The following is a 113,464-nucleotide window of genomic DNA, read 5'->3' on the forward strand; positions in this document are numbered from 1 at the left end:
GCGGCGGCACTGGTCGAGCAGCACCACCTTGGCGGTGATGACGGTGATGAGCCAGATGATCGCTTCGGCCGGGGGAGCCCAGAACATGCAGGCGATGGCGAACAGCGCATAAAGCGCCGGCATCGTCACCGAGGCGCCCAGCTCATTGCGGGCGAACATCGTCAGCAGTTCATACTCAAATTCCGGCTTCAGCGATGTGCCGGCAGCCAGACGGGCGCGCGTTGCCTGCAGGTCGCTGAAAGCGCGCGCGCGTGCTTCGCGCCGGCTATGGCGCCTTACGACCTCCTCGGGAATGCTGCTCGTCGACATCGCGTTTATGCTCGAGAATTTGGTGGCTGGTGCCGGAGCGGATGCTCAAGCGACCATGGCGCAATGAACCGTTGTTTTTCGAGGTCAATGTTACCATGAAATCTCGACTTGAATTACTAACCAACAGTTTAGAAACGTTTTTTTGCTGTTACTGATTTGCTTAAGTTTTGCCTGAAATCGGAAGCTGTTGCTAGAGAAATTCTATTTTGGTCGCGCCGTGCATATGTTTGCCAGATGCTGGTGCTTCCCTAGATCTTGGAATTATATTACAAAAGATGCTGTGCTTTGGGGCTGTATTGGCGTTCCGTTGCCTCGCAATGCAATCTCGCGAAAATCTATTCTCAACACGGCTTGCCATGCTCGACGAAATGGACGTGAAAATTTTGCGGATCCTGCAGGAGGACTGCACGCGGCCGGTCGCCGATATCGGCAAGGAGGTCGGGCTTTCCACCACCCCTTGCTGGCGGCGCATCCAGAAGCTGGAGGAGCAGGGCGTCATCCAGCGGCGGGTCGCGGTACTGGACCCGGAGAAGGTTAACGCTGGCGTGACCGTTATTGTCTCGATCAAAACCGACCAGCACAGCCATGCGTGGCTGGAGCGGTTCCATGGCGCGGTGGCTGACTTTCCCGAGGTTGTCGAGTTCTATCGCATGTCCGGCGACGTCGATTACCTGCTGCGCGTGGTCGTGCCGGATATTGCGGCTTACGACGCTTTCTACAAACGTCTGATTGCGCGCATCGAGGTTGCCAAGGTGTCGTCGGCATTTGCGATGGAGCAGATCAAATACACAACCGAGCTGCCGCTTCAGTTTGCGCGCCAGGCAACGCCTGAAACGGCAGTGCCGGTGCAGGACGACAAGCGCCGCAAGCGTTGAGTGATTATCGGCAGAGCTTTGGCATCGCCGCCGCGCGGTGTCCGGTTCGGTTCAAAACGCCCATGAGGCTTGGGCGCCGGCATGCAGGGATTGTCCGCCCGTGCGCGTAATGTCGTGAAACGATATGCGTGGGATGCGCTCGGCGACATTTTCGAATGGCCAAATGACGGGCACTGTTATGTGCCCGTCTGCCGAGCTGGCGGCGCTGCTTTAATCGTCGCTCTTCGGTGTATGCGGCTTCAGCAGCGTGATGAGGCTGGATGTATCCCAGCGGCCGCCGCCGTTGCTTTGTACATGGCCATAATAGCCATCGACGAGTGCCGTGACGGGAAGCTGCGCGCCGTTGCGCTTGGCTTCGTCGAGACACATGCCAAGATCCTTGCGCATCCAGTCGACGGCAAAGCCGAAATCGAACTTGCCTTCGTGCATGGTGCGCCAGCGATTATCCATCTGCCACGACTGTGCAGCGCCCTTGGAGATCGTTTCCATCACGACATCGAGGTTCAGGCCGGCCGTCTCGGCAAAGGCGATGGCCTCTGAAAGGCCCTGCAACAAGCCGGCAATGGCGATCTGATTGACCATCTTGGCAAGCTGTCCCGCCCCGGAAGGGCCGATGTGATTTACGGCACGGGCGTAGCAGTCGATCAGCGGCTTTGCGCGCGCGAAGGCCTCTTCCTCGCCCCCGACCATAACCGTTAGCGCGCCGTTTTCCGCGCCCGACTGGCCGCCCGATACGGGGGCGTCGAGGAACGCGATGCCACGATCGGAAGCGGTTGCGAACAGCTCGCGGGCGGCATGGGCCGAGGCTGTGGTGTGGTCGATGAAGACGGCGCCGGCACCCATGCCGCGGAACGCGCCCTCAGGTCCGGTGGAGACCGCGCGCAGATCGTCGTCATTGCCGACGCAGCAGAAGACATATTCGGCTGCGAGCGCGGCTTCAGCTGGTGTTGCCGCACTTTGGCCGCCGTACTTGGCAGTCCACGCTTCGGCCTTGGCGCCGTTGCGGTTGTAAACGGTGACGTCGTGCCCGCCTTTGGTGAGCAGATAGCCCGCCATCGGAAAGCCCATGACTCCCAAGCCGATCCAAGCAACCTTTGCCATCGCGTGTCTCTCCATGTGAACCGCGAGCGCTTATCACTGACGGCGAGAAGAAAAAAGCCCCGGATCCAAGTGGAGCCGGGGCTAAGGGTGCTGTCTTTTACTGGGTAGTGTGCAGTGAAACTTGTGCGAACTCAGCTGGTCTTGATCAGAGATTTGAAGACGCTGTAGCCGTTGCCAGCCTTCAGCAGCACGCCATCGGAAGCGTAGCTGCGGCTGTTGGAAAGAGATGCGATCAACAGAATGGCGGTGACCAGAAACAGAATGAGTGCGCCGGTGCGCGCCCAAACCCATTTGGTGCCGTAGCTTGATCTTGCGTGCTGTAAATCCATCTTCGAAGTCCTCCGAAGAGGTGTGTGTTCAATCAGGTTGAGAATTATGTAACCTATAATAATCCGTTAGTCGAACCGTATAGTCGCCAAATGGCTAACGACCTGCGGGTAGCATTAATAAAGGATTTACTATCGTTTTCTGGCTGCGGATCGTGCGCGATTATTAATCTTTGTCGCCGCGGATCTGCGACAGAGTCTGCTTCACGCTGATCGCCTCGGGATCAAGCCGTAGCTCAATGAGGACCGGGCCTGAGGCTTCGAGGGCGCGGCGGAATGCGGGCAGGAATGCCTCGGTCATGTCGACCCGCTCGCCATGGGCGCCAAAGCTGCGCGCAAAGGCGACAAAGTCGGGATTGACGAGGGTGGTGCCCACGACGCGGCCCGGATAGCGCCGCTCCTGATGCATGCGGATGGTGCCGTACATGCCGTTGTTGGCGACGATAATAATGATGGGCAGGCCGTACTGCACCGCCGTCGCCAGTTCCTGACCGGTCATCAGCAGGCAGCCATCACCCGCGAACGCGATCACGGGACGGTCCGGAAATTCGATCTTGGCGGCGATGGCGGCCGGCAGGCCGTAGCCCATGGAGCCGGATGTCGGCGCCAGCTGCGAAGGCCACTGCTTATATTGGAAGTAGCGGTGCACGAAGCTGGCGTAGTTGCCTGCGCCATTGGTGATGATCGCATCGTCGGGCAGTTCGCGGGAGATGGAGGCGACAACCTCCTCCATGCGCACGGTGCCCGTGGTGGCCAGCGGCTTCAGCGACCGCTCGTAGGAAGCGCGCAGATCTTTCCGCAGCCGGTTCCAGCGCCGCTTGGTCGGCGGCTTCATGCGCGCCAGCGCGCGGGTGAATGGTTCTGCGGCGGAGATGATGGGCAGATCGGCGCGGAACACGCGGCCGATGGCTTCCGGCGAGGGATGGGCGTGCACGAGATATTGGTTCGGGCGCGGTGTTTTCACGTGCGTGTAGGCGCCGGTGGTGATTTCAGACAGGCCTTCGCCGATCACGAGCAGCAGGTCGCTGCCACGCAGCGCCGCCATTAGCTTGGCGTCCATGTCTATGCCCGCGTGCCCGACATAGCAGGGGTGGCGGTTGTCCATGTGGTCCTGACGCCGGAATGCGCTGGCCACCGGAATTTCAAACGTTTCGGCGAATTTCTCGATGTTGGCGGCGGCGGCTTCGTTCCAGCCCGCTCCGCCGAGCAGCACCAGCGGGCGCTCGGCGTCGGAAAGCTTGGCCTTGAGCTTGGTCATGTCGGCGGCGGAGGGAGCGGGAAGGCGCGATGGCGGCAGGCCAGCGTCCTCGGCTTCCACCACGGCGGTGAGGATGTCTTCCGGCAGGCCGAGAACTGCTGGACCAGGGCGGCCGCTGCGGGCGGCGTTGAATGCGGTCGCCAGCATTTCGGCAATCCGCTCGGGCTCGCGCGCGATGCCGACCCAGTTCGCGATGCCGCCGAACATCGCCTTCAGATCTATTTCCTGGAACGCGCCGCGGCCTTCGTGCCCGCGCTCGATCAGTCCGACAAGCAACACCATTGGCGTTGCGTCGTGGTGGGCGACATAAACCCCACTGGAAGCATTGGTGGCACCGGGTGCGCGCGTGACGAAGGCGACGCCAGGGTTGCCGGTGAGTTTGCCAGCCGCTTCCGCCATCATCGCCGCGCCGCCTTCGTGACGGCAGACGATGGCGCGGATGGTGCCAACATCGAACATGGCGTCGAGGGCCGCAAGAAAGCTCTCGCCGGGCACGGTATAAACCGCGCGGCAGCCTTCAAGCACCAACTGGTCGACTAGGATCTTGCCCCCGGTACGCATTACACTCGCATCTTTGCGGCCTTGCCGCCCTTCATGTTCAAGGCCGTTGTAGGCAGGTCGGGGCTTTGCGGACAGCCTTAAGCTATGGTTCGGTTACGATTGTAGCCCCGGAAGCCATCCTGTTGCGAGGGCTTGAGGAACGACGGTTGCAGATGAGAGCGTACCGCACCGTATATTGCCATCCGGTTGCTGGCCACACGTCCATGATGGCGCATGTGAACCGTCTTTTGGCGGAGCGCGCGGTGCCGCGCTCTCAAATGCAAAATTGAGGGTTCAAGGGCAAAATGCAGCGGGTGAGCGTTGAAACGCGCTGTTGTTTCGCGTGTTTGTCACAAGAAACATCTTTACAGGGGGGGGGACCGACCCTAAATGCAGCCCTCTTTTACGGTTGTGCGGTCTTCTGCTTTTGGCTCAGACCCGCGTGTGCCGCGGGCGGTGGAGGTCCTATGCGATGGAGAAACTCTCTTCGGCATCTGCGCTGATTGAGAAGTGCCGGCCCGAGCGGCCGGTGCGTGGCCTGCGGCCCCATGCCGCTGGGCGTGCTGCGCGTTGGTTTCTTGAGAATTTTCCCGGCGACGTTGCCTACGCTTACAAGGCGAACAGCTCGGTATTTCTCATCGGCGCGCTCTATGGGGCCGGCATCCGCCATTTCGACGTAGCTTCGCTGCCCGAGATCGAAGACGCGGCGACGATCCCCGATGCGCATCTGCACTTCATGCATCCGGTGAAATCGCGCCACGCGATCCGCCGCGCCTATGACATGGGCGTGCGCTCATTCTCGCTCGATAGCGAAGATGAGTTGCGCAAGATCATGGATTGCACCGGGAACGCCAAGGACTTGATCCTGTGGGTGCGCCTGGCTGTGTCGGCCATCAACAGCCGCATTCCGCTTGAGCACAAGTTCGGCATCTACGGTCAGCCGGCCGCCGACCTGCTGGTGAAGGCGCGTCAGGTGGCGCTGGAACTGGGCGTGACATTCCACGTCGGTTCGCAGACAGGGACACCCGATGCTTATTCGACGGCGCTGGGCGATGTGCACCGCCTGATCGTGCAGTCCGGCGTGATGATCGATCGTCTGGATATCGGCGGCGGCTTTCCGTCCCGTTATCCCGACAGCGATCCGGCACCCTTGCAGGACTTCATGAAGGTGATCATCGCCGGCATCGAGCAGTTGCCGGTGAAGGACAACATCAAGCTGGCATGTGAGCCGGGCCGCGCGCTGGTGGCCGAGGCCGAGAGCCTGATCGTGCGCGTCGACGCACGGCGCGGCAACAACCTCTACATCAACGACGGCTCCTACGGGATGCTGTTCGACGCGGCGCACCTTGGCTTCATCTTCCCGACGAAGCTGCTGGGGCGCGACGTCGATCCTTCCGAGCCGCTGGTGCCGTTCGAACTGTGGGGGCCGACGTGTGATTCCATCGATCACATGAAGGGCCCGTTCTTGCTGCCGGCCTCGATTGCCGAGGGCGATTATTTCGAGATCGGCAACATGGGTGCCTATGCGCGCGCAATCGCCGGCCGCTTCAACGGCTATGGCGAATACGACGAGGTAATCCTGCTCGATCCGCCGATGCTCAGCATGTACGGCGCAGACGCTACCGAGTTGCCGGCGGCCCGTAGCCGCTAATAGCCGATACAAGCCATCGATATCGAAGCAACGGCGCGAGGCAACTCGCGCCGTTGCTGTATCGGCATCCGATGTAAATCAGCAAGCGCGTCCAATGCGAACGCTATAGTCATGCGCTGCAACTCAGATTTGCATTGTCTGATGTCGGTCGGTTGCGACTTTGGTGGCGTGGCAAAGTCATGCATCCGCTGTCCTGACAACTTTACTCAAGCTTAGGCTCCCATACGCGACAAGGAATGTGTCAGCGCACGGCGCGTGCTGATTTTTTGCCCCGCAAGGGCACGCGAGCGACGCGACAACAGGCCGAATGGGCCGGACAGGGCAATATCTATGGCGAATGCAGGGACGAGTGGCGGGCTGCAGGACCGGCTGGACTTCATGGGCTTTGATGGCGAAGCACAGGCTGCACTGCGTGCGCTGAAGCCTTCCATCGCGTCTTTCATCGGCCCCGCGCTCGATGCCTTTTACGCCAAGGCTGCTGCTGCGCCTGAAACTGGCCGGATGTTTCGCGATCCCCGGCACATGGAATCGGCGAAGAACCGGCAGATTGCGCATTGGGAAGAAGTGGCGTCGGCTGAATTCGGAGCCGAGTATGCCGAACGGGTTCGCACCATCGGGCGTACGCATGCACGGCTCGGGCTTGAGCCGCGCTGGTACATTGGCGGCTATGCGCTCATCACCGAGAAGCTGATTCATTCCGTGATCGCCGAACGCTGGCCCACGCTGATGCAACTTGCGCGCGGGCAGAAATCGGACGGGATGGCTTCGGCTGTTTCGGCGCTGATGAAAGCGGTGATGCTCGATATGGACCTCGCCATCTCGACGTATCTGGACGCCCTTGATGAGCAGCGCCGTCAGGCAGAAGCAGCCAAGCAGGAAGCTGATCGCAATCAGACCGCAGCATTGAACGCACTGACCAGCGCGCTGGAGCGGCTAGCCGGTGGCGATCTGTGCGCCACCATCGATCAGCCGCTGGCGCCGGAATTCGACAAGCTGAAGGCGGACTTCGCGACGACCGTCACCAAGCTGCGCAATGCGATGACGACAGTTCGTCAGAACGCTGAAGTGATCTCATCGGGCACGCGCGAAATTTCCGAAGCGGCGGAGGATCTTTCGCAGCGTACCGAGCGGCAGGCGGCAAGCCTTGAGGAAACGGCAGCGGCGCTGGAGCAGATCACCACGACCGTGAAAAGCGCCGCGGAAGGCGCTTCGCATGCGCGTGATGTGGTGGCGACGGCCAAGCGCGATGCGGAGCAGGGCGGCACGGTCGCGCGCGCAGCCATCGACGCTATGGGCTCGATCGACAAGTCGTCGGAGCAGATTTCGCGCATCATCGGCGTTATTGACGAGATCGCATTCCAGACCAACCTGCTGGCGCTGAACGCGGGCGTTGAAGCGGCGCGTGCGGGCGAGGCCGGGCGTGGCTTTGCCGTTGTGGCTTCCGAAGTGCGGGCGCTGGCGCAGCGGTCGGCGGATGCCGCGAAGGAAATCAAGTCCCTCATTTCCACCTCGACCACACAGGTGAAGGACGGCGTCGATCTGGTGGCGCAGACGGGGCAGTCGTTCGAGCGCATCGTTGCGCAGGTGGCTGACATCAACGGCGTGGTGGCGGACATCGCCAACGGCGCGGCCCAGCAGGTGCAGGCGCTGCAGGAAGTGAACGGCGCGGTAGGCGACATCGACCGGGTGACGCAGCAGAACGCGTCGATGGCGGAAGAGGCGACGGCGGCCAGTCATTCGCTGGCGGAGAAGGCGATGGAGCTTAACATGCTGCTCGACGGCTTCCGGCTTGAGGAAGGGCGGGCGAACACGCGTCGCCGCGCTTGAGGGCGCCGGAGTTGCGCGCGGGCTGACGTCGCGGGAGGCTTTCTCGACGTTCCGGGCTCGCCGCGCCGCTCCCTTCTCGGCGACGAACAGCATGGGCAAGCTTGCGTGGACCCCGACCGCTGTCGGGAGGCGATGGCGCTTTGAAGCTGCGTGAGCGAAGCGCCCGTTAGGGCAAGGGAGCAAGGCGACCCGCGGTCAGTGCCGCGTTCTTGCAGAGCGCCATTGGCGCGCAAAGAGAAAATGGTGGGCGGTACAAGGATTGAACTTGTGACCCCACGCGTGTGAAGCGTGTGCTCTACCGCTGAGCTAACCGCCCATCCCGGCTGGATAAATCGCGATGTTGGTGCGCGAAGCATTCAGCATCGGCCGGGCGGCTCTTATGCGAGCCACTAGGCTCGACTGTCAAGCCTCTGTAAAAAAGAGGCTGTTGGCCCGGTTCGTTAGCGCCCGTTGAAGGAGCCCCAGTCCGAGGGAAGCTCGGCCCAATGACGTCGGGGCGCCCCCCGCGCATCACGATTGGCTGCCTCTCTGACTAGGGCAGCAACTCGAATGAGCGCGCGATCTTGGGGAACTCTTCGCCCGCGACGTCCGCATCCTTCGGCGTGGCGATACCAATCAGGCGATAATAGCCGCCATCGGGGCCAAGCAGCAGCGCCTGATAAAGCTGAATAGGCCGTCCGTTGTCGGCGTCGGTCGCCGACGCGGTGAGCTCGAAGCCGCTCAGCCCGCCGATGGTAACCGGGGTGGGCTTACCGGGTTTGAAGTCGGCGAATCCCGGCAGGCTGCCCAGCAGCGCTACCGATTGCTTCGCAGGCTCCTGCAGCACGCGTTTATCGAGCGATGGCGCCACCATGAAGGCCGTGCGGGTTTCGCCAACCCGTTCCGGTTCCAGCCGACCGTCGAGCGTATAAAGCTTGCTGGTGCCGACCACGCGCCCAGCCTCCTTGAACGGCCCCAGATAGGAGAGCGCATAAAGATCGCGGACGGCTGGCTTTTCGGTTGTCTTGGCGGTGGCGAGAACCTGTTCGATCTCTGCCGGCTTGATGCTGCCGTTGTCCAGCGAGCGCTGGGGGACATTTACCGAGACAAGCACGGTCTGATCGTCGGTACGGAACAGCACGAAGAACTTGGCATAGTTGCCGGCCTCCGATTTCTGCTGCGCACGCATATAAACATGAGGTCCGCTGCGGGCGAGTTTGCCAGAGGTGACGTCAGTGATGCCGCGCTTGAGCAACTCCTGCGCAGTGAAGCCCTGCGCCATCTTGTCGTACTCTTTCGCCGGCGCCTCAAGGATGACGTAGGTCACGCCGGAGCGTTCGTTCTGGAAGCCAGCGAACAGCGGCGAGGGCGCGTATTCTTCCGGCAGGTCGAGAACGACACGGCTGTTTGGCGCCTGCTGCGGGGTGGCGTTTGCTGAAACGGCAGCAAAAACGGCGCCCAACGTTATCACAAGCGCGGTCAAAGCGTTGCGCGCGTGCCACGCATAAGCACGCCGAATAAGATAAAGAGACTGTGCCAAAGGCTGTGCTTTTGGAAGCATGGAAGAGGATCCGACCCGATTTCTCGGGCGAAAGGAACGGCTTGTTGCGGCCATAATGGGGCGCCCCAGGCGGATTGTGGCGGCTGCACTGGGGCCTTCACAGGGTATCCGGCAAATGCAACCATCCGCGCGCGCCGCTTGATTCCGCACGGTGCCCAGCCGACTTTTCCTGGACGGAACAACACACCGGCGCAGCTGAGCGTAGCCAAAGAAGAGCGATAGCAAGCGCCGACGGGGGAACCATGGATAGCGACAGGGAAGTGCCGCGTCGGTTTTTGTATTCGTTCGGGATCGACCGTCTCGGACTGGTCGCGCTTAAGGCGCCATATGTTTCGGCGTTTCTCATTGCGGTGCTGACGGCGCTGGCCGCCTGGAGTGCGATGAACCTGAAAGTGGATGATTCCCTTTCGGAGCTGTTCCGCACCAACACCGAAGAATTTCGCCGCTATGAGGAGATCGATCGGCGCTTCCCCTCCAGTGAATATGACGTGCTGGTTGTGGTTGAGGGCAAGGATCTGCTGACCCGGCAGCGGCTGGAGACGTTTGGTGGGCTGACTACCGAGCTGCAGCTTGTCGACGGTGTTTCGGGCCTCGTGTCGATGATGTCGGCGCGTGACAAGCCGGATGAAAATGGCTACGCGCCGCCGCTGGTGCCGGATGAAATGCCCGAGGATGACGCGGCGTTCGCCGGCATCGTCGATGCGCTCAAAACCAATGACATCGTGAAGGGCAAGTTCCTTTCCGACGATGGCGAACTGGCGATGATTGTCATCGCGCTCGATCGCAAGGTGGTCGAGGAACGTGGCGCCGCCGCCGTGATTGGCGACATAAATGAGGCCGCCGAGCGCGAGCTTGAAGACACGGGGCTTTCGGCAAAGATGACCGGCGCGCCGGTGATGCAGCTTGAAATCCGCAATGCCGTGGAGCGCGATCGCTTCGTTTATAACGGGCTTGGCTTTCTGGTCGGCATCGGCATCGCCTATGTGTTCTTCCGCCGACTGTCGCTGACGCTGATCGTGGTTGCGGGTCCCGCCATCGCGATCCTGTGGACGCTGGGCATGATCGGCGCGATGGATTTCCGCCTCAACCTGTTCATCAACGTCATCACGCCGCTGATCCTGGTGTCGGGTTTTTCGGACTCCATGCACCTCGTCATGTCGATCCGGCGTGACGTGCTGGCCGGGATGAACCGCTTTCAGGCCGCGCGCAACGCGGTGCTGGATGTGGCGCCCGCGTGTTTGCTGACGGCGATGAACGCCTGTCTTGCTATCATTTCGTTCCAGTTTGCCGATAGCGCGTTGATCCGTACGTTTGGCATCGCGGCGCTGATGGCGGTGTGCATTTCCTATCTGGCGGTTGCGGTGGTTGTGCCGACGCTGGCGGCGCTGCTGGTGCGCGAGGAAAAGCAGCCGGTTGCCGCGATTGCAGCCGATGCCCACGGCGACGAGACCGGCGGCGTCGGCAAGCTGCAGCACATCACCGATGGCATCGTGCGCACGGTGGCCAACAACGCCACCGCCTTCTTCGCCGCGTCAGTGATTACGGTGATCCTGTGCGGTATCGCCTATACACAACTCAAGCCGCATTACCGCCTTGCGGATCAGGTGCCCGACAAGGAGCAGGCGCTGGCGGCGACGGGACGTATCGACGAGAAGCTGACCGGCGCCAATCCGGTGCACATCATGATCCGCTGGACGGGGGATCAGTCGCTTTACGATCCTTCGACGCTGGAGGCGATTGCGCAGGCCCACACCGCGGTTGAGCAGCGCGTCGGGCTGGGCAATGTGTGGTCGCTGGAAAGCCTGCGGCGCTGGCTGGCGGCAGCGGGCGATGCCAGCATCGAGAACGTGAAGAAATACGTCGGCATCCTGCCCGATCATCTCGTGCGGCGCTTCATTTCGGCCGACGAGAAGGCGGTGCTGGTGACGGCGCGTCTGCCGGACGTTGACGCCAGCGAGATCCTTCCCGTGGTCGACCGGCTCGATGCGGAGCTGGAGCCGGTGCGGCTGGCCAATCCCGGCTATGAGTTTTCGGTGACCGGCCTGCCGGCCATTGCGGCGCGTAACTCCGCCGGGCTGATCTGGGAGCTGAACTGGGGCCTCGTCGGCGACATGTTCGTGATCTTTATCTTCCTGGGCTTTGCTCTACGCTCGGCGCTGGTAGGCTTCTCGGCGGTCATGCCGTCGCTGTTTCCGATTTTCGCAACGGGCGCCATTCTCTGGGCGACAGGGCAGGGATTGCAGTTCGCGTCGATCGTGGCGATCACGGTGGCGTTCTCGCTGGCTATCGACTCGACGATCCACTTCCTCAACCGCTACTGCCTTGAGGAAGACCGCATGGGCCCGACTGCCACACCCTATCAGGTGCTGATGAGTGCCGCCCATCACATCGGTCCGCCGGTGGTGCTGACCACAATCGTGCTGGCGCTGGGCCTCGGTGTAACGATGCTCTCGCACCTGCCTTCGCTGCGCCTGTTTGGCGAGTTGGCGGCGGTGTGTCTGTTTGCGTCGCTGATCGGGCAGCTTGTCATTCTGCCGGCGGCGCTGATGGTTGGCCGCAAGCTGTTCCCGCGCCGGGATCGTGACGGCGCCGCGCCGCAGACGGATGAAGCGGCAACGCCTACGACGGTCAGCTCGTAAGGGCTGTCGCACTGCGAGCATCGCAAAACGATAATGAATGAACGGGCGCAGCAGATGATGCTGCGCCCGTTCGCATTTTAATTGTCAGATTGAAATGTCAGGCATGCTCGCTCTGACGAACCGCGTCGACCGCGGTGATGGCGGTCAATGGGCGACGGCGCGTGCCAGACATGAGCTTTCGTCAGCGTCGGCGGTGACGCTAGCCTGCTGCTTGCGGGAAACCAGCATCCCGATGGCCTGCTCCAACTCGGCAAAGTGTTCGATCACGGCATCGGGGCCGAATGCCTGCACCGGCGTTTCCGTATAGCCAAAGGTGACTCCGATGACCGGAACGCTGGCCGCCTTGGCCGCTGCGATGTCGACGTTGGTGTCACCCACCATGATGGCGTGTGATCTGTCACCACCTGCCAGTGCAATGGTGCCGAGCAGCGCGCCGGGGTCGGGCTTCGAAACCGGGAACGTGTCGCGTCCGGCGATGGCGGTGAAGTAATGCGTCATGTCGAGGGCATCGAGCAGGCGCTGCGCCATGCCTTCCATCTTGTTGGTGCACACAGCCAGCCGTACGCCTTCCGCACGCAAGTTCTGCAACGCCGGCACGACGCCCGCAAACGGCCGGCTGCCGGTGGCGATATTGGCGCTGTAGAAGTCGAGATAGCGTTTTAGCAGCGCGGCGCGCTCGGCTTCACTCAGCTTTTCGCACGCAGGGCCGATGGCCTTCTCGATCATGTGCTGGGCGCCGTGGCCGACAAACGGGCGCAGCGTGGCCGCATCGACCCGGGCCAGCCCCAGATGGTCCAGCACGTGATTGGTGGAGGCGATGAGATCGGGGGCGCTGTCAACCAGCGTGCCGTCAAGGTCGAAAACAAGGGTTAAATCGGTCATGGACCCTCGGTTGACAGAATTCTGCGGCGCCGGTGCGGCGAAGCGACGGGGCTGTTCAACTTGCAACCCCGGGGGGTGCATCCTAGACAATGCTTTCCCAGCCTGCTGTTGCTAATCGGTGCCGCCATGGACAAAAAGGTCATCACGCTTCTCAGGACACAAGCCTTCATCGACGGGGCGTGGGTCGGTGAGCCGCGTATGCCGGTCATCGACAAGGCCACGGGCGCCGAGATTGCGCGTGTGCCCGATATGGGTGCAGCGGACGCAGAGCGCGCCGTTGAGGCGGCGCACCGCGCATTTCCCGCATGGTCGAAACTGTTGGCCAAGGAGCGTTCGGCCATCCTGCGGCGCTGGTTTGAGCTGATCATGGAGCATGCCGACGAACTGGGCCTGCTGCTGAGCCAGGAGCAGGGCAAGCCGCTAGCGGAAGCACGCAGCGAAATCCGGTATGGCGCGGCCTACGTTGAGCTGTTCGCCGAAGAAGCAAAGCGCGTCTGCGGCGAGGTGATCGCCACGCACAAGAAAGACGCGCGCGTGCTGGTGTTGCGGCAGCCGATCGGTGTGGTCGGTGCAATTACGCCGTGGAATTTCCCATCGGCGATGATCACGCGCAAGGTTTCGCCCGCGCTTGCGGCCGGATGCACCGTGGTGGTGAAGCCCGCCGAGGACACGCCGCTGTCAGCGCTGGCGCTGGCGGAACTGGCGCAGCGCGCTGGCGTGCCGAAGGGCGTGTTTAATGTCGTGACGACAAGCGATCCGGGACCGGTTGGCCGTGTGCTGACGGAAAGTCCGCTGGTGCGCATGATCACGTTCACCGGTTCGACCGAGGTGGGCAAGATCCTGATGCGTCAGGCGGCCAGCACGGTGAAGCGCGTCGGCATGGAGTTGGGCGGCAACGCGCCGTTTATCGTGTTCGATGATGCGGATCTCGACCGCGCGATAGCGGGTGCGATGGCATCGAAGTTCCGCAATGCCGGCCAGACGTGTGTGTGCGCCAACCGCATTCTGGTGCAGGACGGCATTTATGATGCATTCGCGGCCAGGCTTACCGAGGCCGTGCGCGAGTTGCGCGTCGGGCCGGGCACTGAAACCGGTGTTACGGTGGGTCCGCTGATCAGCAGCGACGCGGTGCGGAAGGTTGAGCAGCACGTTGCCGACGCTGTGGCGCATGGCGCAAAGGTTGTGATTGGCGGCAAGCCTGCTCCGATCGGCGGTAATTTCTTCGAGCCGACGGTGATGACCGGCTGCACGACGGATATGCGTATCGCGCACGAAGAAACCTTCGGGCCGGTGGCGCCGTTGTTCCGGTTCTCCACCGAGGAGGAAGCGCTGCGGATCGCCAACGATACGCCGTTCGGCCTCGCGGCATATTTCTTCTCGCGCGACATGGGCCGCTGCTGGCGCGTGGCCGAGGCGCTGGAGTACGGCATCGTCGGCGTCAACGAGGGCATCACCTCGACCGAGATTGCGCCGTTCGGCGGGCTGAAGGAAAGCGGCATCGGCCGCGAGGGCTCGCACCACGGCATCGAGGAGTTCCTTGAGATGAAATACACGCTGATGGGCGGCCTCTGACGGGCCGCTTTTGCGCAAAGTCGGCGCGGCGTACTTGCCGAGGAATTAACAGTTTGCAGGGATAAGCAACTCAAGTGTCAGCGGCGTGGCCGGAATGCCCGCCGCTGACGCGTTTTCCTTGCCTAATCGGCGCGGGCCGCGTACGGCAGCGCAATGCAAACGCCAATCTCTGGGGAGAGCCACGATGAGCCAGGACGCCTTGAAAGTCGCAGCGGCTGAGCAGGCGCTGGAATACATCGAGGAGGGCATGCGCGTGGGCCTCGGCACCGGCTCGACAGCGGCGAAGTTTGTCGAAGCGCTCGGCCGCAAGGTGGCGCAGGGCTTCAAGGTGACGTGTGTTGCGACCTCGGAAGTCACGCAGGCGCAGGCGCTCGCGCTGGGCATTCAGATGTCGACACTGGACGACCAGCCCTATCTCGACATCACCGTTGACGGCGCCGATGAGATCGACGGCGCGCTGCGCCTTATCAAGGGCGGCGGCGGCGCACTGCTGCGCGAGAAGATCGTTGCGACGGCATCGGGCGGCATGATCGTGATCGCGGATGCCTCCAAGCAGGTTGAAACGCTTGGCGCGTTTCCGCTGCCGGTCGAGGTGGTGCCTTTCGGTCTGGCCGCGACGCGCAACATGATCTCGGCGCTGGCGATTGATGTCGGCTGCGAGGGCGACATCCGCATGCGCACGCTATCGGATGGCGCGCCGTTCCGCACCGACAGCGGCAACCTCATCCTCGATTGCCATTTCGGTCGCATCCCTGCGCCGGAAGAACTGGACGAGGCGCTGAAGCTGGTGCCGGGCGTGGTGGAAAATGGCCTGTTCATTGGCATCGCCGATCTTGCCATCATTGCAGGCAGCGACGGCTTGACGGTTATCGGCGCTGAGGAAAGCGACTTCCCATGATCTCCAGAAATATGCGCGCGTCAGATTGCGCGATGCGCCGTGCGCTGATGGCGTGTGTGGTTGCGCTCGGCATCTTCGTCAGCGCTGCAACGGTTGCGGGCGTTCCGGCCTATGCCGAGGATGCCGCCGCTGGCCTTGAAGCGCAGCGCATCGCCGCCGCCCATGAATTGATGGAAGTGACAGGCGTCAATGCTCAGCTCGACGGCATGGTCGATATCATGTCGCAAGGCTTCCGCAAGGGGGCTGGCGACGCGGGTGGTAAGACGGCCGCCGATAAAGCGGGCGAGGAATTCGACCGCTTCATGCAGCGCATGCTTTCCTATCGTCAGGCGATGCTTGATGACTTTGCCAAGATGTACGCGGATCGCGTCACGCTGGAGGAACTGCGCGCCGTGACCGAGTTCTATCGCTCGGATGCGGGGCAGAAGTTCATCAAGGCGATGCCGGAACTGATGCAGCAGGGCGGCCAGCTCGGCATCAAGTACAGCCAGAAAGCGCTGCAGGACATGAAGGACGCCAAGCCCTGAGCGGCAGCAGGGGCGGCACAAGGCGAGAGATGGCGGGCAAGCATGACGACGCAATATGATTACGACCTGTTCGTCATCGGTGCCGGATCCGGCGGTGTCCGCGCCGGCCGTATCGCCGCCGGCTATGGCGCGCGCGTTGCCATCGCCGAGGAATATCGCATCGGTGGTACGTGCGTGATCCGTGGCTGCGTGCCGAAGAAGCTTTATGTCTACGCCAGTCGCTTTGCCGATGAGTTTGAGGACGCGCGCGGCTTTGGCTGGAACGTCGGCGAGGTTTCGTTCGACTGGCCGACGCTGGTCGCCGCGAAGAACCGCGAGTTGAACCGGTTGGAGCAGGCTTACCGCGGCACGTTGGGCCGGGCGGGTGTTGAAGTTATTCCAGAGCGCGCCACCGTTGCCGGACCGAACACCGTGCGCCTGGAAACATCTGGCCGCACCGTAACGGCGGGCAAGATCCTGATCGCGACCGGTGCAACGCCGTGGCTGGGCCCGGACATTCCAGGGCTTGAACATGTCATCACCTCTAACGAGGCGTTCGATCTGCCAGCGCTGCCCAAGAGCATCGTGATTGCCGGCGGCGGTTACATCGCGCTTGAGTTCGCCGGCATCTTCGCGCGGCTGGGCGTCGAGACGACGATTGTCTATCGTGGTGACAAGGTGCTGCGCGGCTTCGACGAAGATCTGCGCGACCGTTTGATGGAAGCCTACACCAAGAGCGGCATTCGCTTCTGTCTCGGCCACGTATTCACGCGTATTGAGAAAACCGATGCTGGCGTCGTCGGGCATCTTTCGAACGGCGAAACAGTAACCGCCGATCACATCATGTTCGCCATCGGCCGCACGCCGAACACGCGTGGGCTGGGGCTTGAGGATGTCGGCGTCGAACGCGGCTGGAACGGACATATCGTCGTCGATGAGTATTCCAGAACGTCGGTCGAGAGCATCTTCGCGGTTGGCGATGTGACCGACCGTCTGGCGCTGACACCGGCGGCAATCCGCGAAGGGCACGCGTTCGCCGACACCGAGTTCGGCGGCAACCCGCGCATGGTCGAACACACGATGATCCCCACGGCGGTATTCTCGACGCCTGAGGTTGCAAGCGTGGGATTGCCGGAGCATCTGGCGCGGGAGCGCTGTGCTGAGCTGCACATTTACAAGGCGTCGTTCCGGCCGATGAAGGCTACGCTTTCAGGACGCGACGAGCGCATGTTCATGAAGCTGATCGTCGATGGCGAAAGCAATAAGGTGATCGGCTGTCACGTGCTGGGCGAAGACGCCGGTGAAATCATCCAGATGGCTGCGATTGCCCTGCGCATGGGCGCAACTAAAGCCGACTTCGACAACACCATGCCCTTGCATCCGAGCAGCGCGGAAGAGCTTGTGACCATGCGCGAGAAATGGATCGCGCCGACGGAAGCCGCCGGTTGATTTGATATCCGATAGTTGGAGAGTTTTTGAATGGCCCGTTTGAAGGACAAGATTGCGCTCGTCACCGGTTCGGCTGCGGGTATCGGACTCGCAACGATTGAGCGCCTCGCTGCTGAGGGTGCGCATGTTTACGTCACCGACGTCGATGGTGCAGGCGCTGAGAAAGCTGCGGCTGCGCTGGTTGCCAAGGGCCTGCACGCGACGGCGATGACGGTTGACGTCTCGCGCGGGCAGGATGTGACAGCACTGGTGCGCGCGATCGAGCAGCAGCACGGTCGGCTTGACGTGGTGGTGAACAACGCGGGCATCAACGTGCGCACCGATTTCCGCAACATGTCGGATGCCGACTGGGTGCGACTGCGCGAGGTGAACCTTGACGGCATGGTGCGTATTGCACGCGATACGTTTCCGCTGATGAAGGCATCGGGCAAGGCGTCGCTGATCAATCTGGCGTCGATCATGGGCCATCGCGGCATGCGCACGCTGGCGGCCTATGGCGCCACCAAGGGCGCGATGTCAGCACTGACACGCGGGCTGGCGGTAGAATATGCGCCGTTCGGCATCCGCGTGAATGCGCTGGCGCCAGGCTTCATCGAAACCGCGCTGACCGAGCGCGTGCTGCGCATCGAGGCGTTCTCGAAGGCGCTGCTGGAGCAGACGCCGCTGCGCCGCTTCGGTTCAGGCGAGGATGTCGCCAACGCGGTGCTGTTCTTTGCGTCCGATGAGAGCGCGTACATCACCGGCGCGGAACTCGCGATCGACGGCGGTATGCAGGCGGCGCTTTAGCGGGATAGCGCGCGAACGCGGGCCACCCGTGTAGACGCTGGGTGCCTTACACGTCGCAGCCTTCCACCGTTTCGGCGATGAGACCATCGACGACGCCGACGAGCGCTTCCGCCTGCGTCGCGCCCAGTGATTGCAGATGGCGATAGCGCGTCACCTGTCGGTCGGCGCTGGTGCCGCCGGTGGCGATGTTCAACGCGTGGCGCACCTCGCGTTCGCAGCCGAGCGCGGCGGCATCTTCGGCCAGCAAGCCGGTGAGCTCGGCGATCAGCGTGGCGAACGGCACGAGCTTGCCCTGGCCGAAATCGAACAGAGATTCGGTGACGCCATAACGCTGCGCGCGCCAGCGGTTTTCCTCGATCAGAAACGCGGGATATGAGCGCCATTTCTGATTGGCGCGGCGCAGGCGATACAACATCCGCAGCGTGCAGGCGTAGAGTGCGGCGATGCTGAGGGCGTCGTCCAGCCGCGTGCACACATCGGTGACGCGCATTTCCAGCGTCGGGAAACGGGCGGAGGGCCGCAGATCCCACCAGATCTTGGTCGCGTCCTCGATGACGCCGTTGCGCAGCAGCACATTGATGGTGCGCTCATATTCGGTGAAGCTTTCGAACCGTTGCGGCAGTCCGGTACGTGGCAGCTCATGGAACACCGCGAGGCGGTAGCTTTTGAGGCCGGTATCCTCGCCCTGCCAGAACGGCGATGAAGTAGACAGCATCAGGAAGTGGGGCAGGAAATATCGCACCTGATTCATCAGGTCGATGCGCATATCCGGGTCGTCGATGGCCACATGCACATGCATGCCGCAAATCGCCAAGCGCCGCCCGATGCCGCCGAAATCTTCCGCCAGCGCCTGATAGCGGGGTTTGGGGGTGGTCTCGAGACCGGAGCGATCGGCGAAGGGATGGGTAGAGGCGGCGATGGGGGCCATGCCGAAACGCGCAGCAATCCGCGCAATGGTGCCCCGCAACCGCGCCAACTCCTTCCGCGCCGCCGCGAAATCATTGTGAACGCTGGTCCCAACCTCGATCTGGGAGCGGAAAAACTCCGGGGCGACCTGTTTGCCCAGCTCCGCCTCGCTGATCCGCATCAGTTCTTCCGGGGCGGCTGCGAAGTGGCGCGATTCCAGGTCGACGAGGTGGTATTCTTCCTCGATCCCAAAGGTAAACGAAGGTGCCACGGTGCCCATGCAGTGCTCCTTGAACCTATGCGATCGGAGCATGGCCGGAATACTGGTCAGGCCGCCCGAGGTAGCTTATATGCTGCGACTACTGGCATAATGATTTAAAACCGATGCGCTTGCGTTACCGCGCTGGCGCGCCGAAGGAGTTTTGGAAATGGCGGCAAACTGGTCTCCGGACAGTTGGAGGAGCAAGCCGATCGTTCAGGTTCCGGATTACCCGGATCTGGCGGCTTTGGCTGATGTCGAGGCTAAGATTGCTTCTTTTCCGCCGCTGGTGTTCGCCGGTGAGGCAGACAAGCTGAAGCGTGCGCTGGGTGAAGTGGCCCAGGGCAAGGCCTTCCTGTTGCAGGGCGGCGACTGCGCTGAAAGCTTCGCTGAGCATGGCGCCAACCATATCCGCGAGCTGTTCCGCGTCTTCCTGCAGATGGCGGTGGTGCTGACCTATGCCGGCGGTGTGCCGGTGGTGAAGGTTGGGCGCATCGCGGGCCAGTTCGCCAAGCCGCGTTCCTCGTCCACCGAGACGCGTGACGGCGTGGAGCTGCCCAGCTATCGCGGCGACATCATCAACGGTGGCGGTTTCACCGAGGCCGAGCGCATCCCTGATCCGCAGCGCCAGCTTGAGGCCTATCGCCAGTCGGCAGCGACGCTGAACCTGCTGCGCGCGTTCTCCGAGGGTGGCTATGCCAGCCTCGACAACGTGCTGCGCTGGCTGCTCGACTTCGAGCACAAGAGCCCGTTCGGCCAGAAGTATCACGAGATGGGCGAGCAGATTCACACCGCGCTGCGGTTCATGGAATCGTGCGGCGTCACTCCGGAAACCGTGCCTGCGCTGGGTCGGACGGCATTCTACACCAGCCACGAGGCGCTGCTGCTCGGCTATGAGCAGGCGCTTGTGCGGCGGGACGAGGCTGGCGGCAGTCAGGCGCCCTATGCAACTTCGGGCCATATGCTCTGGATCGGCGACCGCACGCGGCAGCCCGATCACGCGCATATCGAGTTCTGTCGTGGCGTGCGCAATCCGATTGGCATCAAGGTCGGCCCGTCGCTGGATGCCGATGGCTTGCTGCGCCTGATCGACATTCTGAACCCGACCGACGAGCCGGGCCGCCTGACGCTGATCTGCCGCTTCGGCGCCGACAAGGTCGAGAAGCATCTGCCGGGTCTGATCCGTGCCGTGGAGCGCGATGGCCGCATCGTGCTGTGGTCGTGCGATCCGATGCACGGCAACACGATAAGCGCCACCAATGGCTTCAAGACGCGTCCGTTCGAGCGCATCCTGAAGGAAGCCGAGAGCTTCTTCGACATCCACCGCGCCGAGGGCACCTATGCCGGCGGCATCCATGTCGAGATGACCGGCTCACCGGTGACGGAATGCACGGGCGGCGCGGCGGCCAACATCTCCGAGGCGCAGCTGAAGGAGCGTTACGACACGCTCTGCGATCCGCGTCTCAATGCCGATCAGTCGCTGGAGCTGGCTTTCCTGATCGCCGAGCGGCTGAAGCAGGAGCGCGAAGAGGCTTTGCGCGCGCCTGAGCCGCTGGTCGCGCTGGGCTGAGCTACTACGCGTGCGCGGCGGGAGTAGCCCCCGTCGCGGTGAAGAAAATGCGATGCAACGGCCGGTGGGGAAACTCACCGGCCGTTTTCGTTTTTCACATTGAAGCGGAGGCTGGGCGCGCGCCGCGCTTTACCTAAGCGGCGCGGAACAGGCGCACGGCTTCATCGCACTCGAAGATGTACAGCAGCGTGCGCAGCGCTTGACCGCGTGGTGTCGCCAGCATTGGATCGGCGGCTAACAGCATGCGGGCGTCATCGCGCGCGGCTTCCAGCAGATCGGCAAAGCCCGGCACCTCTGCAACGCGGAAACCGGGCGTGCCGCTCTGGCGTGCGCCCAGCACCTCGCCGCCGCCGCGCAGCTCCAGATCCTTCTCGGCGATGAGGAAGCCGTCTTCGGTTTCTTCCATCATCTCCAGCCTTGCGCGCGCGGTCTCGCCCAGCGGCGCCTTGTACAGCAGCATGCAGAAGCTTTCACGCTGACCGCGCCCGACGCGACCGCGCAACTGATGCAACTGCGCCAGACCGAAACGCTCGGCGTGCTCGATCACCATGATGTTGGCGTTGGGCACGTTGACGCCAACTTCGATCACCGTGGTGGCGACGAGAATTTTTAGCTGGCCGTCGGCGAACGCAGCCATAGCTGCGTCCTTCGCCGTGGCGGCCATTGCGCCGTGCAACAGGCCGACATTCTCCGCGCCAAATATCTGCGCTAGATGCGCGTGGCGTTCTTCCGCAGCGGCAAGATCGGAAACGTCGGACGATTCAATCAGCGGGCAGACCCAATAAACCTGCGCACCCTCGGCCAGCTGTGAGCGTAAGCGCTCTATCAGCTTTTCCATCGAATCCGTCGGCAGCTTGCGCGTCACGATTGGTTTGCGGCCCGGCGGCTTTTCCGTCAGACGCGATACATCGAGATCGCCGTAGTGGGTCATCACCAGCGTGCGCGGAATAGGCGTTGCGGTCATCACCAGCACGTCGGTGCCCTTGGCGCCGCCCTTCGACTGCAGCGACAGACGCTGATGCACGCCGAAACGGTGTTGCTCGTCGATAACCGCGAAGGCGAGGTCGTGGAACAGAACGTCGGGCTGGAACAGCGCGTGCGTGCCGATGATGATGTCGATCTCGCCCGACGCCAGCCGCTTCAGAATTTCGGTGCGGATGCGGCCCTTTTCGCGCCCCGTCAGCAGACCGATGCGCAACCCGGCCTGCTCCGCCAGCGGCGCCATGGTTTCCAGATGCTGACGCGCGAGCACTTCCGTTGGCGCCATCAACGCCGCCTGCGCACCCGATTCCACCGCGATCGCCATCGCCATCAGCGCGACAACGGTTTTGCCCGAGCCAACGTCGCCCTGTAGCAGGCGCAGCATGCGGCGCGGCGCGGCCATGTCGGCCTCAATCTCGCGCAGGGCATCGCGTTGCGAGTTGGTGAGCTTGAAGGGCAGGGCGGCGCTTAGGCGCGTGCGCACGCTGCCATCGCCGGTGACGCTGCGGCCGGGGCGGTTCTTGAAGTTCTGCCGTACCAGCGCCAGCGCAATCTGCCCTGCCAGCAGCTCATCATAGGCGAGGCGCTGACACGGTGGGCCGGAAGCGGAAATGTCTTCGGCGTCCACGGGCCGGTGCAGCCGTTGCAGTGCCTCATCGAACGTCGGCCAGGCGCGCTTTGCCAGCCATGTCGGCTCCTGCCATTCCGGCACTGGCGCAAGCTTGTCGACAGCCTGCCGCGCGGCCTTCTGCACGATCTTGCCGGAAAGGCCCGCCGTCAGCGGATACACCGGCTCCAGCAACGGCAGATCATCGCGCGCTTCCGGCGGCACGATGTAATCGGGATGCGTCATCTGCAGCTTGTCGGTGTAGCGCTCCACACGACCGGAAACATAACGCTCCTCGCCGACGGGAAGCTGCCGCTCGATGAACTTGCGCTCGGCATGGAAGAAAATCAGATCCAGTTTGCCGGTGTCATCTTCAACGCGCACCCGGTACGGCGCGCGGGATTTGCCCCGCGGCGGCGCGGCATGCTTCAGCACCCGCACTTTCAGCGTGGCGATGCTGCCGGGAACGGCGTCGGCGATGGAGGGCTCGGCGCGGCGATCGACGACGCCGGTCGGCAGATGCCACAGCAAATCCATCACCCGCGGCTCGGTAATGCCTGCCGGCAGGTTGACGCACTTCTTCATAAGCAGAAGCAGGCGCGGCCCGATCCCGGAAAGGGATTGCAGCGAAGCGAACAGGGGCGTCAACTCATGGGGCCGCATGTTGGCCAGCGCCTCAACGAAAACCGACAGAAATGCCAAAGCGCCGCAGCGGACAGCGCAGTGCGGTTCCGCGCGCCCTTTGCGCAATGGAAAACGGGCGTTATATCAACGCCCGAGGCCGTTGCGAGGGTGGCGGCCGCTCAGCGCGGCGTCAAGCCTTGCGCGCCGGTTATCCAAGAAAGCGGTTGTTCATGCACGACGATCTTCAAATCCGCCGCCGCCGTGCTGCTTATCGGGCTGCGCACCGGGGCACCAAGGAGATGGACATCGTGCTGGGGCGCTATGCTGATGCGCACATTGAAAGCATGACGGCCGAAGCGTTGACGCTGTTCGAAGAACTGCTGGCTGAGGCCGATCCGGTCATCACGCGCTGGTTTACAGCCGGAACGGATGGCGAGGAAGCCGGGCAATTGACGGGGCTTGTCGCGGACCTGCGCGCCTTTCACGGACTGGAGCACGGCGTCTCCGGTGTATTTCTGGAGACGAGATGACGACGGCCGGAGCCAATAAAGGCGCAATGAAGGGCGACCACAACGCACGCATTATCGCGGGCGTGCCCGAGGGGCTGGACGCGCTTGTGCTGGCGCAGTTGATCAACGAGGCAGCTGCAGAAACAGCGCCCGGCACGCTGCTGCACATCGCGCGCGATGACCGCCGGGTTGAGGCGCTGGAGCAGGGGCTCGCGTTCTTCGCGCCGCAGGTGCGCGTGCTGCCGTTCCCGGCGTGGGACACGGTGCCGTATGACCGCATCGGTCCGCGACCTGATGTTGTTGCGCAGCGCATGGCGACGCTGGCCAAGCTGGCGCTGGGCGGACGCAAGCATCCAACCGTAATCCTGACGACGGTGAATGCCGTACTGCAGCGCATCCCGACGCGCAGTTTCATGAAGCGCACCGTCAAGGCGCTGGCGCCGGGGCAGCGGGTCGACATGGCCCGGCTGATGAAGCGACTGGCGCTGATGGGCTACACGCGCTCGGGCACTGTGATGGAGCCGGGCGAATATGCAGTGCGCGGCGGCATCCTCGACATCTATCCGCCGGGGCGCGCGCAGCCGGTGCGCCTCGACTTTTTCGGCGACACGCTGGAAACCATCAAGGCGTTCGACGTACAGACGCAGCGCTCGCAGAAGGCGGTGCAGAAGTTCGCGTTGATGCCGGTGAGCGAAGTTGAATTCGGCTCCGATGCCGAAAAGCTTTTTCGCGCCCGCTACGTTGAGCTGTTCGGCGGCGCGACGGGTGATGATCCGCTGTATGAGGCTGTCAGCTCCGGCCATCGCTATCCCGGACAGGAGCACTGGCTGCCGCTGTTCCACGATGAGCTTGAGACGCTGTTCGATTATCTGCCGGGTGTTGCGATCAGCTTCGATCATCGTTCCGACGAAACCATCAAGAGCCGCCTCGATCAGATTTCAGAGCACTACGACGCCCGCCTTGAGGCGCTGGAGGAAGCCAAGTTCGGCGGCCCGCCCTACAAGCCCGTGCCGCCGGATCGGATGTTTCTCAATCAGGCGGAATTCGAAACGCTGCTGACGCGCCATCGCACCAATCATCTGACGCCATTTGAGGCGGGTGAAGCTCCGCATGTGCGTTCGTGGCGCGGCCGTGGCGGGCGTACGTTCACCGCTGAACGCGCGCAGGGCGATGTCAACGTGTTCGATTCCGTTGTCGGTCACATCCGCCGGCTGCAGGACGATCAGCGTCGCATCATTCTGACGACGTGGACGCCGGGCGCGCGCGAGCGGCTGGCCAGCCTGTTGGGCGATCACGGCCTCAAGGACATTGCGCGCGTTGAATCCTATGCCGAAGCGCTTGCGTTGCCGGGCAAGCAGGTGAGCATCGGCGTGCTCGGCATGGAGCAGGGCTTCGAAACGCCGGAGCTGGTGGTCATCGGCGAGCAGGACATTCTCGGCGACCGGCTTGTGCGCCCGCGCCGCAAGAAGCGTTCCGCTGTTGATGTGTTGACGGAAGCAACAAGCCTTTCCGTCGGCGATCTCGTCGTGCACTCCGATCACGGCATCGGTCGCTTCTGCGGACTGAAAACCATCGAGGTGCTGGGCGCGGCGCACGACTGCCTTGAGCTGCACTACGCGGGTGGCGACAAGCTGTTCCTGCCGGTTGAAAACATCGAGCTTTTGTCCCGTTACGGCGCCGATGAATCCGACGCACAACTCGATAAGCTCGGCGGTGTCGGCTGGCAGTCGCGCAAGGCCAAGCTGAAGAAGCGGTTGCTTGAGATCGCCTCCGAGCTGATCAAGCTTGCAGCGCTACGCCAGCTGAAGGAAGCACCAGCTATCACGGTCCAGGAAGGTCCGTACGAGGAGTTCGTCGCACGCTTCCCGTATGAGGAAACCGAAGATCAGGGCGCCAGCATCGAAGCGGTGCTGGAGGATCTCGGCGCCGGGCGGCCGATGGATCGGCTCGTTTGCGGTGACGTCGGTTTCGGCAAGACGGAAGTCGCGTTGCGCGCTGCATTCGCCGGCGCGATGGGCGGGCTGCAGGTTGCCGTCGTCGTGCCGACAACGCTGCTGGCGCGTCAGCACTTCAAGACCTTCACCGAGCGTTTCCGTGGCTTGCCGATCAACGTTGCGCAGGCTTCGCGTATGGTCGGCTCCAAGGAACTTGCCGAGGTGAAGGAGGGCGTGAAAAACGGCACCGTCGATATCGTTGTTGGCACGCACGCGCTGCTGGGCAAGACCATCGATTTCAAGCGCCTCGGTCTGCTGATCATCGACGAGGAGCAGCACTTCGGCGTTGGCCACAAGGAACGGCTGAAGAAGATGAAGGAGGACGTGCACGTCCTCACGCTGTCGGCGACGCCTATTCCACGTACGCTGCAATTGGCGCTGACGGGCGTGCGCGAACTTTCGCTCATCACCACACCGCCGGTCGACCGCCTCGCGGTGCGCACGTACATCTCGCCATTCGATCCGATGATCATCCGAGACGCGCTGCTGCGCGAACGCTATCGCGGCGGTCAGAGCTTCTACGTTGCGCCGCGCATTTCTGATCTGGATGAGATCGCCGACTTCCTGCGCGAGGCGGTGCCGGAGCTGACATTCGCGCGCGCCACCGGTCAGCTTGCGCCGGGCGAGCTGGAAGATGTGATGACGGCATTCTACGACGGCAAATATGACGTGTTGCTGTCTACCGCCATCGTTGAATCGGGTCTCGATCTGCCGAACGCCAACACGCTGATCGTACACCGCGCCGACATGTTTGGCCTCGCGCAGCTCTATCAGTTGCGTGGCCGCGTTGGCCGTTCGAAGACGCGTGCGTATGCCTACTTCACGACGCCGATCGGCAAGGCGCTGACAGAAGGCGCCGATAAGCGCCTGAAGGTGCTGCAATCGCTGGATACGCTGGGCGCGGGATTCTCGCTGGCGTCGCACGATCTCGACATCCGCGGTTCCGGCAATCTGCTGGGCGAGGAGCAATCTGGCCACATCCGCGAGGTTGGCTTCGAGCTCTATCAGTCGATGCTGGAAGAGGCCGTCGCCTCGATGAAGGAAGGCGACATTGAAGGCACCAACACACGCGACCAGTGGAGCCCGCAGATTTCACTCGGCACGTCGGTGCTCATCCCGGAAAGCTACGTCGCCGACCTGCAACTTCGTCTTGGTCTCTATCGCCGTCTGTCGACGCTGGAGACGCGCGAGGAGATCGACAACTTTGCGTCCGAGCTGGTCGATCGCTTCGGTCCGTTGCCGGAGGAAGTGGAGCATCTGCTCGACGTGATGGAGATCAAGGGGCTGTGCCGTCAGGCAGGCGTTTCGCAGGTGGATGCGGGGCCGCGCGGAGCGGTGGTCGCGTTCCACAAGAATGCGTTCGCCAATCCGGAAGGGCTGGTTGCATTCGTGCAGGCATCGCGCGGCATGGTGAAGGTGCAGCCGGATCAGAAGCTGGTGTTCCGTGCCGGATGGGATCTGCCGAACGAGCGCTTGAAGGGCGTGCGTGGTTTCATCGGCCAGCTTGCAGACGTTGCCGCTCGGGCGAAGAAAGCCGCTTAACGCGGCGGCAACCGTGCGACCTCAGAAAACAAAAGCGCGCAGATTTGATCTGCGCGCTCATAACTCCCGGTCGTCATGCAGTTTGCAGACGTCTGCGATCAGGTCGTCTTGCGCTTGTTGAAGTAGGCGCGCGGGCCCGGCGAACGGCGCGAGCGCTGCTCCGGTGACATCGCTTCCATCAACTTGATCGCCTGCGTGAAGATGATCGGGAACACCACGATCAGGAACAGCCCGATCAGCATCAGGTCGCGCATGTCGGCCTGATAGCCACGATAGAGCACCAGCAGCCCCGAGCCGATGCCCGCCGCCGTCAGCAGCGTGATGAGAACGGCTTCAAGGTGGTGCGAGATCACATACCAGAGCCCGACGACCGCCAGCACCGCCGTGATGCCGATGGCTGTCAGCACACCGGGATGCGCGGCAAGATATTGCGTGAGTTCGTCGAACATGATCGCCTCCTTGCATGCCGCCAACGCGGCGGCGAACAGCAACGAGAGCTGATACCACTTTCAGCCCGGCTGTGCGTGACGGTCGGGCAGAATGGTAGCGCTGCGCGGCGCACAGGACACAGATCGGCGGTCAGCTTGTGGATAACTCGGGATGACGCAACGCCTTACGCATCACCTTGCCGTTTGCTGTGCGAGGTAGCGCGTCGATGAACACAATCGAGCGCGGCCGCTTGTATCCAGCCAGGCGTTCGGCAGCGAAGGTTTCGATGTCGGACGCTTCAACGCTCGCACCGGGCTGACGCACGATGAATGCCGCGATGATGCTGACGTCGGCGCGCACGCGTACTTCCGCGCACGCCACCTCGGCAACAGCGGGATGTTCCGCAATCGCGGCTTCCACTTCCAGCGGCGACACGCGATAGCCGAGCGCCTTCATCAGATCGTTGGCGCGGCCGTGATGGAACACATATCCGTCGGCGTCGATGCGGGCGAGGTCACCGCCGATAAACCATTCGCCGCGCATCACGGCAGCTTCTTCGTCAGGCCGGTTCCAGTAGCCAAGCATCAAGCCTGGATCGGAGCGGTGCACGGCCAGCAAACCTTCCTCACCTGCGGGCAATGGTTCATCGCCGCCATCAACCGGCAGCACGGCGATGCGACGGCCGGGCTGTGCCTGGCCAACAGCACCTGCACACCGAACCATCTCCGGCCCGGTTGAAATGTAGGTCGAGATTTCACTCATGCCGAGCGCCTCGTAAATCGGGCGTCCGGTGCGCGCTTCCCATTCCTCGAACAGGCCAGGCGGCGGACTTTCCCCGGCCATCAGGCCGTGACGCAGCGCGCCCAGATCGTCACGCGTCGGCTGCGCATATTTGAGGATCTGCCGAAACACACCGGGCACGCCCGCGAACAGCGTGGCGCCAGTCTGCCGGATCAGTTGCGGCCAGACGGTGGGATCCTTCTCGCCCGTGAAGATGATCGATGTCGCGCCGTTGGCCCACGGATCGGTGAGGCCGGTGCCGAGTGTGAAGGTCCAGTTGAACGCTCCGGCATGCAGCATGCGGTCACCCGGGCCGATGCCGTACCAGCCGCGATACATCGGACTACGACCGAAAGCGGCGCGCTGTGCGTGCAGCACACCCTTGGGCGACGCAGTGGTGCCCGAAGTGTAGATCAGGAATGCAGGATCGTCGGCGGCGGTGTCGGCATAGTCCGCGCGCGGTGCTTCACGCATCATGCGCTCGACGGTAGCGGCGTCCAGCACCATCATACCGCCCGGCAACGCGCCCATCTCCATGCCAGCGCCGCTGCCAAGAGCAACGGCCTGCGCGCCGCTGTCCTCAAGCATAAAGCGCGCTTCGGTGGCGGTGAGCTGCGTTGACGTTGGCAGCGGGACATAGCCGCCCGCTATCGCGCCGAAGAACAGCAGCGCATAAGTGCTGGTGTTTTCCAGCCGGATGAGAATGCGTGCGCCGGGTTTCAGTCCGGTTGCCTGCAATCCGCCGGCGATGCGCAACACCGCGTCTTCGATCGCAGCGAACGTCCATGCTTCGGAGGGCGCCGATCCGCTGGCGTCGTCATAGACCAGCAGCGCCGGTGCATCGGGGCGCGCAGCGGCGGCACGGCCGATGGCGTAAGCGGCCATGTTGAAGCGTGCAGGGAGAGAGGTGACAGGCGTGAGCAGGTTCATCATGGTTTGTCGGCGGTCCACCATGTATCGACGTTGGAGCCGAACAGAGGTGTCTTTTCTGGATGCTTCAGGCGGGTCCAATAGGCGACCCACTGCTTGGGTATGTAGAACAGCGGAATGACGTAGTCACCGGAAAGCAGCACGCGGTCGAGGGCCCGCACGGCGGACACAAAGTTCTGTTCGTCCTTTGCGGCCAGCATCGCGCCGATCATCGCATCGACGGCTTCATTCTCAACGCCAGCGAAGTTGAATGTGCCGGGAGTCTTGGCTGCATTCGCCGACCATCGGAACAACTGTTCGTTGCCGGGAGAAAGCGACGAGATCCAGGTGTTTTGCATCATGTCGTAGTCGTAGTTTGTCAGCCGCTGCTGATACTGCGCGCTATCGACAACCCGCACCCTGGCATCGATGCCGAGACGCTCGACATCGCGCACGAACGATAGCAGCAGGCCTTCCTGCGTGGTCGATGCGGCCAGAATTTCAAAGCTGAGCTGACGACCTGTTTTTGCATGCACGAGCTTGCCGCCACGCAATTCGTAGCCCGCTTGCTGCAGCAGATGGAATGCGCGCTCCTGATTGTCGCGACTGCGGCCCGAGCCATCGGTGGTCGGGAAGCGATAGGTGCCCGCCATGATGTCTGGCTTCACGGCATCGGGGTAGGGCGCCAGCAATTCGCGTTCGCGCTCGTCGGCGGGAACACCCGTCGATGCCAGCGTGGAACGTTCGAAATAGCTTTGCGTGCGGCTGTAAAGGCCGGAATAGAGCGTGCGATTGATCCATTCGAAGTCGAACAGCAGGATCAGGGCTTCGCGCACCTTCGGATCGGCGAACACGGGACGGCGGGTATTGAACACCAGCGCGGTCATGCCTGCTGGCAGACCGATTTCGAACTGGCCCTTGATGACGCGGCCGTCACGGGCGGCGGGAAATTCATAGCCGTTGGCCCAGCGGCGTGGATCATCCTCCGGCCAGCGGTCGGTTTGTCCTGACTTGAAGGCGTCGAACAGCACCGAACCATCACGGAAGTAGTCGAAGCGGATCTCATCGAAGTTGAAGCGGCCGCGATTGACGGGCAGGTCACGGCCCCAATAGTTGGGATCGCGCACATATGTCAGCGCCCGGCCGGCATCGACGCGGCCGATACGGTAGGGGCCTGACCCGATCGGCGGCGTAAGCGACGTGTGATCGAAGGTTGCCCGGTCGATGGCGTGTTTGGGCAGCACCGGCATCAGCCCCAGGATGAACGGGATTTCGCGGTCGCCGCTGTCGTCAAAGGTGAAACGCACGCCGTGATCGCCCAGGCGCTCGGCCTTTGTCACCTTCTCGAAGTAGGTGCGGTAATTCGGGCGGCCCTTCTCCATCAGAATTTCGTAGGAAAAAATGATGTCATCGGCGGTGATTGGGGTGCCGTCGGAAAAGCGCGCCTTGGGATTGAGATGAAATGTGATCGAGGAGCGATCCTCCGGCATCTCCACCGTTTCAGCGATCAGCCCATAGAGGGTGAACGGTTCGTCGAGGCCGCGGGCCATCAGGCTCTCGATCGTGAAATCGCGGATACCGACCGCGGGCACGCCCCGGACAATCAGCGGGTTCAGGCTGTCGAAGGAGCCGTAGGCGCCCAGCACGAGGCGTCCGCCCTTCGGGGCGTCAGGCTCAGCATAGGAGAAGTGCGAAAAACCGGCAGGCTGCTTGGGCTCACCGTGCAGGGCAATGCCGTGCATGGCTTTGGGAACAGTTGCGGACGGATCAGCTTCCGATCCCTGCGCGCTGGCAGGCGGAGCGAACGCCAGCAAAAAAAGCAGAGCCGCACAGGCCAATCGGGCGGCGATTGCAGGCAGGCCCAGCATGTGGCTGTGTTGCCGACAAAGCATGTGGACAGGCTGGCGAAGTATCACCTGATTGCCGTACTTGGCCGCTATGGCTGTCAAATGTTGAGGCATATGACGCCTCTTATCACAGGAAATATGTTCCGCCATGGCGCGTGCCGATTTCCCGCACAGACACTCCCGCGTTGCGTGTTTGCCACGATCGATTGTGTGGTTATCATGAATGTGAGAATGCTAAAAACTACGGCCACGGGATTGCCGCATTCGGGGCATTACTGCCGGTCAGTGGGCGCCGAGGGGCGTCATAAGGGCGCGCATTTTTTGTTCGCCCGGCGAGGGGCGAGCTGGACGGGCCAGCTCACTAAGAAAGGTTTGTATTCCATGACAAATTCCGTTGCGCACCTCCTGGTAAAGGGGCGGAGCGGCCGCGGGGTGGCCGCCGTGTGCGCTGCTCTTGGGCTGGCCGCCATGGTTTCTGCGGTGCCTGCCCTTGCGCAGGATGCAAAGAAGGCAGCGCCCGCCAAAGCCGCTCCCGCCGCCAAGGCTCCGGCCAAGGGCGCCGCTGCCGCTGGTGATCAGAAGAGCAGCGCCTGGGTCAAGCTTTGCGAGAAGGCGCCGTTCAACACCAAGGACAAGGACGGCAAGGAAGTTAAGAGCGAAAAGAACATCTGCCTGACGCATCACGAGCGTCTGGATGGCAACACCGGCATGGTCATGGTGTCGGCGGCTATCCGTGAGGTGGAAGGCGCTCCCAAGAAGAGCATGATGGTCATGGTGCCGCTTGGTATGGCTCTGCCGCCTGGGCTGCGCGCTGCGGTCTATTCCAAGGAACAGTGGGACAAAGCCGCGAAGAACGAGAAGATCGACGAGAACGCGCTGAAGCCGATCTCGCTGACCTACTCGCTGTGCCATGCCGCTGGCTGCACCGCCGAGATCGAAGCCACGCCGGACCTCATCGAGCAGATGAAGAAGGGCGGCGGCATCATGGTCATCGCCATGAATGCAGGCGCTCAGCCGATTGGCTTCCCGGTGCCGCTTGATGGCTTCACCGAGGCCTATGCCGGCAAGCCGATCGACAACGAAGAATATGCCAAGGCTCGTGGTCAGCTGATGGCGCAGATTCGTGAACGTCAGCAGGCTGCGCTTGAGAAGTACAAGGCCGAGCAGATGAAGAACCTGCCGCCGCCGCCGGATGGTGCTCCCGCCGCCGCCGCTGCACCGGCTGCCAAGAAGTAATTCTTCTGCTGTGATTTTTTGAGTTGTTGGCCGCTCGGCGATTGTATCGCCGGGCGGTTTTTCGTTGCGGATCGGCAGTGGGCGAAGCGCAATGATGAATCGTCAGGTGCGATCGAGATTGGCAAGTCGGCGGACGTGATGCAGCCAAGCCCGCCCTTGGCCTGCCGGGGAGCTGGTGCCGCAGTTGTGAGATTGGCCGGCTAATCCGCAGGGGCAGGTCGCTCGTGCGTTTAGTTTGGACACAGGCGCTGAGCTGAGCACCACCAGTCAATCGCAGCCATGCGCGCGTGGCGTGCGCGGCGCATACTGTTCGTGGCGGCGGCAACGGCGGACGGAAGATACAACCTTCCATCCGCGCGTCGTATGAACGGCGGAGACGCGCCGCTCCGATCCTCAGCCTGCCAATTAGGCCTGAACGGCTGCCATATAGCCCGGCAGCCAGGATTCGTTGACCGTGCGCAGATCGGCCAGCGATAGGGTCGTCTCGCCCTTGAGGCTGATGGCATCGCCACCGGTGCGGGCGACGATACGGGCGGGCAGGGCCAGCAGGCGCGCGCGCTCCAGCACTTCCTCGGCCTGCATCGGATCGACCGCCAGCACATAGCGGCCCTGATCCTCACCGAACCAGATTGCATAACCGGGCAGGCGGCCCTCATAGGCGAACAGCTCGGCGCCGATGTTGCCCGCCAGCGCCATTTCCGCGACAGCGACGATGAGGCCGCCGTCGGAAATGTCGTGCACGGTATCAACCTTGCCTTCGCGGATCAGCGTGCGGACGAGACGGCCGGCCTTGATTTCGTCGGCCAGATCAACCGGCGGCGGCGCGCCTTCCAGCTTGCCGGTCGCGTGCTGCTGATAGAGCGACTGGCCGAGGTGTCCGGCTTCGCGGCCGATGACGATCAGCAGGTCGTTTTCACGCTTCAGCGCGATGTCGGCCATGCGCGAAACATCTGGAACAACGCCGACGCCACCGATGGCGGGCGTCGGTGGAATGCCCACGCCGTTGGTCTCGTTGTAGAGCGAGACGTTGCCGGAAACGACCGGGTAATCCAGCACGCGGCAGGCCTCGCCCATGCCCTTCACCGAGCCGACGAACTGGCCCATCACTTCAGGGCGCTCGGGGTTGGCGAAGTTCATGTTGTCGGTGATCGCAAGCGGGTCGGCGCCGACGGCGGTGAGGTTGCGCCAGGTCTCGACAACGGCCTGCTTGGTGCCCATCTCCGGATCGGCGGTCACATAACGGGGCGTGACATCGCAAGTGACCGCAATGCCCTTCTGCGTGCCGTGGACGCGCACAACAGCGGCGTCGCCACCGGGGCGCTGCACCGTGTCGCCCATCACCATGTGATCGTACTGCTCCCATACCCAGCGGCGCGAGGCGAGGGCGGGGCCGCCCATCATGGTTTTCAGCGTGTCGAGGATGGCGTTGGGCGCGGGCACCCATTCCGGCAGAATGAGCTTCGGCACCTGAGTTGGGAACCACGGGCGCTCATAGATCGGCGCCGAGTTGGCAAGCGTCGTGACGGGAATGTCGGCTTCGACATTGCCCTTGTGCGTGACGATGAGACGGCCGGTGTCGGTGGTTTCGCCGACAACAGCGAAATCCAGTTCCCACTTGCGGAACACCGCTTCGGCTTCAGCTTCGGAGCCCGGCTTCAGCACCATGAGCATGCGCTCCTGGCTTTCCGACAGCATCATCTCATAGGCCGTCATGCCGGTTTCGCGCTGGGGCACGTGGTCGAGGTTCAGCGTGAAGCCCACGCCGCCCTTGTCGGCCATTTCGCACGATGAGGATGTGAGGCCAGCAGCGCCCATATCCTGAATGGCGATGATGCAGTCCTTCTCCATCAGTTCGAGGCACGCCTCTATCAGAAGCTTCTCAGTGAATGGATCGCCGACCTGCACCGTGGGGCGCTTTTCGTCCGACTTGTCGTCGAACTCCGCCGAGGCCATCGTCGCGCCGTGGATGCCGTCACGGCCGGTCTTCGAGCCGACATAGACCACCGGCAATCCGACGCCCTTGGCGGCGGAGTAGAAGATCTTGTCGGTGCGTGCGAGGCCAACGCACATGGCGTTGACGAGAATGTTGTTGTTGTAGCCAGCGTCGAAGTTCACCTCGCCGCCAACGGTCGGAACGCCGACGCAATTGCCATAGCCGCCGATACCCGACACGACGCCATCGACGAGGTGACGGGTCTTCGCATGCTCCGGCGCGCCGAAGCGCAGCGCGTTGAGGTTGGCAACCGGGCGCGCGCCCATGGTGAACACGTCGCGCATGATGCCGCCGACGCCAGTCGCCGCGCCCTGATAGGGTTCGATGTAGCTGGGATGGTTGTGGCTCTCCATCTTGAAGACCACCGCATCGCCATCTCCCAGATCGACAACGCCTGCGTTCTCGCCCGGCCCCTGGATGACCTGCTTGCCCGTTGTCGGCAGCGTCTTCAGCCACACGCGGGATGACTTATAGGAGCAGTGCTCTGACCACATGACCGAGAAGATGCCGAGCTCAGTGAAGCTTGGCTCGCGGCCCAGGATCTTCAAAAGGCGCTGGTATTCGGACGGGCTCAGCCCGTGCTCAGCGACGATTTCCGGTGTGATCTGAAAGGGGGTGTCGGACATGCTTGGCTTTGGCATCCATGCGTGCGGGAGAAAAGCCCGCTATCTGGTGGCGAACTGGTTGCGCTTATAGCTGCCGTCAGCGGAATTGTCGCCCCGGATGCGGCTTCGTGCGCACCTCAGCGGCCAGCGCCTGTTGATGGCAGTGCAACGCAGCCCAACCGGCTGTATGGCGTGTTGGGTGTTGCCGCTTTAGCCGGAGCATGGGTGGCCAAATGCTGGCGCTGTCGGCGCGGCGATTCCAGCTTCCTGGTGTGCCTGTGACGCGGGCTGGCAGCCATGCGCTGGGCGGGCGCGTGCGCGTTGGCTATGGCACGCGGTCGCGGTGCCCTGCGGCTGGACGGCACAAGGCGCGCTTCCGCCTCACCCGCAACGGATACCGGCTTTGTCGCGCCGTACCGCTGTAAAAAACACTTTAAATAACAACGTGTTATTTGGATCGCTCAGCGGTTTCAGTTCGGCGGCGACGCCTTCGCGAATGAAGCCCCGCTCGGGTAGGGGTGTACCTGTCCTGCGGCCGGACGGCGCTGCACAATACGCACTACTGCGATGCAGCATTCTGCGTTTTCGGTTCTGGTTCCGAAGCTTAGTCTTTCCCTCAGTCGATCGGCGCCGTTCCCCCAGTAGGCCGCGACACCCCTCATGCAGAGAAGACCTGGCCCATGCCCGGGACCAAGACAGCCATGATGATTGCAGCCATCCTTGCCGGTGTTTTCGGCATTGGAGCGCGCAAAAGCGCCGTCGAACTCTCGGAGGTGCCGACTGTGCCGCAGAACAGCGGCAGCCGCACCAAGGCCGCTTCCGGCCCCGGCCTGATCTAATCCGATCTTATTGGGAAGCGCGGCGGCCCAACCGTGAGCGCTTCGGACCCTATCAGCCCGAAGCGTGAATCATCGGTCGATCATCAGCGTAATCAGACCATCGGCTCGACGGCGGCGAGCAGGGCGCTTTCAAACATGCGCCGACCACCCGTGCCACCGAGCGCGCGCTCGAACAGGCGCTCGGGATGGGGCATCAGGCCGACCACGCGCCCCGAGGCATCGCAGATGCCGGCGATATTGCGCTGGGCACCGTTGGGATTGCCCGCTTCATTGGCTTCGCCGTTCTCGTCGCAATAGCGGAACACCACGCGGCCTTCGCCTTCAAGCCGGTCAAGCGTGTCGGCATCGGCAAAATAGTTGCCTTCGGCATGTGCCACCGGCATGCGTACAATTTCGCCCTTGCGATAGCAGCGGGTGAAAAATGAGCTGTCGTTATCGACGCGCAGGGTGACGTCGCGGCAGATGAATTTGAGCGACGCGTTGCGCATCAGCACGCCCGGCAGCAGGCCGGATTCGCACAGCACCTGGAAGCCATTGCAGATGCCGAGTACCGGTGTGCCAGCCTTTGCCTTGGCGATCACGTCGCGCATGATCGGCGAGTGGGCCGCCATGGCGCCGCAGCGCAGATAGTCGCCATAGGAGAAGCCGCCGGGCAGCACAATGAGGTCCGACGCAGGCACCGAAGCGTCGCCGTGCCAGACCATGTTGACCGGAAATCCGGTGATCTTCTCCAGCGCAACCTTCACGTCGCGGTCGCAGTTCGAGCCGGGGAAGACAATGACGGAGGCGCGCAACATCGGGGCTTCAACTCCTGTTCGTGCGGCACCGGAACGTCCGGTTCATGGTGCCATAAGCGGCATCGGGTCCGGGGTTCCGGATATATGGTGATCGGCGTTCGGGGCACGAAGCGCGATCTATAGCAGCCGCTAGTGCGGCGACTGAAGCGGTGATCGCTGACTATTACGCTTCTCAACCTCGTCACGCGATGCGTCGGTTAGCGCCTTGTCGCCCGCTTTCATCTCGGCGGCAAGAGCGGCAGTCTTGTCAGCGCCGCTGTAACCACAGACCTTGCTGTCAGCGGTCCAGACGCCGGTCACCTGCAGGCGCAGCGTCCGCAGGGTCACGGCCGGGTGCGCCGGATGCCAGGGCGTGGTGAAACCGAGTTCAGCGCGCCAGGGCGGCGTTTGTCCGGCGGGCGAATTGATGCGCACGACCTCGAAGCCATCTTCTTCGGCCGAGCCAGCAGCACCAGCAATATTGAAGGCGGCGATGCGCAGCGTGTCAAAACCGCTGGCGCAGTCAATCTGAGGTGGCTTCGAAGCATCCTGCGCAACGGCGCCGCCGGTATCAGGCAGCGCTGCGAGGAAGAGGGCGGCAACGGAGGCGGCGCCAGATTGCATTGCTGCCATCCAGGGCGATCGCATCATTGTCAGGGCGCCAGTTCGTAAGCGTAATTTTCAATGACGGAGTTGGCGAGCAGGTCACGGCACATGCGCTCGACCGTTTCGCGCGCCTGCTCTTCGCTGGTGTTGGCAAGCTGTACTTCGATGTACTTGCCCTGCCGCACATCATCGACGCCGGTGATGCCGAGCGCAGAGAGCGCATTCTGGATCGCTTTGCCCTGCGGATCGAGGACACCGTTTTTCAGAGTAATGCGAATGCGAGCTTTCATAACCGTCCCGGGCAAATAGTGGTGGTGACACGCGCTTGAGGCCGCATGCATCGGGTGGAAGAGGGGAGCGAGCGCCCCGTAGAGCCGTTCGCTACACCCTATTTACCGTAAGCACAAACGATCAGTTTGGCTTGCCGTTGGCCGACGGGTTCGAGGCCACGAGCACGGGACCAAGACCCTTTACCGGGCGGTTGTCGGTGAACACGCCGAGGCGGCGGGCAACTTCCTGATAGGCTTCCAGCAGGCCGCCAAGATCGCGACGGAAGCGATCCTTGTCGAGCTTGTTGGACGTGGCGATGTCCCACAGGCGACAACAGTCGGGGCTGATCTCGTCGGCGAGCACGATCCGCATCTGGTCGTTTTCCCACAGGCGTCCGAACTCGACCTTGAAGTCGACGAGGCGGATGCCGATGCCGAGGAACAGACCGACGAGGAAGTCGTTGATGCGCAGCGCGAGCTGCATGATCTCGTCGATTTCCTGCGGAGCAGCCCAGCCGAATGCTGTGATGTGCTCTTCGGAAACCATCGGATCGCCGAGCGCGTCGTCCTTGTAGTAGAACTCGATGATCGAACGCGGCAGCTGCGTGCCTTCCTCAAGGCCGAGGCGCGTTGCAAGCGAACCTGCTGCAACGTTGCGTACGACGACCTCAAGCGGAACGATCTCGACTTCGCGGATCAACTGCTCGCGCATGTTCAGACGGCGCATAAAATGCGTCGGCACACCGATCTCTCCCAGACGCAGGAAGATGTATTCGGAGATGCGATTGTTGAGTACGCCCTTGCCATCGATCAGCGCATGCTTCTGCGCGTTGAACGCGGTGGCATCGTCCTTGAAGTGCTGAATGAGCGTGCCGGGTTCGGGCCCTTCGTAGAGCACCTTTGCCTTGCCCTCATAGATGCGACGACGCCTGTTCATCGAGACTGTGTCCTTTGACTTGAATTACGTGTCCTGCACGGATGCGAGCGACCCCTGGGCAGGCTCCAAGTTGTTGAAACTACAGAATATAAGGTCTGCAGGTGCCGCATTTGAGTGATGGCTGGCACGGTCGGTCACCCGGGGCTGACACTAGCCGAAGCCGCCCTCGGAAACAATCTTCAGGATGGGAAAGGTCTAAGTGTCGCTAAACAGATGCCCCGACCGTGGAATAACTGGGGTTAGCCCGGCGTAAGGGGCTGATTCTGTATCGGTGGATGCAACCTTTCCCCCTGCCGCGAGGTTTTGCGGCGTCCTTTTGTGATGGAGAACTTTGATGACGACTTTCGACGAGCGCGAGAAGGGTTACGAGAAAAAATTCGCGCTGGATCAAGATCTTAAGTTCAAGGCGGAAGCCCGTCGCAACAAGCTGCTGGCGGAATGGGCGGCCGAAAAGCTGGGCATCTCTGCCGATGGCGTTGCCGATTATGCCCGTTCGATCGTCCGCGCCGACCTCCAGGAAAAGGGCGACGATGACGTTTTTCGTAAGCTTCACAAGGACTTCGCCGACGCTGGCGTGAGCATTGACGATCAGGATATCCGGGCCAAGATGTCCGAGTTTCTGGCTCAGGCCGTCACTGATATCGAAGGCAGCCGCTAGGGCTGAACCTGCTGGCCGCACAGGGCATTCCGCTTGTGCTCTGTGCGGTCATTAGCTTGGAAGGCGGGCGTTCATCCATCCGGAGCTCGCCGATATGCTCAGTGCACAATTAAGACTTTAGGTCGGCCAGGAATTTGCCGAACTTGAGCAGGCCGTCCGGCCAGGGACCGAAGCCGTGCTCCTCGGCGATGTGGCCGGCCTGCCCCACATCCACAAATTTCGCGCCCCAGGCAGCGGCCATCGCTTCCGCCCGCGCCTGTGTGCAATAGGGGTCGTCGTTGGCCGCCAGTACCAGCGCCGGGAAGCCGAGCGGCTCGGTCGGCACCGGCGCAAAGCCGAAATTGTCGGCGGGCCATTTGTGGCCATTGTTTTCCGGCCAGTCGGTGGAATTGTCGACGTCGGCGGGCGCCACCAGAAAGGCGCCGGCCACACGCCCTGCAGGCAGCTGTGCCGCGGCATAAGCCACTGCAATCACACCCAAACTGTGCGCGACCAGTATAGCCGGGCGCTCTGTCTGCTCGACGGCGGCGACGATGCTTTTCACCCACGCGTCGCGGTCGGGCGTCTTCCAGTCCGGCTGCTGGATGCGTTGCGCAGTTTTGAGATTTTTCTCCCAGCGGGTCTGCCAGTGCCCAGGACCGGAATCGAGCCAGCCGGGCACGATGAGGATGTCGACTTCTGATGATTTCATGGGATCGGCCTCATCGGATCAGGGTGAGTTTCAGAACTCGTCTTGGCGGGGCGCGATGCGAACAAAGCGCGACTCAGATTAAGGGTAGGTTCCCGCACTGAACAATCGGTGGAGACGTGATGGACACGCTGTGGACTTTGGTTCAGCCGATGCGCCGGGACATCCGCCGCTTGGGTCGCGCATCACTTTCAGTCGCTGCTCTGACGGCGATCCTGGCTAGCACCGCAACGCACACACCGGCAAATGCCGATGGCTACATACCCGGCGCAGTGTGGACCGATTCCCAATACGTCACCGACTGGAGCGGCTTCTACGTCGGCGGAAAATTCGGCGGCACCTGGGGCGACATCGGCTGGGCACAGCATTACACGGAATTCGTTCTGCCGGGCGCGGCAGGGCAGGAAGCTTCGTTCTCGCCCGGTGGCGTTGCCGGCGGCATCATGGGTGGTGCTAACCTGCAGATGGGCTACTGGATATTCGGCCTCGAAATTGGATTCGTTGGTACCGGCCTGTCGCAATCGACCGCCAGCCCGTCCTTCCCTGCAACCGACACTTTCAAGACCGACATCGATTGGCTGCTGAGCATCGAGCCGCGCCTTGGCTACACGTTCGACCGCACGATGGTGTTCATCAAAGGCGGTTGGGTCGGTGGCAATGCCTCGCTGTCGGTTGCGGGTGTCGGCACCGGTGGCGCTTACAAGACATTCAAAACCGATGAGTTCGTCGACGGCTGGAGCCTTGGTGCGGGCGTTGAATATGCCTGGTGGCCGAGCTTTATCGTCGGCCTCGAATATCAGTATGTGCACCTGAACCTGAGCACTGCGGGATCGTGCGACCTGTGTCTGATCGGCATTCCGATCGGCACCGAGGCGGCTATCACGGGCGGCGCAGATATTTCATCGGTCATGCTGCGCGCCAGCTACCTGTTCCGGCCCGAAGACGGCTTCTGAGCGGCGCGCGCAATCGTAACGATCACCATGAAAACGGGGCCGCCGGGGTACAAGCTCCGGCGTTTTTGCTTTTCAGCATGGCTCACGCGTCGGCGGCCTTGCGCGCGCGATCGACCAACCCCGCCGTAATGGCGATGGCAGCAGCTATCGCAACGGCGATGACGAGCGGGCTGCGGTCAAACGGGACGGCAACAGCAAACCGCTGCAGCAACATTCCGCCGCCAAACACAGCAAAGACGGCGAGGGCGACTACGACGGGCGGCACGGGCGTCGCAATGTCAGCGCGCGCGAAGCTGCGGGTGTAGCCAGCGGCGATCAAGCCGAGCATCAGCACCATCATGAAAACGATCTGCAGCACGGGCGGGGCGGCAAAGCTGGTGGCGTCGGCGCGGCCACCGCTCAATATCCAGCCCAACGCTACCAGCCCATAGGGCAGCCAGATACTGGCCAGCAGAGGCGTCCAGATACAGGTTTCGATCGTCGCCCTGGCGGCGGCGGGAGGCGGCGTGGCGGTGCGCCCGGCCAACATGATGGCAACAAAGCCAGCAGCGACCAGCACGACAAACGCAACGCCGATCAAAAACGCCAGCGTTGGATAGTGCCCCAACAACACCAGATTGATTTGCGTGGCATAGGCCTTCGGCAGTTCCAGCAATGTCGGCAGCAGGAATAGAAACCAGACGCCGAAGCCGAGGCCCGCGCGGTCAATGATTGACGCGAGCGCGATGGCGAGAACGGTGCCGGATACCAGTGTCGCGATTGCGGTGAACCTGAAGCCCGCACCCGGCTCAAGCACCAATCCGCTGATGTCTTCAAGCGCCAGCGTCAGCCCGACCGCCTGAGCAAGCGCGAGTGCCAGCGCCAGAATGATGCCCATGCGCGCCAGGGTCGCCCCGTTTTCAGGTGTGGCGTGCTGCCAGCGCATCAATGATGGGAATGCGAGCTTGGCGGTTTCGATCAGCACCAGCGCCGACACCAGCGGCATGATGCCGATGGCGACAAAGGAGGCTGCATCGATTGAGGCGGCTGTGCCGGACATGCGCGCCAGCAGCGCGACATCGACACCGCTGAGGGGCAGATGGGCCGCTAGGCGATAGGCAGCCAGTGCTGCCAGCGTAACGAGGGCACGGCGGAGCAGGGCTTGATCGAGCGGCATTAAGCGCAAATCCAGATTGTGGCATGGAGAGCATAACAGGGCCGGGCGGTGCTTGATATGCTTTGCACCGGTCGGCAATCAATACTTGCCGGGGTGGCAGGATATTATGGCAACGCGGACTGCGGATGCGGGCGGAGTGGTGCTGTTAGCATTGCGGCTGGTGGTGGCCGCCCTATGGGGCTTGGCTTCGGCCGCGGTAGCGCTGGCCTTCGATTGCCAGAAAAAGTACTGCCGCGAGATGTCGAGCTGCGCCGAAGCCCGTTATCAATATTCCGTATGCGGCTATACGAATCTTGATCGCGACAAGGATGGCATTCCCTGCGAAGTTGTCTGCGGTTCCGGCAAGCGGACACCAAAGCCAGCGCCGGGACGCAGCGTCGACAAGGTGGAGGACGCCAATGTGGTCAATCCGGCGTCACCCGGCAGTGATTGATCGAGAACCACAGCCGGCCGGAGCGCTGACGGTTGGCGCTGCGGCGGTGGAGGTTCGGGATCTTATGGGGTGGGCGATGCGTTCCAACCCGGCACGCCCTTGCAATCCAACCGGCAGAGAGCGGCGATGAATTTGCTGATGCGCGTTTTTGTTGGTGTCGTGGCCGCGTGGATTACGCCCGATGCAACGCCGCAGAGGTCGCATCACGGGCCATCTGAATGCGCTTATGAGGATCGCTGTCAGGATATGCGCAGCCGCCTGCGTGTGGTGCGCTGACACTTCGCTGCGCAGTTCGTTGGCCGATTAGTGAAACTTATCGGTTGCAGCAGGAAAGACGATTTTACTTGGCAGGTCTCGGCGGGCTCCTTGGCGCTTCCCTCAGCCATCCGGGAGCTAATGATGACCGACACCAAAACTCCACATAACGTTCTCACCACGACCGCCGGCGCGCCGATTGCCGACAACCAAAATTCAATGACTGCAGGCCCGCTGGGGCCGCTGCTGATTCAGGACTATCAGCTCGTCGAGAAGCTCGCGCATCAGAACCGTGAGCGCGTGCCGGAGCGCACGGTGCACGCGAAAGGGTGGGGCGCATACGGCACCTTCACCGTCACGAGCGACATCACGCAATATTCCAAGGCGGACATTTTCTCGGCCGTTGGCAAGAAGACCGAAATGCTGGCGCGCTTCTCGACCGTCGCTGGCGAGCAGGGCGCCGCCGATCATGAGCGTGACGTGCGCGGTTTCGCGCTGAAGTTTTATACCGGCGAGGGCAACTGGGATCTGGTCGGCAACAACACGCCGGTGTTCTTCGTGCGCGATCCCTACAAGTTTCCCGACTTCATCCACACGCAGAAGCGGCATCCGAAAACCAACATGCGCTCGCCCACCGCGATGTGGGATTTCTGGTCGCTGTCGCCGGAGAGCCTGCATCAGGTGACGATCCTGATGTCGGATCGCGGCATCCCGCAGAGCCCGCGCTTCATGCACGGTTTCGGCTCGCATACCTACTCGTTCATCAACGATGCCGGTGAACGGTTCTGGGTGAAGTTCCACTTCAAGGGCCAGCAGGGCATCAAGAACCACACCAACCGCGAAGCCGAAACGATCATCGGCAAGAACCGCGAGTCATATCAGGCGGATCTTTTCAGTGCGATCGAAGCGGGCGATTTCCCGCAGTGGAAGCTCTATGTGCAGGTGATGCCGGAAGCTGATGTCGGCAAGCACTGGTACAATCCGTTCGATCTCACAAAGGTGTGGCCGCACGCTGACTATCCGCTGATTGAGGTTGGCGTGATGGAGCTCAATCGCAATCCGGAAAACTACTTCAACGAGATCGAACAGGCCGCATTCGCGCCCAAGAACATCGTGCCCGGCATCGGCTTCTCGCCGGACAAGATGCTGCAGGCTCGCATCTTCGCGTATGCGGATGCGCACCGCTATCGCATCGGCACGCACTATGAGCATCTGCCTGTGAATGCACCGAAATGCCCGATGCACCACTACAACAAGGATGGCTCCATGCGCTTCTTCGGCCAGCAGACCGGCGCGCAGGATGCATACTATGAGCCGAACTCATTTGGCGGTGCAAAGGAGGATGCGCGCTTTGCCGAACCGCCGTTGCACATCTCGGGCAATGCCGACCGCTACAACCATCGTGATGGCAATGACGACTATCGCCAGCCGGGTGATCTGTTCCGCCTGATGAGCGCTGACGAGCAGGGCCGCTTGATGGACAACATCGCCGAAGCGATGACGGACGTTCCGGAGGAAATCGCGCGGCGGCAGATCGAGCACTTCTATAAGGCCGATCCGGCGTACGGGCGCGGCGTTGCCGAGCGCCTGGGCATCAGCATCACCGCAATGGCTGCCGAATAAAGTCGTTTGGTGATTTCAGACAAAGCAAAGGCGCGGAGGGGACTTCCGCGCCTTTGTTTTAGGAGAGCGCTCCAGGACGGGGGAACCAGAGCGCATCAGTCAAATGAGGGATCGCTACACCACGCCAACAACGATTGCAGCGATCAGGCCGAATGAAAGAAGAGCGGCAAGAACATTTAATCGGACCATCAGTTCCATTGTCGCCTCCAATTGTCGTGCGGCATGAGCAACTTCAAACAAAGCAAACAAAGGATGCCATCCGCCCGATTTGTAGCACCGGTCAACGCGGAACTTAGAACGCACAACACGCTGCTACGGTTGCAAGGGTATGTTCCCTTTTTATCGCTGCCAATCGAAATCGTTTTTGCGGCGCGTGCGTCAGTGCAATTTGCATAAGATGCCAACAACTCGTCCACATCCGCTTTCGTGTCACACGCTGTGTGACACCTTTGTACAATGGACCGAATGTGCGCGATGTTTCCTGATGCTAGAGGTGCGTGCAAACGGCATCACCGGGCGGAGTTGCGTGCCGACGTAAAATGCCGACTGTTGATGCGCTGCGATAAAAGAAATTGAGGAGCAGATTGATGGATGAGTGCTTTGCACTGGTTGCGACGCGTGGCGAAGGCGGTGTGAGTGCGAACTGGCAGTCCGTTTCCGATGCATCGCTGGGTGATGGCGACGTGACGGTGCGGATTACCCATTCAACCATCAACTACAAGGACGGACTGATCCTGACCGGGCGCTTTCCCGGACTGCTGCGCTATCCGATCGTGCCAGGCATTGACTTCGCCGGCGAAGTAATCGCGTCACACGACAGTGGATTGGCGCCGGGCGACAGGGTCATCCTCAACGGCTGGGGTTGCGGCGAGCGGCGCCCGGGCGGCTATGCGCAACGCGCGCGGGTTCCGGCGGAATGGCTGATCAAATGTCCGCCGCAGTTCACCACCGCTCAAGCCATGGCGATCGGCACTGCTGGCTACACGGCGATGCTGTCCGTTCTGGCGCTGGAAGATCACGGCATCACACCCGATCGCGGTGATGTGCTGGTGACGGGCGCAGCGGGTGGCGTCGGCAGTGTCGCTGTCGCGCTGTTGCATAGGTTGGGCTACCGCGTGATTGCCTCGACGGGACGGCCGGAGGAAGCGGATTATCTGCGCAGCCTCGGCGCCAGCGAAATCATCGCCCGCGCGGATCTTTCTGAACCGGCAAGCCCGCTGAGCAAGGAGCGCTGGGCGGGTGCCGTCGACGTTGCCGGGTCGCACACTCTGGCCAACGTGCTGAGTATGACGGCCTACGGCGGCTGCGTTGCGGCCACGGGGCTTGCGCACGGCCTCGATCTGCCGGCGTCGGTTGCGCCGTTCATTCTGCGCGGCGTGACGCTGGCCGGAATCGACAGCGTGATGGCACCGCGTGCGCAGCGGGTGCGTGCCTGGGCGCGGCTGGCAACGGATCTGGATGTGGCCAAGCTGGCGGAAATGACCGTTACGCGGCCGCTGCTTGATGTCGTCGAACTGGCACCGGAAATTCTGGCTGGCAAAGTGCGCGGGCGCATCGTGTTTGATGTGCCTTAAGCGTCAGTCGGCAAGCCGCTTGCGGAACAGCAGTTCAACGCGGTCATCATAGGCAAGGCCATCGAACGCGGCAGCCTGATGGAAACCGGCGCGCTCGTAAAAACGGATGCCGCCGGTGTTGATCTGTGAAGCGACCACCCAAAGATTGCGTTCGCCGGCCGCGCGCGCTTCACTTTCAAGCCACGCCAGCAGTGCTCCGCCAACACCGCGATTTTGCGCAACCGGTTCGAGCGCCAGAAACCGAAGATAGGGTCCACGCAACCACAGCGGCTGGATGAGGATGGCGCCAACCACGTTGCCGTCCAGGCGAATGGCGAAACACGGAATGCCGGGCTCGTTGGCGGTCATCATGGCTTGCAGCGGAGCGGCCGGATATCCGTACGAATGCCATGGGTCCATCGCAGCGAAGACGACGCCGAGGCGTTCGGCGTCCGACGCATCAAGGGACGTCAGTTCCAGCGCGGCACCGTCGGTCAGCGGCGGTAATTCATAGCTGGAAGCGGCGTAGCGCGCCGGTGCGCTCATCGGGTCAGGTCCGTCTCGATAGTTTGCGCTTACGACCAGGAGACATGGCGCGTTAGCGCCCTTTGAATTGCGGCTTGCGCTTTTGCATAAATGCCAGACGGCCCTCGGCGTAGTCTTCGCTCTTGAAGCAGGCGTCGACCATGGCGTCGAGCGTCGCGATATCCGGCGTCTGCGGATTGCGTGTCAGCTCGTCGATGGTGCGCTTGGCGGTGCGCACGGTCATCGGAGCGTTGGCCGCAATTTCCGCCGCCAGCGTGCGGGTGGTTTCAGCCAGGCCATCCGCCGACACCACGGTATTCACCAGTCCCATTGCATGGGCCTCTGCAACCTTGAAGCGCCGCCCGGTGAACAGCATCTCCTTGGCCCGCGCTGGCGGCACAGCAGCTAGCAGGGGACGCATCCAGCGGGCGTTGTAGCCCAGCCCCAGCTTGGCCGCTGGAATGGCAAACTGCGCCGCTTCATCGGCGAGACGGATATCGGTGCACAGGGCGACAGCCAGACCGCCACCCATGCAGAACCCATGGATCATCGAGATCGTCGGCTTGCTGCATCCCGAAAGCGCCAGGAACGCATTGTCGTTGAGTGCGTCATAGGCGGCGGCCGAAGCGCCGGATCGGGCATTCTCGAACTCGGAAATATCGGCGCCGGCCGAAAAGGCTTTCTCGCCCGCTCCGCGCAGAACAATGACGCGGATGTCCGGATCGGCCTCCGCCTCGGCGATCACCTCCGGAACCTGGCCCCACATACCCGCGGTGAAGGCGTTCATGCGCGCCGGGTTGGAGATGATGACAAATCCGATCTGCCCCTCGCGCTCCAGACGCAAAGAGGGAGTTTCGCAAGGGGTGTCAGGCATGGGGGAAATCCTCGTGTGATGGCGGCAGTAGAGCAATGAACGGCATTTGGCCGCAACGGGTCAGGTCGTCTCAATGGGAATGGGAGGGGTGGCGAGAATGCTGGAGGGTCGTATCAAATTCTTGGGAAGGTTATACCCTTAGAAGCCGTTGACGGGGCGGCGCCATGTTTGTACCCCCATTGAGCTGATGGCTCCGGGCCCGGCAAGGCGATGCGCAAAAGCAGCGCGAGGAACGCGACATGGCAGCCAGGACGATGCGGACTGCGGCTGACGGCAAGACATTGAACTACGATCCCATCTGGTCGGAAATTCTGCGCGAGGCAGAGAGCGCCATGGCGGCGGAACCCGCTCTCGGCAGCTTCATCTATGCCACGCTGCTTAGCCACGACCGGCTGGAGGAAGCAATCTGCCACCGACTGGCGCAGCGGCTCAACCATTCCGATGTCGATGCGGTGCTGATCAATCAGACCTTCCGGTCCCTGTTGCAAGCGGAGCCGGAAATCGGCGGCATCTTCCGCGCCGATCTGGCGGCGGTGTTCGACCGTGACCCAGCCTGCAACCGCTACATCGAACCGCTGCTGTATTCGAAGGGTTTCCATGCGCTGGCGACGCATCGTTTCGCGCATGCGCTCTGGAACCAGGGACGCCGCGACTTCTCGCTGTTTCTGCAAAGCCAGTCATCGCGCACCTTCGCGGTCGATATCCATCCGGCGGCGGATTTCGGTCAGGGCATCATGCTTGATCACGCAACCGGCATCGTCGTCGGTGAGACCGCGCGCGTCGGCAACAACTGCTCGTTCCTGCATGGCGTCACGCTGGGCGGCAGCGGCAAGGAAACCGGCGATCGCCATCCCAAGATCGGTGAGGGTGTGCTGATCGGAGCGGGCGCCAAGGTGCTCGGCAACATTGTTGTCGGTGACGGGTCGCGCATTGCAGCTGGCAGTGTGGTGCTGAAGGAAGTGCCACCGCACGTGACCGTGGCCGGTGTCCCCGCAAAGATCGTCGGCTCATCGGGCAGCGCCGAGCCGGCGCTCGAAATGGAGCAGACCTGGGTCGATGATTTCGGCGGCCTGTAAAAATTCGCGGCGGCATGGAGCTGCGGCGCCTAGGAGAGGTAGAAAGTGGAACCCAAAGAAATAGCCCAGCTTCAGTCTTATCTGCGCAAGACGTTCGGCTCCAAGAATCTTGAAGTACGCGCCCGTCCCAAAAAGAAGGACAGCGCCGAAGTTTTCGTCGACGGCGAGTTCATTGCGGTGCTGTTCCGCGAGGAAGAAGACGGCGAGACGTCGTATCAGTTCCAGATGGCCATCCTCGACGTCGATCTTGAGCAGGCTTGATCGCGTAATGGGCCTTTACGAGCTTGATGGCGTTCGTGTCGAAACGCCGGGCGAAGGGCGCTACTGGGTGGCACCCAACGCATTTCTGATCGGCAAGGTTATTCTCGAAGAGGATGCCAGCGTCTGGTTCGGCAGTGTTCTGCGCGGCGACAATGAGGCGGTGCGGGTAGGCGCTCGGTCAAACGTGCAGGAAAACTGCGTGCTGCACACCGATCCGGGTTATCCGCTGTCGATCGGTGAAGACTGCACCATCGGTCATATGGTGATGCTGCATGGCTGCACCATTGGTCGTGGCAGCCTGATTGGTATCGGATCGATCATCCTCAATGGCGCGCAGATCGGCGAGGAATGCCTGATCGGGGCGAACACGCTGATTCCGGAAAACAAGGTCATCCCGCCGCGTTCGATGGTGCTTGGATCTCCGGGCAAGATCGTGCGCCAACTCACCGATGAAGATGTCGCGCGCTTTGGTGCGGGCGCTGGGCGTTATGTGAAGAACTGGAAGCGGTTTGCGGCGGGCATGAAACCGCAGCAGCAGGACTGAGCAGGCGCCAGGCGCGTGAGCTTGTGGAGCCGCGTTGTTGCTTCAGATCGGGCGGCGCACGCAGCTAGCATCAGCCCCAGGCAACGCTAAAACAAAACACCCGGGGCTGAACAACAGAGCGCGGCGCCCATAGGACGCCGCGCAATTCATATCGGCATGCGACTGGAATTTATTCAGTGCTGCGATCAATTCGGCCGGAGATGGTTGTCGCCAGCGGACCGTGCCGCGTGTCGAGAGCAACCCAAACCCTCGGGTTCAGATACGACTGACGCATCACGAATTGATAGGGCGCCTTATGCCACAGGCGAACGTCCTCAAGCTTGTTGTCGAGGATGAAATCGCCTTGCGTCGTACGGGCGGTGAGAATGGCGTGACCTTCGCCCTTTTCATCGCGCACAACCGTCATCAGCACGGAGCTGACCGGCCAGCCTTTTTCGATCAGCCGCTTGCGCTTCAACAGCGCGTAGTCTTCGCAATCGCCGCGTGTGGTCGGCAGCGTCCAGTATTCGTTGACGCCGTACACTTCCAGATCGGTCGCGGGTGCGATTTCGCGATTGATGGTGCGGTTGATGTCGTCCAGTTCCATCAGGCGCTCGGCGGTCGCTTCAAAACGCGCCTCCTGACCATGGTCGGGATCGCACTCCTTCGGATTCGCTTCGCAGAAACGTACGAACCCATGCGGAGGCTGCGCCGGTCCAAAAATGCGCATGAACGAGGAAGCCTTCACCGACTTCTCGATCTTCTGACCCTTCTCCGGCTTCTGGATGTTCGACACGGTTTGCGCGCCGGCTGCCGTAGAGGCAATCAAGCCACCGATGAGGACGAAAGCGCTAAGCTGAACCCGCTGCATGACCCAAACCCCGTTACTCTTTCCCTGAAGCTACCCGACAGAACTCGAATTACGCTGAAACTGTGCCCGCGGATTTGAACTGAAAAACTCGTCAATCATTTACCTTCGTGATTGAGATCTGAAGCTTGAGCCGAACTCCGCCGTGATGAAGCGCTCGTGGAACTTCACCGCGATGCCACGCTCGTGGTGGCGCACGACGGTTGCGGCTCGTTTATCAAGCATCACCTGCGATCCCAGCGGCGGGCGCTCAGGCGTCACAATGGCGGCACCGGACATTGAGAGATCATGCAGAGGGCAAACGAAACTTGAGCCGTCCTCCAGCACGAGCAGGGCGGATTCATTGGCTGACACGCGCGGATAGGTCCGCACTTCGCCGTCTGGAATTTCGGTTTCAGCCGCCAGCCGTGGCAATTGCACCGCGAGCTTGTCGCGCTTGCGTTGGGTGCCGCTGATAGCCATGGCGAAGCTGCCCGGAAACAGGCGCACAACGCTGCCCTCAAGGCCGCCCAAACGCGTCAGATAAACGATCAGATGTTCGCCCACACGCAGCGGAATGGGCGTCGTCATCGCAGCGCTTTCGACGGAAATATCGATAAGCTGGCAGGGATAATCCAGCTTGTCGGAACGCATGAAGCGGCCGGGCAGGCTTACTGAAAAGCGCGGGAAGCGCCTTTGTGATCGCCCTGTGGGGCCGGGGTTTTCCGGCTCAGGCTGCTTGATGACTTCCGAACCCGTTGACATGGGCGTTCCTGCGCTTGGTCCAGCCGATGCCGGTCCTCTGCCGCGAGCCAAGTCAAAACGCACACAATGAAGGCTCTGTTCCTGAGCCAACTATTGAGTGATCGGGTTTAACGAAGAGCTAATTTGCGCTCCATTTCTGTATGAAACGGGCGTGACTGGCCGCGACATGCTTTGCGCGGGTTGTTGTTTGCGTAGTGAGTAATGCTTCAATGCTTGTGTCAGGCCAGAGCATTTCGCGCGCCCCGTAGTGGAACAGGGCGCGTGGTGCAATCGCAACGGGGCGAAGAGAGAGAGCGACCTCAGGTCTTGTCGGCGTTGTTGTTGCCGAGCCCGCCTTCAAAAACCCTGAACTGCCGCCGCTCAGAGCGCACGACGCGGGCGTGTGCTGTCGGCAGCAACACCGGGGCAGTCAGCGAAGCCTTCAAAGCAACCGGCCGCTGGGGATCGTTAGCGTCGGTGGTCGAAACGCCGGCCGGGAAAGACAGCTCATGGGAAATGACGCGTTTGGCGGTGATAGGCAACTCACCGAGCCAGGGCGGAGTGTCCAGCGGCGTTAGCGCGCCCAGAATTCGATCGATCTTGTCGTCGGTATGCCGGAGCGGCAGGAGAAGGGCTTCGAACTGGGATGATGCCCGTGCAACCGGGGCGGCTTCCAGATAGATGCTGAGGACGGCGCTGTGTTTGGTCAGCGCAGCCAGATGGCGGACGATGGCCAGCCGGTCCAGGCTTGACCATCCATCGAGGAAGTTTGAGCCACGCAGCTCAACGCCGAAGATATCGCAGACATGCGTGCCTGCCAGCCTGAAGCGGAATGCGTCGGTGTCGATGCGCTCCAGAATGAACGTCCACGGCAGGATCGCGGCAATTTTCGCCGGCTCAATCTCGAAGCGGCGAGGCGTGGCGCGGGTTCCCCGCACCGTGTTCCAGTACGAATAGAGGACGCGACTGGTCTTGTGTTTCAATTCCATATTCGAACTGGCCGCCCCCTCGGTGCCTTCGGACTTTATGAATAGTTGTCCCGGAATGACACGAAGGTGCGTGCGATCAACCCGGGTTGGATCTGAGAAAGCAGCAACCGTGCCATCAATGCGGTTGGGGGCTGGGGTAAGGAGCAGGGACCGGAGGGAGCAGAAATCTGGCGCCCAACATCTGAGTTGTCCGGCCTGAAGCTCAGCGTTAACTCTGGTTCAGGCGTGATCGGGTGTTCGTTTTGAACACGCGTCGAATGAGCCGCGCAAAAGGGAAGCCGCCGTGAGCCAAAACCGGCACGAGCCGATGTTCAATCTGCACAACGCCGTGTTCGGTGTTCTGCTTGTGATGATTGCGGTGCAAGTCATCCGCATGTTGCTGCCCGAAGCGTGGGACGGCTGGGTGACGCTGGCGCTCGCATTCATCCCGGCGCGCTACTCGGGCTATGCGCCGCTTCTGCCGGGCGGTGACGTTACGGCCGTCACGTCGTTCGTCACGCACACGATGGTGCACGGCGACTGGATGCATCTGGCATTCAACGGCGCGTGGCTGATTGCATTCGGCGCCGCGATTGCGAACCGCGTCGGCTCCTTACGTTTCATTTTGCTGTTTGTCGTTTGCGGCATCGCTGGCGCGGCGACATTTCTGGTTTTCAATCCCGGACTATTGGCGCCGATGGTTGGTGCTTCGGGTGCTATTTCCGGTTTAATGGGCGCTACGATGCGCTTCATGTTTACGGCTGTGGATAGAGGCGGGTTCACTGCACTGCGGGAAAACCCTCGCGCTGCGCCGTTGATGTCGCTGCCTGCCGCGCTGCAAGATAAGCGCGTTTTGACTGTCACTGCGGTGTTTCTTTTTGCCAATGTTTTAGCGGTGTTTGGCTTTGGCAGCGTGGGTGAGAGCGGCATTGCATGGGAAGCGCATATCGGTGGCTATTTCGCCGGATTGTTAGCGTTTGGTTTTTTTGATGCACCGCAAAAGGCAAATGACGAAGGAACTCGCGATACGCTTTTGCATTGATAGGTCTTGCACGGTGCGATTTCTTGCATCACGATATCGATACGCCGATAGAAGCAACCGATGATGGTTTGGTAGCTTTGCGTCAACTGGCGGTGGGCTAAGGGTTGCCATCCGATGGTTCCTTGGCTGTTCACGAACAGTGGAGGAGATGCAATGAATATCGGGCAAGTTTTGAAAGCGAAGGGTCGGACAGTTGCTACGGCGCGTCCTGATGCAACGCTTCTCGACATCATCAGCAAGCTGACTAACAAGCGAATTGGCGCGATCGTTATCGTTGGCGACAATGGTGATGTCGCCGGTATTGTTTCTGAGCGCGACGTCGTGCGGAAATTGGGTGAGCGCGGGCCCGACGTTCTCAGCGAACCGGTGGCCAAGACGATGACCACTAACGTCATCACGTGCCAGGAACACACGACGCTCGATGAGCTGATGGAAGTGATGACGCAAGGCCGCTTCCGTCATGTTCCCGTCATCGAAGACGGTGCGCTTGTGGGTATCGTTTCCATCGGCGATATCGTGAAGCATCACATCGCTGAAGTGGAAATGGAAGTTACCGCGATGCGCGGCTATTTCGTTACCGGTTGATGCTGCAAAGGTCGGTTCGGCGGTCCGCGATATTGCCATGTTGCGGACGCTGAATTTCGATTGGACGTTTTTCGCTCGCCTTTGTCAGGTTTGCCGTACAGGACATCGATCTGCGCAACGCCCGTTAGTGGTAAGGCGTGCAATTTCGAAGCCGGTAGCGCGAGCGCATGAACCCGGCATTTGGTCCACGCCTGCCGAGCGGTCGGCCGCCATCAGCCGCTGTGATGTCTTTGAACTTACCCGCCAGCGTCGAACGTCTGTGAAACGGTTTCAGCGTGCACGCCGCCGTAAATATGATTACGCGCGTTGATCTCCCGCCGCACATCGGCGATGTGGCGCTGCGCTGCGGCCTCGCCGCGCTGGATCAGTTCATCGGCACGGTGGAAATCGAACAGTCCGATGTCCGAGAGCTGCAGATTGATCAGCGCATCCGGCGGATCGCCTGCAAGTCGCGACCGGGCAATGCGATCCTGCACGATGTTGAATGCCTCAACCATCACGCGCGAGATGCCCGGCGTCGTTTCGCTGCGGCCAAGCACCTGGCGCTTGAGCAGGCGTCGCATGGCCGGCTTGCTCTGTTCCGCCGCCGGTTCTGCGACCGCTGTCGACGCTGGTGCTTCCTCCGACTCGATGTGCGGAACGACGGTGCCGCGCCCGCAGCTGTCGAAGTTGAGATTGACCGCAATCACATAGCGCGCGCCGTGGGCGCGGGCGACGGATACGGGGATCGGGTTCACCAGCGCGCCATCGAACAGCCAGCGATCATTGATTTTCACCGGACGGAAGATCCCCGGCAGCGCGTACGACGCGCGCATGGACTCCACCAGCTTGCCGCGTGACAGCCAGATTTCATGTCCGCTGCCCAGTTCAGTGGCGACGGCGCTGAATCGCGACGGCAGATCCTCAATGCGCAGATCGCCAAGATGCTGCTCAAGCCGATTGCACAGCCGCTGGCCGTTGATCAGCGCAGTGCCGCCGAAGTTGAAATCGAGATAGCCGAACACCCGGCGCCGTGTCAGCTCGCGCGCAAAACCTTCGAGTTCCTCAAGGTGGCCCGCTGCGTGGCATCCACCGACGACGGCTCCAATCGAAGTGCCGACGATGATGTCGGGCTTTATGCCAGCTTTGAGCAACGCCTTCAGGACGCCGATATGGGCCCAGCCGCGAGCCGCGCCCCCGCCAAGTGCCAGACCGATTTTTGCCTTGGTCATGTTGCCCTGCCGATTTCCTGCTGGACGCGTTGCGCGGCCCTGAATTCCCCGAACCTGATCCTTCGCTATGATTAGATATAGGTGCGACAGATTAACCCTGCACTATGCGCGCGCGATATCGCGCTGCGAAATTAGCATCCGCAACGCAGCAAAACTAAAGGAAGGTTAGTTCGTGATCGGCCTAATCGTGGCGGCAGGCATCCGCAGCAACGGTTAGGGCGGCGGCTTCGTCGGCATCTGAACTCGATTTGATGACGCGATAAAAGCAGCTCCGTTCGCCGGTGTGGCAGGCGCGACCATCCCCGGCGACGTCGACGCGAACCCAGATGACATCCTGATCGCAATCGGTGCGCATCTCGACAATGTTGAGAAAATTGCCGCTTTCCTCGCCCTTCTTCCAGAGCGCTGCGCGCGAGCGACTCCAGAAGTGCGCAATGCCTGTGTCGATGCTCAGCTTCAGTGCGTGCGCATTCATGAAGGCGAACATCAGCACCTCACCCGTGCGGGCGTCGGTGACGATAGCCGGGATCAGACCATCACCATCGAACTTCGGTTGAAACGATAGTCCGTTCTCGATTTCAGCTTTGGTGCCGCGTGTTGCGAACGGCTGCGATGCGGGCGCGCTCATGTAAACCTGCTGGAATTGAAGCTATTGCGCTAACGCGCTTGATTGAATGCGAGCGATTTGAACGCAAGTGCTGGCTTGCGATCGATGCTGTCAAAGCCGTGCTGGCGCCCGGACTGCATCGATGAAGCGCTGGCGCCAATGCGTGTCTTCATTGAAAACGCCGGTGAAGTGCGTCGTCTCCATGATTGCGTCCGGCTGATTGGTGTCATGGAAGGCCATGCATTTATGCCGTGCAAGGATCATCACCGCTGCGCCTTGCGGCTGCAGCGCCTGCTGGATCGTTTCGGCGATCTGCGCGGTGAGCGATTCCTGCACCTGCAGGCGGCGGGCGAAGATGTCGACGATGCGGGCCATGCGTGAAAGACCGACCACGCGGCGATCTGGCAGATAGGCGACATGGGCCAGCCCGCTGAATGGGGCGAGGTGATGCTCGCAATGGCTTTCAAGCCGCACATCGCGCAGCAGGATCATGTCGCTGTAGCCGGAAACGTCTTCGAACGTCCGCGCCAGTTCCGCTGCCGGGTCACACGCATAGCCGCTGAATAATTCGCTGAACGCGTCGGTGACGCGGCGCGGCGTATTGGTAAGGCCAGCGCGGGCAGGATCGTCGCCCGCCCAGGCCAGCAGCGTGCGCACGGCTTCCTCGGCCTGCTCGCGGGAGGGCTTGGCCGCAGCGGGGGGCTGGATTTCTGGCAGCGACGGCTTCGACACCGGAGGGCTCCTTGGTTCGCGCTGGCGCTGCGTTCAGGCGTGTCGGGCTCTGACCCCACCGAAAATAGTGGCCATGCCGGTGCGGTGCGCAGCAAGCTGTCCTATATTATCGGCATTGGCTGGGCCAATGGAAAGGCCGCCGCAATGCTGGTGGCAGCACGGGTGAGCCCATCGACCGCCTGCAACAGCGATAACCGCTGGACGGCGGCAGGATGCAATATCGGACTGGATATGGCCGAACTCAACGAGATCTACAACACGAAGCTGCTTGAACTGGCGGCGCACATGCCCCGTTCAGAGCGGCTGACGACGCCGGATGCGTCGGTTACGGCCCATTCGCGGCTGTGCGGTTCGACCGTCACGATCGATCTGAGCCTGCGCGATGGCGTGGTGGCTGACTACGGCCAGACTGTAAAAGCCTGTCTGCTCGGGCAGGCGGCGTGCGCAATCGTCGGCGCGCATATCGTAGGCGCCAGCGCGGCGGAGGTTCGCGCAGCGGCTGCCGACATGCGCGCAATGCTGAAGGAGAATGGTCCGGCCCCCGGCGGTCGCTTCGCCGAGCTGTCGGTGCTGGAGCCGGTGCGCCACTACAAGGCGCGGCATGGGTCGGTTCTGCTGGTGTTCGATGCGCTGGAGCAGGCTATCGATGAAATCGAACAGGCCAACGGGGCTTCCGCTGGTTCCGACGCTGCGTCGGCCTCCGCCTGATCAGATGGCAAGCGGGAACGGCGCGCCTGTCGCATGAACATCGCAGCCGCGCTGCTTAAGGCGCCGATCCATCTTTATCGCTGGACGCTGAAAGCCCTGGTCGGATGGAGCTGCCGCCATGCGCCGAGCTGCTCCGAATACGCGCTGGAGGCGATCGATAAGAACGGCGCCTGGCGTGGGTTCTGGCTTACGGTGTCGCGTTTGTCCCGCTGCCATCCATGGGGTACGCATGGGCATGATCCGGTGCCCGATATAACCGCTGAGTGGCACCCGCTGGCGCCATGGCGCTACGGACGGTGGCGGCGCGGCGGTAACGACAGGTCTTGAAGTCATGCAATGGACGGATGAAGGCATCGTCCTCTCGGTCAAGCCGCACGGGGAAACGGCTGCGATAGCCGAACTGTTCACCCGTGGGCAGGGCAGGCATCTGGGGCTGGTCCACGGCGGGCGCTCGCGCAAGCTGCGTCCGGTGCTGCAGATGGGAAACCACGTCGATGCAACGTGGAAGGCGCGTCTGGCGGACCAGCTCGGGCATGTGCAGGTTGAGCTGCGCCGCGGCTATGCCGCGCCGGCCATGGACGATGCGTTGACGCTGGCCGGCCTGTCGTCGCTGTGTGCTCTGGCGCGCCTGCTGCCCGAGCGCGATCCCCATCCCGGTTTGTTCGAGGTTGCGCTGTTTGTGCTGAGCTACCTCGATGAGCCTGAAGTCTGGCCCGCTCTGATGGTGCGTTGGGAGCTGGCGCTGCTGGATGAATTGGGTTTCGGTCTCGATCTTTCCACCTGCGCGGCGAGCGGTGCGTCCGACGATCTGATTTATGTGTCGCCAAAGTCGGGCCGGGCGGTATCCGCAGCGGCCGGCGAAGAATACAAAGACCGACTGCTGCGTCTGCCGGCGTTTCTGGCCAAGAAAAGACAGGCTGGCGCGACAACGGACGCCGATGTGGTGGCCGGGCTGCTGCTGACGCAGCACTTTATCGAAGCTCGCGTACTGCGTCCGCGTGAAGAGGCGATGCCGACAGCGCGTCTGCGCTTGCATGAGTTGATGCAACGGCGCGTCGATCAGGCAGTGGCGCCAGCGCCAGCCTCCATGCAGCCGTAACGCGGGAGCGGAGCTCTAGCGCTTTGAGTCGTTGGCTGCTTCTAATGTCACCGCTGCGCCGCTGCCATTCGCGTTCGGCTTGATGGCGAACACCGCTCCACCCTCCGCGGTAAAGGTGCGGATTGGGTCCACGCCCTGATTGAACGCCAGCGTGCCGGGTGTGCAGGCTGTGTGGGTGACGATCTCACGCGGTTCGATCGTGTTGTCCTTGCCGTTCAGCGCATAGGTGATGGCATGCTGCGCCCGGTTCACTACCTTGAACTTGTATTTGAACGTCACCGGGCGCGCGAACAGCTGTACGGCGATGTACTTGGGCTCTTTGGTGGGCGCGCGCGCGATGCCGACGCCGGTTTCCGTCACGTGGGGGAGCAGCATGTTCCTGCGGTGGCCGGGCGAGTTTTCCCAGCCTTCAACCGCGCTGCGCGCATACTCACTGGCGGTAAAGCCGCGTGAGTCCAGCAGAGAAGCGAGATTTTCCGCAATCTGACAATGTCCGTATCGAACGGCATCGATACGCTGTGCTGCTGTCGTGCCATCGGCCGTATGCGAGAGCCCCTTATAGGCGGTGAGCGTTTTGGCATAAGCGACAGCTGCTGCGGTGAGCTTGGGATTCTGGACCACCGGGCTCAGACCGTTGCGCGCCCGAAACGCATTCGTCATTTCAACGATTGCTGCCTCGGTGGCGGGCAGATCGGGCAGCACCGGCATCAGTCTTCATCCTGCGTCTCAATGTGGAATCTATGCAGCACCCGATGGGCGATCGGAGCCAGCACGAAGCCGTACGCTACGATGATAATGAGGCCGGAAAATATTGCATAGAATCCGGCAAAAAGTTTCCCCTGCGTCGTCTTCAATTCGGAAACCGAGCCCATGCCGGAAAGAATCATGGACGCGTTGAGAAAGGCATCCGTCAGAGACATGCCTTCGAAGATGGCATAGCCCGCAATGCCAACGACGAGGCAGGACATGGTGACGATCAGCCAGAAAAGAGCTGCCCGCAGCATGCGTTTGGCGAAGGCCGGGCGTGACAGCAGCCGCTGACGGCGTTTCTCGAAGCCGGTCATGGTCGTCTTGCTCTTCACGGGGAAACCTCGCGCCTAATTGGCAAGCTTTGCCAGTCAGTGACCATCAAGCTACCGTCACGGCTGCCATTATAGCCGGATCGCCGTATACTTGCCGTTTACTCGGGCGCCGTCGGGCGCGCTGCGAAAGGAGACGGTATGAGCCGCGCGTTTGTGAAGGAGCAGGATAGCGTCGATGAGCTGCCGGACCGGCTTATCTCCGAGCACGCCAATCTGGTAACGGCGGAAGGTCTTGCGCAAATCGAAGTGGAAGTGAGCCGTCTGGATGCCGCGCACGCGACGGCGCAGGCAGACGGCGACCGCGCCGAGATGGCGGCAACGGCCAGGAACCTGAGATACTGGAGCGCGCGCCTTGCCTCCGCCGAGCTGGTGCCGCCTGCAGCTGATACAACAATAGTGCAGTTCGGACTGACGATCACCATCGAGCGGGAAGACGGGCGCAAGCAGACCTATCGGATTGTCGGCGAGGATGAAGCCGATCCGGCCAAGGGCTCGATTTCCTATGTGTCGCCGCTGGCCCGCGCACTTGCGGGTAAGTCGATCGGCGACAGCGTGCGCGTGGCGGGCGGCGAAGCGGAGATCGTCGCGATCACGTGACGTGCCAGAGCGCAGCATCGTTTTAGCAGCATCGCCGATCCCGAGCCGACGAAGCGACTAGAGCCAGACACATCGTGTCACGAGGATACAGGGAATCCGGTCCGCAGTTTGAATGTGTTGCAGGCTTAGTGCTTGAACTTGAATTGAATCGGCAGCGTGAAGCGGATCGTGTGATCCGTTACTTCCGATGGTGGCGTCGGAAACGGACTTGCCCGGTTCAGCGTCTCAAGCGCTTCGTCGTCCAGCAGTTCCGAGCCTGAGGGTTTGATGACCTCTGCGCGGATGACCTTGCCGGAACGATCCAACGTGAAGGAAACGTTGGCGGTGCCCTCAATCTTGTTGCTACGGGCCGCGGACGGATAGCGCTTGTGCTTGTTGAGGTGCAGGCTGATCGACTTCTGCCAGGTTACGACCGCAGTAGAAACCTTGTTAGAAATGCCCTGCTTCGGCCCCTTCGGTTTGTCAGCCACGGGAGCATCCATTGGCGGGGGCGCGGCGGCTTCCTGTGCGGCTGAAGCTGCTTGTGGCAACGCCTCCTGCGCTGGGCGCGGATCTTCCTGCTCTTCCTTTTCTTCCGGCTCCTCGATGACTTCCTTTTTCTTCTCGACCACCACTTCTGGCTCGGGTGCGAGAGGAGCCTCAGGTACTTCCGGCGTTTCGACTTCCGACTTCTCCTTCACCTCTTCGGTGGGGGCAGCGGAAGCGGCGGATTCATCAGAACGCAGACCGAGAGCGAGATTCACGGGTTCTGCGGGCGGAGCAGCCGGTGCCGGTGCAAACTCGACCAGGAAAACGCCGGAGTCTTCTTCGAGGGAGTCTTCTTCCTGCCAGTTCACGAAAGCCAATGCGCCCGCAGCGGCGTGGGCCGAAAAGATCAGCATGGATGCGAACACCCAGCGCCGCAGCCGCGCGCCTGAACCTTCAAGAAATTCCAAATGGGCGCTCATGGCGAGGTCGCGGGCACCGGTGCAGCTGGTGTTGACGGTGACAAAGCCGGGGCTGAAGCGGGTGCAGCCGTTGCGCCGCTGGCCGATGTTGGAGCAACAGCAGGCGGCGTGGCGGATGCACGGCCGGGCACGCCTTCAAGCCCTACAAGTGCAACCTTGACGTAACCGGCCTGACGCAGGGCATCCATCAAGCGGATCAGTTCGCCGTAGGGAACAGTTTTGTCCGCCCGCAGGAATACCCGCTTGTTGCGATCGTTCTGGGTCTGCACATCGAGCGCCTGCGCAAGGCCGCCCCACAGCACCATGTCATTGCCGACGGCCAGCGACAGATCGGACTTGAGCGTTACATAAAGCGGCTTGTCTGGCTTTTTGGCTGGCTGCGCGGCCGACACCGGCAGATCGACCGGCACGTCGACGGTCGACAGCGGCGCCGCCACCATGAAGATAATCAGCAGCACCAGCATCACGTCGATGAACGGTGTGACGTTGATCTCATGGGATTCCGACAGATCGTCGTCTTGCAGGCCGCCAGCCATCGCTATTCCGCCGCTCTCAGTTCAGGACGCACGCCACGGTCGAAATCTCGTGACACGATACCAAGGACAGCAACCGAAGCATCACCGACCAGCGCCTTGTATCCGGCGATCGAGCGCGCGAAGTGGTTGTAAATCATCACCGCAGGAATCGCGGCGATAAGGCCGAAAGCCGTTGCCAGCAGCGCTTCGGCGATGCCCGGTGCGACAACGGCAAGGTTGGTGGTCTGCGTTTCCGCGATACCGATGAAGCTGTTCATGATGCCCCACACGGTGCCGAACAGACCGATAAACGGTGCGGTCGAACCAACGGTTGCGAGCATGCCGGTGCCGCGGGCCACGTCGCGACCCGAGGCAAGCTCGATCCGTTCCAGCCGCGCCTTGATGCGATCCTTGATGGCGTACTTGTCAGGGAGATCCCATGACGCCCGCGTCTCGGCGATGGCGGCGCGCAGCATCGCGGGAACAGGGCCGCGCTTGGCATCGATGAGGCTCATGGCCTCGCTCATCGAATTGGCGGCGGCCAGTTTGCGCAGGGCGCGGCGCATGCGGCTGCGTGCGGCCATCAGCTCGATGCTTTTGGCGAGCCAGATCGTCCAGGTGGCGACCGAAGCAAGCACTAGCCCGACCATGACCGTCTTAACGACGATGTCGGCCGCCATGAACATGCCCCACGGCGAAAGGTCATGGGGCACATGCAGTTCACTGCCGGCGCTTTCCGAAGCTGCGAGTGCAGGCTCGTCGGTAGCTCCATCGACAAGGCCGGTGCCAAGGCTGTTGCTGATCTCGTGGGGCTGATCGACCGGGGCTGCGTCGGCGGCCGCTGCAGGCGGCGCCGTTAACCCTTGCGACAGATCGTTGGCTTGGCTGCCCGGCTGGAACCCGCCCATCTGCGGGGCCGCGTCAGATGCGGGTGCGAACCGGGCGCCAGCGGTGGATGGCGTTGTTGTCGGGGCAGCCGGCATTGACGGTTCCGGCACGCCGGTGGCGGCGGCCGAAGGCATGTTGGCCGGTGCAGCGGGTGGCGCAACAGGCGTTGCGGTTGCTGCCGGAGCGGTATCCGGCGCTGGCGCTGCATTCTGGGCCGTGGCCGCAGGTGCGATCGGTTGGGATGCGCTCGGCAGCACTTGCGGTGTTGCGCTTGGCGGGGCCATCGTCGGCTGAGGCGCTGCCGACGTCGTTCCGGCATCAAGCGGAGCTGTAAGCGACGGTGCGCCGGTGGTCGAATTTTCCTGGGCGGTGGCTGCGGGTGCGCAGAGGATTGCGAGCGCGACCAACGTCGCTGCCACACTGGAATTGTTCAAAAAAAATGGTCGGGTAAGATAATTCATGGTGCCGAGTTCATCCCGATTGCGCAAACCCTCGGACCCATAGGTGATACCTTACTAAGCATGTCAAGTTTGAACTCAATTATGCGACAATGGCATCTGAGATAACTTCGGCAAGTGTGACCTATATGCGTTGGTTGCTGTCAGACTGCGGAGCATCCGGCAAGCGGCTGATGCAACATGTGATTTAAGAGCTGCAAACGTTGCGAAGGCTTGGGTTTTGCCAGCGGAGTCATTATCTGAGGCCCTATGGACAGAAATACGACGACGCAGGGCGATCCCGCCAAGATGGACGAGCAGGAATGGCGTCGGGTTTTGACGCCGGAAGAATACCGCGTGCTGCGCGAGAAGGGCACGGAGGCGCCGTTCACCGGCAAATATCTGCACGTCGATGCCGACGGCATCTTCCGGTGTTCCGCGTGCGGTAATCCGCTTTTTGCGACAGATACAAAGTTCGACAGCGGAACCGGCTGGCCTTCGTTCGATCAGGCGCTGCCGGGTGCGGTTGCCTATCACGCGGATCATTCGCACGGGATGGAGCGCACAGAGATTACGTGCGCCCGGTGCGGCTCTCACCTCGGTCACGTGTTCGACGATGGACCGACGACGACGGGCAAACGCTACTGTATCAACTCGGTGTGCCTCAATCTCGACGAAGAGAAGGGTTGAGAGCGGTAAGGCTAAAGCTAGCGATGCGATGCCGGCGTTAAATCCGGCATCGGTTTCCCGGCGCGGCGCCTGTGGATCAGCTCAGATACCCGCATACCATTCGTAGCCTCGGTCAGCCCAATAGCTGCCACGACCGTCGCCGATGTCGGAGTAGCTCGCCACAACCTCGATGTGCTGGATGTATTTGGCGTGCTTGTAGCCGAGCTGGCGTTCAACGCGCAGCCGCAGTGGCGCGCCGTGCGGCACGGGCAACGCGGCACCATTCATTTCATAGGCCAGGATCGTTTGCGGGTGGAACGCATCGATAAGGTCGATGCTCTCGTAATAGTTGCTGAAGAACGAGAGCTTGTCGGCGCAATGGAATACGATGAAGCGTGCATCGGGCTTGAGGCCAACGCTTTGCAGGATGGGGCCTAGCTGCGCGCCCTTCCATTTGCCGATGGCGCTCCAGCCTTCGACGCAGTCGTGGCGTGTGATCTGTGTGCGTGAAGGCAGGCGCCGCAGTTCATCGAGGCTGAATTCGCCGGGTCGCTCCACCAATCCGCTGATGCGCAGCTTCCAATCGACAAAGCCGTTTTGCGACGCGCGGATGTATTCAGGATCGGCAACGCGCGTGGAGCCGTTCGGCTTAAAGTAGACGGAGATATCGCTTTCAGCATATTCGCGGGCCATCGAGCGCTGAGAAAGCACAAGGCGCTGCGCCCACTCAGTGAGGCCCTCGGCACGGTTCAGCATGTCGCGGAACGATGGCGATTGAGAAAGCTGATCGCAGCCGCCGAGCAAAGCCGCGCCACCGGCTGCGGCGCCACGGATGATAAAACTGCGACGGCTGAGTGTGCGTTTACGTTTGATCATCAGCGGTCTCCCGTATAGGCACCGAATAGCGGCCGGTAATCATCGCGCGCATGTTGTTCCAGAGGCCGGACGCCAGCACCATGCCGACGTGAACAATCACGAAAGCGGTGATCCCTAGCGCGCAAAGAAAATGAATCATGCGCGCGCTCTGACGTCCGCCGAATATGTCGAGCAGGAACGGGAAAGCGGCATCGAGTGCAGGCGACATCGTCAGCCCGGTGAGAACGGCCAACGGCAGCAGACCAAAGATCACCGCCAGATACGAAAGCTTCTGCAACACATTATAGCCGCGACCTTGCTCGTCAGCGGAGAAGCGCAGCAAAAGATGTTCGCGCAGCGAACGGCGGATATGGCGCAGCTGATGGCGCGTCGGTGCCAGATCACGGCGCGCATGGCCGCTCCAGATCGCGTAGATCAGATAACACAGTCCATTGAGCACCAGCCCCCAGGCAAAGAAGAAATGCCAGCGTCGTCCGGTTGCGAGGTCGCGGTACGACGGCAGCGTCAGCCAGCTCGGAAAGCCGCGCTCCTCAAGTTGGCCGGACGGTCCACGGGATAATCCGAGCACGCCGGTGGTATTGAACGTATAGTTGCCGATCTGGGTAACGCCTGAGTATCCGCCATCGGCGTTTTGTTCTGCGCCCATCATCAATACGGCCCGGCCCGGATCAGAGGTTTCGCCGAAGTAGAGCGCCGGGTGGGCGTTGAAAATCTGCAAGCCGCTCAGCAGCAAAACAAGCAGGCATAGCGCGTTAACCCAATGGGTGATGCGCACGGTCAGCGGATGGCGATAAACAAACGTGCGCGCATGCTGTCCATTGCTATCGTGGGACGCTTGATGACTGTCCATCGTAGGCAGGTCCTGCTGGCTAGCGGCGTACCCGGATCATAACCGCATACGTTGGCCAGCGCTGCAAAGTTACCGCTGGCGGTGCACGGGCTTGTGTTTTATGGCAGCAGGCAGGCGCAGCACCATGTTTCCGCCGGGAGCTGAAGTCTCGATATTGAGCGTACCGTCCCACGCTTCCATGATATCGCCGACGATAGCGAGGCCCAGTCCGGCTGATCCGGAGGTATCGAGACGGCCGCCGCGCCTCAGGGCGATTTCGGCATCCTCAGCCGACATGCCGGGGCCATCATCCAGCACCGCCAACGCAATCGCATCGCCTTCGGTTTGCGCGCGAAGGGTGATCGCGCTTGCTGCGTGTCGGGTGGCGTTTTCAACCAGATTGCCCAACGCTTCCGTGAGATCGTCGGCATCGATACGCGCAGCCAGTTGCGGTGCGATGTCCGTGGTCCACGTTATGCGTTCGCCGGCCGGTGTACGCTGTGCAACCCGCAGCACCCGTTGCGCGATGGGCAGGAGTTCCGTGGTAACATTCATGTTGGCGGCGCTGCTGCGCGCACGCGTCAACTCGCGCTCGATGTGCCGTTGCATGATGGCGCGGATGTCATCGATCTCGCCGGCAATTTCGGATTCGCCTTTGGCATGCAGGCGTTCAGCGTCGCTGGCGAGCACCTGCAGCGGCGTTTTCAAACCGTGCGCGAGATCGGCTGCGCGGGCACGTGCCTTTTCAATCTGGCGTTCGCGCGCGTCAAGCTGCGCATCGATTTCGCTCACCAGCGGCATGACCTCCTCGGGAAAGTCGTTGCCGAGCCGCGTTTGCGTCCCCGCGCCGATAGCTGTCAGCCGTTGGCGTATTGCTGCAAGCGGACGCAGCCCAATCGCAACCTGCGCCGATCCCGCTGCAATCAGCAGCAGCGCCAGCAGTGCCAGATAGGGCAACAAGGCGCCGGCAAAATTCCGCTTCGCGGCGGCCAGATCGGCGGCATCGATGCCCACGGCGATGCGCGCGGTCTTGCCATCGAGACGGGCGGGCAGCGCTATGCGCCGCTCTACAACATGCAACGACTGCGCCGCGGGACCAGGCAGCTCATAACTGCGCACGTCATCGTCGATGACCGCTTCGGCGGGAAGATCAAGTGTTGCATCCCATAACGAGCGGGAGCGATACACCGGGCCTGCGGGGTCAATCTCCACCTGCCAGTAGAGGCCCGACAGCGGCTTCTGGAAACGGGGATCGGCCGGGGTGCGTGCGATGACGATCTTGCCCGCGGCATCGCGGTCTATGCCGGCAATCAATTGATCCAGATGGTTTGCCAGCTCACTATCCATCCATTGCGTGACGTGCCGTTCAAACAGCGATGTCAAAGCGAACGCGGCCAGCGCCAGCGCAACGAGTATGAACGCCGCAGCGCCGGCCAGCAGGCGCACCCGCAGCGAGCGCATGTTCATGGCTTGGCATCCGGCATCATGTAGCCGAAGCCGCGCCGCGTTTCGATCGCGTCGGAACCCAGCTTCTTGCGCAACCGCATCACGAGCGCTTCGAGCGCGTTGGCGTTGCGCGCGTCATCGTCGCCGTACAGGTGTTCGATCAGTTCGTGCGGCGGAACAATACGGCCTTTGTTGTGCATGAGATAAGCGATCAGGCGATATTCCAGCGGCGTGGCCTGGATCGGCACGCCAGCATTCAGCACCCGCATCTGGCGCGTATCGAGCGCAATTGCCCCCGATGCAATCACCGCGCTGGCATGGCCAGTAGAGCGTCGGATCAGCGCCCGCACACGCGCCAGCAGTTCTTCGGTCTGGAACGGCTTCGTCAGATAGTCATCCGCACCGGCGTCGATGCCTTCAACGCGCTCGGGCCAGGCACCGCGCGCCGTCAGCACCAGCACCGGCATGTTGCGGCCATCGGCGCGCCAGCGTTTGAGCACCGAGAGGCCATCCATGCGCGGCAGGCCGAGATCAAGCACGACGAGATCATAATCCTCAGTGTCGCCACGGAACCATGCGTCTTCGCCATCAAGGGCCGCGTCGCAAGCGTAACCGGCCGCTTCCAGTGCGGCTTTGATCGCGGCACTGATGCGAGGTTCGTCCTCGACCAACAGCAAACGCATCAGTCGTCATCCTCGATTTTCAGGATCTTGCCGGTGGAGGCGTCGGCTTCAATCTCCTGCAACCGGCCGTCGCGGCGCAGGATCTTGAGCTCGTAAATGTAAACGCCGTCTTCCTCATCGAGTTCAGCGTCGATGAGGTCTCCGTCCACCTGCTTCTGCACGATGGTGACGATATCGCCGAGTGCTTTGATACGGCCAGACCGCAGCAATCGCTGCGCTTCCTCGGGGCCGAGGTCATCGGCCATCAGTGCACCGGGCACTACCGCAACAAGCATGAGAACTGCTGTGAAGGCACAGAGCAGCCGACGATAAACAGGCACGGACATCATCTCCAGACGTAGCCCCATCGTGCACCCAGTCTGCTGACAAATCCCTGACAGCGTCCATCAGATGGCTGTCAGCGGACATCTGCGAGGTTGGTCATGGATCGACGACACGCTGTCGTTGGCCGGGAGGGGCCGGACACATGCGCCCCATAATCGAGGAGAAACAAGTCCATGCAGAAGTACATCATGCTGCCGCTGTTCGCCGCTGCTGTCGCCATCGTTACGCCTGCAATGGCCGTCGACAATGCTGCTGCAACCACGCAGATCAGCGTGCCACGCGCCCAGTGGCTGAGCCCGGATCAGGTGGGTGAGAAGCTGCGTGCCGCCGGCTACAAGGTGCTGGAAATCGAAACCGACGATGGCGTCTATGAAGTCGAGCTGGTCGATCAGCACGGCACCCGCATCGACGCGCACGTTCATCCGAAGACCGGCGAAATTCTGGTCGGCTACGACGATTGACGTCTGCCGACTTTCCAACACGCCAAACACACCGCGGATACTCATCCGCGGTGTTGTTCATTGTGCTGGCGATGGTGGCGTGGCGCACGCGCAGATTGCGGTCAGCGCCACAGGCCCAGATCTTCCCACGTTTCTTCGGGGATCTCGGCGCCGACCTCATACTTAAAACTCAACGCCTTCATCTGATCTTCCGAAACGGCGCAGGTGAATTTCAGCTTGTACCAATGCGATTTCGCGCGCACGGCGCCGCCCTTGGTCGAAACCTCGCCACCCGTGAACTCCGCCCGTCCCGTGATGCTGGTCTTGATGCGGTCAGCCTTTGGCAGCTTGCCGTCGCGGCGGATGGTGTCGATGCCCTTGATAACGCAGACCTGGTGCGCACGCTCTTCCGGATCGAGCTTGCGGAGCTGATCTGCGATCGAGCGCGCCTGGGCCACCGCCGGGGCGGCGAGTAAAACCGCCACCAGCCATATTCTGGAATTCATGAACTCCCCCAACGTCTTCGTCGCCCTTGATGAGCTTTTACTCATTATGTTTCCCCAGTCCAGCCATGGGCGAAAAATCGGGCGTCTATATGGCCTCGGCCCCCTAACGGGGGGCCGGGGTACCACTGTCTGACACGACCTCAGCATCAACGACCGAGGCGGCAACCGCAGGACGCGCAGGCGGCGTAAATGCGGGATTGTAGTGGCGCGGTTCGGGCTCGCTTTGTCCCTTTTCGGCCTTCGAGCCGTGCAGGATATCGCGGCGAACGCCCAGATATCCGAGCAGAGGCGCGGCCAGAAAGACCGATGAATAGCTGCCGATCAGCACGCCAAGCAGCATCGCCAGCGAGAAGTTGAACAGCACTTCGCCGCCGAACACCAGCAAGGCTACCAGCACCACGACCGTCGTGAGGCCGGTCAGGAAGGTGCGTGACAGGGTCTCGTTGATCGACACATTGATCAATTTATCGATCGGCATCTTCTTGTAACGCCGCAGGTTCTCGCGAATGCGGTCGGAGATCACGACGGTATCGTTGATCGAATAGCCCAAGACGGTCAGCAACGCCGCGACGATTGACAGATCGAATTCGAGCTGGAACAGGGCAAAAATTCCAGCCACGACCACGACGTCATGGAGCAGCGACAGGATGGCGCCGGCAGCGAACTGCCAGTCGAAGCGCAACCAAACGTAGCCTGAGATCGCGATCAGCGAGCCGATGACGGCCCAGGTGCCCGAACGCTTCAGTTCGCTGGAGACAGCGGGGCCGACGATCTCAACGCGGCGCTGCTCGAAACCGGAGCCGAGCGCGTCCACGATCTTGGTGCGCGCCCCTTGCTGTGCCTCTTCTCCGCCCGGTTGCGTTTCAACCCGGATCAGCACGTTTTGATCGGAAAACGACTGAATCTGCACGCTGCCGAGGCCGAGTTCGGAGAGCTTGTTACGAAGTTCCGAAACGTCAACTTTGCCATCCTTCGCCTGCACTTCGATCAGCGTGCCGCCTTTGAAGTCGACGCCGTAGTTGAAGCCGATGACGCCCATGGCGAGCACCGACAGGATCGACAGGATTACGGACAGCGCCAGACACGTGCCCTTGAAGCGCATGAAGTTGATTTGCGTGCCGTGCGGAAAGATATCGAGACCCTTGAAGGTCGGGATAGGAAAGAACATGGGATTACCCTGCTTGCGCAACGCAGGAATCTGCGGGCGCGAAAAGATGGCAGGCTCAAATCCGCGCGCATGCGTGCGGTATCCCGATGCGCATGGCGGTTTGCTTTGAACCGGCGATGTTGAGTGAAATCAGACCAGCAGGGCAGGGGGAGGCGCACGCGTACGATGCGCGCCGCGCGCCTTATGGAGCAGCTTGGCGGAGGACGCGCGCGCAGTAGATTGCAGGCCGAGAGCAACTGCGATTGCAAAGCCAGACGCGGCGACAGCGACATGGGGCGGCGGGGATGACGGCGCACCCGAATGCTCATCGGGTGAAACGCGCGCCGCAAGCGCAAGGTTTTCGCTGCGAAGCGTGTGATCGAGAGCCGGCGCGCCCGCACGGACGCCCGCGGCCATTCCGCTGTCCAGCAACGGTCCGGCAGGAGCGACCGACAGGACGGCAAACAGCAGCGCATACAGATACAGCGCCGCAGCGTGGAGCTGCGGGAACTGGCTGCGTTGCGTGATGTTGCCTTGCGCCTGCGTCATGGCCCTACCTCAAGCGGCGCAACATAACGGCTTGACCGTGTCAGCGCAAACGCTTGGGCGGCACGCCGCTTAAGCCTGATTTGATGGCGCGAATACAAAAGCAGCGACGTTCCGTTGGGAACGCCGCTGCTTTGGCGTGCGGTAGGGTAAACAATCAGCGATTGAGGGCAACCACGAGGGCCTTCGGGTTGCCGCCGTTATCGCTGATGAAGCTCTGGAACAGGGTGTCGAGGAACGAAGTCATCCAGAAACCGATGACCTGAGCATCGCGCACCTTGTAGGTGTTGCCGCGGCGTACAACGAGCCAGCGGACATCGTAGCTGGAGCCGTTCTCCAGCGTGATGCGGCTGTCAACGTAGGTGCCGCGCGGATCTTCCTTGGACTGCGACGTAACGATGAAGCGGGCCACGGGATATTTCGGCGCTTCGCGCGAGGCATAGCGCGCGATGAAGTTGATCATGCCGGTGTAGTAGATCGGACGATCAGTCTTCGGCAGAACGCGCGCATATTCGCCCAAGGCGCTGATGCCAATGGATGGAATGTCGGCGTTGGAATTGAGCACCATCGCAAACTGCGCCATGGAGCCAGAGCGAGAGGCGGCGAGCAACTCGTTGCCGACACGCTTCATATAGGCCGCCGGCGATTCACGGCGATTGGACGGTGCCGCCGGTGTGTCAGAGCTGACAGGCGATTTTATCGCTGCTGTACGCTCCGGGGCGACAGTCTGGGCCATTGCAACGAACGGCATGCAGACGAAGGTGAGGCAGGCAAAAGCCAGCGCCCATGTTGAAGTGCCGCGTGTCGCGCGAACCGCCACGGTGCTCAACATATAATCGAACTCCCTCAAGGCATACATATTGGAGGTGGCCGCATTCGGTCCGGCCCATACTCGCCTCCGCAGGCTTATTAGCCATGTGAGGCAACTTTCAGTCAAAGCTTGCGCCGCAGCGCTGCGGAATTTTCCGAGGATCGAAGATTCAGGCATGGCTGGGATCCGGTAGACGAGCTGTGGAAAAGCCAGGGGCCCGATTGCGAAAACGGTAGAGTTCACTGGCCGCAACGACCGGCTGACCCAGCATGTGGGCGATTCGGTCCAGTTCGGCCGGGGATGCTTTTGCGGCAACACTCAAGAGGACGGATTTGCCACGCTTGGGGTGCACCAGCACGATCTCATGCCGCGTCGCACCCAGGGTGGCGCGCATGTGGGGGGCGACGCCGACGAAGGCCGTCAGCGGTTCGAACCAGGTTTCCGTGATGAAATAGCCGTTGTCGGTCACCGTCACGCCCGCATCCTCGATGCTCACCGCGCGCGTCGTCAGCAGCCGGTCCAGCAGGCGCTTGATGGGCAGAGCGACCAGGAATGCCACGAGTGCAAACGCCGTCGCGATCTCCGCTGCAAGCAGAGGTTGACTAAAGAGCGTGGCGCGCAGCTCCGGCGAAAGGATTGCGACCACAAGGCTGATGGTCGCCAGGCCGGCCGCAAAGGCGAACGGAACAAGCAAGACAAGCAGCACGAACGCAGTGCGCTGCGAACAGGTTTGCGAAATGTTTGCCGGCAGTTGCGTGGGCATCGCAGGCTCGATCCGGTCGAAGGTGGCAACGCGCATTGAGAGTCCATCGGAGCGGTGTAGGAGCCTACGTTAACCTCAACAGGCTTACTCCCGGGTTAACCGCTGTTCTGAAAGGGTGCGGCGCCGGGTTTGGTTCCATTCCGTGATTTCCACCGTGCGGGAGGATTGGAAAGGAGAACAAAGGTGCGCTGTTCGCTCGATCGCCGCTTGACGCATAAACATATGTTTATATGATGCCCGGCAGTCAGAGGAGCGGCGCCCGTGCCTGGAAAATTTGCCAGCGACGACATCGTGACGGCGCTCAAGGCGGCGGCGGAGCCAACACGCCTGCGTATCCTGATGTTGCTGATGGCGGGTGAATTGAGCGTCAAGGATCTCACCGTCATCCTGGGGCAAAGCCAGCCGCGCATCAGTCGCCATCTTAAACTGCTCGCCGAAGCCGGACTGGTTGAACGCTTCCGGGAGGGCAGCTGGGCCTACTTCCATGTTTCGGACCGCTCCGCCGGTGGCAAACTCGCGATGGACATCCTTTCGCTGGTTGACCCCGATGATCGGGGCATGGCGCGGGATCGGGAACGGGCCGAAGCGCTGAAGCGCGAGCGCGAGGCATCCGCGCAGTCCTACTTTCAGGCGCACGCGGCCGATTGGGACCGAATCCGCGCACTTCATGTGGCCGAACGCGATGTTGAAGCTGCTATTGCCGATGCGCTCGGAGCGGGCCCATTTTCGCTGCTGGTGGATTTAGGCACCGGCACTGGCCGCGTCCTTGAACTACTCGCCGACCGCTATGACCGCGGCATTGGCTTCGACGTCAACAACGCCATGCTTGCCTATGCGCGAAGCAAGCTGTCTGGCATCAGTCTCGGCCGCGCGCAGGTTCGTCACGGCGATCTTTACGCTTTGAACCTTGCCGACGGCGCGGCCGACGCTGTGGTGATGCATCAGGTGCTGCACTTCCTTTCCGATCCGCTGCAGGCCATTCGCGAAGCAGCGCGGGTTCTGGCGCCCGGTGGACGGCTGCTCATCGTCGATTTTGCTCCGCACGATCTTGAATTTCTGCGCGATGAGTATGCCCACGACCGCCTCGGTTTTCCGGCTGGACAAGTGGCAGCATGGATGCGCGACGCAGGGCTGAGCCCGCAAAAGCAGTTGGATCTCGCGCCTACGGCCGCAGCGGGCCCGGAGGCGTTGACGGTCTCGCTGTGGCTTGCGGTGCGGCCGCCTGAAACAAACACGAAAACGATAGAGAAGACGGCACGCGCGGCGCGTGCCCTGGAGGGTGCACCCTGATGGCGATGACATCAGAACGTAAAAGTAGATTGTTGGGCGCTGGCGAGATTGATGTCTCGTTCGAGTTCTTTCCGCCCAAGTCGGAGAAGATGGAATCTGCGCTGTGGTCTTGCATCCAGCGACTGGCGCCACTGGAGCCGGAATTTGTTTCGGTGACCTATGGCGCGGGTGGCACGACGCGTGAGCGTACGCACAACACGGTTATGCGTCTCGTCGATGAAACCGACATGAAACCAGCTGCGCATCTCACCTGCGTTGCCGCCACGAAGGAAGAAGTCGACGCCATCGCGCGCGACTACTGGGAGCGCGGCGTTCGCCATATCGTGGCGTTGCGCGGTGATCCCATCAGTGGCCCCGGTTCGGTTTATGAACCGCACCCCGGCGGCTATATAAATGCAGCCGACCTGGTGGCCGGTCTGAAGCGCATTGCGCCATTCGAAGTTTCGGTTGCCGGTTATCCGGAAAAGCATCCAGAAAGCCTAAGTGTCGGCGCGGACATCGACAACCTGAAAGCCAAGGTTGATGCCGGTGCAGATCGCATCATCACGCAGTTCGGGTTCGACAACGCTCACTATCTGCGTTTTCTGGAGCGCGCGCGCGCGGCGGGCATCTGGATTCCGATCATTCCGGGCATCGTGCCGATCCATAACTTCAAGCAGGTTGCCGGTTTTGCAGCCCGTGCCGGCGCAAGCATGCCGTCATGGCTGGCGCGACGCTTTGACGGGCTTGAGGAGGATCCGGCGACGGGGCATCTCGTAGCAGCTGCGGTTGCGACCGAGCAGGTGATGGATCTCGTCGATGAGGGCGTGAAGAAATTCCATTTCTACACCCTCAATCGCGCCGATCTCGTCTACGCCATCTGTCATCTACTCGGGCTGCGACCCCATGCTGGCAGCGCGCCCGCAAAAGTCCGCGCCGCGAGCTGAGGAAAATATCAATGCTTGAACGCAAGCCTTCATTCGCTGCACTCGAAGCCGCCGCCAACGAGCGCATTCTCATCATTGATGGCGCAATGGGCACTATGATCCAGCGCTACAAGCTGGATGAAGACGGCTATCGCGGCGTCCGCTTCAAGGACTGGCACCGCGACGTGAAGGGCAACAACGATCTTCTGGTGCTGACGCAGCCGCAGATCATTGGCGCCATTCATGATGAGTATTTTGCGGCCGGCGCCGACATTATCGAAACCAATACGTTCAACGCGCAGAAGATCTCGCTGGCCGACTACGGGATGGAAGATCTGGCCTATGAGGTCAATCTGGCGGCGGCACGGATCGCGCGCGACGTGGCCGATACCTGGAACAAGAAAACGCCGGACAAGCTGCGGTTTGTTGCGGGCGCCATCGGTCCAACCAACCGCACGGCGTCGATCTCTCCGGACGTGAACAATCCCGGCTTTCGCAACGTCGATTTTGACGAACTGCGCGATGCCTACAAGGAGCAGATGTGCGGTCTGATGGATGGCGGCGTCGACATCATTCTGATCGAGACCATCTTCGATACCCTCAACGCGAAGGCGGCAGGTGTTGCGACGCTGGAAGTGTTCGAGGAGAAGGGTGTCGAACTGCCGATCATGATTTCCGGCACCATCACCGATCGTTCGGGGCGTACGCTTTCCGGACAGACGGCCGAGGCGTTCTGGTATTCGATGCGCCATCTGCGCCCGTTCTCGATCGGGCTGAACTGTGCGCTCGGTGCCGACCTGATGCGTCCCTATCTGGCGGAGCTCTCCGGCTTTGCCGATACGCGCATCTCGGCCTATCCGAATGCGGGCCTGCCCAATGCGATGGGTGAATACGACGAGACCCCGCACGATATGGCGTGTGCCATCGAGCCGTGGGCGCGGGACGGCATTGTGAATATTGTTGGCGGTTGCTGCGGGTCGACGCCCGAACACATCGCGCACGTGCGTGAGCATGTCTCCAAGTTTGCGCCGCGCAAGATCCCGTCGATCCCGCCCAAGCTGCGGCTTTCGGGTCTGGAGCCGTTTGTTCACGGAGCATGACGCCGTAAAGCGCGGTGTACCGGTTACGGGTTGAGCGTTTGATATGTGATTGCGCCAGCGGCATTGTCGCGCTGGGCGTCGAAGGTCGGAAGGCAAAGAATAAAAATGACAACGGCAAACGCAGCGCAGGCCTTCATCAACGTCGGTGAACGCACCAACGTCACCGGCTCAGCGCGCTTCCGCAAGCTGATCGAAGCCAACGATTATCCGGCCGCGCTGGCGGTTGCGCGCTCTCAGGTTGAGAACGGCGCGCAGGTGATCGACATCAATATGGACGAGGGCCTGCTCGATTCAGAAAAGGCCATGACGACCTTCCTGAATCTGATTGCGTCCGAACCGGATATCGCCCGCGTGCCGGTCATGATCGACAGCTCGAAGTGGAGCGTGATCGAGGCCGGCTTGAAGTGCGTGCAGGGCAAACCGATCGTCAACTCGATCAGCCTGAAGGAAGGCGAGGAACAGTTTCTCGATCACGCCAAGAAGGTGCTGCGTTATGGCGCCGCCGTGGTGGTGATGGCGTTTGACGAAGTCGGACAGGCGGATACAGAAGATCGCAAGTTCGAGATCTGCCATCGCGCATACAAGATTCTGACCGAGCAGGTCGGTTTCCCGCCGGAAGACATCATCTTCGATCCGAACATCTTCGCGGTCGCGACCGGTATTGAAGAGCACAACGGATATGGCATCGCGTTCATCGAGGCGGTGCGCCGCATCAAGAAAGTGATGCCGCTGGTGCACATTTCAGGCGGTGTTTCGAACCTGTCGTTTGCGTTCCGTGGCAACGAACCTGTGCGCGCGGCGATGCATTCGGTGTTCCTGTACTATGCAATCGCCGCCGGCATGGACATGGGCATCGTCAACGCCGGCCAGCTTACGCCTTACGATGCTATAGATCCTGAATTGCGCGAGCTGTGCGAGGACGTGGTTCTCAACAAGCGCCCCGACGCAACCGATCGACTGCTGGATGCTGCGCCGCGCTTCAAGGGTGATGGCAGCACCGGCGCGAAGCCGAAGGAAAAGGATCTTTCCTGGCGCAATCAGCCCGTGCAGGAGCGTCTGACCCATTCGCTGGTGAATGGCATCACCGACTTCATCGAGGAAGATACCGAAGAGGCGCGCCAGCAGGCTGCGAAGCCGTTGCACGTGATCGAAGGGCCGCTGATGGCGGGGATGAACGTCGTCGGCGATCTGTTCGGCGCTGGCAAGATGTTCCTGCCGCAGGTGGTGAAAAGCGCCCGCGTGATGAAGCAGGCGGTGGCTTATCTGCAACCGTTCCTGGAAGAGGAAAAACGCGCGTCGGGCGTCGATCAGATGCCAGCCGCCGGCAAGATCGTCATGGCAACGGTGAAGGGCGATGTGCACGACATCGGCAAGAACATCGTTGGCGTTGTGCTGCAATGTAACAACTATGAAGTGATCGATCTCGGCGTGATGGTTCCGGCCGCCAAAATTCTTGAGGCCGCCAAGAAAGAGAAGGCTGACATGATCGGGCTTTCCGGCCTGATTACGCCGTCGCTCGATGAGATGTGTTTCGTCGCCGCCGAGATGGAGCGCGAGGGGTTCGATTGCCCGCTGCTGATTGGCGGCGCTACGACCAGCCGCGTTCACACCGCGGTGAAAATCAGCCCCAACTATTCCAAGGGCCAGGCGATCTACGTGCTGGATGCTTCGCGCGCGGTGGGTGTTGTTTCCAAACTGCTGTCGGAAACCGACCGCCAGGATTACGTCGCCGAGATTCAAACCGAATACGTCAAGGTGCGCGAAAATCACCTGAAGAACGAGGCATCCAAGAAGCGTATTCCGCTCAGTGCCGCGCGTGAAAACAAGTTCAATATTGACTGGCCGAACTACACGCCGCCCAAGCCGACATTCCTGGGCACGCGTAAGTTTGAGAACTATCCGCTCGCGGAGCTGGTGCCATACATCGATTGGACGCCGTTCTTCCAGACGTGGGAGCTGGCGGGGCGTTATCCAGCAATTCTCAAGGACAACAAGGTCGGCGCGGAAGCGCAGAAGCTGTTCAACGACGCGCAGGAAATGTTGCGGGCAATGGTGGCCGGTAATTGGGTGCGCGCTTCCGGCGTTGTCGGCTTCTGGCCTGCTAACGCAATCGGCGATGACATTGCGGTTTATGCCGACGACAGTCGTTCCGAACAGATTGCAACATTCCATACGCTGCGCCAGCAGATCGCGCGCGATCCAAAGCGCGACCGCGCCCACACGGCGTTGTCCGATTTCATAGCGCCGCAGGGCAGCGGCATTGCCGATTACGTTGGCGGGTTTGCAGTTACGGCGGGCCTGGGTGAGGAGGACGCCATAGCCAAACACGTGAAAGCGACCGACGACTACAGCCGCATTCTTCTGAAGGCGCTGTCGGACCGATTGGCGGAAGCTTTCGCGGAATGCATGCATGCCCGCGTGCGGCGGGAGCTGTGGGGCTATGCGGCTGACGAGAAACTGTCGAACGACGATCTGATCTTGGAAAAGTATCGCGGTATTCGTCCGGCTCCGGGCTATCCGGCGCAGCCCGATCACACTGAGAAGGGTACGATCTGGCAACTGATGGATGTCGAGAATGCAATCGGCATGCAGCTGACTGAAAGCTATGCGATGTGGCCCGGCGCGGCGGTTGCAGGTCTTTATTTCTCGCACCCCGACAGCCACTATTTCGGCGTTGGCAAAGTTGAGCGCGATCAGGTCGAAGATTATGCGGCCCGCAAGGGCTGGACGGTTGAAGAAACCGAACGCTGGCTGGCCCCGGTGCTCAACTACGACACGCGTTCGTTGCGCGAAGCGGCGGCATAGGTACGGATCGGCGCTGCTTAAGTGCTTATGCCGCGGCCGACGTCATTGCTGACACAACTTGGCGCCTGTGGCCGCCATTGTCGCCGCAAGGTGGAACAGGCTGGGGAGCCGATGACCGTACAGGCGAAGCGCGCATACTGTTCGGCGCCTCCCGCTCAGGCCGCCACCATGGCCGCTGGGGACGGCGTCGCAAGCGTCGAGTTGAGCAATTCGCTTGCCACCGGCCCGCTCTAATTTGCGGCTTTCATTGGTCGGCACAAAAACCACAAAGTCTGTGTGCGCACCAAAATACCGTTCGAGCGGTGAATCGCTGAGAGTCCAGGTGCGCGATCACCGCATTGTCGAATGCATTCACATGCAAGCAATCAGCTGCTCGGGAATGCGTCTCAGCTCTTCCTGTGGCGGCTGTACGGTATGCGCGTCCCACATTGTTTCGGATGACCGATTACATTTCAGAGGCAGGCCGCGACGGGGCCGAAAACAGCTCCCCAAATACAGTGTTCAATGCGGCGTCGATAACGCAAAAAACGTTTGCAACAATCACAACCCATTGTCGACTTCATCCATCACCTGAAACGTTTTATTCCGGCTATGGCCGCCCCATAACAAAGCCCTGAACTGGCGCAGCAAAATCAGGAAATAGAACCAATTTCGGAGTAACGGAATGCGTTCTGGCTGCCGAACGAAACATCGCCATATGTGCGCCAAGAACAGCTGTATGCAAGGAAGCCTGCTAGCTAGAAAGCATAATTGCGGTTTCCGATTGCAATAAATCGTTGTTCAGAAACGATCCGGGTTTCGGGTCAAAATAAGCACCTAACGTGGAGAGCTAACGATTGTTCTTCATAGGACGTCGGATGAATGAAGCATTCAAAGTTTTTCACAATCGTTTCTACGTGCCAGCTGACGGAGACCATCGGTATTGGCCTGGTGCAACCCGGTCATCGAAGCCGCTTCACGCTGCCGGTGGCGGTGCCTGACAATGTGCGGGAATTCGACGCCAGGATTGAACTGAAGCCGCGCCGTTAGAAACGCAACTCGCTGCCATCAAACCGGCCTTGTGGGAGCATCGCGAGGTGCATGAACCAGGGATTATCGATGTTTGGAAAGCAGCGGGTGTACTCGTTGTGTGTTCGGCAGTTGTCATGGGACATGTCGCGGATGCCGCCATGCCCGTCAATTCGTTTGCGCGTCCGGTGTCGAACCGATTGAACCAGACGGGACGTGTGGTGACGATGCCGGTCGTTGTCAGTGTCGATGGCAGCGAGCGCGGTGAAGTAAATCTGCGGATCGATCACAACGACAACGTCTCCGTCAACGTCGAAGAGCTTGTCGGCGTCGTCGGCGACACGCTCGACGAGACTGAGAGAAATCGCCTTGCGGCAGCAGGAGCAGAGGGCGGCTTCGTATCGTTGGAGGTTATTCGACGTGCCGGTTTTGATGTTCGTTTCGACCAGGCCTTGCTGGAGCTTTCGTTCGCGCCCGCGGTTGAGCAGCGGCCAGTCGGAGAAATCGACTTCGGGCAGCAGAGAAGAAAGCAGACCGGCAGCGCTGTGCCGATGCTGCCAGCGTTCGCTTCCGGATACCTGAATGTCTATGCCGGCTTCGACTACGTCTGGGGCGCGGCGCCATTGAGCCGGGGAGGATGGGGCGATGGCGCGGTTCTCAACGGACGTATGGAGCTGGACTCCGCAGTGCGCATAGGAGGGGTCGTGCTGGAAAACAGGGCGCTCTACGGCAGTGCGCTGCAAGCTGACCCGTGTCCTCTGATTGTGGGATGCATCTATGGGCAGCAAGCTGGCTTCCAGCGGCAACTCTCACGGCTGATTTACGACATGCCGGGTGAGGTACGCGCGTACAACTTGGCGACGTTGATCCGATGGGCGTGGGTGTACAGGGTGCGCCTGACTTACTCGGCATATCAGCGGAAAAATCGTACAGAAAGCTGGCGCCCGGGACGTCTATCACTCCGGTCAATCAGAATGTCTTTCGCATCGATCGGCCCTCGACGGTTGAGGTGATCGTCAACTCTGCGGTGCTGCAGAGCATGCGCTTGCAACCCGGCAACTACAACGTTCGCGATCTTCCACTCATGGCGGGCGCCAATCACATTGAGCTCTCGATAACCGACGATATGGGCAACAACCGGGTGATTGCCACGTCAGCCTTCTTCGATGCGAATTTGCTGGCGCCCGGACTCTTCGAATGGGGCGTTGCACTTGGCGCACCATCGTACTTTTTGAATAGTGCGCACACATACGAATTCGAGCTTTTCATGGGCACGGCGTTCATGCGCTATGGCGTGAGCGATGAGCTTACGCTGCTGGGCTATGCCCAGTCCGACGCCTACGTCACCACCATGGGTACACAAGCACTGCGTGCCACGCCCTGGGGCATGCTCGGCACGGGTCTTGCGGCTTCGACAGGAGCGCTAGGCTCTGGCATTGCCGCAACGCTAGACTTCGCGCGCGTCAGAGTTTCAGGGATTTTTAGTGACGCCGAGAGCGTTATTGTCAGTGTCAAGTATCAGACCCCAGAATTCCAGACGCCCGGCCAGTTTCTCACGTCGCCCGAGCAGGTACTGTATTCGCAGCTCCACTATGCACTGCGATTTGATGCTGCATACACGACGCAACTGTACGCGGATACGACTGCGACGCTCGCCGCCCGCCTGCAGCTGAGCGATCCGAACCAGCTCATTCTTGGCTTCGATGGATGGCAGGACAATCGCTTCGGAGCCGATCTCACGCTGTCGCGTCCCATCACCGCTAATGCAATTAGCAGTCTGACGATTGGGGTATCGAACGAAACATTTTTGAATACACCGATCCTTTCGCCAAGCCCGGCCCCGGAACTTCGCGTGGGGCTGCGGCTGACGGTGCGCCCTGACGAGCAGACGGCAATTGCCGCTGGTTATGACACTCTCAATCAGCAGGCTATCGCCAATGTCTATCGTAATACGGGCCAAGGCATCGACCGTTGGGATGCGAGCGTCAATGTTGAGAACAGGGCGGGTAACAACGGTAGCACAGTGACCGCCGGGGCTGGCTACTACGGCAATCGTGCAGACGTCCATTTGACTCATAGCGCCGGTATGAGCGGCGTCGCCTTCACCGATTTCTATGGCAGCTCAGGCAATCAGCGGACGTCTTTGCGTGTGGGTAGTGCCATCGCCTTCGTCGACGACCGTGTGGCGGTTGGTGCCCCGATAAAGGGCGATGCGTTCGCACTTGTGCATCCGCATGAGACCATCGGCGACCGCGAAGTTATCGTCGGGAGTCGAGATCTCGTTCTCGCCAAGTCGGACAGTTTCGGCCCGGCTGTGCTGAGTGGACTACCGGCCTATTCGCAGAACTCAATTTCGGTTGACGTTGACGATCTGCCGACCGGCTATAGCATCGGCCCTGGCACGTACGACACCAAGGCGCCGTACAAAGGCGGCTACGACATCGAGGTCGGCTCGACATATTCAGTGGTCGCCTATGGACGCCTCGTGAATCAGAATGGCACGCCGCTCGAACTGGCGGTTGGTGTCGTGCATCCGATCAACAATCCGCGCAAGCGCGTGCCCATCTTCACCAATCGCAGCGGCAAGTTCGCGGCCGATGGCGTGGCGGCCGGAAGATGGATCACGAGATAGAGCTGGACACCGGCAAGGTGCCCTACATTCTCGATATTCCGGAAAGCGTAGAGGGATTGCACAAGGCAGGGACGCTGAGGCCATCGCCGGAGGTGTAGCATGAGGGATTGGCTGACATTTGGATGCGTGGCATTGGGCTTGCTAATCGCAAGCGGGCAGCGGGCCGAAGCAATCTGCGCCATCAACGCTGCCAGCTTAACAGTGAGCCCGCTGACTGCTGGCACGGGCACCTATACGCCGCCGACTGTACCTGGTGCGCAGGCCGTGACGTTTACGATCAGCGGCACGTACCTATCGCTGCTTGGCGGCCTCTGCACGGTGGGTATCGCCTTTCAGCGTGGCACTCTACCTGCAACAATGAGCATCACCGGCGGTGGCACGGCTACGTTGCCATATGCGATATCGACAGCCGCGAGCGGCGGGACCTCGCTGCTCTACACCAGCGGAACACCTGCGTCGTCCAGCCTCCTGAAGTCATCATTCAATGCGCCCATCTTAGGCGTGGCCGTGCCGTTTTCGACGACGGTAACGGCATATTTCAGCATGCAGCCAAGCAACCCCCAGCGGGCGGGCACTTACTCCGACGGGCCCTCGTTGACCGTCAATACCTTCAACGTGACCATTCTCGACATTGTTTCGCTGCTTACATCGACTGCGTTCACAGTCACAGGATCCGTGACAAAAACCTGCACCATCAGTGGGGTCTCCCACCCGTCGGCCGATGCCGTAACGATACCCGTAAGCGCCGCGGGCGCGGTCAACACTTCGCCGATCGTGCGCAACTATGCGAATGCCAGCTGCAATACGCCGGCGAACGTTCAACTCACCTCGCAGAATGCGGGTGCGCGAACGGCGAGCACGGCGGCAGGCTTTAGCAGCGTCATCAACTACACAGCCAGCGGTGCGTTCTTCGGTGCGGTCGCGTCGATCAACACCTCGACAAGTTCGACTGGGCCAATATCAGGACCGGTTTCTCCGACCACCGGCACAGCACTGCCGAGCGGCACTCTAACCGCGACCATCAATCCGACGGCGAACACACAGCCGCTTATGCAGGGCGCATACACAGATGTCCTGTCGATAACAATCACGCCGCAGTGATTGCGGGCTCGAGGATGGTTGTCGGTGTCTGACCGCGCTCGATGCGGTCCTGCTGCTCTGTGGCCCATCGCAGAGCCTGCGACTTCAGCCTAAAAGATCCTTCGATCCAACACTGGCGATCGTGTAGCAACGCGCAGTTGTCGATGGATGGCTCACGTGCTTCGCTACTGAAGAAGCCAGGGCATGTTCATTTTGCGGTTCAAGCACATAGGAAAATGCGTGCAGTCTCAATGGCATAGGTTCTCCGTGGCGCCCATGATGGATTGGACGGACCGGCACTGCCGGACGTTCCACCGTCAGCTGACGAAGCGCGCGCTGCTCTATACCGAGATGGTGACGGCGCCGGCTGTGCTGCGCGGCGACCGCGAGCGGCTGCTCGGATTGGCCGGCCAGCACGAGCATCCGGTAGCGCTGCAGCTCGGCGGATCCGACCCAGAAGCGCTGGCGGACGCCGCCGCAGTGGGCGCGGAATATGGTTACGACGAAATAAACCTGAATGTCGGCTGCCCTTCCGACCGCGTGCAGGAGGGCCGCTTCGGCGCCTGCCTGATGGCCGAGCCGGAGCTGGTTGCAAAGTGCGTTTACGCGATGCAACGCAACGTCAAGGTGCCGGTAACGGTGAAATGCCGGATTGGCATCGACGATCAGGACAGCGAGGCCGATTTCCAGCGCTTCATCGACACGGTGGCGAGCGCGGGCATTACAACTTTTGTTGTCCACGCGCGCAAAGCCTGGCTGAAGGGCCTGTCGCCGAAAGAGAACCGCGAGATACCCCCGCTGGATTATCCCCGCGTCTACCGGCTGAAAGCATCGCATCCCGAGCTGACGATCGTGATCAACGGCGGCGTCGACAATCTGGATGCGGCTGAGGAACATCTGCGTCATGTCGATGGCGTGATGATGGGGCGCGCCGCGTATCAGACGCCGTACATCCTGAGCGACGTTGACCGGCGCATATTCGCGATAACGGATGCACCGCCGATTTCCCGCCGCGACGCAGTGGAAGCGATGCTGCCTTACATCGAAGAACACATTGCATCGGGCGGGCGGCTGAACAACATTGTGCGCCACATGCTGGGGCTCTATCACGCCGAACCGCGCGGACGTCTGTTCCGTCGTCATCTCAGTGAGAATGCACCACGGGATGCAGCGCCGCTGACTGTGCTGAAGGAAGCACTGGAATACGTTGAAAGCGGACCGCGTCGCGCAAGCGCCGCTGAATAGCGCCACAGCACAATCACAACACTGGGCAAAGCACTGGGCCCAACACCGGGAATGATCGCGCATGGAACTGGGGCTGGCCAATGGCGATCTTGTCATGCTCGTTGCGGCGCTGCTGGCAGGTGGACTGGTGGCCGGATTTCTGGCCGGTCTGCTTGGCATCGGCGGCGGCGGCGTGCTGGTGCCGGTGCTGTATGAAGTGTTCCGCGTTCTCGATGTCGATCCCGCCGTGCGCATGCACGTGGTGTTGGGTACATGCCTTGCGATCATCCTGCCGACGTCATTGAAATCGTTCGCCGGGCACCGGGCGCGCGGCTCGGTCGATATGGCGCTGCTGAAACGGGTGGCGCCGTTTGTGGTGCTGGGCGTGATGATCGGAGCAGTCGCCGCGAAAAATTCCAGCGCCGAAGTGTTGAAGTGGGTGTGGGCGATTTCTGCCACCGTCATCGCCTTCAAGATGGCGTTCGGCCGTGAGAGCTGGCGCATCTCCGATCATCTGCCGCCGACGCCGTGGCCGCAGGCTGGCGGGTTCGGCGTCGGTTTCATCTCGACACTGATGAGTATAGGTGGTGCATCGTTCGTCGTGCCGCTGCTGACGCTGTTCGGCAAACCGATCCTGCAGGCGGTTTCAACGGCTGCGGGCGTGGGGCCGCTGATCGCGTTCCCCGGCGTGATCGGATACGCGTGGGCGGGCTGGGGGACGGAAGGTTTGCCGTGGGGCTCGATCGGTTATGTCAATCTGCTGGCGATGGCGATCGTTGCGCCGGTGAGCGTGCTGGCGGCGCCGCTGGGCGTACGCATGGCGCATCGCATTCCGCGCCGCACGCTGGAACTGGCGTTCGCCGCGTTCCTGGCGACGATCGCGCTGCGCTTCATTGTTGATCTGGTGTTGTGAGCGCTGATTGGTGCGCCTACGCTAAGCTGGGCATGGGACAGGCGCGGCAGAATTTATAACGCGTGCGCGGGGCGACTTGCGTGGATCCCGGCCTTAGCGCCGGGATGACGGAGGAGTGTGGGTGATTTAGCAATGATGCGTCGGACTGCACCGGGAGATGAAGAAGAGGTGCGGTTCCCAGATCTCATTGTCAAAGCCGCCAGGCCGCTTGGGCCATAAAGAAGACCGACAACAGTGCCTCTGCCTCAGCTTCCATTGGGAGGCATCCAGGTCTGCAACTCAAGCTGGGGCAATAGCCCGGCAGTGGCCTCCGCACACTGTCATCCCGACAACGGTCGGGATCCACGCCAGCTTAGCGCTGCACCCGCTTGCAGAATGATTTCCGTCCAGAGATGATCGGAGCACGCCTAGCCATTTTGAACCGAAGCATCCGTGCGTCTACATGCTCGCCAGCAAGCGCGATGGGGTGCTGTACATTGGCGTGACGAGCGACCTTCACGGTCGTATGGAGGAACACACACACGACGTGATCGCGGGCTTTACGAAGCGCTACGGTGTGAAGTTGCTGGCCTACTACGAACACCACGATGACATGGAAATGGCGATCCAGCGCGAGAAGCAGTTGAAGGCGTGGCGCCGCGCATGGAAGGTTCGACTCATTGAAAGCATGAACCCCGAGTGGGTGAACCTTTTTGATCCGTTGACCGGCGAGATCACTGAAGGCCCGGCAGACCGCGCGCGGCAGAATTTATAACGCGGGTTGGGTCGACTGACGTGGATCCCAGTGCTTTTTCTCTGGCACTCGGCGACTCCCCCTGCAGGGAGCCGGCCGCCGAGCGCGTAAGAAATCTTCGCCGGGATGGCGTTTTTATTTCTTTCGCACCGGTGATTTCATGTCCGGGCGGGGGCCGCCGAGTGCGTAGAAAATTTTCGCCGGCGCGAAGTTTGTATTCGGCGCTGGCGGCCGGCTGCGCGGAGCGCAGTCGCCAGCGCTTTTATGATGATGTCGGCGACTCCGCTTTGCGGAGCCGGCCGCCGACATGCACAATTTCAAACTTCGATTTTCTGATTGTATTCGCCGACTTCGGGTTGCTGCGAGAGCAGGCCGTCGATGTCGGCGAAGATGGCCTTCATGTTGGCTTCCGACACCGGGCTTTCGACGACGACGACCAGCTCCGGCTTGTTGGATGACGCGCGCACCAGCCCCCACGTGCCATCTTCCAACGTGACGCGCACGCCGTTGACGGTGACGAGATCGCGGATCTTCTGCCCCGCAACCGTGCCGCCATCCGCCGCGAGCTTCTGATAATGCGCGACGACGCGATCAACGACGCCATACTTTTTCTCGTCGTCACAGTGAGGCGACATGGTGGGCGACTGATAAGTCTTCGGCAGCGCGCGGCGCAGGTCGGCCATCGTTTTATCGGGCGCGCGTTGCAGCATGTCGCAAACCGCAAGCGCAGCGACGAGACCGTCGTCGTAGCCACGGCCGAGCGGTGGCTGGAAGAAGAAGTGACCGCTCTTTTCAAAGCCAACCAGCGCCTTCTGCTCGAAGGTGTAGCGCTTCATGTAGGAGTGGCCGGTTTTCCAGTAGAGCGTTTTGGCGCCGTTCTCGATCAGTACCGGATCGGTCATGAAGAGGCCGGTTGATTTCACGTCGGCAACGAACACGGCATCCTTGTGCTGGGCTGAGATATCGCGTGCGAGCATGACGCCAACGGTGTCGGCGAAGATCTCGTTGCCTTCGTTATCGACAACGCCGCAACGGTCGCCGTCGCCATCGAAGCCGAAACCTACGTCGGCCTTGTGCTGCACCACCGCTTCGGCGATGGCGTGCAGCATGCCCATATCCTCAGGGTTCGGATTATAGCGCGGGAACGTATAATCCAGCTGCGTATCAAGCGGTACGACCTCGCAGCCGACAGCTTCCAGAACCTGCGGTGCGAATGCCCCTGCTGTGCCGTTACCGCATGCAGCAACAACCTTCAGCTTGCGCTTGAGCTTTGGACGATCGGCCAGCGCACGCATGTAGCGTTCGGCCATGTCAGGCACGAAGATGAGGCGGCCGCCGCTGGCGGGTTTCGAAGCACCCGACAGCACGATTTCCTTCAGTCGGCTCATTTCGTCGGGGCCGAAGGTGAGCGGGCGATTGAGGCCCATCTTGATGCCGGTCCAGCCGTTGTCGTTGTGCGAGGCGGTGACCATGGCCACGCCTTCGACATCGAGATCGAACTGCGCGAAGTAGGCCATCGGCGACAGCGCGAGGCCGATGTCGTGCACCTCGCAGCCGCCCGCGAGCAGACCGTTGATGAGCGCCTGCTTCACCGACGCGGAATATGAGCGGTAGTCGTGTCCGGTGACGATGCGCTTGGGAACGCCACGCTCTTCAAACAGCGTTGCCATGCCGAGACCGACGGCGGTGAGGCCGAGCAGGTTGATCTCCTGCGGGAACAGCCAGCGCGCATCGTATTCGCGGAAGCCGGTGGGCTTGACCAGCGGGATGCGTTCGAAATCGGCGGTGTTGGGCTTCAGGTCGGCGCGCGGCTTGGGCAGCATGAATGGTCCTTCGTGAAAATTTCCGGCCGGATGAGTAAACGCCGCCCGTGGAATAAAGTTGATCAACTGACTGCGACAAGGTGGAGCATGCAAGGGCGGCGCGGGGGGGCTGCAACCTGGCGCTTGGTGCAATGGGCCGGCATTACTCCTGCAGGACGAGGCGGCCCTGGCGCATGTCGAAGCGCGACAGGCGCGACAGGAAGCTCATGCCGAGCAGGGAAGTTTTGAGGCGGCCCGGTTCGGTGACGGCGGCGGGCACGTTGCGCACGGTGATACCACCGATGGAGACGCGGTCCAGCGTCACGGGCGCGACGCGGGCGACGCCGTTGGCGGTGTGGACGGAGCGGGTGAAATCCTGATCGCGCAGATAGAGCCCGGCGCGCTCGGCGTCCTCAAAGGACAGGGCGACCATGGTGGCGCCGGTGTCGACCATGACCTCGACCGGGCGGCCGTTGATTTCCGCGTGGGTGTTGAAGTGGCCGTTGTCCTGCGCCGCCAGTTCAACGACGGTGCCGCTGGCGGTGGGCTGCTGTGCGGGGGCTGCCGCTGAATGCTGGCGCGGTGCGCCGCTCTCGGCCGCCTGCTGGCGCGCCTGCGCAACGTCAGCCGGTGTGGGCAGCCCCAGCATGCGCTCGGCGCCAACTTTGAGATTCTCGAAATGGGTGAGGGCGGCGATCGCGATGACCGCAACAACGCCCCAACTCAACACTTCACGGAGGAGTTGCCTGGTGCCTGACGTCAAAGCCATGGTTCTCAGATGTTGACGACCTTGGCGGATTGCCCGGAACGCCCCCAATGATGGGAGCGCGTCCTTCGCCGCCGTCAGCCCCTTAGCGTCAAATAATCTTTGGCGAATTCATAGGATCGCAAACGCCTTAAAAAACTCATACCGAGCAAGTTCTCGTTAACACTTCCGGGCTTGGCGACGAGGGCCTCGACGTTGTGGACGACGAGCGGGCCGATGGCGAGGGAGCGGATGCGGGCGGATGCGGCGTAGGTCATGCCGTTGGCGGTGTTGACCGGCACCGTATAGGACAGCGCGCCCAGATCTATGCCGGCGCGGGCGGCGTCAGCGGGCTTCAGCACCACGGATGAGGCGCCGGTGTCGACCATCAGCGGCATCGACTGGCCGTTAACGCTAGCGCGGACGGCGAAATGGCCATCGAGGCGGCGACGGACGCGGACAGCGCGCTCGCCCTCGTCGGCCGGTTCGACCGACACAACCTGGCCGGAGGGTGCCAGCTCTTCGCCGACGCGGTTGACGACGGTCATCACCTCCTCGCGGTAGGAGTAGGCGGCGATGAGGCCGAAGCCGATGGCAAGCCATGCGATGGCATAGCGCAGCGCCTGCATCGGCCGCGTGCGATCCTCGCCGAACAATCCATACATGTAGAACAGCACCAGCAGCACGCCGACGCCGATCGATACGAGTTCGCCGGTGCCGAGGTCGGTCAGCATGCCGCCGCCGTCGCGGGTGAGGAGATAGCCGCCGACGGCAACGAGCAGTAGCAGAACGATCCAGGCTTTCATTTGAGCGGGCTCCGGGAGCGGTGTTGCGTTCGTTGGCGGCGGGATGCGTGCGGCGCAGACGTTAGGTTGTGAGCTGCATGCAGGTAAAGGGTCTGGGTGAGCGGACGGAAGTAGCTTCGATTACAGCGGGCATTCTGGGTGGCAGCAACCGAGGTGGCGCACCGTGGCAGCGCAATGTGCCGATAATGTAGTCGGCCGGTGTGATGAGGGAAGGGCGGCGTGATGCCTGAGCCGGCACTGTCGGCGCTTCAGGACGAGTGTTGTTGAGGTGCTGCTTTGGCAGGTGAGGTGAAGGGGTAGTTGATGGGCCTGGATGAAGCGTTGCGCGCAGACTGCACGGGACGGACGGGCGTGTTGCTCCGGGCGGGCGAGCGGCTCAGTACATCGCTGGATCGGCGGCCGGCTTCTCACTTTGCACCGGCGACACCCCTACGGGGCGCCGGCCGCCGGTGCGAAAGGTCGAAACTGGCGTGGATCCCCGACCTCCGTCGGGATGACGGTGTGCGAGGCGGCGGGAACGATGCGGACGGAGGCGAAGGGGCTGCGCGCATCAATCAGCGCTGGCGGGCGGCTTCTCACTTTGCACCGGCGACACCCCTGCGGGGCGCCGGCCGCCGGTGCGAAAAAGCTGCGAGCACCAATCGGTGCTGGCGGCCAGCTGCGCGGAGCGCAGTCGACAGCGCCAACTGAAATGCAGTTATTCGTTCTGCACGTAAGTGATGCGGCCGTCGGGCTGCTTGGTCCAGGTGTACATGACGTACGCGACCTGCTTGATGTCGCCCTTTTCGTCGAAGGCGATGTCGCCGATCACGGTGTTGAACAGCACGCCGGTGCGCATGTAGGCAGCGACGGTCTTGGGATCGGTGGATTGCGTGGCTTCGATGGCCTGCTTCAGGATCTGCACCGCAGCGTAGCTGTAGAGCGTATAGGCCTCGGGCTTATATTCGCGCGCCTCAAACCTTGAAATGATTTCCCTGGCCTCGGGGCGCTTCTGCGGATCGGGGCCGAAGGTCATCAGCGTGCCTTCAGCGCCGGGGCCGGCGATGGCGGCGAACTCGTCGCTGGCGATGCCGTCACCGGACATGAACACGGCCTGGAGGCCCTGGTCGCGCATCTGGCGCAGGATGAGGCCGCCCGCCGTGTGTACGCCGCCCCAGTAGAGCACGTCGATCTCGGCGTTCTTCAGCTTGGAGACGAGAGCGGTGAAATCCTTCTCGCCCGCGCCGACACCTTCATAAACGGTTTCGGTGACGCCGAGGTCGTTCATCGCCTTCTTGGTCTGATCGGCGAGACCGCGCCCGTAGGTGGTCTTGTCGTGGATGATCGCGATCTTCTTGTCTTTGAAGTGTGTGGCGATGTGCTGTCCTGCAATCGCACCCTGCTGATCATCGCGGCCGCAGGTGCGGAACACGTTCCACAGTTTGCGCTCGGTGATGGAAGGGTTGGTCGACGCGGGCGTGATCATCAGGATGCCGTTGTCGACGTAGACTTCCGATGCCGGCATCGTGACGCCGGAGTTGAAGTGTCCGACGACGAAATTGACGCCTTCGCCCAGGAAGTTGTTGGCGACGGAAACACCCTGGCGCGGATCGGCGGCATCGTCGCCGATGAAGAGTTCAAGTTGCTTGCCAGCGACGCCGCCAGCCGCATTTATATCGGCCACAGCCTGCTCCACGCCGTTTTTCAACTGGGCGCCAAAGGCAGCATCCGTGCCGGTCATCGGGCCAGCCACGCCGATCTTGAGTTTGTCGTCGTCACCGCCACAGCCGGTGAGTAGGGTGGCGAAAGCAAGCGCCAAAGCGGCAAAAGTTGCGGTTGATTTCATGAGCTCCTCTCGGGGTGGGCCGGGGCTTAAAATGTTTCAAACGGTGAATTGCGAAATAATCTGGCCGTTTCAGTGTCGCGCATCTTTGATTTGATGGCGTATGTTCAACCGAAACCGGGCAAATGTCATCCTTGGGGTTGCGTCAGCCTTGCGGCGTAGCGGTGTTTTCAGCGGGCTCATCGGTGCGGCGGCGCCACCAGAGCAGCCCCGCGCGTTCATAGGCCCAGGGATATTGCTGCACCATCTGGCGTACGCGCGTCATGCGGAAACCCCACAGGCATGCAGTGACGACCACGACGTAATCGATGATGAAATTACGCCATGAGAACAGCACCTCATGGAACAGGGCATAGTGCAGGAAGCGGACTGCGAATGTCAGCAGCAGGGCCGAGGTGAAGATCTGCCAGGTGGGACGCCACGTCGATGCAATGGCTGAGCCAGCAGCCCGCGCCGCTGCGCCACCTATCAACACGGTGATGAGCAGAAAGATCCAAAGGCCGTTGGCGCCGGTTTCATAGACTGTCATGGCGTCTCGCCCTGCTGGCTGATTTCCAGCTGCGCGGCCGCTGCATCGTGATGGCGTCCGCCCTCAAGATAGGCTGCGCGGACCTCAGGACTGGAGAGCAACTCCTGACCCGACCCTGACATGGTGATGACGCCGTTGACCATCACATAGGCGCGATGGGCCAGCCGCAGCGCATGGAATGCGTTCTGCTCAACGAGGAACACCGTCAAACCTTCACGCGCGTTGAGATCAGCGATGACGCGGAAGATCTGTTTGACGATCAGCGGCGCCAACCCGAGCGAAGGCTCGTCCAGCAACAGCAGTTTTGGCCGGCTCATTAGCGCGCGGGCAATCGCCAGCATCTGCTGTTCACCGCCGGAAAGTGTGCCGCCGCGCTGATGCAGGCGCTCTTTCAGGCGTGGAAAGATGGTCGTCATATGCTGCAGGTCGCGTTCGAACTCGCGGTGTCCGGCGAACTCGGCGCCCATGCGCAGGTTTTCTTCAACCGTCATGCGGCCGAAGATGCGGCGACCTTCCGGCGACTGAGCAAGGCCGAGACGCGCGATCTGATGTGTTGGCAGCGCGGAGATGTCCTGACCGTCGAACATGATGCGTCCGGCGTGGGCGCGCGGCATGCCGAAGATGGTCATCATCAGCGTGGATTTGCCGGCGCCGTTGGCACCGATCAGCGTCACGATCTGGCCCGCTGGCACATCGAGGCTGACGTTATGCAACGCCGTGATGCTGCCGTAGGAGGCGCTGATGCCTTGCAATGAAAGCAGCGGCTGGGATGGCTGGTTCACAGGCCGACCTCCGCTTCCACCTGCGCGACTTCATCATCGTCGACGCCGAGATAGGCGGCGATGACCTTGGGATCGTTGCGCACGCTTTCCGGCGTGCCATCGGAAATGCGCAGGCCGTATTCCAGCACGACAACGTGGTCGGATATTTCCATCACCACGGACATATCGTGTTCGATGAGCAGGATGGACGTTGCGTGATGGTCGCGGATGGTGCGCAGCAGCGTGTTCAGCTCCAGGCTTTCGCGCGGGTTGAGACCGGCGGCGGGTTCATCCAGACACAGCAGCACCGGATCGGTGCACATGGCGCGGGCAATTTCCAGTCGGCGCTGATCGCCATAAGGCAGCGAACCGGCGGCATCATCGGCGCGATGGGTGAGTTCGATGTGCTCCAGCCAGTAGCGCGCGCGCTTCATGGCGGCAGCTTCGGCCTGGCGGTACTGCGGGGCGCCGAATAGGCCCTTGATGGTCCAGCCCGAGGCGCGCATCAGCGGCGTATGCTGAGCGACGATGAGATTTTCCAGCACCGTCATGCCGGAGAACAGGCGGATATTCTGGAATGTGCGCGCGACCCTGGCCCGGCGTGCGATTTCAAAGTCGGGCATCCGCTCCAGCAGGAACACGCCATCGGCGCCGATCTGATCGTCGACGCATTTGTAACGGTGGCCGGTGGAGGCCAGTGCCGCCACTTCGTCGAGGCGTACGGGGCCGCCGGTTGAAAGCGCCATCAGGCCGCTGGTGGGTTTGTAAAAGCCGGTGATGCAGTTGAAGACGGTGGTCTTGCCGGCGCCGTTGGGGCCGATAAGGGCGGTAATGTCGCCACGGCCGACCGAGAACGACAGATCGCGCACGGCGGTAAGGCCGCCGAAGCGCATCGTCAGCCCTTCGACCACGAGCAGGGGATCGCGGACCCAGCGCATCAGCCGTGGCCCTCCTTGACGTGCGAGGCGGATATGGCCTTGGCGTTGCCGTCCAGCGCTATCGTCGGTTGTCGTGCGCCGACAAGTCCGCGCGGGCGCCATATCATCATCAGCACCATGGCGAGGCCGAAGATGAGCATGCGGTATTGGCCGGGATCGAACTCGGGGCCGAAGATCTGCTTGAGGAAGGACAACTCGCGCAGCAATTCGATGCCACCGATGACGGCAACGGCGGCGATGGCGACGCCGACCAGCGAGCCCATGCCGCCGAGCACGACGATGGCCAGAATGGTGGCGGATTCCATGAACTCGAACGAACGCGGGTTCACGAAGCCCTGACGCGCGCCGAAGAAGGCACCGGCGAGGCCGCCGAACATGGCGCCGATGGCGAAGGCGGTGAGCTTGGTGTTGACGGTGTTGATGCCGAGCGAACGGCAGGCGATTTCGTCCTCGCGCATGGCCTCCCAGGCACGGCCGATGGGCAGGCGTCGCAGGCGCTGGGTGGCTACGGCGACCAGCAGCGCGAGGGCGAGGATGGTATAATACAGGAACATCGATCGGTGCACGGCGGGCGAGCCGGGCAGGGCGAACACATCGCCGAATGTGGTCTCGCCGGTGCGGGACGAGAAGGGCAGGCCGAAGAAGGTTATGTACGGGGTGCGGATGCCGGCGTTGCCGTTGGTGACTTCGACCCAGTTGATGAGCACGAGGCGAATGATTTCGCCGAAGGCAAGGGTGACGATGGCGAGATAGTCGCCGCGTAGCCGCAACACGGGGAAGCCGAGCAGAATGCCCCAGAAGGCGGCGAGAATGCCCGCGATGGGCAGGCAGATCCAGAACGCCCATGGACCGAGCCCCGGAACGGTGGCGGGGATCACATAGGTGGCGATAAGCGCATAGGCATAAGCGCCGACGGCGTAGAACGCGACGTAGCCGAGATCGAGCAGGCCGGCGAGGCCGACGACGATGTTCAGCCCCCATGCGAGCATGACGTAGATGAGGATCTGAACGCCGAAATTGTCGATCCATTTGACGGCGCCGCCTTGTCCGGTGAGGAGGAGCGCGAAGAACGGGAAGATGAGCAACGCCGCAAGGCCGATGCGCGGCAGTTGCTTCTTGCGCTCCGGCGTCAGTTCGAAGCGGGTTGCGGGCAGCAGTTGCGGCAGACCGTGGTAGCGCACAGCAAGCCAGCCGAGCCGACCGGCGAAGACCGCGGCAACCGCAAACAGCACCAGCAACGGCCGCGCCTCGATAGTGAGGCGGTTGGAGAAGTCCTGCAGCGTTTCGAACGCGACGATGGGAAAGCAGAGACCAAGGGTGACGAGCGCCCATAGCCCAGCGCTGCGCAACGCGTCCTCGATCGGGAAACGCGGAGACGGCAGCGCGCCGTCGCTAACCGGTGTGCCGCCGTCCGTCGTGTCCATGGCTTACACCTTCTCGACGTCCGGACGGCCAAGCAGCCCGGACGGCATAAAGATGAGCACGATGGCCAGAATGGAGAACGCGGCGACGTCTTTGTAGTCGATGGAGAAGTAAGCCGACCACATGGTCTCGATGAGGCCGATGAGCAGGCCGCCGATGACAGCGCCGGGCAGCGAGCCAATGCCGCCGAGCACCGCCGCGGTGAATGCCTTGACGCCCGGTGTGAAGCCGTCGCTGAAGCTGACGACGCCGTAGTAGCTCATGAACATCAGCCCAGCGACGGACGCCAGCGCACCGCCAATGACGAAGGTGAGCGATATGGTGCGGTCGACGTTGATGCCGAGCAGCGCGGCCATGCGCCGGTCCTGCTCGCAGGCACGCTGCGCACGACCTAACTTGGTTTTCTGCACGATGGCCCAGAAAGCGAGCAGCAGAATTGCGGTGACGATGAATATCAGCGCTTGACGTTCGGAGATGGTGACGGAGCCGTTGCCCATCGGGATCGTCATCACGTTATTCAGGATCGAAGGCGAGGCCTTGTTGCGCGGGCCCTGCGTCACCTGCACGAAGTTCAGCAGGAAGATGGCCATGCCGATGGCGGAAATGAGCGGCGCGAGGCGGAACGAACCGGCTAATGGTCGGTAGGCGATGCGCTCGATCACCCAACTCCACAGAGCGGTGAGGAACATGCCGGCGACCAGCACAATCAGCAGTGCAAGACCGATGGACGTGACACCGAGAAACTGCGTCAGCAGGATGAGCAGGATGAGGGCGATAAAGGCGGAGATCATGAAGACGTCGCCATGGGCGAAGTTGACCATGCCGATGATGCCGAACACCATCGTATAACCGATGGCGATTAGTCCGTAGATCGATCCGAGCGTGAGACCGTTGATCAACTGTTGGACGAAATATTCCATGCACCCCCCGGCAGGCCGATCATAAATTGTCCCGCATTCCCGGAACTTCTAAAGCAAAAGATGCGATCCGTCGCAGAAAGGTTGGTCGTCGGTCTGCTTGCAACCGCAAATATTGAATGTTCCGGAATAATCGACGGTGAAGCTCATGGGCTCAAAGCTGGTGCCCTGATGCGAGCCATCGCAGAACGGCTGTTGCTGAGAGCGTCCGCAGCGGCAGTAAAAATAAGGTGTTCCCGCAACCAGATCGACCTGATACGGCCCGACCAGCGCAACAATCGGTTCCTCGGCCATGGCACCCCCCCGGATTTGGCCCTGCCGCCCGCGTTCCCAGCGCCGACGATCCGTTACAGGCAACTTGCCCGCTATGTAGATGGCTAACGGCTTCGCGGCTGCACGACAAGCCCACTACTGAGTGCATGCGGCCAAACAAGGCGCAAATTCGCGTGTGCTGGCGTGCCCCTGTGGACACAGAGGTTTTCAAAGTGGGCCGATCTGCGGTCCGATGATTGATGTTACTGCAGTTTGGCGGGGGCACGCGGCAATTGCGTAGCAGAATCGTGGCAAGCGCATGCAGGATGGGCCGCTTGTAGCGGATTGCCCTGAGGACTGCGGATGGCGGTTGGCGAAACCCTCGCGTGCATTGAGCGTGCAGGCGCGCTTTGCGTACGCGCGCCTATAGGTTTCGTTGTTGCCCAAATACTCATCATTCTGATGGTGTGTGTTGCGCCTCCTGATGCGTATGCGCAGACGGCGGAGCAGGAAGCAGACCGTATTCCCGGGCTGCCGGAGCCCTCCATCGCGGTGAACTTTCCGCGTGAATTCGGCGATCCGGCCGGTGTGCGCTCAGCCCTGGCGGGGCGGGGCGTGACGTTCGCGGTCAATTACATTGGTGAAGTGTTGGGCAACCCGACCGGCGGCGTTGCGCAGGGCACATTTTACGATGGCCGTCTTGAATTTGCGCTGACCGCTGATCTGGAGAAAACGATCGGCTGGCGTGGCCTGAGCTTCTTTGCCAACGTCTATCAGATCCACGGGCGCAGTATCACGGCGAACAATCTCGGCGTGCTGATGCCGGTGAGCTTCATTGAGGCGCTGCCGTCGACGCGTTTGTTCGAACTGTGGCTGGAGCAGCAACTGCTGGAGGACAAACTTACCTTCCGGTTCGGACAGCTCGCCGCCGATTCCGAATTTATGATCAGCCACGGTTCCAGCGCTTTTCTGAATGGAAGCTGGGGCTGGCCATCCATCGCGGGTATCAATCTACCAAATGGCGGCCCCGCATATCCAATGGCGTCGCCCGGCATGCGGCTGGCATTCACGCCTAACGATCAGCTCAGTCTTAAACTCGCAATGTATTCGGGCAATCCTGCGGGCGACTGTGATTCCGATCTTCCGCAGCAATGCAATCCATACGGCCTGAGCTTTCCGATCAACATGCCGCTGGTATTTGCCGAGATGGCCGTGCGCTACAACCAGGGCGACGGAGAATTGCCGGGCACGGTGAAATTCGGTCTTTGGCGCTACTTCGGTAATTTTGAGGAAAGTGCGGTGGGCAGCGCCGGCCTGCCGATCGGCCTGGAGCCAATCCCGGGCATGATGACGGAACACGATCGCGCTTACTACGCGGTGTGGGACCAGATGATCTATCGCGTGCCGGGCAAGGGCGACCCTAAAGGCATCGGCGTTTTTGGACGTTTGATCACCTCACCGTCAGAAGGCAATATGGTGAGCTTCTACGCTGAAGCAGGCGTAACGTTTTTGGGCCTGCTGGCTGCGCGGCCTAATGACATGCTGGGAATTGGCATCGCCTACACCGGCATTTCTTCGCAGATCATCGATTATGCGCGCGAGACCTCGCTGCCGGTGACGCCGAGCTTTGAGGCGATGCTGGAGATCAGCTATACGGCGGAGATCATGCCGGGGCTGACGTTGCAACCGGATTTCCAGTATTTCTGGAACCCCGGTGGTCACGTTGCTTTTCCGGACGACCTGGATAGAGCGGTGCCGAACGCAGCGGTGTTCGGATTGCGCAGCACCATACATTATTAGCCCATTGTTTAGCGTGGTGCGGCGGTCAATCTCTGCCATCCACCGGTTGCCCGCTGAGCACCCAATGCCCGGCCCATGTCATGCAAGGATCTGATTTGCTAGCTGTCATCCTCATCGCCGGCCCAACCGCCAGCGGCAAATCCGGCCTGGCGCTGCGACTGGCCGAAGAGCTTGGCGGCATGGTCATCAATGCCGATGCGATGCAGGTCTACCGCGAACTGCGGGTGCTGACAGCGCGCCCCGACGCTGAGGCCGAGGCGCGCGTTCCGCATGCGCTTTATGGAACCGTTGCCGCCGCCGATGCCTATTCCGCCGGGCGCTACGTGAGCGATGTGACGGACGCACTGGAGCAGGCACGTCAGCGCGGCCTGAGGCCGATCATCGCTGGCGGCACGGGCCTCTACCTCAAGGCGCTGACGGACGGACTGTCGCCCATTCCGCCGATTGATGATGAGGTGCGGACGCATTGGCGCGCCGAGGCCGCGGATCATGGCGCGCGCCATCTGCATGGGGTGCTTGCAGCACGCGATCCGGAAATGGCGATGCGTCTGGCGCCCGGCGACACGCAGCGGATCGTGCGTGCGCTTGAGGTTCTGGACAGCACCGGGCGCTCATTGGCCGAATGGCAGCGTCTGCCCGGCGAGCCGCTGCTGCGGGAGACGAAAACCGTGCGGCTACTGGTTGCGCCGGAACGGGAGGAACTGGTGCGCCGGATCGACCGTCGCTTCGACGGCATGGTGGGCGAGGGCGCGCTCGAGGAGGTCCAGCAACTCGACGCGCTGGGGCTCGATCCGGCGTTGCCGCTGATGGGGGCGCTGGGCGTGCGCCCGTTCCGCCGTCATCTGGCGGGAGAGATCAGCCTGGAGGCGGCGATCGAGGCGAGCAAGATCGAGACCCGGCAGTATGCCAAACGGCAGGTCACGTGGTCGCGGCGTAATATGAGTTCGTGGAAGCGGCTCGACGCGCAACAAATGGAATGTTCCGTCGGTCAAATCATGCATTTTGTTCAAAACGCCGATTGACCCGGTTGCTCCGGCTCCCTAGTTTCCGCACCCAAAGCATTGATCCCGCGATGGACATCCGCGCGCCGCTGTCAGGGCTGAGCCTTGTTTCGGCCTGATAGGCGGTTTGGATGTCCGATGCGGCACAGGGCAGGTGAGAAGCAATGGCACGGACGATGACGGGCGCGGAAATGGTTTTGGCGGCGCTCGCGGACCATGGCGTGGAGCATATCTTCGGCTATCCGGGCGGCGCTGTGCTGCCGATCTATGATGAGCTGTTCCAGCAGGAGAAGGTCAAGCACATCCTGGTGCGCCAGGAAGGTGGCGCGCTGCACGCGGCTGAGGGCTATGCGCGTTCAACCGGCAAGGTTGGCGTTGCGCTTGTGACCTCCGGCCCCGGCGCGACCAATGCCGTGACCGGCCTGACCGACGCGTTGATGGATTCAATTCCGCTGGTGTGCATCACCGGGCAGGTGCCGACGCATCTGATCGGCAACGATGCGTTCCAGGAGTGCGATACCGTTGGCATCACGCGGCCGTGCACCAAGCACAACTGGCTGGTGAAGAGCGTCGACGATCTGGCGCGCATTCTGCACGAGGCGTTCTACATCGCGAAGGCAGGGCGTCCCGGTCCGGTGGTGATCGACATCCCGAAGGACGTGCAGTTCGCAACCGGCAATTACGTCGGTCCGTCCAACATCGCTCACAAGACCTACAAGCCGCGCGTGAAGCCGGAGCAGATGGGCGTGCGCGAAGCGGTGGAGCTGATGGCGACGGCGAAGCGTCCCATCTTCTACACCGGCGGCGGCGTCATCAATTCCGGTCCGAAGGCCAGCCAGCTGCTGCGCGAGCTTGTGCGCCTGACGGGCTTCCCGATCACGTCGACGCTGATGGGTCTGGGCGCTTATCCCGCATCCGACAAGCAGTGGCTGGGTATGCTGGGCATGCACGGCACCTATGAAGCCAACATGACCATGCACGACTGCGACGTGATGGTGGCGGTTGGTGCGCGCTTCGACGACCGCATCACCGGCCGCCTCGATGCGTTCTCGCCCGGTTCGCGCAAGATCCAGATCGATATCGATCCGTCATCGATCAACAAGAACGTGAAGGTCGATATCCCGATCGTCGGCGATGTTGCCTACACGCTTGAGGACATGCTGCGCATCTGGAAGTCGAAGGCACCGCAGCTCGACAAGGCGGCGCACAAGGCGTGGTGGAAGCAGATCGATCAGTGGCGGGCGCGTAAATCGCTCAGCTACAAGAACTCCAACGACGTGATCATGCCGCAGTACGCGATCCAGCGTCTGTTCGAGCTGACCAAGGACCGCGATTCCTACATCACGACCGAAGTTGGTCAGCACCAGATGTGGGCGGCGCAGTTCTATCACTTCGATGAGCCGAACCGCTGGATGACGTCTGGCGGTCTGGGCACGATGGGCTATGGTCTGCCGGCGGCAATCGGTGCGCAGCTAGCGCATCCCAAGTCGCTGGTGATCGACATCGCGGGCGACGCTTCGATCCTGATGAACATTCAGGAAGCCTCGACGGCGGTGCAGTACGATCTGCCGGTGAAGGTGTTCATCCTGAACAACCAGTACATGGGCATGGTGCGCCAGTGGCAGCAGCTGCTGCATGGCAACCGCCTGTCGCATAGCTATACAGAAAGCCTGCCAGACTTCGTGAAGCTGGCGGAAGCCTATGGCTGGACCGGCATGCAGTGCGATCATCCGGCCGATCTGGACGACGCCATTCGTGCGATGATCGACACCAAGGGTCCGGTGATTTTCGATTGCCGCGTGGCCAATCTCGCCAACTGCTTCCCGATGATCCCGTCGGGCAAGGCCCATAACGAGATGCTGCTGGGCGAAGATGTTTCCGACGAGGATGTCGGCAACGCGATCAGCGAAGAAGGCAAGGTACTTGTCTGATGCAGACAGCGGAGCAACAGGCTGAACGCGCAGTAGCGACGAGGTGGTGGATGATGGCGTTGTGTCGTCCGCGCCTCCGCGCGTGCGCGGGCCTGTGCGCCGCTGTCGTCTTCGGGCTGATGGTCGTTCCGGCAACGGTTGTTGCGCAGGACAAGCCAGCCGCCGCAGACAAGACAATCGAAGCTGAAGCGACGGAGCCAGAAGCTGCAAAGTCGGAAACCGTAAAGCCCGAGACGACGAAGTCGGACGCGGGTGACGCTGCCTCTGCACCGGACGCGGCCAAGGCCAAGGCCGTTACGGGTGATGCAGCCAAGGCGGGCGACGAAACGGCTGAAAACGACGAGGCGCCGAAGCCCGACTGGGATCAGGTTGCCAACATCAAGGAAGCTGCAACGCGACTGGCGCAGATCCAGCGGACGCAGGGCGCCAGCGGCGCCTTCACGTTCATCGATGCGTGTTACCGCACGCACCGGCTGTCGTCGGCGTATACGCGGGCGTTCGAAGCCTGCATTGCGCAGGATTATCTGGAAACGCAGATCCTCTCGCTGGTCTATTCGCGCATGCCGCCGGAAGTGCTGCAGCGGATGAACGCGCCGTCGCCCGATATGCTGGCGGGCACGATGCTGCGCCGGGTTAGCGCGGCGTTCGGTCAGTACAAGTTGTCGAAGGAGCAGGTGGCCGAGTTCAAGCGCAACATTGATGCGCATGGCTTCCCGATCATGTTCACCGCGCTGTTCCCGAATACACCCGTTCCCCAGGTGCCGCAGGCCATTCCGGGGGGCGACACGTCAAATGACGGGCCCGATAACGGGGCGAGCAAGCCCGACACATCGCCAACGCCCGACAAAGCAAAGCCAGAAAAACCATGACGAACATGTCGAAGCTTCCTTCAAAGAGCCATTACGTTGGACCGGGCGCCGCGCAGGCCGTGGTGTCGCGCACGCTGTCGATCATCGTCGACAACGAGCCGGGCGTGCTGGCGCGGGTGATCGGCCTGTTCTCCGGGCGTGGCTACAACATCGACAGCCTGACGGTTACAGAGACCGAGCACGAGAAGCATCTGTCGCGCATCACCATCGTGACGCTGGGCACGCCCGACGTGATCGTGCAGATCAAGCATCAGCTTGAGCGGCTGGTGCCGGTGCACCGGGTGCGCGACCTGACTGCTGAAGGCGTGGCTCTCGAGCGCGAGCTGGCGCTGGTTAAGGTTGTCGGCAAGGGCGACAAGCGCATCGAGGCGCTGCGCATAGCCGAGATCTTCCGCGCCAAGGTGGTGGACACCTCGACCGAGCATTTCGTGTTCGAAATCACCGGCAAGCCGTCCAAGCTGGAAGAGTTCATCCAGATCATGACGGAGCTGGGGCTGGTCGAAGTGTCGCGCACCGGTATCGCCGCCATTGGCCGCGGGCCTGCGAGCAGCTAAAGGAGCAATCCGAAATTCCAGTTCGCCGCCATTGCCCTCACAAGGGCTGTGACTGCGGGCGCCCCGCCTGAACCGCTGCCGCGTGCAGCCGATACAATACAAGCAAGCTAAAGCTGAAACCAATAGAGGAAGCCATGCGCGTCTATTACGATCGTGATGCCGACACCAATCTCATCAAGGGCAAGAAGGTTGCGATTGTCGGTTACGGCTCCCAGGGCCGCGCACACGCGCTGAACCTGAAGGATTCCGGCGCCAAGGAAATCGCCATCGGTCTGAAGGCCGGTTCGACGACCGCCAAGAAGGTTGAGGCCGACGGCCTGAAGGTGATGTCGGTTGCCGACGCCGCCAAGTGGGCTGACGTCATTATGATGGCAACGCCGGACGAGCTGCAGGCCGACATCTACAAGAGCGAAATCGCTGACAACATCCGCGACGGCGCTGCGATCGCTTTCGCCCATGGCCTCAACGTACACTTCGGCCTGATCGAGCCGAAGAGCACCGTCGACGTCATCATGATTGCGCCGAAGGGCCCCGGCCACACCGTGCGCGGCGAATACCAGAAGGGCGGCGGCGTGCCGTGCCTGATCGCTGTGCATCAGGATGCTTCGGGCAACGCCCACGACATCGCGCTGTCCTATGCTTCGGGCGTTGGTGGCGGCCGCTCCGGCATCATCGAAACCAACTTCCGCGAGGAATGCGAAACCGACCTGTTCGGCGAGCAGGCTGTTCTGTGCGGCGGCCTGGTCGAGCTGATCCGCGCTGGCTTCGAGACGCTGGTAGAAGCCGGTTATGCGCCGGAAATGGCCTACTTCGAGTGTCTGCACGAAGTGAAGCTGATCGTCGACCTGATCTATCAGGGCGGCATCGCCAACATGAACTACTCGATCTCCAACACCGCCGAGTGGGGCGAGTATGTTTCGGGTCCGCGCATCATCACGCCGGAAACGAAGGCTGAGATGAAGCGTGTGCTGAGCGACATCCAGACCGGCCGTTTCACGTCCGAGTGGATGCAGGAATACAAGTCCGGCGCTGCCCGCTTCAAGGCAACCCGCCGCCTGGCCGACGAGCATCCGATCGAGGAGATCGGCAGCAAGCTTCGCGATATGATGCCGTGGATCAAGGCCGGCGCGCTGGTCGACAAGGCACGCAACTGATCGCGTAAAGTCGCGTCTCCGTTTTACGGGGCACACCATCAGAAGGAGCGGCATCGGCCGCTCCTTTTTTGTTGGCTTTTTTGCACCGGCGACACCCCTCCGGGGAGCCGGCCGCCGGTGATTGTCCTTTCGCACCGGCGACACCCCTCCGGGGAGCCGGCCGCCGGTGATTGTCCTTTCGCACCGGCGACACCCCTCCGGGGCGCCGGCCGCCGGTGATTGTCCTTTCGCATCGGCGACACCCCTCCGGGGAGCCGGCCGCCGGTGCAGTGGAAAGCCGTGCGGGACGGAACCAAACTTCGCGTGCTGATAAATGGTGCTAGCGGCGCAGATGCAACTGCATGGCCAGTGCAATTGGCGCATACTGATACGCGCCCACATGGATGGGGCGATGATCATCAATCAGGGGAGTGTCAGAGGATGTTGCGTGTTCTGAGTTTGATGGCTGTTGCCGCTGTGGTTGCCATGTCACCGATAGCGCTGACGGCAAACAATGCAGAAGCTTCGGCCAAGACGAAGCAGACCAAGATCTGCAAGCACAAGACATCGAGCGGCAAGATCAAGACGTGGCGTTGCCGGGCCGACCAGCCATGCTGCTCGGCGGAGATGATCAACTATTACACGTGCGGATCGACGACACTCGGTTGCCTCTGATGCGGCCTGCGCCCGCGTTGAAGAATTGCGTGCCGCGCTAAGCAGAGGAAAACGGACGGCGGAGAAGCGGGGACCTCCACCGTCCGCTCCCAGCGGCATCGCGGATCGTGATGCCGCCGGATACCGAAGCATTTGCATCCATCCGTGCGGTCGCGGTGTAGCCGGTTTCAGTGCTGCCATTGCGAGATGACATCACGCCGGTTGGGCGATTGACGGACGCAAACTCCGCGGCGCATGCACTGTCCGAAAAAGATCGGCTGGAACGAACAAACGTCTGCGCCACAGGCGGCGCAAGACCCGTGCAAAGTTTCCTCGGCACCCCCTTGCCCCACGCGTCAACTTCACTCCTTGATCGTGGACGGAGCGTGGTTTGTTCGGGGCGAAACTAAGATTTCCGGCTGTTCAACCGCGTGCGCGCGAATTTATGCGAGATTTACGCCGTAGACAGACAGTGTGCTCATGGGATGCATGCGGATGAATGGCAGCGGAGCACGGAAAAATGGCGGCGCCGATGATCGATTCGCACCGTATCGCTTCCTACGGTCAGGCGGTGCCAGGGTGGGTTGACGTCGCCGCGTGCCGACTTCCGGTTGAGCCGTTTGACTGGGCGATTGCGCGCGACGGCGAGATGATTGACGCGCATTGGCAGCGCTGCCGCGCGGAGACGCCGGGGCTGTTCAATGGCGAGACGTATCTGTTGCGTGATCTGCGCATTGAGGATGGCGCGCTGTCGGCCAGCATGTTCCGAACTGATTTCAAGTCGCTGCTGTACTGGCGATCGCTGGGTTCTCCGCTGCCCGCGCGTGAAGCGTTTGGCGCTGCGCTGCTGCGCTCAGCCGAGGGACATGTGCTGCTGGGTCGGCAGGGGCCTGGGCAGCTCCATTCGGGACTGATTTATCCACCCAGCGGCGTGCTGTGTGACGCCGACATCAACGGCGCGGGCGAGACCGACATTGACGCCAGCGCGGCGCGCGAGCTGCACGAGGAGACCGGCCTTGGCCCAAGCGCGCTGCAGCGGATGCCCGGCTATCGGATTGCGATCACGGGCGCGGAGGTGGCGATTGCCATTGAGTGGCGCAGTGCGCTGCCGGCGGTGGAGCTGCGCCAGCGCATCCTCGATTTCATCGCGCGCGAGGAAGCGCCCGAACTGGATGACGTCGTGATCGTTACATCCATCGATGCTATCGACGCCGAAGTGATGCCTGCCCATGCGAGGCTGCTGCTGCAAAGTGTTTTGTCGGCTTGACCGGGGCGAGGTTTTCAGCAGAACTGCGGCCGACAATGGGGATGGATTGAATGGCGCTGCCGCTGCACACGCTGGATGTTTTTACTGATCGCCGCTTCGCGGGTAATCCGCTGGCCGTGATCCGGGAAGCCGATGGGCTGAGCACCGCCCAGATGCAGGCCATCAGCCGCGAGCTCAATCTCTCCGAGACGGTGTTTGTGCTGAAGCCACAGAACCCGGCACATTCGGCGCGCATTCGCATCTTTACGCCCAATCGGGAACTGCCGTTTGCGGGGCATCCGACACTCGGCGCCGCGATCCTGCTGGCGCAGCTTCGTAACGGCTCCGCCGATGGCGACGGCGATGCGCTGACTGTGCTGGAAGAAGAGATCGGCATCGTTCGGGTTGGCGTTCGCATGCGCGCCGGTGAAGCGCCCTATGCCGAATTCGACGCGCCGAAGCTGCCCGAGCCGGCGCCTGCGCCAGCGCGCGACCGGATCGCTGACGCGGTGGGGCTGCTGCCGCGCGAGATCGGCTTTGAGAACCACACGCCGCAGTGTCTGGCGGCCGGCAATGCGTTTGTGTTCGTGCCGGTGGCGAACCGTGAAGCGCTGGACCGCGCGCGTATCGAGCGCGCAGAGTGGGCGCGGGTGTTTCCGGTTGAGACCTACGGCGGTGTGTATCTGTACACGCGCGAATGCATGCATACGGCATCGGCATTCCACGCCCGCATGTTCGCGCCCGCGCTCGGCGTTGATGAAGATCCGGCGACCGGTTCGGCGGCGGTGTGCTTTGCGCGCGCGGTGCACGACCTCGATGGCCTGCCCGATGGCACCCATCGCCGCCAGATCGAGCAGGGCTATCTGATGGGCCGCCCCAGCCTTATTACGCTGACGCTTGTGGTGGCGGGCGGCCGGCTTGAGACCGTGCGCATCGGCGGTGCAGCGGTGCGGGTGATCGACGGGCACATTGCCGTCTGAGGACCGTGCATCTGTCGCAGATGGCGTGGCGACGGGTTTCAAGGATAGCCGCCGTTCTCCGGTGAAGTTTTGTCCGGGCGTATATGTCCGGGCCGAAAAAGCTTCTGGGGAACCATCGAATATGTCCGACAGCGCAGACGAACAGGCGCATGACCACGATCACGGGTTGCGGCACGATCTGATGCAGATCAGCCGACGGCGGGCGCTTGGGCTGCTGGGTGCGGCCGGCGTCACGACTGCACTGGCCGGTTGCGATGGTCCGTTTTTCGAGCGTGCGGAAGCCGATGTGATCGGCACCGGCGCGAATGGCGCCGAGTGCGTTGCCCATCCGGCCGAGACCGCCGGTCCGTTTCCCGCCGATGGCTCGAACAGCGCCCACGGCACGCTGGCCAACGTGCTGGACAAGAGCGGCATCGTACGCGCCGACATGCGCACCAATCTCGATCCGCAGCAGCCGGCCGCCGAGGGCGCTCCGATCGAGCTGACGGTCGAGATTGTGGACGTGGCCAACCGCTGCCGCCCTCTGGAGGGCTATGCGATCTACGTGTGGCACTGCGATGCCGCGGGCCGGTATTCGATTTATGACCTGCCCGAGACCAGCTATCTGCGCGCTGTGGGCGTCACGGATGCGAACGGAGCGGTGACGTTCACCAGCATTTTCCCCGGCTGCTATCGCGGGCGTTTTCCGCACATCCACTTCGAGATTTATCCGAGCCTCGAAAAGGCGACGAGCTATGAAAACCGTATCCTGACATCCCAGCTCGCAATGCCGGAGAATCTGTGCGGCGAGGTTTATGCGGCATCGGACGTCTATCGCGAGAGCGTGCCGAACTATGAGGGTATTCCGCTGGCGAAGGACGGCATCTTCGCCAACAACACGCCGCGTCAGCTGGCGGCCCAGACGCCGGTAATGGAAGCGGACGGTGCTGGCGGCTATCGCGGCAAGGTCGTCATCGGGCTGAAGTCGTCGGCGGGGTAGGCGGTGGAGCACGGCGGCAGCGCGGGCGCCCGCGCGTTGCTGCATGTTGCGGGCAGGGCAGAGCTTCGGATTGGCGGCGGTGCGCCCGTATGTGCAGGGCGCTCCAATCCACGCGTTGCTGGCGACGTTCTGAGAGCCTGTTCCGCGAGGACTTTCGGGCAGCGTTTCGTTTACAATGTTCGCAACATCGGCGGCGTGGGCGCGCGCGGGATCGGTTGCATGAGACTAGTCAGCGCCGCGATGATGGTTTAATAAACCGCTATGCGCCAGAACTCGGTCATTGATGGCATTCGATTTTTCCGCACGGAGCCCCTCCGTGGCGGCCGGTCGGCGCGCCTGCTTCAGCTTCCGATCCTCCTTAGCAACCCCTGAGCTGTCACGGTTCCGGTGCCGCCGGAATGTGCTCAGGGGATGAAAAGTCGAGCGAGCTGATGGTACAACGCCGCCCGTTGCCGGGCCGGCCCCTTTCGAAAGAATGACCTTATGACCACTGATCCTAGCACCGCCGCCGCTGAGGGTTCCGAAGGCGACCGCGTCATCATTTTTGACACGACGCTGCGCGATGGCGAGCAGTGCCCCGGCGCCACGATGACGTTCGAGGAAAAGCTGGAGGTCGCCGACTGCCTCGACGAGATGGGCGTCGACATCATTGAAGCCGGATTTCCGATTGCGTCCGAGGGCGACTTCGAGGCCGTAACCGCGATTGCGAAGCGCGTGCAGAACGCGACCATCGCCGGCCTCGCGCGCGCCATCAACGCCGACATCGACCGCGCCGGTGAAGCTGTGAAGCACGCGCGCCGTGGACGCATCCATACGTTCGTCTCGACATCGCCGATCCACCTGGCGCACCAGATGCGCAAGACGGAAGCGGAGGTGCTGGAGATCATCACCGCGACGGTCGCGCGGGCACGCAACCTGGTTGAGGATGTCGAGTGGAGCGCGATGGACGCGACCCGCACCGGCATCGATTACCTGTGCCAGTGCGTCGATGCCGCGATCAAGGCCGGAGCGACCACCATCAACCTGCCGGACACGGTGGGCTATGCGACGCCGGATGAATACGCCGAAATGTTCCGTCAGGTGCGCGAACGTGTGCCGGGCTCCGACAAGGCCGTGTTCTCCACCCATTGCCATAACGATCTGGGCCTCGCGGTTGCCAACTCGCTGGCGGCACTGGGCGCAGGCGCACGCCAGATCGAATGCACCATCAACGGCATCGGCGAGCGTGCGGGCAATGCGGCGCTGGAAGAGATCGTGATGGCGATCCGGACCCGTCGCGACAAGCTGCGCTATGACACCGGCATCGAAAGCACGATGCTGGCTCGGGCGTCGAAGCTGGTGTCGGCGGTGACGAATTTCCCAGTGCAGTACAACAAGGCCATCGTTGGCCGCAACGCGTTCGCGCACGAGAGCGGCATCCATCAGGACGGCATCCTGAAACATCAGCAGACGTATGAAATCATGACGCCGGAATCGGTTGGCGTCGGCAAGACGTCGCTGGTGATGGGCAAGCACTCGGGCCGCAACGCGTTCCGCTCCAAGCTGAAGGAACTGGGCTACGACCTGGGCGAGAATGCATTCGAGGATGCGTTCGTGCGCTTCAAGAGCCTGGCCGACCGCAAGAAGCATGTTTACGACGAGGACATCGAAGCGCTGGTCGATCAGGGCATCGCCCACATGCATGACCGCATGAAGGTGGTGTCGCTGACGGTGATCGCCGGCAACATGGGTCCGCAGACGGCGACGCTGACGCTGGATATCGACGGCGCGCAGCATACGGTGCAGGCGACGGGCAACGGACCTGTTGATGCAACCTTTAACGCTATCAAGATGCTGGTGCCGCACGAGGTGAAGCTGGACCTCTATCAGGTGCACGCCGTGACCGAAGGCACCGACGCGCAGGCGGAAGTGTCGGTGCGGCTGGAGGAAGGTGAGCGCATGGTTACCGGCAGAGGCGCTGACACCGACACCATGGTTGCCTCGGCACGGGCCTATCTGGCGGCGCTCAACAAGCTGATGGTGAAGCGGCAGAAAATGGCTCACGTGCAGCAGATCTGAAGCGTGACCACACTTTGACACCGGGCGCCGTTGCGATCGAATTGCTGCGGCGCCCGCTTTATTGCCGGACAAGGCCAAGGCAGTTGTCTTTGAAATCGGCTATCACTTTTCCGGAAGCACGCTAGATTTCAGCAATTGCAACTTGCCCGGTGCAGGTTGCCCCAGGGCGCTCGAATAATTGTGTACGCGTAATGTTTGACGGCGTGGCCAAGGCTTTTTCGGATGATATCGCGATTGACCTCGGCACCGCGAATACGCTGGTGCATGTGATGGGGCGCGGCATCATCATCGACGAACCGTCGACGGTGGCAGTGCGTACACGCAATGCCGCGCGCGAAATTCTTGCCGTCGGGCGCAAGGCCAAGGCGCTGATGGCCGAGCCTTCGAAAGGGGTGGAGCTTGTTCACCCGTTACGCGAAGGCGTGATCGCCGATTTCGTCGCCGCCGAGGAAATGCTGCGCCAGCTTATCCGGCGAGCGAAAACGATGCTGGGCTTCCGGCGCCCGCGCATTCTTATTTGCGTGCCCGCGCAGGCGACGCCGGTGGAACGGCGCGCGGTATATGAGACGGCAAAGTCTCTCGGTGCGCGCAAGGTTTATCTGATTGCCGAGCCGGTGGCGGCATCGCTGGGCGCAGGACTGCCGGTTGGCGAGCCGGGGGGCGCGATGGTGCTCGACATCGGCGGCGGTAGTTCCGACATTGCTGTGCTGAGTGCTGGCGAGATTATCTCGGCGCGCACACTGCGCATCGCGGGCAACGCGATGGATGCCGCCATCGTGCGTTACGTGCGCCGCCAGCATCAGCTCCATATCAGCGACGCCAACGCCGAACGCATGAAAGTGCAACTCGGCACCGCCATCGCCAAAAGCAGTGGCCGTGTCGCCGAAGCGCACATTCGCGGCCGCGACTTGCAGCAGGGCACGGCGAAAACGGTTGTCCTAGGCGCGCGCGATATCGCCGATGCGCTGGCCGAACCGATAGAGGCGCTGGCCGACTTCGTTCAGCGGGCGCTGGAGGATCTGATGCCGGAGACGCTGCGCGATATCCGCCAGCGCGGCATTCACCTCACCGGCGGCGGCGCGATGCTGGACAAGCTGGACGTGGCGCTGACGCGGCAGGTGGGGGTGCCGTTTCACCTGCAGCCCAACCCGATGCACTGCGTGGTCAAAGGATCGGCGGCGGTGCTGGCCGGGCTGGACAGCTACAAGCACCTGCTAATGAAGAACTGAGCGCGGCGGTGCGCGAGCGCTGGTAGAAGCGCCAGCTTCAGGTGCTGACGCTTACAGCTTCAACCCCGCGCGTGCGGGGAACACAGCTTGGGCTTCGGGTCTTCCCACGCCACGCGCGGTTCAGCCCCGCACGTGCGGGAAACATCACCGGCTCGCATGTTAGACGCGCTAGCTTCAGGTGCTGGCGCTGATATCCTGGGCGAGCAATGGATTAATGCTGAGATTGCGGCTGTTCGGGGTATCGGGCGCGAAGAACCGTGCTGGCCTCAAATTCAATTTCGGCAGTCATCAGTTTGCTATGACGCGCCTGGCTTCGTAGGCTAACGCAGTAAACACTCGCGGCCATTTTCAGTGGACTACCGCAGGCTCGACGGACCTCATACTTAGATCATGTTTCGGACGCACTGGGTGCTCAGTATGCGTCGTCGCTTTGCGGATCGAGAAAGGCAGACGGTGCGATATCGAACACTGATAGGGGCCTGGCTGGCTTATTTTGCAACGATTTCAATTGCCATCGCTGAAGCGAAGTTAACGACAGATGCTGCAGCAGCGGCAGGGGTGGAGGCTGTTGCTCCCGACGGCCATCAGCAGAGCATGCTTATTCGCACGACGCTAATTGCACTGACCCAAGCCAACCAGACCGGCAACTATTCGGTGTTGCGCGATCTCGGGACGCCGCTGTTTCAAGCCTCCAACACAGACGCCCGGCTAGGCGAAATCTTCGCAGCGCTCCGCAGTCGAAACCTCGATTTCTCGCCGATTTTGTTTTTTGATCCGAAGCTTGTTCGTGCGGCCGCAGTCCAGCCAAATGGCATGCTGCGCCTAACCGGCTACATCGATACTCGCCCTGAACGTATCCTGTTCGACATGGGATTTGAGCGGGTTGATGGCCATTGGCGACTATCGGCCATCGTGGTGGACATGCAGACGCCACCCGATGCGGGCGGTGCGAGTGGCAAGAAAACGCACCAAAAACCGCCGGAGACGAAGGGTGCTGCCAAAAAGCCGACGGCACTCAAAGAGCACTGATTGGTGCGGATTTACAGGATGTTACCCAGGGGCGGTCAAGTTAACCTGTAATAATCCGGTTCACCTGTAGTAATCCGGGCACAGAGCAAAAACTTTCATCCCGCTGTCCAGCAAAATATTCTTGCTGAGTGTCCGTGCGCGGACTTAACTGGCGAAAGTCGGTGGACTGCATAAATGGCTATCGATGCAATTTTAAGCCGTAAGTATTGCGTTCAGGCTTCTGTTTGATGGTGCGGTTTTCGCGCCAATCTCCCTGGCGCAGTTGTCGATTTCATGCCGATGCCGCTCGGTCGGCGCGGATTGTATTGAGTATCTGGGAGAGTTGTTATGCGTAAATTTTCGGGGGGAAGTGCAGCTGGCTACTTGGTTGCTGGCGCCAGCACCATCGCAATGGCTGCGGTTTTGAATTTGACGGTTCCGAGCAGCGCACTGGCTGCGAACTGCACAAACGCGCTCAATGCGAATGTAATAAATCCGATAAGCGGTGTCGGCGCATCAGGTCAGAACAATGGTACTGCAGCCACGGTAACCTGCTTAGGAAACACCGTTTCTGGCACAAACTCTCTGAACAACAACGCGAGTTCGACGGTTGGCGGTACGGTCAATAACACCGTCGTCGGCAATGGGTCGGCCAACAATAACGGGTTGGGTTTCGCCAATAACAACATTCAGGGCAATGGCTCCGGCAACAGCAACGGAGTGGGCTTTGGCGTCCTCGGCGGCAACAACATCACCGGCAACGGATCTGGAAACGGCAACGGCGCTGCGTCATTCGGCAATGCCATCACCGGAAACGCATCCGGAAACGGGAACGGTGCCGGGTTTGCCGAGAACGCCGTGTCAGGGAACAACTCTGGCAACAACAACGGAATGGGCACGATCGCCAACAATATCGTCGGCAATAACTCCGGCAACCACAACGGTGATCTGTTCGTTTCAAATTCGATTTTTGGCAATGGCTCCGGCAGTAACAATGACACAGGATTTGCCGGCAACGCTGTGATTGGCGACAGATCTGGAAACGGCAACGGTGTTGGCTTCGCATTCAACTCCGTGATCGGCAGTGACTCAGGCAACAACGCGGGAAGTGCAGTCGTCAGCAACACTGTGGTTGGCAACTCGTCCGGCAATGCATACGCGGACGGTGCGAGCTTCAACGCGGTGGTTGGAAACGGCTCCGGTAACAACGTCGATGGCGCCGGAAACCTTGCCATTGGCAATATTTCAGGGAACCGGGTAACCGGCAGCGCCAATCAGGCGTTCGGCACGCTGACGGGCAACGACGTCAGTGGCGACGGCAACAACGCCGCCGGCATTTTGGCGGGCAACAACGTCATCGGCAGCTTCAATCAAGCGACCGGCGCCTTTTCCGGCAATGCTGTCGCCGGTGATGGAAACAGTGCCTCTGGCACCGCAGTCGGCAACTTCGTCAATGGCTCCAATAACCAGTCCTCAGGTCTGATTGCGGGCAACGGCGTTACGGGCAACAACAACCAGGTTAGCGGCGCAGCATCCGGCAATCTTGTCACCGGCGATAGCAACAAAGCGATCGGCGATGGCTCCGGTAACATCGTAGTCGGCAGCGATAACCAGGCGTTGGGTACGGCATCTGGTAACGTTGTTTTCGGTGGCGCCAACCAGGCGAGCGGCCTTGGGTCAGGCAATGTCGTCGTCGGAGACGGCAATCAGGCCGATGGCATTCTCACCGGCAACCTCGTTTTCGGCGATGGCAATCAATCGAGCGGCGAGCGCTCAGGCAACGTGATTGTTGGCGACAACAATCAGAGCAGTGGTCTGCGCGTCGGCAACTTCGTTATTGGAAATGGAAATGCGGCGAGTGGCACCAATGCCGGCAATGTTGTCTTTGGTGACAACAATCAGGCGTTCGGGGATTCAGTCGGCAACTTCGTGATCGGCGTCGACAACAGGGCATCCGGATTTGAGGCTGGCAACTTCGTCGTTGGCGCCAACAACAGCGCGCAGGGCACGACTGTCGGCAACTTCGTGATCGGCACGGACAACCAAGCCAGCGGCATAAGCAGCGGCAACTTTGTTTTCGGTGCCAACAACCTTGCGTTCGGCGATACGTCCGGAAATTTTGTCGTTGGCGTGAACAACCAGGCGTCCGGCGCAACTGCGGGCAACTTCGTTGTCGGTGAGAATAACAGAGCGTCGGGCGACACGGTTGGCAACCTTGTCATCGGTCTGTCCAACCAGGCATCCGGCGCATTTTCCGGCAATGCGGTTGAAGGCAACAATAACCAGGCCAGCGGTCTTCTCGTCGGTAATGCAGTCACGGGCGACGGCAACCAGGCTTCGGGAACTGCCTCCGGTAATGACGTCGATGGCGTCAACAACTCCGCTGACGGCCTGGCAGTTGGCAATAGCGTTGTTGGCTTTAGCAACAACGCCAGCGGCGCGTTTTCCGGCAACAACGCCCTCGGGGTCGGTAACGTCGCGTCAGGCATTGGAGTTGGAAACGATGTTGTCGGATTTTCCAATCAGGCCGCAGGCGCGTTTTCTGGCAACGGCGTGACAGGCGCGGGCAACCAGGCTTCCGGAATCGGTTCTGGTAACGGTGTAGCTGGATTTGACAACCAGGCCAGCGGCGCCTTTGCCGGCAACGGTGTGACAGGTGATAGCAACATCGCCGTCGGCACTGGTGCGGGAAATACCGTCACGGCATCGAATGCGATATCGGTCGGAACCGGAGCCCGGGCGGGTGCAAACAACTCGACTGCGGTCGGATCTGACGCGCAAGTTGCCAACACTCACACCAATTCCACCGCAATCGGCGCAGGGGCGCGATCTGAGTTCGATAATGAGGTGTCCCTGGGCGCTAAGAACGGATCGTCGACTTACACCACGCCAGGCATCACCTCGGCGACGAGCGTTAATCGTCAGAACGGTCCGCTGGAAGTTGTCACGACCGACGCCAATGGGCATCTGGCCTCTGACGGCGGCGCCATATTCAGCGCACTCAGTGAGCTGAATGGCGGTGTGGCGATCGCTATGGCGATGGTCAACCCGGATCTTGTAGCCAATGAGACGTTCGGCATCTCGGGTAACATCGCCTACTGGAACGAGAACGTTGCTCTAGGCTTCAGTGCAGTCGGTGTCGTCGGTCGCGATCTGTTTGGCAGCGGTGAGCGGCTGGCAGTATCCGGAGCGGTTGGCGTAAGTCTTGAGGAGCAGAGCTTCGGCCGACGTGGAAGCGAGACGACCGTTGGTGGCCGTGCGGGCGCTCAGCTCACCTGGTAAAGTATGTCACCATTAACTACGAACGCCAGCCTATGGATAGGCTGGCGTTTTT

Annotated in this window: 106 protein-coding genes, 1 tRNA gene and 2 pseudogenes (1 of these 109 cut by a window edge); 56 read left to right on the forward strand and 53 right to left on the reverse strand. The window is 61.7% G+C overall.

Annotation, left to right across the window (positions count from 1 at the left end):
• Nucleotides 1-309, reverse strand: the start of a protein-coding gene (locus tag C6Y62_RS09100; RefSeq protein ID WP_173953669.1) for a sensor histidine kinase. 1,305 nt of this gene lie to the left of the window's left edge; the window shows 309 of its 1,614 coding nt (coding positions 1-309); it begins with the start codon at nt 307-309; the stop codon falls past the left edge of the window.
• 356 nt (nt 310-665) lie between these two features.
• Between C6Y62_RS09100 and C6Y62_RS09105 the strand changes: the two genes are divergently transcribed.
• Complete coding sequence (locus C6Y62_RS09105; protein ID WP_068462553.1) at nt 666-1,184, forward strand: Lrp/AsnC family transcriptional regulator; 519 nt, start codon at nt 666-668, stop codon at nt 1,182-1,184.
• 210 nt (nt 1,185-1,394) lie between these two features.
• On the opposite strand, the gene C6Y62_RS09110 is transcribed toward C6Y62_RS09105, so the two are convergent.
• From C6Y62_RS09110 to C6Y62_RS09120, 3 genes are all read right to left on the reverse strand, one after another.
• Nucleotides 1,395-2,285, reverse strand: a complete 891-nt coding sequence (locus C6Y62_RS09110; RefSeq protein WP_173953670.1) for an NAD(P)-dependent oxidoreductase — start codon at nt 2,283-2,285, stop codon at nt 1,395-1,397.
• Nucleotides 2,286-2,416: 131 nt separating this feature from the next.
• Nucleotides 2,417-2,614, reverse strand: coding sequence for a hypothetical protein (locus C6Y62_RS09115; RefSeq protein WP_173953671.1), 198 nt, complete (start codon nt 2,612-2,614; stop codon nt 2,417-2,419).
• 163 nt (nt 2,615-2,777) lie between these two features.
• Entirely contained in the window at nt 2,778-4,430 is a 1,653-nt protein-coding gene (locus tag C6Y62_RS09120) for a thiamine pyrophosphate-binding protein (protein ID WP_173953672.1), read from the reverse strand.
• A gap of 451 nt (nt 4,431-4,881) precedes the next feature.
• Between C6Y62_RS09120 and C6Y62_RS09125 the strand changes: the two genes are divergently transcribed.
• Together C6Y62_RS09125 and C6Y62_RS09130 are read left to right on the forward strand one after the other, a co-directional pair.
• The gene (locus tag C6Y62_RS09125) at nt 4,882-6,060 is read left to right on the forward strand and encodes a type III PLP-dependent enzyme domain-containing protein (RefSeq protein ID WP_173953673.1); all 1,179 of its coding nucleotides are present in this window, start codon (nt 4,882-4,884) and stop codon (nt 6,058-6,060) included.
• A gap of 330 nt (nt 6,061-6,390) precedes the next feature.
• On the forward strand, nt 6,391-7,887 hold the full coding sequence (locus tag C6Y62_RS09130; RefSeq protein ID WP_173953674.1) for a globin-coupled sensor protein: 1,497 nt from the start codon (nt 6,391-6,393) through the stop codon (nt 7,885-7,887).
• 241 nt (nt 7,888-8,128) lie between these two features.
• Here the strand turns inward: C6Y62_RS09130 and C6Y62_RS09135 are convergent.
• A tRNA-Val gene (locus C6Y62_RS09135) sits at nt 8,129-8,203 on the reverse strand.
• A 216-nt stretch (nt 8,204-8,419) separates the two neighbouring features.
• Entirely contained in the window at nt 8,420-9,427 is a 1,008-nt protein-coding gene (locus C6Y62_RS09140) for a hypothetical protein (protein ID WP_173953675.1), read from the reverse strand.
• 242 nt (nt 9,428-9,669) lie between these two features.
• Here C6Y62_RS09140 and C6Y62_RS09145 point away from each other — a divergent pair, with 242 nt between their 5' ends.
• Nucleotides 9,670-12,066, forward strand: a complete 2,397-nt coding sequence (locus C6Y62_RS09145) for an efflux RND transporter permease subunit (RefSeq protein WP_173953676.1) — start codon at nt 9,670-9,672, stop codon at nt 12,064-12,066.
• Between the two features lie 144 nt (nt 12,067-12,210).
• Here the strand turns inward: C6Y62_RS09145 and gph are convergent, their stop codons facing one another.
• Nucleotides 12,211-12,948 (reverse strand): phosphoglycolate phosphatase, encoded by a 738-nt coding sequence (gene gph, locus C6Y62_RS09150; protein ID WP_173953677.1) that lies wholly within the window; start codon nt 12,946-12,948, stop codon nt 12,211-12,213.
• A gap of 126 nt (nt 12,949-13,074) precedes the next feature.
• Here gph and C6Y62_RS09155 point away from each other — a divergent pair, with 126 nt between their 5' ends.
• The 5 genes from C6Y62_RS09155 (at nt 13,075) to C6Y62_RS09175 (ending at nt 18,159) form a co-directional block, all read left to right on the forward strand.
• Entirely contained in the window at nt 13,075-14,520 is a 1,446-nt protein-coding gene (locus C6Y62_RS09155) for an NAD-dependent succinate-semialdehyde dehydrogenase (RefSeq protein WP_173953678.1), read from the forward strand.
• 184 nt (nt 14,521-14,704) lie between these two features.
• Nucleotides 14,705-15,418, forward strand: coding sequence for a ribose-5-phosphate isomerase RpiA (rpiA, locus tag C6Y62_RS09160; protein WP_173953679.1), 714 nt, complete (start codon nt 14,705-14,707; stop codon nt 15,416-15,418).
• Nucleotides 15,415-15,945, forward strand: a complete 531-nt coding sequence (locus C6Y62_RS09165) for a DUF2059 domain-containing protein (protein WP_173953680.1) — start codon at nt 15,415-15,417, stop codon at nt 15,943-15,945. Before rpiA ends, C6Y62_RS09165 begins: the two co-directional genes overlap by 4 nt.
• A gap of 42 nt (nt 15,946-15,987) precedes the next feature.
• The gene (gene gor / locus C6Y62_RS09170) at nt 15,988-17,373 is read left to right on the forward strand and encodes a glutathione-disulfide reductase (RefSeq protein WP_173953681.1); all 1,386 of its coding nucleotides are present in this window, start codon (nt 15,988-15,990) and stop codon (nt 17,371-17,373) included.
• A gap of 30 nt (nt 17,374-17,403) precedes the next feature.
• The gene (locus C6Y62_RS09175) at nt 17,404-18,159 is read left to right on the forward strand and encodes an SDR family NAD(P)-dependent oxidoreductase (RefSeq protein ID WP_068462532.1); all 756 of its coding nucleotides are present in this window, start codon (nt 17,404-17,406) and stop codon (nt 18,157-18,159) included.
• Nucleotides 18,160-18,205: 46 nt separating this feature from the next.
• Here the strand turns inward: C6Y62_RS09175 and C6Y62_RS09180 are convergent, their stop codons facing one another.
• Entirely contained in the window at nt 18,206-19,345 is a 1,140-nt protein-coding gene (locus C6Y62_RS09180) for a carboxylate-amine ligase (RefSeq protein ID WP_173953682.1), read from the reverse strand.
• Nucleotides 19,346-19,493: 148 nt separating this feature from the next.
• On the opposite strand from C6Y62_RS09180, the gene C6Y62_RS09185 reads away from it, so the two are divergent.
• Nucleotides 19,494-20,894 (forward strand): class II 3-deoxy-7-phosphoheptulonate synthase, encoded by a 1,401-nt coding sequence (locus C6Y62_RS09185; RefSeq protein ID WP_068462529.1) that lies wholly within the window; start codon nt 19,494-19,496, stop codon nt 20,892-20,894.
• 133 nt (nt 20,895-21,027) lie between these two features.
• On the opposite strand, the gene recG is transcribed toward C6Y62_RS09185, so the two are convergent.
• Nucleotides 21,028-23,145 (reverse strand): ATP-dependent DNA helicase RecG, encoded by a 2,118-nt coding sequence (gene recG / locus C6Y62_RS09190; RefSeq protein ID WP_173954000.1) that lies wholly within the window; start codon nt 23,143-23,145, stop codon nt 21,028-21,030.
• A gap of 191 nt (nt 23,146-23,336) precedes the next feature.
• Between recG and C6Y62_RS09195 the strand changes: the two genes are divergently transcribed.
• Nucleotides 23,337-23,636, forward strand: a complete 300-nt coding sequence (locus C6Y62_RS09195; RefSeq protein WP_173953683.1) for an FAD assembly factor SdhE — start codon at nt 23,337-23,339, stop codon at nt 23,634-23,636.
• Nucleotides 23,633-27,151, forward strand: a complete 3,519-nt coding sequence (gene mfd / locus C6Y62_RS09200; RefSeq protein ID WP_246274541.1) for a transcription-repair coupling factor — start codon at nt 23,633-23,635, stop codon at nt 27,149-27,151. Before C6Y62_RS09195 ends, mfd begins: the two co-directional genes overlap by 4 nt.
• Nucleotides 27,152-27,249: 98 nt before the next feature.
• On the opposite strand, the gene C6Y62_RS09205 is transcribed toward mfd, so the two are convergent.
• The 3 genes from C6Y62_RS09205 to C6Y62_RS09215 form a co-directional block, all read right to left on the reverse strand.
• On the reverse strand, nt 27,250-27,600 hold the full coding sequence (locus tag C6Y62_RS09205; protein WP_157066752.1) for a hypothetical protein: 351 nt from the start codon (nt 27,598-27,600) through the stop codon (nt 27,250-27,252).
• Nucleotides 27,601-27,730: 130 nt separating this feature from the next.
• Complete coding sequence (locus C6Y62_RS09210; protein WP_246274542.1) at nt 27,731-29,293, reverse strand: class I adenylate-forming enzyme family protein; 1,563 nt, start codon at nt 29,291-29,293, stop codon at nt 27,731-27,733.
• Nucleotides 29,290-31,161, reverse strand: coding sequence for an extracellular solute-binding protein (locus tag C6Y62_RS09215; protein ID WP_420844157.1), 1,872 nt, complete (start codon nt 31,159-31,161; stop codon nt 29,290-29,292). Before C6Y62_RS09215 ends, C6Y62_RS09210 begins: the two co-directional genes overlap by 4 nt.
• Nucleotides 31,162-31,548: 387 nt before the next feature.
• On the opposite strand from C6Y62_RS09215, the gene C6Y62_RS09220 reads away from it, so the two are divergent.
• A complete protein-coding gene (locus C6Y62_RS09220; protein WP_338074363.1) occupies nt 31,549-32,352 on the forward strand; it encodes an invasion associated locus B family protein in 804 nt (267 codons plus the stop codon).
• Between the two features lie 405 nt (nt 32,353-32,757).
• Here the strand turns inward: C6Y62_RS09220 and purL are convergent, their stop codons facing one another.
• Nucleotides 32,758-34,971 (reverse strand): phosphoribosylformylglycinamidine synthase subunit PurL, encoded by a 2,214-nt coding sequence (purL, locus tag C6Y62_RS09225; protein WP_173953686.1) that lies wholly within the window; start codon nt 34,969-34,971, stop codon nt 32,758-32,760.
• A gap of 659 nt (nt 34,972-35,630) precedes the next feature.
• Here purL and C6Y62_RS09230 point away from each other — a divergent pair.
• Nucleotides 35,631-35,789 (forward strand): hypothetical protein, encoded by a 159-nt coding sequence (locus C6Y62_RS09230; RefSeq protein WP_157066750.1) that lies wholly within the window; start codon nt 35,631-35,633, stop codon nt 35,787-35,789.
• Between the two features lie 92 nt (nt 35,790-35,881).
• Here the strand turns inward: C6Y62_RS09230 and purQ are convergent, their stop codons facing one another.
• The 4 genes from purQ to purC form a co-directional block, all read right to left on the reverse strand.
• Complete coding sequence (gene purQ, locus C6Y62_RS09235; RefSeq protein WP_083509705.1) at nt 35,882-36,586, reverse strand: phosphoribosylformylglycinamidine synthase subunit PurQ; 705 nt, start codon at nt 36,584-36,586, stop codon at nt 35,882-35,884.
• Between the two features lie 129 nt (nt 36,587-36,715).
• Nucleotides 36,716-37,189, reverse strand: a complete 474-nt coding sequence (locus C6Y62_RS09240) for a hypothetical protein (protein ID WP_173953687.1) — start codon at nt 37,187-37,189, stop codon at nt 36,716-36,718.
• A 29-nt stretch (nt 37,190-37,218) separates the two neighbouring features.
• On the reverse strand, nt 37,219-37,461 hold the full coding sequence (purS, locus tag C6Y62_RS09245) for a phosphoribosylformylglycinamidine synthase subunit PurS (RefSeq protein ID WP_068462512.1): 243 nt from the start codon (nt 37,459-37,461) through the stop codon (nt 37,219-37,221).
• Between the two features lie 121 nt (nt 37,462-37,582).
• Nucleotides 37,583-38,377: a phosphoribosylaminoimidazolesuccinocarboxamide synthase gene (gene purC / locus C6Y62_RS09250; protein ID WP_173953688.1), complete on the reverse strand. Its 795-nt coding sequence runs from the start codon at nt 38,375-38,377 to the stop codon at nt 37,583-37,585.
• Between the two features lie 334 nt (nt 38,378-38,711).
• Here purC and C6Y62_RS09255 point away from each other — a divergent pair, with 334 nt between their 5' ends.
• A complete protein-coding gene (locus C6Y62_RS09255; protein ID WP_068462507.1) occupies nt 38,712-39,035 on the forward strand; it encodes a DUF1476 domain-containing protein in 324 nt (107 codons plus the stop codon).
• A gap of 109 nt (nt 39,036-39,144) precedes the next feature.
• Here the strand turns inward: C6Y62_RS09255 and C6Y62_RS09260 are convergent, their stop codons facing one another.
• Nucleotides 39,145-39,726, reverse strand: coding sequence for an RBBP9/YdeN family alpha/beta hydrolase (locus C6Y62_RS09260; RefSeq protein WP_173953689.1), 582 nt, complete (start codon nt 39,724-39,726; stop codon nt 39,145-39,147).
• A gap of 119 nt (nt 39,727-39,845) precedes the next feature.
• On the opposite strand from C6Y62_RS09260, the gene C6Y62_RS09265 reads away from it, so the two are divergent.
• Nucleotides 39,846-40,676 carry an outer membrane protein gene (locus C6Y62_RS09265; protein ID WP_173953690.1) on the forward strand — a complete coding sequence of 277 codons (831 nt, stop codon included), beginning with the start codon at nt 39,846-39,848 and terminating at the stop codon, nt 40,674-40,676.
• A gap of 82 nt (nt 40,677-40,758) precedes the next feature.
• On the opposite strand, the gene C6Y62_RS09270 is transcribed toward C6Y62_RS09265, so the two are convergent.
• Nucleotides 40,759-41,832, reverse strand: a complete 1,074-nt coding sequence (locus tag C6Y62_RS09270; protein ID WP_173953691.1) for a hypothetical protein — start codon at nt 41,830-41,832, stop codon at nt 40,759-40,761.
• 106 nt (nt 41,833-41,938) lie between these two features.
• Between C6Y62_RS09270 and C6Y62_RS09275 the strand changes: the two genes are divergently transcribed.
• Nucleotides 41,939-42,265, forward strand: coding sequence for an excalibur calcium-binding domain-containing protein (locus tag C6Y62_RS09275; RefSeq protein WP_173953692.1), 327 nt, complete (start codon nt 41,939-41,941; stop codon nt 42,263-42,265).
• Nucleotides 42,266-42,664: 399 nt separating this feature from the next.
• Nucleotides 42,665-44,143, forward strand: coding sequence for a catalase (locus tag C6Y62_RS09280; RefSeq protein WP_173953693.1), 1,479 nt, complete (start codon nt 42,665-42,667; stop codon nt 44,141-44,143).
• Between the two features lie 114 nt (nt 44,144-44,257).
• Here the strand turns inward: C6Y62_RS09280 and C6Y62_RS09285 are convergent, their stop codons facing one another.
• Nucleotides 44,258-44,446 carry a hypothetical protein gene (locus C6Y62_RS09285; RefSeq protein WP_173953694.1) on the reverse strand — a complete coding sequence of 63 codons (189 nt, stop codon included), beginning with the start codon at nt 44,444-44,446 and terminating at the stop codon, nt 44,258-44,260.
• Nucleotides 44,447-44,730: 284 nt separating this feature from the next.
• Here C6Y62_RS09285 and acuI point away from each other — a divergent pair, with 284 nt between their 5' ends.
• Entirely contained in the window at nt 44,731-45,717 is a 987-nt protein-coding gene (gene acuI, locus C6Y62_RS09290; protein ID WP_173953695.1) for an acrylyl-CoA reductase (NADPH), read from the forward strand.
• A gap of 3 nt (nt 45,718-45,720) precedes the next feature.
• Here the strand turns inward: acuI and C6Y62_RS09295 are convergent, their stop codons facing one another.
• Both C6Y62_RS09295 and C6Y62_RS09300 read right to left on the reverse strand, forming a co-directional pair.
• Nucleotides 45,721-46,242, reverse strand: a complete 522-nt coding sequence (locus C6Y62_RS09295; RefSeq protein WP_173953696.1) for a GNAT family N-acetyltransferase — start codon at nt 46,240-46,242, stop codon at nt 45,721-45,723.
• Between the two features lie 52 nt (nt 46,243-46,294).
• Complete coding sequence (locus C6Y62_RS09300) at nt 46,295-47,095, reverse strand: enoyl-CoA hydratase (protein ID WP_173953697.1); 801 nt, start codon at nt 47,093-47,095, stop codon at nt 46,295-46,297.
• Nucleotides 47,096-47,334: 239 nt separating this feature from the next.
• On the opposite strand from C6Y62_RS09300, the gene cysE reads away from it, so the two are divergent.
• Genes cysE through C6Y62_RS09315 form a run of 3 tightly spaced genes read left to right on the forward strand, consistent with a single transcriptional unit; the run spans nt 47,335 to nt 48,976 of the window.
• On the forward strand, nt 47,335-48,171 hold the full coding sequence (gene cysE, locus C6Y62_RS09305; RefSeq protein ID WP_173953698.1) for a serine O-acetyltransferase: 837 nt from the start codon (nt 47,335-47,337) through the stop codon (nt 48,169-48,171).
• Between the two features lie 45 nt (nt 48,172-48,216).
• Entirely contained in the window at nt 48,217-48,432 is a 216-nt protein-coding gene (locus C6Y62_RS09310) for a DUF3126 family protein (protein WP_173953699.1), read from the forward strand.
• 7 nt (nt 48,433-48,439) lie between these two features.
• Nucleotides 48,440-48,976, forward strand: coding sequence for a gamma carbonic anhydrase family protein (locus tag C6Y62_RS09315; protein ID WP_173953700.1), 537 nt, complete (start codon nt 48,440-48,442; stop codon nt 48,974-48,976).
• A 169-nt stretch (nt 48,977-49,145) separates the two neighbouring features.
• Here C6Y62_RS09315 and C6Y62_RS09320 read toward each other — a convergent pair whose 3' ends face one another.
• The 3 genes from C6Y62_RS09320 to C6Y62_RS09330 form a co-directional block, all read right to left on the reverse strand.
• Nucleotides 49,146-49,826: a transglutaminase-like cysteine peptidase gene (locus C6Y62_RS09320; protein ID WP_083509700.1), complete on the reverse strand. Its 681-nt coding sequence runs from the start codon at nt 49,824-49,826 to the stop codon at nt 49,146-49,148.
• A gap of 99 nt (nt 49,827-49,925) precedes the next feature.
• Nucleotides 49,926-50,567, reverse strand: coding sequence for a PilZ domain-containing protein (locus C6Y62_RS09325; protein ID WP_173953701.1), 642 nt, complete (start codon nt 50,565-50,567; stop codon nt 49,926-49,928).
• 299 nt (nt 50,568-50,866) lie between these two features.
• The gene (locus tag C6Y62_RS09330) at nt 50,867-51,535 is read right to left on the reverse strand and encodes a PAS domain-containing protein (protein ID WP_068462490.1); all 669 of its coding nucleotides are present in this window, start codon (nt 51,533-51,535) and stop codon (nt 50,867-50,869) included.
• Nucleotides 51,536-51,818: 283 nt separating this feature from the next.
• Here C6Y62_RS09330 and C6Y62_RS09335 point away from each other — a divergent pair, with 283 nt between their 5' ends.
• Nucleotides 51,819-52,556 carry a rhomboid family intramembrane serine protease gene (locus C6Y62_RS09335; protein ID WP_338074362.1) on the forward strand — a complete coding sequence of 246 codons (738 nt, stop codon included), beginning with the start codon at nt 51,819-51,821 and terminating at the stop codon, nt 52,554-52,556.
• A 153-nt stretch (nt 52,557-52,709) separates the two neighbouring features.
• Nucleotides 52,710-53,141, forward strand: a complete 432-nt coding sequence (locus tag C6Y62_RS09340) for a CBS domain-containing protein (protein WP_173953702.1) — start codon at nt 52,710-52,712, stop codon at nt 53,139-53,141.
• 236 nt (nt 53,142-53,377) lie between these two features.
• On the opposite strand, the gene C6Y62_RS09345 is transcribed toward C6Y62_RS09340, so the two are convergent.
• From C6Y62_RS09345 to folE, 3 genes are all read right to left on the reverse strand, one after another.
• Nucleotides 53,378-54,352 (reverse strand): patatin-like phospholipase family protein, encoded by a 975-nt coding sequence (locus tag C6Y62_RS09345; RefSeq protein WP_173953703.1) that lies wholly within the window; start codon nt 54,350-54,352, stop codon nt 53,378-53,380.
• A gap of 181 nt (nt 54,353-54,533) precedes the next feature.
• Nucleotides 54,534-54,980, reverse strand: coding sequence for a phosphoribosyl-AMP cyclohydrolase (gene hisI / locus C6Y62_RS09350; protein ID WP_173953704.1), 447 nt, complete (start codon nt 54,978-54,980; stop codon nt 54,534-54,536).
• A gap of 90 nt (nt 54,981-55,070) precedes the next feature.
• The gene (gene folE / locus C6Y62_RS09355) at nt 55,071-55,691 is read right to left on the reverse strand and encodes a GTP cyclohydrolase I FolE (RefSeq protein WP_173953705.1); all 621 of its coding nucleotides are present in this window, start codon (nt 55,689-55,691) and stop codon (nt 55,071-55,073) included.
• Between the two features lie 231 nt (nt 55,692-55,922).
• On the opposite strand from folE, the gene C6Y62_RS09360 reads away from it, so the two are divergent.
• From C6Y62_RS09360 to recO, 3 genes are read left to right on the forward strand one after another with little or no spacing between them, the layout of a single operon-like run.
• Nucleotides 55,923-56,399 (forward strand): iron-sulfur cluster assembly scaffold protein, encoded by a 477-nt coding sequence (locus C6Y62_RS09360; protein WP_173954004.1) that lies wholly within the window; start codon nt 55,923-55,925, stop codon nt 56,397-56,399.
• Nucleotides 56,400-56,432: 33 nt separating this feature from the next.
• Nucleotides 56,433-56,726, forward strand: coding sequence for a membrane protein insertion efficiency factor YidD (gene yidD / locus C6Y62_RS09365; protein ID WP_173953706.1), 294 nt, complete (start codon nt 56,433-56,435; stop codon nt 56,724-56,726).
• A 4-nt stretch (nt 56,727-56,730) separates the two neighbouring features.
• Nucleotides 56,731-57,498, forward strand: a complete 768-nt coding sequence (recO, locus tag C6Y62_RS09370; protein ID WP_173953707.1) for a DNA repair protein RecO — start codon at nt 56,731-56,733, stop codon at nt 57,496-57,498.
• A 15-nt stretch (nt 57,499-57,513) separates the two neighbouring features.
• On the opposite strand, the gene C6Y62_RS09375 is transcribed toward recO, so the two are convergent.
• Together C6Y62_RS09375 and C6Y62_RS09380 are read right to left on the reverse strand one after the other, a co-directional pair.
• A complete protein-coding gene (locus C6Y62_RS09375; protein WP_068462473.1) occupies nt 57,514-58,206 on the reverse strand; it encodes a CAP domain-containing protein in 693 nt (230 codons plus the stop codon).
• On the reverse strand, nt 58,206-58,580 hold the full coding sequence (locus tag C6Y62_RS09380) for a hypothetical protein (protein ID WP_245281916.1): 375 nt from the start codon (nt 58,578-58,580) through the stop codon (nt 58,206-58,208). Before C6Y62_RS09380 ends, C6Y62_RS09375 begins: the two co-directional genes overlap by 1 nt.
• A 138-nt stretch (nt 58,581-58,718) precedes the next feature.
• Between C6Y62_RS09380 and greA the strand changes: the two genes are divergently transcribed.
• A complete protein-coding gene (gene greA / locus C6Y62_RS09385) occupies nt 58,719-59,177 on the forward strand; it encodes a transcription elongation factor GreA (RefSeq protein WP_068462471.1) in 459 nt (152 codons plus the stop codon).
• A 125-nt stretch (nt 59,178-59,302) separates the two neighbouring features.
• On the opposite strand, the gene C6Y62_RS09390 is transcribed toward greA, so the two are convergent.
• Genes C6Y62_RS09390 through exbB form a run of 3 tightly spaced genes read right to left on the reverse strand, consistent with a single transcriptional unit; the run spans nt 59,303 to nt 61,547 of the window.
• Nucleotides 59,303-60,124, reverse strand: a complete 822-nt coding sequence (locus tag C6Y62_RS09390; RefSeq protein WP_068462469.1) for an energy transducer TonB family protein — start codon at nt 60,122-60,124, stop codon at nt 59,303-59,305.
• A complete protein-coding gene (gene exbD, locus C6Y62_RS09395) occupies nt 60,121-60,660 on the reverse strand; it encodes a TonB system transport protein ExbD (protein WP_173953708.1) in 540 nt (179 codons plus the stop codon). Before exbD ends, C6Y62_RS09390 begins: the two co-directional genes overlap by 4 nt.
• A gap of 2 nt (nt 60,661-60,662) precedes the next feature.
• A complete protein-coding gene (gene exbB / locus C6Y62_RS09400) occupies nt 60,663-61,547 on the reverse strand; it encodes a tonB-system energizer ExbB (RefSeq protein ID WP_246274544.1) in 885 nt (294 codons plus the stop codon).
• Between the two features lie 43 nt (nt 61,548-61,590).
• On the opposite strand from exbB, the gene C6Y62_RS16435 reads away from it, so the two are divergent.
• Together C6Y62_RS16435 and msrB are read left to right on the forward strand one after the other, a co-directional pair.
• Nucleotides 61,591-61,821: a hypothetical protein gene (locus C6Y62_RS16435; RefSeq protein WP_068462463.1), complete on the forward strand. Its 231-nt coding sequence runs from the start codon at nt 61,591-61,593 to the stop codon at nt 61,819-61,821.
• 413 nt (nt 61,822-62,234) lie between these two features.
• Nucleotides 62,235-62,654, forward strand: a complete 420-nt coding sequence (gene msrB / locus C6Y62_RS09405; RefSeq protein ID WP_173953709.1) for a peptide-methionine (R)-S-oxide reductase MsrB — start codon at nt 62,235-62,237, stop codon at nt 62,652-62,654.
• An 81-nt stretch (nt 62,655-62,735) separates the two neighbouring features.
• Here the strand turns inward: msrB and C6Y62_RS09410 are convergent, their stop codons facing one another.
• The 5 genes from C6Y62_RS09410 to C6Y62_RS09430 all read right to left on the reverse strand — a co-directional run bounded on the left by C6Y62_RS09410 (nt 62,736) and on the right by C6Y62_RS09430 (nt 66,742).
• Nucleotides 62,736-63,509 carry a molybdopterin-dependent oxidoreductase gene (locus C6Y62_RS09410; protein WP_173953710.1) on the reverse strand — a complete coding sequence of 258 codons (774 nt, stop codon included), beginning with the start codon at nt 63,507-63,509 and terminating at the stop codon, nt 62,736-62,738.
• Entirely contained in the window at nt 63,496-64,359 is an 864-nt protein-coding gene (locus C6Y62_RS09415; RefSeq protein ID WP_173953711.1) for a cytochrome b/b6 domain-containing protein, read from the reverse strand. The genes C6Y62_RS09410 and C6Y62_RS09415 overlap by 14 nt, the downstream gene beginning before the upstream one ends.
• 69 nt (nt 64,360-64,428) lie before the next feature.
• Entirely contained in the window at nt 64,429-65,805 is a 1,377-nt protein-coding gene (locus C6Y62_RS09420) for a sensor histidine kinase (RefSeq protein WP_173953712.1), read from the reverse strand.
• Nucleotides 65,802-66,467 (reverse strand): response regulator transcription factor, encoded by a 666-nt coding sequence (locus tag C6Y62_RS09425; protein WP_173953713.1) that lies wholly within the window; start codon nt 66,465-66,467, stop codon nt 65,802-65,804. Before C6Y62_RS09425 ends, C6Y62_RS09420 begins: the two co-directional genes overlap by 4 nt.
• Nucleotides 66,467-66,742 (reverse strand): PepSY domain-containing protein, encoded by a 276-nt coding sequence (locus C6Y62_RS09430; RefSeq protein WP_173953714.1) that lies wholly within the window; start codon nt 66,740-66,742, stop codon nt 66,467-66,469. The genes C6Y62_RS09425 and C6Y62_RS09430 overlap by 1 nt, the downstream gene beginning before the upstream one ends.
• Before the next feature lie 222 nt (nt 66,743-66,964).
• Between C6Y62_RS09430 and C6Y62_RS09435 the strand changes: the two genes are divergently transcribed.
• A complete protein-coding gene (locus C6Y62_RS09435) occupies nt 66,965-67,252 on the forward strand; it encodes a PepSY domain-containing protein (protein WP_068462449.1) in 288 nt (95 codons plus the stop codon).
• Between the two features lie 101 nt (nt 67,253-67,353).
• Here C6Y62_RS09435 and C6Y62_RS09440 read toward each other — a convergent pair whose 3' ends face one another.
• The 5 genes from C6Y62_RS09440 to C6Y62_RS09460 all read right to left on the reverse strand — a co-directional run bounded on the left by C6Y62_RS09440 (nt 67,354) and on the right by C6Y62_RS09460 (nt 71,040).
• Complete coding sequence (locus C6Y62_RS09440; protein WP_173953715.1) at nt 67,354-67,737, reverse strand: DUF930 domain-containing protein; 384 nt, start codon at nt 67,735-67,737, stop codon at nt 67,354-67,356.
• A gap of 103 nt (nt 67,738-67,840) precedes the next feature.
• Nucleotides 67,841-68,905 (reverse strand): protein translocase subunit SecF, encoded by a 1,065-nt coding sequence (gene secF / locus C6Y62_RS09445; protein ID WP_173953716.1) that lies wholly within the window; start codon nt 68,903-68,905, stop codon nt 67,841-67,843.
• 129 nt (nt 68,906-69,034) lie between these two features.
• On the reverse strand, nt 69,035-69,433 hold the full coding sequence (locus tag C6Y62_RS09450; protein WP_173953717.1) for a hypothetical protein: 399 nt from the start codon (nt 69,431-69,433) through the stop codon (nt 69,035-69,037).
• 154 nt (nt 69,434-69,587) lie between these two features.
• Entirely contained in the window at nt 69,588-70,262 is a 675-nt protein-coding gene (locus C6Y62_RS09455; RefSeq protein WP_246274546.1) for an ABC transporter substrate-binding protein, read from the reverse strand.
• A 148-nt stretch (nt 70,263-70,410) separates the two neighbouring features.
• Nucleotides 70,411-71,040, reverse strand: coding sequence for a hypothetical protein (locus C6Y62_RS09460; protein WP_173953718.1), 630 nt, complete (start codon nt 71,038-71,040; stop codon nt 70,411-70,413).
• 225 nt (nt 71,041-71,265) lie between these two features.
• Here C6Y62_RS09460 and C6Y62_RS09465 point away from each other — a divergent pair, with 225 nt between their 5' ends.
• From C6Y62_RS09465 to C6Y62_RS09515, 11 genes and pseudogenes are all read left to right on the forward strand, one after another.
• Complete coding sequence (locus C6Y62_RS09465) at nt 71,266-72,294, forward strand: ArsR/SmtB family transcription factor (protein WP_338074361.1); 1,029 nt, start codon at nt 71,266-71,268, stop codon at nt 72,292-72,294.
• Nucleotides 72,294-73,220 carry a methylenetetrahydrofolate reductase [NAD(P)H] gene (metF, locus tag C6Y62_RS09470; RefSeq protein ID WP_173953719.1) on the forward strand — a complete coding sequence of 309 codons (927 nt, stop codon included), beginning with the start codon at nt 72,294-72,296 and terminating at the stop codon, nt 73,218-73,220. The genes C6Y62_RS09465 and metF overlap by 1 nt, the downstream gene beginning before the upstream one ends.
• Nucleotides 73,221-73,231: 11 nt before the next feature.
• A pseudogene (locus C6Y62_RS09475) lies at nt 73,232-74,284 on the forward strand (homocysteine S-methyltransferase family protein); the annotation flags it as partial.
• Nucleotides 74,285-74,410: 126 nt separating this feature from the next.
• Nucleotides 74,411-77,104 (forward strand): annotated as a pseudogene (gene metH, locus C6Y62_RS09480) (methionine synthase); the annotation flags it as partial.
• 861 nt (nt 77,105-77,965) lie between these two features.
• Nucleotides 77,966-78,133 carry a hypothetical protein gene (locus C6Y62_RS09485; RefSeq protein ID WP_173953722.1) on the forward strand — a complete coding sequence of 56 codons (168 nt, stop codon included), beginning with the start codon at nt 77,966-77,968 and terminating at the stop codon, nt 78,131-78,133.
• A gap of 140 nt (nt 78,134-78,273) precedes the next feature.
• The gene (locus tag C6Y62_RS09490) at nt 78,274-79,125 is read left to right on the forward strand and encodes a hypothetical protein (RefSeq protein ID WP_173953723.1); all 852 of its coding nucleotides are present in this window, start codon (nt 78,274-78,276) and stop codon (nt 79,123-79,125) included.
• A 26-nt stretch (nt 79,126-79,151) separates the two neighbouring features.
• Entirely contained in the window at nt 79,152-80,744 is a 1,593-nt protein-coding gene (locus tag C6Y62_RS09495) for a fimbria/pilus outer membrane usher protein (RefSeq protein ID WP_173953724.1), read from the forward strand.
• Nucleotides 80,745-81,008: 264 nt separating this feature from the next.
• Nucleotides 81,009-81,845 carry a hypothetical protein gene (locus C6Y62_RS09500; RefSeq protein ID WP_173953725.1) on the forward strand — a complete coding sequence of 279 codons (837 nt, stop codon included), beginning with the start codon at nt 81,009-81,011 and terminating at the stop codon, nt 81,843-81,845.
• Nucleotides 81,846-82,028: 183 nt separating this feature from the next.
• Nucleotides 82,029-83,069 (forward strand): tRNA dihydrouridine(20/20a) synthase DusA, encoded by a 1,041-nt coding sequence (gene dusA, locus C6Y62_RS09505; protein WP_173953726.1) that lies wholly within the window; start codon nt 82,029-82,031, stop codon nt 83,067-83,069.
• Between the two features lie 61 nt (nt 83,070-83,130).
• The gene (locus C6Y62_RS09510) at nt 83,131-83,961 is read left to right on the forward strand and encodes a sulfite exporter TauE/SafE family protein (protein WP_173953727.1); all 831 of its coding nucleotides are present in this window, start codon (nt 83,131-83,133) and stop codon (nt 83,959-83,961) included.
• Between the two features lie 442 nt (nt 83,962-84,403).
• Entirely contained in the window at nt 84,404-84,715 is a 312-nt protein-coding gene (locus tag C6Y62_RS09515; protein WP_173953728.1) for a GIY-YIG nuclease family protein, read from the forward strand.
• A gap of 296 nt (nt 84,716-85,011) precedes the next feature.
• Here the strand turns inward: C6Y62_RS09515 and C6Y62_RS09520 are convergent, their stop codons facing one another.
• The 10 genes from C6Y62_RS09520 to C6Y62_RS09565 all read right to left on the reverse strand — a co-directional run bounded on the left by C6Y62_RS09520 (nt 85,012) and on the right by C6Y62_RS09565 (nt 94,730).
• On the reverse strand, nt 85,012-86,517 hold the full coding sequence (locus C6Y62_RS09520; protein ID WP_173953729.1) for a phosphomannomutase/phosphoglucomutase: 1,506 nt from the start codon (nt 86,515-86,517) through the stop codon (nt 85,012-85,014).
• A gap of 142 nt (nt 86,518-86,659) precedes the next feature.
• Nucleotides 86,660-87,265, reverse strand: a complete 606-nt coding sequence (locus C6Y62_RS09525; RefSeq protein ID WP_246274550.1) for a TIGR02281 family clan AA aspartic protease — start codon at nt 87,263-87,265, stop codon at nt 86,660-86,662.
• 74 nt (nt 87,266-87,339) lie between these two features.
• Nucleotides 87,340-88,047, reverse strand: coding sequence for a retropepsin-like aspartic protease family protein (locus C6Y62_RS09530; RefSeq protein ID WP_173953730.1), 708 nt, complete (start codon nt 88,045-88,047; stop codon nt 87,340-87,342).
• 697 nt (nt 88,048-88,744) lie between these two features.
• On the reverse strand, nt 88,745-89,872 hold the full coding sequence (locus C6Y62_RS09535) for a branched-chain amino acid ABC transporter substrate-binding protein (RefSeq protein ID WP_173953731.1): 1,128 nt from the start codon (nt 89,870-89,872) through the stop codon (nt 88,745-88,747).
• 142 nt (nt 89,873-90,014) lie between these two features.
• On the reverse strand, nt 90,015-90,398 hold the full coding sequence (locus C6Y62_RS09540; protein ID WP_068462416.1) for a DUF6867 family protein: 384 nt from the start codon (nt 90,396-90,398) through the stop codon (nt 90,015-90,017).
• On the reverse strand, nt 90,395-91,180 hold the full coding sequence (locus C6Y62_RS09545; RefSeq protein ID WP_068462414.1) for an ABC transporter ATP-binding protein: 786 nt from the start codon (nt 91,178-91,180) through the stop codon (nt 90,395-90,397). The genes C6Y62_RS09540 and C6Y62_RS09545 overlap by 4 nt, the downstream gene beginning before the upstream one ends.
• Nucleotides 91,177-92,097, reverse strand: coding sequence for an ABC transporter ATP-binding protein (locus C6Y62_RS09550; protein WP_173953732.1), 921 nt, complete (start codon nt 92,095-92,097; stop codon nt 91,177-91,179). Before C6Y62_RS09550 ends, C6Y62_RS09545 begins: the two co-directional genes overlap by 4 nt.
• Nucleotides 92,097-93,521 carry a high-affinity branched-chain amino acid ABC transporter permease LivM gene (gene livM, locus C6Y62_RS09555; protein WP_173953733.1) on the reverse strand — a complete coding sequence of 475 codons (1,425 nt, stop codon included), beginning with the start codon at nt 93,519-93,521 and terminating at the stop codon, nt 92,097-92,099. The genes C6Y62_RS09550 and livM overlap by 1 nt, the downstream gene beginning before the upstream one ends.
• A 3-nt stretch (nt 93,522-93,524) precedes the next feature.
• Nucleotides 93,525-94,439: a branched-chain amino acid ABC transporter permease gene (locus C6Y62_RS09560; RefSeq protein ID WP_068462410.1), complete on the reverse strand. Its 915-nt coding sequence runs from the start codon at nt 94,437-94,439 to the stop codon at nt 93,525-93,527.
• Nucleotides 94,440-94,487: 48 nt separating this feature from the next.
• Entirely contained in the window at nt 94,488-94,730 is a 243-nt protein-coding gene (locus tag C6Y62_RS09565) for a CDGSH iron-sulfur domain-containing protein (RefSeq protein WP_173953734.1), read from the reverse strand.
• 321 nt (nt 94,731-95,051) lie between these two features.
• Between C6Y62_RS09565 and C6Y62_RS09570 the strand changes: the two genes are divergently transcribed.
• The 14 genes from C6Y62_RS09570 to C6Y62_RS09635 all read left to right on the forward strand — a co-directional run bounded on the left by C6Y62_RS09570 (nt 95,052) and on the right by C6Y62_RS09635 (nt 113,412).
• A complete protein-coding gene (locus tag C6Y62_RS09570) occupies nt 95,052-96,488 on the forward strand; it encodes a carbohydrate porin (protein WP_173953735.1) in 1,437 nt (478 codons plus the stop codon).
• Between the two features lie 95 nt (nt 96,489-96,583).
• Nucleotides 96,584-97,510, forward strand: coding sequence for a tRNA (adenosine(37)-N6)-dimethylallyltransferase MiaA (gene miaA / locus C6Y62_RS09575; protein ID WP_246274552.1), 927 nt, complete (start codon nt 96,584-96,586; stop codon nt 97,508-97,510).
• Between the two features lie 143 nt (nt 97,511-97,653).
• Complete coding sequence (locus tag C6Y62_RS09580; RefSeq protein ID WP_068462402.1) at nt 97,654-99,420, forward strand: acetolactate synthase 3 large subunit; 1,767 nt, start codon at nt 97,654-97,656, stop codon at nt 99,418-99,420.
• Between the two features lie 50 nt (nt 99,421-99,470).
• Complete coding sequence (locus C6Y62_RS09585) at nt 99,471-100,289, forward strand: hypothetical protein (protein WP_173953737.1); 819 nt, start codon at nt 99,471-99,473, stop codon at nt 100,287-100,289.
• 5 nt (nt 100,290-100,294) lie between these two features.
• Nucleotides 100,295-100,843 carry an acetolactate synthase small subunit gene (gene ilvN, locus C6Y62_RS09590; protein WP_068462596.1) on the forward strand — a complete coding sequence of 183 codons (549 nt, stop codon included), beginning with the start codon at nt 100,295-100,297 and terminating at the stop codon, nt 100,841-100,843.
• Nucleotides 100,844-100,977: 134 nt separating this feature from the next.
• Entirely contained in the window at nt 100,978-101,997 is a 1,020-nt protein-coding gene (ilvC, locus tag C6Y62_RS09595; RefSeq protein ID WP_173953738.1) for a ketol-acid reductoisomerase, read from the forward strand.
• A gap of 420 nt (nt 101,998-102,417) precedes the next feature.
• Nucleotides 102,418-102,651 (forward strand): hypothetical protein, encoded by a 234-nt coding sequence (locus C6Y62_RS09600; protein WP_173953739.1) that lies wholly within the window; start codon nt 102,418-102,420, stop codon nt 102,649-102,651.
• 499 nt (nt 102,652-103,150) lie between these two features.
• Entirely contained in the window at nt 103,151-103,897 is a 747-nt protein-coding gene (locus C6Y62_RS09605; protein WP_173953740.1) for an NUDIX hydrolase, read from the forward strand.
• 50 nt (nt 103,898-103,947) lie between these two features.
• Nucleotides 103,948-104,856: a PhzF family phenazine biosynthesis protein gene (locus C6Y62_RS09610; protein WP_068462394.1), complete on the forward strand. Its 909-nt coding sequence runs from the start codon at nt 103,948-103,950 to the stop codon at nt 104,854-104,856.
• A 121-nt stretch (nt 104,857-104,977) separates the two neighbouring features.
• The gene (locus tag C6Y62_RS09615) at nt 104,978-105,835 is read left to right on the forward strand and encodes a dioxygenase family protein (protein WP_173953741.1); all 858 of its coding nucleotides are present in this window, start codon (nt 104,978-104,980) and stop codon (nt 105,833-105,835) included.
• A gap of 483 nt (nt 105,836-106,318) precedes the next feature.
• On the forward strand, nt 106,319-107,893 hold the full coding sequence (locus C6Y62_RS09620) for a 2-isopropylmalate synthase (RefSeq protein ID WP_068462392.1): 1,575 nt from the start codon (nt 106,319-106,321) through the stop codon (nt 107,891-107,893).
• 191 nt (nt 107,894-108,084) lie between these two features.
• Nucleotides 108,085-109,122, forward strand: coding sequence for a rod shape-determining protein (gene mreB / locus C6Y62_RS09625; RefSeq protein ID WP_173953742.1), 1,038 nt, complete (start codon nt 108,085-108,087; stop codon nt 109,120-109,122).
• Between the two features lie 417 nt (nt 109,123-109,539).
• A complete protein-coding gene (locus C6Y62_RS09630) occupies nt 109,540-110,151 on the forward strand; it encodes a hypothetical protein (RefSeq protein WP_173953743.1) in 612 nt (203 codons plus the stop codon).
• A 327-nt stretch (nt 110,152-110,478) separates the two neighbouring features.
• The gene (locus C6Y62_RS09635) at nt 110,479-113,412 is read left to right on the forward strand and encodes a beta strand repeat-containing protein (RefSeq protein ID WP_173953744.1); all 2,934 of its coding nucleotides are present in this window, start codon (nt 110,479-110,481) and stop codon (nt 113,410-113,412) included.
• Nucleotides 113,413-113,464: the final 52 nt, after the last annotated feature.

The organism is Hyphomicrobium sulfonivorans, from assembly GCF_013306565.1.
GTDB classification, from domain to species: domain Bacteria; phylum Pseudomonadota; class Alphaproteobacteria; order Rhizobiales; family Hyphomicrobiaceae; genus Hyphomicrobium_A; species Hyphomicrobium_A sulfonivorans.

Bases quoted from the DNA above. Each gene is read 5' to 3' on its own strand.
- cysE (WP_173953698.1), top strand. From the start codon at position 47,335: ATGGCAGCCAGGACGATGCGGACTGCGGCTGACGGCAAGACATTGAAC.
- C6Y62_RS09440 (WP_173953715.1), bottom strand. From the start codon at position 67,737: ATGAATTCCAGAATATGGCTGGTGGCGGTTTTACTCGCCGCCCCGGCG.
- C6Y62_RS09490 (WP_173953723.1), top strand. From the start codon at position 78,274: ATGCCCGTCAATTCGTTTGCGCGTCCGGTGTCGAACCGATTGAACCAG.
- purL (WP_173953686.1), bottom strand. From the start codon at position 34,971: ATGTCCGACACCCCCTTTCAGATCACACCGGAAATCGTCGCTGAGCAC.
- C6Y62_RS09330 (WP_068462490.1), bottom strand. From the start codon at position 51,535: ATGGAATTGAAACACAAGACCAGTCGCGTCCTCTATTCGTACTGGAAC.
- greA (WP_068462471.1), top strand. From the start codon at position 58,719: ATGAGCCGCGCGTTTGTGAAGGAGCAGGATAGCGTCGATGAGCTGCCG.
- C6Y62_RS09610 (WP_068462394.1), top strand. From the start codon at position 103,948: ATGGCGCTGCCGCTGCACACGCTGGATGTTTTTACTGATCGCCGCTTC.
- ilvN (WP_068462596.1), top strand. From the start codon at position 100,295: ATGTCGAAGCTTCCTTCAAAGAGCCATTACGTTGGACCGGGCGCCGCG.
- C6Y62_RS09145 (WP_173953676.1), top strand. From the start codon at position 9,670: ATGGATAGCGACAGGGAAGTGCCGCGTCGGTTTTTGTATTCGTTCGGG.
- C6Y62_RS09515 (WP_173953728.1), top strand. From the start codon at position 84,404: ATGCTCGCCAGCAAGCGCGATGGGGTGCTGTACATTGGCGTGACGAGC.
- C6Y62_RS09215 (WP_420844157.1), bottom strand. From the start codon at position 31,161: ATGCTTTGTCGGCAACACAGCCACATGCTGGGCCTGCCTGCAATCGCC.
- C6Y62_RS09435 (WP_068462449.1), top strand. From the start codon at position 66,965: ATGCAGAAGTACATCATGCTGCCGCTGTTCGCCGCTGCTGTCGCCATC.
- exbD (WP_173953708.1), bottom strand. From the start codon at position 60,660: ATGGCTGGCGGCCTGCAAGACGACGATCTGTCGGAATCCCATGAGATC.
- C6Y62_RS09320 (WP_083509700.1), bottom strand. From the start codon at position 49,826: ATGCAGCGGGTTCAGCTTAGCGCTTTCGTCCTCATCGGTGGCTTGATT.
- yidD (WP_173953706.1), top strand. From the start codon at position 56,433: ATGAACATCGCAGCCGCGCTGCTTAAGGCGCCGATCCATCTTTATCGC.
- C6Y62_RS09125 (WP_173953673.1), top strand. From the start codon at position 4,882: ATGGAGAAACTCTCTTCGGCATCTGCGCTGATTGAGAAGTGCCGGCCC.
- C6Y62_RS09525 (WP_246274550.1), bottom strand. From the start codon at position 87,265: ATGGCTTTGACGTCAGGCACCAGGCAACTCCTCCGTGAAGTGTTGAGT.
- C6Y62_RS09580 (WP_068462402.1), top strand. From the start codon at position 97,654: ATGGCACGGACGATGACGGGCGCGGAAATGGTTTTGGCGGCGCTCGCG.
- C6Y62_RS09120 (WP_173953672.1), bottom strand. From the start codon at position 4,430: ATGCGTACCGGGGGCAAGATCCTAGTCGACCAGTTGGTGCTTGAAGGC.
- rpiA (WP_173953679.1), top strand. From the start codon at position 14,705: ATGAGCCAGGACGCCTTGAAAGTCGCAGCGGCTGAGCAGGCGCTGGAA.
- C6Y62_RS09105 (WP_068462553.1), top strand. From the start codon at position 666: ATGCTCGACGAAATGGACGTGAAAATTTTGCGGATCCTGCAGGAGGAC.
- C6Y62_RS09570 (WP_173953735.1), top strand. From the start codon at position 95,052: ATGGCGGTTGGCGAAACCCTCGCGTGCATTGAGCGTGCAGGCGCGCTT.
- C6Y62_RS09415 (WP_173953711.1), bottom strand. From the start codon at position 64,359: ATGGACAGTCATCAAGCGTCCCACGATAGCAATGGACAGCATGCGCGC.
- gor (WP_173953681.1), top strand. From the start codon at position 15,988: ATGACGACGCAATATGATTACGACCTGTTCGTCATCGGTGCCGGATCC.
- C6Y62_RS09195 (WP_173953683.1), top strand. From the start codon at position 23,337: ATGCACGACGATCTTCAAATCCGCCGCCGCCGTGCTGCTTATCGGGCT.
- gph (WP_173953677.1), bottom strand. From the start codon at position 12,948: ATGACCGATTTAACCCTTGTTTTCGACCTTGACGGCACGCTGGTTGAC.
- C6Y62_RS09585 (WP_173953737.1), top strand. From the start codon at position 99,471: ATGATGGCGTTGTGTCGTCCGCGCCTCCGCGCGTGCGCGGGCCTGTGC.
- C6Y62_RS09510 (WP_173953727.1), top strand. From the start codon at position 83,131: ATGGAACTGGGGCTGGCCAATGGCGATCTTGTCATGCTCGTTGCGGCG.
- C6Y62_RS09520 (WP_173953729.1), bottom strand. From the start codon at position 86,517: ATGCTGCCCAAGCCGCGCGCCGACCTGAAGCCCAACACCGCCGATTTC.
- C6Y62_RS09390 (WP_068462469.1), bottom strand. From the start codon at position 60,124: ATGAGCGCCCATTTGGAATTTCTTGAAGGTTCAGGCGCGCGGCTGCGG.
- C6Y62_RS09540 (WP_068462416.1), bottom strand. From the start codon at position 90,398: ATGACAGTCTATGAAACCGGCGCCAACGGCCTTTGGATCTTTCTGCTC.
- C6Y62_RS09280 (WP_173953693.1), top strand. From the start codon at position 42,665: ATGACCGACACCAAAACTCCACATAACGTTCTCACCACGACCGCCGGC.
- C6Y62_RS09455 (WP_246274546.1), bottom strand. From the start codon at position 70,262: ATGTTGAGCACCGTGGCGGTTCGCGCGACACGCGGCACTTCAACATGG.
- C6Y62_RS09360 (WP_173954004.1), top strand. From the start codon at position 55,923: ATGGCCGAACTCAACGAGATCTACAACACGAAGCTGCTTGAACTGGCG.
- C6Y62_RS09615 (WP_173953741.1), top strand. From the start codon at position 104,978: ATGTCCGACAGCGCAGACGAACAGGCGCATGACCACGATCACGGGTTG.
- acuI (WP_173953695.1), top strand. From the start codon at position 44,731: ATGGATGAGTGCTTTGCACTGGTTGCGACGCGTGGCGAAGGCGGTGTG.
- metF (WP_173953719.1), top strand. From the start codon at position 72,294: ATGGCGATGACATCAGAACGTAAAAGTAGATTGTTGGGCGCTGGCGAG.
- C6Y62_RS09315 (WP_173953700.1), top strand. From the start codon at position 48,440: ATGGGCCTTTACGAGCTTGATGGCGTTCGTGTCGAAACGCCGGGCGAA.
- mfd (WP_246274541.1), top strand. From the start codon at position 23,633: ATGACGACGGCCGGAGCCAATAAAGGCGCAATGAAGGGCGACCACAAC.
- mreB (WP_173953742.1), top strand. From the start codon at position 108,085: ATGTTTGACGGCGTGGCCAAGGCTTTTTCGGATGATATCGCGATTGAC.
- hisI (WP_173953704.1), bottom strand. From the start codon at position 54,980: ATGAGCGCGCCCGCATCGCAGCCGTTCGCAACACGCGGCACCAAAGCT.
- C6Y62_RS09165 (WP_173953680.1), top strand. From the start codon at position 15,415: ATGATCTCCAGAAATATGCGCGCGTCAGATTGCGCGATGCGCCGTGCG.
- C6Y62_RS09275 (WP_173953692.1), top strand. From the start codon at position 41,939: ATGGCAACGCGGACTGCGGATGCGGGCGGAGTGGTGCTGTTAGCATTG.
- C6Y62_RS09535 (WP_173953731.1), bottom strand. From the start codon at position 89,872: ATGAAATCAACCGCAACTTTTGCCGCTTTGGCGCTTGCTTTCGCCACC.
- C6Y62_RS09565 (WP_173953734.1), bottom strand. From the start codon at position 94,730: ATGGCCGAGGAACCGATTGTTGCGCTGGTCGGGCCGTATCAGGTCGAT.
- purQ (WP_083509705.1), bottom strand. From the start codon at position 36,586: ATGTTGCGCGCCTCCGTCATTGTCTTCCCCGGCTCGAACTGCGACCGC.
- C6Y62_RS09185 (WP_068462529.1), top strand. From the start codon at position 19,494: ATGGCGGCAAACTGGTCTCCGGACAGTTGGAGGAGCAAGCCGATCGTT.
- recO (WP_173953707.1), top strand. From the start codon at position 56,731: ATGCAATGGACGGATGAAGGCATCGTCCTCTCGGTCAAGCCGCACGGG.
- C6Y62_RS09430 (WP_173953714.1), bottom strand. From the start codon at position 66,742: ATGCTTGTTGCGGTAGTGCCCGGTGCACTGATGGCCGATGACCTCGGC.
- C6Y62_RS09550 (WP_173953732.1), bottom strand. From the start codon at position 92,097: ATGCGCTGGGTCCGCGATCCCCTGCTCGTGGTCGAAGGGCTGACGATG.
- C6Y62_RS09270 (WP_173953691.1), bottom strand. From the start codon at position 41,832: ATGCCGCTCGATCAAGCCCTGCTCCGCCGTGCCCTCGTTACGCTGGCA.
- C6Y62_RS09130 (WP_173953674.1), top strand. From the start codon at position 6,391: ATGGCGAATGCAGGGACGAGTGGCGGGCTGCAGGACCGGCTGGACTTC.
- C6Y62_RS09495 (WP_173953724.1), top strand. From the start codon at position 79,152: ATGCGCTTGCAACCCGGCAACTACAACGTTCGCGATCTTCCACTCATG.
- C6Y62_RS09155 (WP_173953678.1), top strand. From the start codon at position 13,075: ATGGACAAAAAGGTCATCACGCTTCTCAGGACACAAGCCTTCATCGAC.
- secF (WP_173953716.1), bottom strand. From the start codon at position 68,905: ATGTTCTTTCCTATCCCGACCTTCAAGGGTCTCGATATCTTTCCGCAC.
- purC (WP_173953688.1), bottom strand. From the start codon at position 38,377: ATGAACAGGCGTCGTCGCATCTATGAGGGCAAGGCAAAGGTGCTCTAC.
- C6Y62_RS09560 (WP_068462410.1), bottom strand. From the start codon at position 94,439: ATGGAATATTTCGTCCAACAGTTGATCAACGGTCTCACGCTCGGATCG.
- C6Y62_RS09325 (WP_173953701.1), bottom strand. From the start codon at position 50,567: ATGTCAACGGGTTCGGAAGTCATCAAGCAGCCTGAGCCGGAAAACCCC.
- C6Y62_RS09230 (WP_157066750.1), top strand. From the start codon at position 35,631: ATGCCCGGGACCAAGACAGCCATGATGATTGCAGCCATCCTTGCCGGT.
- C6Y62_RS09115 (WP_173953671.1), bottom strand. From the start codon at position 2,614: ATGGATTTACAGCACGCAAGATCAAGCTACGGCACCAAATGGGTTTGG.
- C6Y62_RS09300 (WP_173953697.1), bottom strand. From the start codon at position 47,095: ATGCCTGACACCCCTTGCGAAACTCCCTCTTTGCGTCTGGAGCGCGAG.
- C6Y62_RS09635 (WP_173953744.1), top strand. From the start codon at position 110,479: ATGCGTAAATTTTCGGGGGGAAGTGCAGCTGGCTACTTGGTTGCTGGC.
- C6Y62_RS09420 (WP_173953712.1), bottom strand. From the start codon at position 65,805: ATGAACATGCGCTCGCTGCGGGTGCGCCTGCTGGCCGGCGCTGCGGCG.
- C6Y62_RS09620 (WP_068462392.1), top strand. From the start codon at position 106,319: ATGACCACTGATCCTAGCACCGCCGCCGCTGAGGGTTCCGAAGGCGAC.
- C6Y62_RS09600 (WP_173953739.1), top strand. From the start codon at position 102,418: ATGTTGCGTGTTCTGAGTTTGATGGCTGTTGCCGCTGTGGTTGCCATG.
- C6Y62_RS09450 (WP_173953717.1), bottom strand. From the start codon at position 69,433: ATGACGCAGGCGCAAGGCAACATCACGCAACGCAGCCAGTTCCCGCAG.
- C6Y62_RS09460 (WP_173953718.1), bottom strand. From the start codon at position 71,040: ATGCGCGTTGCCACCTTCGACCGGATCGAGCCTGCGATGCCCACGCAA.
- C6Y62_RS09295 (WP_173953696.1), bottom strand. From the start codon at position 46,242: ATGAGCGCACCGGCGCGCTACGCCGCTTCCAGCTATGAATTACCGCCG.
- C6Y62_RS09530 (WP_173953730.1), bottom strand. From the start codon at position 88,047: ATGAAAGCCTGGATCGTTCTGCTACTGCTCGTTGCCGTCGGCGGCTAT.
- C6Y62_RS09410 (WP_173953710.1), bottom strand. From the start codon at position 63,509: ATGATCAAACGTAAACGCACACTCAGCCGTCGCAGTTTTATCATCCGT.
- ilvC (WP_173953738.1), top strand. From the start codon at position 100,978: ATGCGCGTCTATTACGATCGTGATGCCGACACCAATCTCATCAAGGGC.
- msrB (WP_173953709.1), top strand. From the start codon at position 62,235: ATGGACAGAAATACGACGACGCAGGGCGATCCCGCCAAGATGGACGAG.
- C6Y62_RS09255 (WP_068462507.1), top strand. From the start codon at position 38,712: ATGACGACTTTCGACGAGCGCGAGAAGGGTTACGAGAAAAAATTCGCG.
- C6Y62_RS09485 (WP_173953722.1), top strand. From the start codon at position 77,966: ATGAAGCATTCAAAGTTTTTCACAATCGTTTCTACGTGCCAGCTGACG.
- dusA (WP_173953726.1), top strand. From the start codon at position 82,029: ATGTTCATTTTGCGGTTCAAGCACATAGGAAAATGCGTGCAGTCTCAA.
- C6Y62_RS09260 (WP_173953689.1), bottom strand. From the start codon at position 39,726: ATGAAATCATCAGAAGTCGACATCCTCATCGTGCCCGGCTGGCTCGAT.
- C6Y62_RS09340 (WP_173953702.1), top strand. From the start codon at position 52,710: ATGAATATCGGGCAAGTTTTGAAAGCGAAGGGTCGGACAGTTGCTACG.
- C6Y62_RS09345 (WP_173953703.1), bottom strand. From the start codon at position 54,352: ATGACCAAGGCAAAAATCGGTCTGGCACTTGGCGGGGGCGCGGCTCGC.
- C6Y62_RS09205 (WP_157066752.1), bottom strand. From the start codon at position 27,600: ATGTTCGACGAACTCACGCAATATCTTGCCGCGCATCCCGGTGTGCTG.
- C6Y62_RS09240 (WP_173953687.1), bottom strand. From the start codon at position 37,189: ATGCAATCTGGCGCCGCCTCCGTTGCCGCCCTCTTCCTCGCAGCGCTG.
- C6Y62_RS09375 (WP_068462473.1), bottom strand. From the start codon at position 58,206: ATGCCGGTGCTGCCCGATCTGCCCGCCACCGAGGCAGCAATCGTTGAA.
- C6Y62_RS09110 (WP_173953670.1), bottom strand. From the start codon at position 2,285: ATGGCAAAGGTTGCTTGGATCGGCTTGGGAGTCATGGGCTTTCCGATG.
- C6Y62_RS09425 (WP_173953713.1), bottom strand. From the start codon at position 66,467: ATGCGTTTGCTGTTGGTCGAGGACGAACCTCGCATCAGTGCCGCGATC.
- C6Y62_RS09265 (WP_173953690.1), top strand. From the start codon at position 39,846: ATGGACACGCTGTGGACTTTGGTTCAGCCGATGCGCCGGGACATCCGC.
- C6Y62_RS09605 (WP_173953740.1), top strand. From the start codon at position 103,151: ATGGCGGCGCCGATGATCGATTCGCACCGTATCGCTTCCTACGGTCAG.
- C6Y62_RS09630 (WP_173953743.1), top strand. From the start codon at position 109,540: ATGCGTCGTCGCTTTGCGGATCGAGAAAGGCAGACGGTGCGATATCGA.
- recG (WP_173954000.1), bottom strand. From the start codon at position 23,145: ATGCGGCCCCATGAGTTGACGCCCCTGTTCGCTTCGCTGCAATCCCTT.
- livM (WP_173953733.1), bottom strand. From the start codon at position 93,521: ATGGACACGACGGACGGCGGCACACCGGTTAGCGACGGCGCGCTGCCG.
- C6Y62_RS09175 (WP_068462532.1), top strand. From the start codon at position 17,404: ATGGCCCGTTTGAAGGACAAGATTGCGCTCGTCACCGGTTCGGCTGCG.
- purS (WP_068462512.1), bottom strand. From the start codon at position 37,461: ATGAAAGCTCGCATTCGCATTACTCTGAAAAACGGTGTCCTCGATCCG.
- exbB (WP_246274544.1), bottom strand. From the start codon at position 61,547: ATGGGCGGGTTCCAGCCGGGCAGCCAAGCCAACGATCTGTCGCAAGGG.
- C6Y62_RS09180 (WP_173953682.1), bottom strand. From the start codon at position 19,345: ATGGGCACCGTGGCACCTTCGTTTACCTTTGGGATCGAGGAAGAATAC.
- C6Y62_RS09140 (WP_173953675.1), bottom strand. From the start codon at position 9,427: ATGCTTCCAAAAGCACAGCCTTTGGCACAGTCTCTTTATCTTATTCGG.
- C6Y62_RS09210 (WP_246274542.1), bottom strand. From the start codon at position 29,293: ATGATGAACCTGCTCACGCCTGTCACCTCTCTCCCTGCACGCTTCAAC.